Below are 115,343 nucleotides of genomic sequence, written 5' to 3' on the forward strand. Positions count from 1 at the left end.
TTGGAGGCCATGGAGCGCCCGTAGGCGCCGGTCGCCGGCACCGCAAGAACATCGCCGACGGCCAGGTCTGCGGGCAGGTCCACGTCGCGCACGACCACGTCTCCGCTCTCACAGTGCTTGCCGACCACGCGAGCACGCACCAGTCCTGCCTCCGGGTCGGGGCGCCGGTTGGCCACCAGGGCCGTATAGGCGGCGTCGTACAGGGCGGGGCGGATGTTGTCGCTCATGCCGCCGTCCACGCTCACATACAGGCGGGCGGCCCCCTCCCCCAGCTGGACGCGCTTGAGCCCGGTCACCGTGTACAGGGTGACCATGGCCGGCCCGGCGATTGAGCGGCCGGGCTCAACCGACACGTGCGGCACGGCGTCCCCGAGTTCGGTGCACGTCAAGTGGACCGCCTCGGCCAGGGCGCGGGCGACCTCGGCGGGTGAGGGCGCGACCGGGTCGGCGCCGGTGTAGGCGATGCCGTAGCCGCCGCCCAGGTCCACCTCCTCGCACAGCACCCCGGTGGCCGCGGCGATCTGGTGGCGCAGGCGCAGCACGACGCCGACCGCCTCCCGGAATCCGGCCAGGTCGAAGATCTGGGAGCCGATGTGGGAGTGCAGCCCGTGCAGGGTCAGCTCCGGGGCGGCGACGACGGCGCGGGCGGCGTCCAGCGCCGCGCCCGTGGCCACGGAGATGCCGAACTTCTGGTCCTCGTGGGCGGTGGAGATGTACTCGTGCCCGCCGGCGTGGATGCCGGTGGTCAAGCGCAGCATGACCGAGCCGGTCTCCGCGGGGGCATAGTGGCCGGTCTCGCGCAGTTCGCGCACGGCGGCGGCCGCCAACTCGATCTCCTCGGCCGAGTCCAGAACCAGGTGCCCCACCCGGTGGGCGAGGGCGGTACGGATCTCGGTGCGGGTCTTGCCGTTGCCGTGCAGGCCCAGTCGGCCGGCGCGCAAGGTGGCCTCCTCGCCGTCGAGAGCGGCGAGCGCGGCCACGCCCACGGCCAGCTCACCGGCGGAGGCGGTGTCGATGCCCATGCCCTCCGCCAAGACGGTGCGGGCCACGCGGGTCGTCAGGAAGGCCTTGCCGGCGTAGTAGGCCTCGCCGCCGACCATGCCGTAGCCGGACCAGAACTCCTCCGCCATGGCGGCGGCCCAGGTGGCGGCGCGGCCGCGCAGGTCGGCCTCGTCCAGGACGAACACGGGGGTGGGGGCGTCGGCGAGTATCTCCCCCACGCTGCGGCCGCCGATCTCCAGGGCGCCGTCGGCGCCGCGGCGGGCGGTCGACGGCCACAGGTCGGGGCGCGCCTCGGGCTCGGGGGCGGCCAGGGTGCCGAGAGGGGCCTCGCCCGCGGGTACGGCGCCCATCACATGCGCTCCGGGGCGGTCACGCCCAGCAGGCCGAGGCCGTTGGCGATGACCTGCCCGACGGCGTCGTTGACCCACAGACGGGCGACGTGCCCGGCGTCGACCGGATCGTCGCCGCGCGGGGTGACGCGGGTGGCGCCGTACCAGGTGTGGTAGGCGGCGGCGAGCGTCTCCAGGTAGCGGGCCACGCGGTGCTGCTCGCGCAGGGCGGCGGCCTGGGCGACGATGGCCGGATACTGGGCGAGCACACCCAGCAGCTGAGAGTCGTGGGGGGTGTCCAGCTGGGCGGGGTCGAAGCCGGCGTCGCGGCTCACGCCCCGCTCGGCGGCGTTGCGCGCCACGGAGCGGATGCGGGCGTGGGCGTACTGGACGTAGTAGACGGGGTTGTCGTTGGAGGTGGAGGCCAGCAGATTCAAGTCGATATCGATCATGGAGTCCATGGAGGAGCGGGCCAGCGCGTAGCGGGCCGCGTCCACGCCGACGGCGTCGACCAGGTCCTCCAGCGTGACCACGGTGCCGGCGCGCTTGGACATGCGCACCGGCTGCCCGTCGCGCACCAGGTTGACCAGCTGACCGATGATGATCTGCATGTTGACGCCGGGCTCGTCGCCGTAGGCGGCGCACATGGCCATCATGCGGCCGATGTAGCCGTGGTGGTCGGCGCCGAGCAGGTAGATGGCGCAGTCGGCGCCGCGGGCGCGCTTGTCCAGGTAGTAGGCGACGTCGGCGGCGAAGTAGGCGGGATCGCCGTCGGACTTGATCAGGACGCGGTCCTTGTCGTCGCCGAAGTCGGTGGTGCGCAGCCAGGTGGCGCCGTCGGCCTCGAAGATGACACCGCGCTCACGCAGGCGGCCGATGGCGCGCTCGACGGCGCCGGAGGTGTGCAGGGAGTCCTCGTGGAAGAAGACGTCGAAGTCGGTACGGAAGTCGTGCAGTTCGGCCTTCACGGCGGCGAACATCAGGTCGACGCCGCGGGCCCGGAAGACCTCGGTGGCCTCGACGTCGGGCAGGGTGGCGGGGTCGGGACGGCCGGCGCCGGCCTCGTCCGCGGTTACCCGGGCGGCGATCTCACCGATGTAGGAGCCGCCGTAGCCGTCCTCGGGGGTCTCCTGGCCGCGGGCGGCGGCGAGCAGGGAGCGGGCGAAGCGGTCGATCTGGGTGCCGTGGTCGTTGAAGTAGTACTCGCGGGTGACCTCGGCACCGCAGGCGGTCATGATGCGGGCCAGGGAGTCGCCGACGGCGGCCCAACGGGCTCCGCCCAGGTGCACCGGGCCGGTGGGGTTGGCGGAGACGTACTCGAGGTTGATGTGCTGGCCGGCCAGGGAGTCGTTGGTGCCGTAGGCGGTGCCGGCGGTGACGATGGTGCGGGCGAGCTCGCCGGCGCTGGCGGCGTCCAGGCGGATGTTGAGGAAGCCGGGTCCGGCGACCTCGGCGGAGGCCACGCCGTCCAGGGCGCCTACGCGCTCGGCCAGCAACTGGGCCAGGGCGCGCGGGTTGGTGCCGGCCTTCTTGGCCAGCTGCATGGCGACGTTGGTGGCCCAGTCGCCGTGCTCGCGGGAGCGGGGGCGCTCGACCTTGGGGACCGGCACCTCGTCCACGGGCAGGGCGAGGCTGCCGTCAGTGACGGCGGCGATGAGGACGTTGCGGATCGCTTCGGCGAGCTCTTCTGGGGTCACGCGCGCCAGCGTACCGGCACCGCCCCAACGCGCCGAAACCGGCATAAGCAACGCACCGAGATCGGTGGAACTCACGCGCCCAGATCGGTGGACGTTACGTGCCGAGGTCGGTCGATATGGGTCCGTCATACGCCCGGCGCACGAACAGGGCCGCAAAGGAGTAGAGTTTCGGGTATCCGAAACCATGTGAGGAGGCCGACCGTGCCCGATCCCGGCAACGCCACCGACGCCGTCGACGCCATCGTGCGCAGGCACGAGCCGAAGCCGAACCCGCCACGCCATCGGCTGCTGGCGCTGCTCGGCCCGGCCTTCGTCGCTGCGGTCGCCTACGTGGACCCCGGCAACGTGGCTGCCAACATCACCGCCGGCGCCCGCTACGGCTACACGCTCGTGTGGGTACTGGTACTGGCCAACGCCATGGCGGTGCTGATCCAGTACCAGAGCGCCAAGCTCGGCATCGTCACCGGCCGCTCGCTGCCGCAGGTGCTCGGGGACCGCCTCGGCCGTGGCACCCGCCTGGCCTACTGGGCGCAGGCGGAGCTGGTCGCCGCCGCCACCGACCTGGCCGAGGTGATCGGGGGCGCCGTCGCCCTGCACCTGCTGTTCAATATCCCGCTGCTGACCGGCGGCGTGATTATCGGCGCCGTGTCCATGCTGCTGCTGGCACTGCAGGAGCGCCGCAGTCAGCGCACCTTTGAGGGAGCGGTGGTCGCGCTCCTGGTGGTGGTGACGATCGGCTTCATGGGCGGGCTGTTCATCTCACCACCCGACTGGGGCGAGACCTTCGCCGGCCTGATTCCCCGACTGAGGGGATCCGGCAGCCTGCTGGTGGCCGCCTCCATGCTCGGCGCCACCGTCATGCCGCACGCCATCTACCTGCACTCCTCCCTGGTGCGCGACCACCACGAAGAACTCGGGGAGGGCCATGCCGACCGGCTGGCAGCCGATCGCACCGCCACGCCGATTCCCGACAACGACTCGGCCGCCGCTCCCGACATCTCCCCCGCCGCCGACGCCGTCCCCTCCGGGCAGGAGCGCACCGGCCGCCTGATCCGCGCCACCCGGGTGGACGTGATCTGGGCGCTGGCGCTGGCGGGCGCCGTCAATATCGCGCTGCTGCTGCTGGCCGCCGCGGCCCTGTCCGGGGCCAGCGGCACCGACACGATCGAAGGGGCACACGCTGCCATCACCGCCTCACTGGGGCCGGTCGTCGGCGTCGTGTTCGCAATCGGGCTGCTCGCCTCCGGGTTGGCGTCGACGTCGGTGGGCGCCTACGCCGGCAGCGAGATCATGGCCGGACTGCTGCACATCCGCGTACCGCTGCTGGCACGCCGCGCGGTCACCCTCGTGCCCGCGCTGATCATCATCGCCGTCGGGGCGGAGCCGACCTGGGCACTCGTGCTCAGCCAGGTGGTGTTGTCCTTCGGGATCCCGCTCGCGATCGTGCCGCTCATGCGGGCCACGGGTTCGGAGCAGCTCATGGGGCGGTGGCGAGACGGTGTGGTCCTGCGCTGGACGTCCCGCGCGGCCGCAGGACTCATCATCGTGCTCAACCTCGCGCTGGTCGTACTGACATTGACCGGCAACGGCTGAGGTAGAGGTCCCGATATCAGGTCATGAACCCGCTCAGCGTGGAAACAGCGACGACAATCGAGACCACCAGGAGCAGTGCCCCGAATACCGATGTCAGTACCCACGGTTTTGCACCTGTCGAAAGGGGACCGCCTAGCAGACCGCCGACCATGCTGGATGCCGCGAAGGCCAGTGTCAGGCCCCAGTCGATCTGGATTCCGGTACCGACGCGTGCTAACAAGCCACTTAGAGAGGTGATCACCATGATCAGCAGGGAGGTGCCGGCAGCGCGGCGCATATCCAGTTCCAGAACGAGCACTAGCATCGGCACGACGACGAAGCCTCCCCCGACGCCGAGGAAGCCGGTGAGGAAGCCGGCGCATAGGGCCGCCGCAATTACCGTCGCCGGTCCGCGTCCAGCCCCTGGTGCGTTAGCCGGAGCGGGCGACTCGCGCCGCGCTCGCCATCCTTTCCGCAACATGACAGTGCCGGCGGCGGCCAGCAGTGCCGAGAACAGTGCCATCAATACCCCGGCGGGCACGAGCACCGAGGCTCTCGAGCCCAGCACCGATCCGATCACACTGACCACGGCGAACAGCGCTCCCCGCCGCCACTGCACCCCACCGCTCCTGGCATGGTGGGGCAGACTCACCGCCGCCGTTGTCCCTACGACCACCAGGGAGGATGCTGCCGCGGTGTGCGCGTCCTGTCCGAGCAGGTAGACGAACACCGGAACCGACAGGATTCCTCCGCCCGCGCCGAGGGCTCCGACCACGAGTCCGACCCCGATTCCGACCGCCAATGCGAGCACGATCATGGCTCGGCTCCGAGCACCCGAGCGGCCGGAATCCCCTGCCTGACGGCGTCGGCCATGCGTAGGACCCCGGGCGCCGCATGGGTGAAGAACGCGTAGTAGCCGGCGCACAGGTGGTTCTGGCCCGACTCACCGTCCGCGGTGGTATCGAAACGGTCCTTGGGACAGCCGCCGTTGCATGCCCACCGCACCGGGCACTGCCTGCACTGACGCGGCAGCAGGGTGCGCTTGTCGGCTCCGAATCGTCTTTGCTCGGGCGAGTTGAGCATCTGCGTGAACTCTGAGGACAGGACGCTGCCCAGGCGGTAGCCCGGTTCGACGAAGTGGTCACAACTGTAGACATCGCCATTGTGTTCGATCGCCAGGGCGGTTCCGCATTCAGGTGCGTGCGCGCACAACGAGTAGCGACCCAGGGCTGCGCCCACCATGACCTCAATGTGCTGGATGAACACCCGACCGACATCGTGAGCCAGCCATTCGTCATAGATGGCACAGAGGAATTCCCCCCAGGCGCGGGGCGGAACGGAACGCGAAGTCGTGCCTGCGCCCTCCTGTCGGTACAGGACACGCCTTCCTTCCGGATCGCGCCATCCCGCCTCGGCCACATCCTCCTCGCCGGCTGAAACCCGCTCGACGATGGGGATGAACTGGATGAAGTTTGCGCCCAGCCCGTCGCGCAGGTGACGGTATACGCGCAGCGGTTGCGCGGCGTTGGCCGCGTTGACGGTGCACAGGATGTTGGTCTCGACGCCGTGCTCCTGGAGCAGCCGTAGGCCTCGCACGACCTGCCGATAGGTACCCCTTCCCGCCTTGTTCACCCGATAGGCGTCGTGCAGGTCCTCTGGACCGTCTATGGAGACACCGACCAGGAAACGATTCTCCGCCAGGAAACGCGCCCACCGGGCATCTATCAGTGTTGCATTCGTCTGGATCGAATGGCGCACGGACTGCCGCGGACGTTTGAGCTCGGTGGCGATCTCGACGGCGCGGCGGAAGAAGTCGAGGCCCCGCATGGTGGGTTCACCGCCCTGCCAGGCAATCTCGACCTCGCCGTCGGGCTGGGCGGCCAGATAACGCTGTAGGAAGCGGCGCAGAACCGGCTCGCTCATGCGTTGCCCACTGGGGTCCCACAGAGCTTCCTTGGACAGGAAGAAGCAGTATGAGCAGTCGAGGTTGCAGGCGGCTCCCGTGGGCTTGGCCACCAGGTGGAACGGTCTGCGGCGCAGGCTGGGGGAAGGATTCATGGGCATCGGCGGGCGGCCACATGTTTAGAACCGCCCGCCGCTCCTCTCATGCGGTCGGTGTCAGGACGTGGCCTCGAGATTGGCCACGTACTTCTCGATGAGGGCCATCACCTCGTGATCGTACGGGGCCCACTCGGGGTGCGGGGTGCCGGGCCCGGCGTAGGGCTCGTCCCGGTAGTAGGTCTGCATCTGCGCCAGCTTCGCCTCAAGCTCAGCCTTGATGCCGCCATAGGCGGGGTCGTCGGCGACGTTATTGAGCTCGGCGGGATCGACAGTGAGGTCGTACAGCTCCCACTCGGGGTCGTAGAGCTTGTCCGAGGATCCCGGCACTCCCAATCCGGCGCCGTAGTAGTAGATGAGCTTGTATTCCGCGGTGCGGATCCCGTAGTGGCCCGGTGCGTGGTGGATGGGATCGTCGTGCTCCCAATAGCGGTAGTAGACGGCGTCGGGCCAGTCCTCGACCTGCTGTCCGCGCAGGAGCGGCAGGAAACTGCGTCCCTGGCTCGTGGGCAGGACTTCGGCCGCATCCAGGCCGCAGACGTCCAGGAAGGTGGCGGCGAAGTCGACGTTGGTGATGATCGCCTCGCAGGTCGATCCCGCCTCGATGACGGAGGGCCAGCGAATGAGCATGGGCATCTGCAAGGACTCGTCGAACATTAGGCGCTTGTCGAACCAGCCGTGGTCGCCGAGGAAGAAGCCCTGGTCGGAGGTGTAGACAACCATGGTGTTGTCTCCCAGCCCGTTGGCATCTAGGTAGTCGAGCAGCCGGCCGACATTGTCGTCAATGGACTGCACGACCTGGAGATAGTCGCGCATGTAACGCTGGTACTTCCAGCGCATGCGCTCGGTACGACGTTCGGGACCGCGCAACTCTTCGGGAACCGGTTCTTTGAGGTCCTCTGCCGCCAGGTCGTCGGCGATGGTCATGTGGACGCCGCGGACCGCTTTAGAGCGGGTGGCGTGATCGTCGAAGAAGGTCTCGGGCTCCGGGATATCGAGGTCGGCATACAGGTCCTTGTGCTTGGTGTCCGGTATCCAGGGCCGATGGGGTGCCTTGTGGTGAACCATCATGACAAAGGGGCGGTCCTTGTCCCGCTGCTCGAGGAACTGCAGGGAAAGGTCGGTGACGATATCGGTGGCGTACCCGGGTACACGATGCCGGCCGGTCGCATCGATCATCTCGGGGTCGATGTACTCGCCCTGGCCGGGAAAAACCTTCCAGGCGTCGAAGCTGCGCGGGGCGGCCTGGGGGCTCTCCCCCAGGTGCCATTTGCCGAACATGGCGGTCTGGTATCCGGCCTCGTGCAGGGCGTCGATGAAGGTGGGCACCCGGTAGTCCATCTCCGTCCAGATGGACGAGCAGCCGTTGATATGGCTGTAGGTGCCGGTCAGGATGGTGGCGCGGGAGGGAGCGCATACCGAGTTGGTGCAGTAGACCCGATCCAGACGCATGCCCTCCTTGGCGATACGATCCATGTGAGGCGTGCGGTTGACGCGGCTGCCGTACGCGGAGATCGCGTGAGCGGCATGGTCATCAGACATGATGAAGATGATGTTGGTTCGTTCCGGCATGAGGATTCCTTTCATTGAAGCACGGCGTTGCGCGATTACGGACAAGGTCAGGAGGGGACGCCACAGCAGGAGTGGGCACGGACGCGGCTAGGCCAGGTGCTCGCCCCCTTCCAGGTGTGGGATAAGGCGAACCCGACGGTGAAGCGGGTCGGTGTGCATTTCCTCGATGATGGCCTCGGCACATTCACGACCCGCTTCAGCCAACGGCAGGCGGGAGTAAACCAGTTCTGGCCAAAGCGACGGCGAGAGCTGCCCCTGGGCGAGCCCGGCAACCGTGGTCCCAGGGCTGCGCTCGCGCACCGCCCAAACGGCTGCCTCCACATCGGCACCCCAGCTGCACAGCACTGCCGTGTGCTCCGGGTGGGTCGCCGACTCGGAGAGTCTCTGCGTGAGAGTCTTGGCGACGCTGGCCTGGTAACGGCGCACCGCTTCGGTGTCATGGGCATCCAAGTAGGCAAGAGTCACCGCGTCGACGCCGTTGTAGCAGATCTGGAGACTGAGCGCCGGATTCTCCGCTACAGCCCTGAGCAGTTCCGCTCCGCGTTCGCGTTCCGCCCGGGCATCCGCCGTCGGCCGCAAATGGATGAGGCGTCGGATGCCGCGGGCAGTCAGATACTCGATCACCTGCCTTACCCCGGCTGCGTAGTCGAAGTCGACGGTGGAGTACGGCTGTTCGGTTTGCCCCATTCCACAATCGAGCGCAACGAATGGCAACGAGTAGTGCGCCACGGCGTCGCGGACGAACCCGGAGGCGGAGGCCTCATCGTGTCCGACGAACACCAAGCCGTCGATGCGGCCGGATCGGTAGTCCTCGAGTGCTCCCGCCTCAACATTCTCCCCGCTGGGATCCAACAGCGTTAGGCCGACGGCGTGATCACGCAGGATCGGACGCATGCCCTCGATGACCGCGGCGTAGCGCGGCAATGTGAGCGGTTTGTCGAGCAGCACGCCAACCGTCCCCGATGTCTTGGACTGCAGGTTCCTCGCCCAGGAGTTGGGGACATAGCCGAGCTCCTTGGCGATTTTGCGGATCCTGGCACGAGTCTGCGGGGACAGCGCCAGTGTGGTGGAATCGTTCAGCGCGTAGGAGACTGTTGAAACGGAGACCTGCGCCCGTTGAGCAATGTCCTTTAGCGTGATGCGTCGGCGTGTCATCGTTGTGCTCCTGGTCGTTGCCGGAATGACGGCGGGGCTCAAGGATGCTTCTCCCCCACGGCGGGCCGCCCCGCCGCATCGGTCCGTGCCTGAAGAATCGCAGCATTCTCCTCAACGCGCCGCTTGCTGAGCGGATACACGAGCAGAATGAACAGACCGACGAGCACGTAGAGGATGCCGGGGACGAGGGTGGCGAACATGTAGATGCCGTTTACGGTGGATTCGCTCTGTTGCGTCGTATCGGCGTTGAATCCGACCCAGCCGAGCGCATAGCCGCCCAGGCCGCCGGCGATGGCCTGACTGAGTTTGCGGGCCCAGGTGTTGAGGGCGTAGACGGTGCCGTCATCGCGTTCACCGCTGCGCACCTCCTCATAGTCGATGACGTCGGTGACCATGGCCCAGACGAGCATGGTGTACAGCGCCGTGCCGAAGCCTGCGATCATCATCAGGGCGATGTACACCCACGGGTTATGGATGTGCATGAAGTACACGAGGACGTAGATGCCCCCGGCGACCAGCGCACCGGCCCCGATGATCTCCTTCTTGCCGATACGGCTGGCGAGCCCGGCGGCGAGCGGCGCCAGGGCGATGATGGGAATGTAGTTGACCAGGCCGCCGGGCCCGGAGAGTCTGCCGTCGTTGAAGTGGTAGAGCCAGATGTACGGCAGCATGGTGCTTGAGAGCATGGCCGCGAGGAAGAGGACAATGTTAGAGCCGATCAGGGACAGTAGCGCCCGATTGGAGAACAGGGAGATGATCAAACCCCCGAAACCGCGTCCTTCGGCTCCGTCCGTGCGCCCCTGCGGCTCGGGTTTGTGCACCCGCTCGGTTACCAGGCGATTGCAGACCAGGTAGCAGCAGACTGCTAGCACACCCACGCCGATGGCACCCCAGAAGAAGTTCTTCTGGACTACTTGGCTTACGCCTTCGATGGTGGTGTACAGGAACAGCGGCGGGATGAGGGTGACGATGATGCCGGCCAGGGTGGCGCCAAAGGAGCGGAACACGGATAGCTGCGCGCGTTCGTCGGGATCGGAGGTGATGACGGAGGCCATTGAGCCGTATGGGATGTTCACCGATGTATAGCAGACCGATCCCCACAGCAGATAGGTGACCGCAGCGTAGGTCATCTTGCCGCCGTAGGACCAGCCGGCGATGCCGAAGAAGTACATCAGTGAGCTCGCGACGGCGACGGGAACCGCCATGCGCCGGATCCAAGGGCGGAAGCGGCCTGTGGCGGAGGGACGCATCCGATCCAACAGGTGTCCCCAGCCGACGTCGGTGAAGGCGTCCAGCACCCGCGCGGCGAGGAACAGGGTGCCTACGTGCGCCGGATTCAGGCCAGCGACGTTGGTGTAGAAGACCATGAGGTAGGTGGTGGCGAAGAGAAAGGTGAAGTCGTTCCCCCAGTCGCCGAAGAGATAACCGATCTTGTCCCGGAGGCCGAAGGGCGGGACCGGGGCCTGAGCCGTTTGAGTGAGGTTCTGGGCCATGAGATTCCTGTTCTGCGGTGTTGCGTCGGTGCAAACCTGCCCGGCCGAGGCGCCGGTGCTCTCGGCGGGGGTACCCTCAAGGTACGAACATTCAACGGTCTGAACGAGAGGTTCAAACGTTTGAAGTAGGTGTTGGCCCGTTCGGCCTGCCGCCAACGCCGGAGCCCGCGCTGCCGGGGCCGACTGTTCGGGACGGTAGCGTTCCGGTGGCGACCGACCGAGCCACAGTCTTGCGGCATTGTCGGAGCTCCGCCGTGGATCATGCCCAGCTCCGGGATAGTCGGACGCCACAGCCTCTCGGTTTCCGTCTCGTGCCCGAACGCTGGTACAGTCACGCCCCGGGCCCCGGTAGCTCAGTGGATAGAGCGTCTGCCTCCGGAGCAGAAGGTCGCAGGTTCGAATCCTGTCCGGGGCACCGGCCCCGAGCCCCCGTCCGACCCCGAGTCGGCGGGGGCTTCGTCGATCCTGCGGGGCAGCAGGTCGTCAGCAGGGAAGTAATGGCGTGGGCGCGGGCTATTGGCGTGAACGTGGCGCTCTAGACCGGCGCGTCGTGGGCCGCCCGCCGCGGACCTGCCCCGTTTGGACCGCTTCTTTCTATTTGGACTGCCAACTGGTGGTCTGCGCGTCGACGATTCGTACGGAACGGCGACGGTTCGTCAGATGTGCTGACGGTTCGTATGTTAGAGGCAACGATTCGCCTTGAACGACGACGGTTCGTGCGTCTACCCCACGAACCGTCGTAAGAAAGTACGATTCGCCGACCAGAAGGTACGAACCGTCATCCCTGCCGATACGGACAGGTCGGAATATCAAAATCAGCGACAAGCGTGGTCGACACCCACAAGAGCCCATGCGGTAATGCAGTGCTTGCGCATTTCCGCCGCCTCGTCCACGAGCACCGAAATGTGTCAGAGGCCGCCGCTATGCTGGGCATGCCTTCTTCGGCACCTCCTCTCGGAACAAGCCATGTCCTTGGCCGAGAAGGTTAGGAGCCAGGAAGGAGGGAGTTATCGGCGTGAACTTGGTGTTTTAGATCGGGGTTTCGGCTGGTATGGTGCGGGGAAGTCGGGGTGATTATGGCCTGGGAGGTTAACCCGGGGCGGTGGTTGACTTTCGGGGGTAGATGTGCGGGCCGTGAGAACACGGTCCCTACGAGCAAGGCTCTGCCCGATCTGTCAGACCCCTATGAAGAAGCCCGGCCGCACCGCCGCAGGCACCCAACGGTGGAAGTGCACCACCCCGGTTGGACCGCCCACGCCCCGTTGGACCGCCCACGCCCCGTTGGACCGCTGTAACCGGCGGCTACGGCGGTCCAACCGGGGAACAGCGGTCCAACCGGGGAACAGCGGTCCAACAGACAGGCGCAACAGCCACACACCGCCACCCAACCGCGCACCGCCACCCAAGCACTTACACAACAGGACCTAGTGAGCCCGGGGGCGCCCGAACCACACACACGTTCGCGCCGACAACCCCGAAGAAGGCCTCTGGAAACGCAAAGGCTGGGCCGGACGAACCAGCTAGAACACCCCGACACGCCGGTCTAAAGCAACACGTTCGCGCCTATAACCCGCAAGGGCAAGGGAATGGCCCGGCAGGCGAGCGAAGTCTTCGAGGCTCTCGCTCATCTGATCCGGGCCATTGGTGTCCTTGTGGATGCCCTCGGCAGGTGGCTCAACTGATCCGCCTGCATCGGAGAGCCATCCGGATGCCGCCGGGTGACTCCCCTAAATTGTGCCCGCCGGCGCGCCTGGCCGGCAAGCCAAATAGGCACAAGACAGGTCGGGTTGTTACCAGTAGGGGCCGGGCTTCGGGGTTCCCCGCACGCTACTGCACTGCGATCAGCGGGCGCCGGCAGCGAGGTCGCGGTCGGTGTCGAAGATGACGCGGTCCTCCACCACGGTCAGCGCCCCGGAGCGGTTGTCGCCGAAGCGGCGACCAATACTCCGCCCCGTCCAAGGCTCCCAGCCGGGCTCACCGGTCTCGATGAAACGCACCCAGGCCGAGTGCATGGCGTCCGCGAGCGCCTGCGGCGGGGCCGCGCCGAGCGTGTGCTCGCAGTAGGGTTCGCTCAGGCAGTCGAAGGCGAAGGGAATCTCCATGCAGTGGGTCGCGAGCCCGGTCGGCCCGCAGCGGTAGCTGAACTCGTAGGCGTAGCTCCCGGCTGGACCGTCGACGGCACTCGTCGCCTTGCCCATGTCCTCACCGGCGTTGGTAGTGCCCGCGGCGGTGACACTCGTACCCGCGCCGGTGGCGCCCATGCCCGCCGCCTCGGCGTACTCGGCGCGGGCCAGGAACCAGCCCGCGAGCGGAATGTGGAAGGTGGCGTCGGAGATGAGGTTGCCGATCACCAGGTGTGGGGCGTCGGCGTGCTCGGGGTGGGCGGCGAGCAGTCGGTCGGCCATGGCCTCGCTCATGCCGCCGCCTATCAGCACCTCGCGCGGATCCCGGTCCGCCATGGCCTCGACATAGGCCAGGCCGGCGAAGGCGAAATCGTGTGTGGTTGAGCCCGCGAGGACCGGAACTTGCGCCCCGTCGCCTCGGCGCAGGACCTGCCGGATCGGGGCGGTGACAATCTCGCCGTCGACGGTCGGGCTGAACGGGATGCCGGTGTCGGGCTCGCCAATACCGGCCAGCACCCCGGCGACGGCCGCGACCGGGTCTGGACCGGCAGCGGTGGCCCCGCCGTCGTCGATATGCTCGCCGGTGCCGCTCACAGCGTTTTGCGCGGCGAAGACGGCGTCGTAGCTGCACGAGCGGTATCCGGCGAGGGTCGGCTCCACGCCAAGTGCGGCGGCCATGCGGGCGGCATTGTCGGCGTTGCGGGCGGCGGGCAGGTCCGGAACGGCACCGGATTCGGAGATGATGCCGTGGAACAGGCCCCGGGCGCGGGGCGCCGCCAGCAGCACCAGACAGTTGCCGCCGCCGGCGCTCTGTCCGCCGATCGTCACTCGGCCCGGGTCCCCGCCGAAGCGGGTGATGTTGTCGCGCACCCACTCCAGGGCCATGACCTGGTCCAGGACCGCCCGGTTGTAGGGGGCGTCGGAGTCGGGAATGTATCCGTAGCCGTCGAATCCGAGCCGGTAGGCGACCGACACGGTGACCACGCCGTCGCGGTTGAAGGCGGCGCCGTCATACCAGGGCGAGTTGTGGGAGCCGGAGGTCCAGCCGCCGCCGTGAATCCACACCAGCACCGGCAGCTGTGCATCCTCGTCGCCGGGCGCAGGCGTGAAGACATTGACGGTGAGGAAATCGTCTCCCGGCACGCTCGGCTCGGGGATGGCCGGGTCGGTGAAGATGGAGCCGCGCTGCGGCGTAGCGGCCGGGACGACTGCGGCACGTTCCTCGTCCCAGGGCTCCCGCCGTATCGGTGCCATGAAGCGCCGCTCCCCCACCGGCGCCTCGGCGTAAGGAATGCCGTAGAAGGCGGCCGAGCGCCGATAGCGGGCGTCCGGTCCGACGCGATCCGGGGCGGAGACGATGTCTCGCCATACACCGCGCACCGGCCCTGCGGTGGTGTTCACCCGCGGGCCGGCCTCACCGGTGGGGACGGCGATCGGGGTGGAGGCGACGTGTTGGACGGGCTGAGTGCGGGCGTCGGTCATGAGGCAATTGTCACCACGGCCGCACCCGCCTCATCAACCGAGCACGTCCAGCGCCAGGGTGGGGCGGTCGGTGATGACCGCGTCGACTCCGCTGTTCGCCAGCGCGCGCATCTGCTCGGGATCGTCCACCGTCCACACGTGCACCTCCATCCCGAAGGCGTGCGCCTGGGAGATGAAGCGAGGGGTGACCACGGGTATGCGGTGGAAGCTGATCGGCACCTGCACGGCGTCTACCTGCTCATTGCTTCCGGTCCGCCGACCGCGCCGTACCGGCAAGGCCGCCTGACTGCGCACCATGAGCCGGGCGACGTCGCCAACCCCCAGGGAGGTGGTGGCCCGCGGCTCCTGACGCCGCAGCACGGCCAGTCGCCGTGCCGAGAAGGAGGCGAAACGCACCCGTCCCAGCGCGTCGGCGGCGCGCACCGCCCGCAGGGCGGGTTGGAGCACGGCGGAATCCTTCAAATCGATGTTGAAACTGATCCCCGGGTGAGCGGTTAGCGCCTGGTCCAGCCGCACGAACGGGCGCCCATCGCCGGCGTCCACGGCGGCCAGTTCCTCCCAGGTCAGCTCGGCGATGCGCCGTGGGTCACCGGCGGTGCGCGCCAGGTCTGCGTCGTGGGAGAGGACGACGACGCCGTCGGCGGTGGCCCGCAGGTCGGTCTCCATCCAGGTCAGGCCGAGCGCGGCCACGTGCTCGACGGCGCTCCACGTGTTCTCGGCTACCTCACCGCCCCCGCCCCGGTGGGCGACGACGGCGCAACGGCGGGTTGGGCTCATAGGTCGGATTCTCACAGGCGGCTGTGACTCGCGCACGCTCAGGAGCAGTCGGTGGTCAACTCGACGGCGCCGTGCTCCTCGAGCCACTCCTCCGGCTCCACCGACGACGAGTCCTCGGTGGTATTGGCGTTACGCACCTCGAAGTGCAGGTGCGGGCCGGTGGAGTAGCCGGTGGAGCCGACACCGGCGATGAGCTGACCTGCCTCCACCTGGTCGCCCTCGGAGACGTAGATGCCGTCCTCGTACATGTGCAGGTACCGGGTGTACCAGATCTCGCCGTCGATCTCATGCTCGATGGTGATGGTGCCGGTGCCGCCCGACATGCCGGCATCGACGACGGTGCCGGCGGCGACCGCGTAGATGGGGGTTCCGGCGGCGGCCGCCCAGTCCTGGCCGGCGTGGAGTTTCATGTACCCCAGGGTGGGGTGCAGGCGGTAGCCGTACGGTGAGGAGACCGTGTAGGTGCCCGCGATCATGGGGAAGAAGACCTCTGGGGTGGAGTTGAAGGCGGCGGTGTCTCCGGAGGCGCCCGTGGTCTGGGCGGCGCAGGTGGCGGAGGCGTTCTCATAGGCCTCACGGATGCGCGCCAGGGTGGCGGCGTCGGGCACGTTGGACAGTTCCGGGTCGGAGGCGGTGTCGACGTCCGCATCCGAGCCGAGCACGGCGGCCGCAACCGAAGCCGAGGGATCGGTGCTGCTGGCGCCTGCGCTTGCGGGCACCGCGCCGCTGAGGTCCAGTGCCGCCACGGCCTGTGGGGCGGTCAGCAGGTTCGAGCGCAGCGGGGCGACGACAGTGACCAGGGTGAGGACCACCAGCACGCCGGCGCGCGCGACCGCGCCGAGGGGACTGCGGTGGCGCGGGGCGGCGAGACGGTGAGAGGAGGGACGCTGGGAGGCGAGCCCTGCCGACGCGGATGTTTCTGGCGGCGGCGGGGCGGGCGAGGTCGCCACGCGAGTCGTGTGCTCGACGACCGCCTGCCGGCGTTCGGCAGCGCGCTCCGCTTCACGACGCTGGCGCCGTGTCATGGGCTGTTCAGCCACCCCGTGCCTCCGAAGGTAGTGCTCGCGGCCGCCCGGCGGGCCGCCCGCAGCACTTTAGCTAAACGTGATGCTCCCGTGCCAGGACGGTGGTCACACCTCAGGCGCGCTCACGCCTGTCCGCGTTCCCGCCGCTGGAATTCGTCGCGCTGCATGGCGTCATGCACCTCACCTACGAGCTCTTCCAGAATGTCTTCCAGGAAGACCACGCCGAGGGTAGTACCGGCCTCGTCCTGTACCCGGCCCAGGTGCGCGCCGGAGCGCTGCATGGCGGCCAACGCGTCCTCAACCTCGTCACCGGCGTGTACCGGCACCAGGGCACGCACGCGCCACTGCGGCACCGGCTCGGTGCGGCTGTCCTCGGATGCGTACAGCACATCCTTCAGGTGCAGGTAGCCGACCACGCCCGCGTCCGCCGCATCGGGGTCGATCTGAGTGCCCCGGAGCACGAGGAAGCGGGAGTAGCCGGTGGTGGCCACCGTGTGCTCGACGTCGTCCGGGGTGAATCCGGCAGGCAGGGTGACCAGGGCGTCCACCGGCACCATCACGCTGCCTGCGGTCTCCTCGGAGAACTCCAGGGCGCCGGACAGCAGGCCCGTGTCGTCGTCGAGAACCCCCTCGGCGGTGGAACGCTCCACGATGGAGGCGACCTCGGCGGCGTTGAAGGCGGCCGAGACCTCGTCGCGCGTCTGTATGCCGAACAGGTGCAGCACGCCGTTGGCGAAGCCGTTCAAGGCGGTGATGATGGGGCCCAGCAGCCGGGACAGACGCACCAGGGCCGGCACCACCCAGCGGGCGGCCGTCTCGGGCGCGGAGATGGACAGGTTCTTGGGCACCATCTCCCCGGCCACCACGTGGGCGTAGACGACCAGTACCAGGGCCAGCACCACGGCGATCGCATGCGCCCCGGCGGTCCCCACCCCGAGGCGCGCGAGCAGCGGCGTCAGCAGGTGGGCGATGGCCGGCTCGGCCACCACACCCAGCCCGGTAGAGCAGACGGTCACGCCCAGCTGGGCGGTGGCGAGCATGCGGGAGACATGCTCTAGCGCCCACACGGCGGTGGCGGCGCGCCGGTCACCGGCCTCGGCGAGCGGTTCGAGGCGAGCGCGGCGCGACGAAGTGACGGCGAACTCGGCGGCGACGAAGAAGGCGTTGCCGGCCAGCAGCACCACGGTCAGGATCAGGGCGAGGGAGGTACTCATCACTGCGGTTCCTCTCCCCCGGCCTCTGCTGCCGCTCCCCCGGCGGACGCCCCGTCGGCGGTGTCCGGAGTAGTGAGCGGGTGGATACGCAGGCGGGTGATGCGGCGCCCCGCCATGGCCTCCACGGTCAGCACCGCCTGCGGCGTGGCCACGGCGTCGCCGACCTCGGGGATGCGCCCCAGTTCCGTCATGACCAGGCCCGCCAGGGTCTCGTAGGGGCCGTCGTCGGGCACCTGTATGCCGGCGCGGTCGACCAGCTCGTCGGGGCGCAGCCAGCCCGGTACCAGCCAGTCGCCGGCGGCGTCGGCATGTGCACCGGAGCGGCGCCGGTCGTGCTCGTCGGCCACGTCTCCGACGATCTCCTCCACGGCGTCCTCCAGCGTCACCACGCCGGCGGTGCCCCCGTACTCGTCCACCACCAGCGCCATCTGGCTGCCGGTGTCGCGCAGTTCCACCAGTAGGGCAGCCAGTGGCATGGTCTCCGGCACCCGGTGGGCGGGAGTCATCAGGGACGATGAGGTCACCGGTACCTCCGCGCGTTTGGCGTAGGGGACGGCGATTGCGCGGCGCAGGTGGACGATGCCGAGCACGTCGTCGGCGTCGTCACCAATGACGGGGAAGCGGGAGTGGCCGGTGGCTCGGGCCAGGTCCACCACGTCGGCGGCCGTGTCCTGCTCGGTCAGGGTGTGCAGGCGGCCGCGGTCCGTCATGACGTCGACGGCGGTCAACCGTCCCACCCCGATGGAGCGGGTCAGCAGCGCGGCGGTAGAGACGTCCAGAACCCCCTCCTCGGCACTGTGCCGCACCAGGGCGGCCAGTTCGGAGGCGGAGCGGGTGCCGCTTATCTCCTCGGCCGGCTCGATCCCCATCCGGTGCAGCACCCGGTTGGCGGTGCCGTTGAGCACGGCGATCACGGGTTTGAGGACCGCGCTGAACCCCATCAGGAAAGGGGTGACGGCGCGGGCGGCCCGCATGGGGTCGGACAGGGTGGCGTTCTTGGGGATGAGTTCACCGACCACCATGGAGAAGGCGTTGACGAGGATCAGGGCGGCGGCCGCCGCCACACCGGTGGCGACCGCCTGCGCCAGCCAGGTGGACAGCAGGCCGGTCAGCAGCGTGGACAGTGCGGCCTGCATGGTGTAGCCGAGCAGGATGGTGGTCAGGGTGATGCCCACCTGGGCCCCGGAAAGCAGCGTGGACAGGCGGCTCAACGCTCGGCCGACCCGGGCGGCCCCGCGGTCGCCGGCGGCAGCGCGCGTCTCCACGGTGGAGGGGTCCAGAGCCACCAGAGAGAACTCTCCGGCTACAAACAGTGCGGTGCCGGCCGTCAGCAGCACGCCGACGGCGATCATCAGCCACTCCCTCACGGGCGGCCTCCCGCGGGTCGACGGGCCGAGTCGGGGTGGGGGTGGTCGGATTCCGTGCCGGAGCGGTGGCGCCTGCGCGCCCGGCGAGCGTTTCGTCGCATAGTGCTGGCACGCTATCACCTTCGCCCGCCACCGCGGTGCCCGCGCGGCGCAATGCACACCGCTTATTAATCGACGGCGAGACGCCCCGTGAAATACTGGGCGTGTGCCCGGAGTCAGCATTCGCAAGCGCGTCCGCCTCAGCGCGCCTGAGCGGCGTCGCCAGATCGTAGACGCTGCCACCGCCCTCATCGCTGAGCGTGGGTACTGGGGCCTCTCTGTTCAGGACGTTGCGGATGCTTGCGGCATCACCGTCAATGGTGTCCTCCATCACGTGGGCTCCAAGGATGGGCTCCTCATCGCCGTTCTCGAGGCGCGCGATGCCGCCGACGTAGCAGCCTTCGCCCGTTTCCTCGGATTGGAGGGGGGCAGCGGGGACGACGGCGAGTCGGTGGCACGGGCCGCCCACGCGGCCGGTATCAGCTTTGATCGGGTATGCGAGGCACTGGTTCGCCGTAATAGTGAGCAGCCCGAAATCGTGCGGCTGTACTCCATCCTCGAGGGGGAGTCACTGTCTCCCTCACATCCGGCGCACGCCTACTTCGCCGAGCGCCAGCGGCATGTTCTGGGGGTTTTTGCCTCCTACGCGCCACCGCAAGAGGACCCCGCCGTCTTCGCTGCCCGGGTGCTCGCGCTTATGGACGGCCTGCAGATCCAGTGGCTGCGGGACCCGGACTCGGACCTCGTGTCCATGTGGGCGAAGGTCTCCGCGGGCCTGCTGACCCGCTGACCACGCTGCTCATAACCCGACGCGCGAGACCCGACTATTTAGGCCTACCAGCCACACCCCCTTGTACACCCGCCCCCACTCACGTACGCTTACTTCATACCTCATAGGTATGAAGTAAGCGATGGTGCTCACGAAGGAGACAATGATGTCGACCCGCTTCGAACAGGCTGCCCGCGCCGTGCGCGACGGCAGCACCGCCGAGCAGGAGGCCCAGGCCCTCTATGACCAGATGACCGATGAGGAGCGCCTGTGGCTCCTCGACGGCGACACCCCGTTCTGGGAGGGCCAGACGAACATGCTCACCGAGGGCTACAACGTCCGCCCTATCGTCCACGGACACGTCGAGCGCCTCGGCATACCCGGGTTGCGCTTCTCCGACGGCCCCCGCGGCGTCGTCATGGGGCACTCCACCGCCTTCCCGGTGTCCGTTGCACGCGGTGCCACGTGGGACCCTGCGCTCGAGGAGCGCGTGGGCGAGGCCATTGGCGAGGAGGTCGCGGCGCAGGGTGGGAACTTCTTCGCCGGCGTATGCATCAACCTCCTGCGCCACCCCGCCTGGGGGCGCGCACAGGAGACCTACGGGGAGGACCCCGTACTCCTAGGGGAGATGGGGGCGGCCCTCACCCGCGGCGTACGGCGGCACGTCATGGCCTGCGCGAAGCACTTCGCCCTCAACTCCATGGAGAACGTGCGCCTCAAAGTCAATGTTCGGGCCGACGACGCCGCACTCCACGAGGTATACCTCCCCCATTTCCGCCGCGTCGTCGAGGAGGGTGTCGACGGCATCATGTCCGCCTACAACAAGGTCAACGGTTCGTGGTGCGGGCATTCCAAGATGCTCTTGACCGACACTCTCCGCACGCGCTGGGGCTTCAAGGGGGTGACCGTATCCGACTTCGTCTTCGGCATCCGCGACGCCGCCGATAGCCTCGAGGCGGGCCTGGACGTCGAGGAGCCCTTCCGCCAGATCCGCGGCGAGCACCTCCAGGAGGCCCTTGACGACGGCCGCACGAGCTGGGGGGCCGTACACCGCTCCTGTCTTTCCATCCTGTCCACCCAGCTGCGCTTCGCCGCGGAGCACCTGGACGAGGACACACCCAGCCCCAAGGTCGTCGCCGGGCCGGAGCACACGGCGCTTGCGCGCGAGGTGGCTACTCGGGCCGTGGTCCTCCTGCGCAACGAGAAGGTCGACGGCACCCCCGTCCTGCCACTCGACGCCTCCGGTCTGCGCCGCCTCGCCGTCATCGGCCGCCTGGCGGACGTGGCGAACACCGGCGACCACGGATCTTCCGACGTCCGCGCCCCGTACGTAGTCACTCCGTTGCAGGGGCTGCGCGAGGCCCTCCCCAACGTCGAGATCATCCACGTCCCCGACGACGACCCGCAGGCCGCCGCCGCGGCCGCAGCCGGATGCGACGCAGCCGTCGTCGTCGCCGGTTACACCGCGGCCGACGAGGGCGAGTTCGCCGACCCCAACAGCTTCGGGTCCGACCTGGACGACCTGTTCCCCTCGCCCCCCGGGGACGACGACGGACCGCACCAGGCCTCCATGGCCGGCGCCGAGGCCATTGGCGCCGGAGGCGACCGCGAGCGCCTGACCCTGCGGCCGGTGGACGAGGCGATCATCCGTGCCGTTGGTGCCGCCAACCCGCGCACCGTCGTGGCCGTGATCACCGCCGGCGCCGTGCTCACCGAATCCTGGAAGAAGACCGTCCCCGGGATACTGGTCTCCTGGTACGCCGGCATGGAGGGCGGACGCGCCCTGGCGGACATCCTCCTGGGCGCGGCAAACCCCTCGGGACGTTTGCCTTACGCGGTGCCCACGAGCGAGGAGCACCTGCCCTTCTTCGACCGCGACGCCACCGAGATCACCTACGACCGGTGGCACGGTCAACGCCTGCTCGATCGGCTCGGTGTCGACGCCGCCTATCCCCTCGGGTTCGGCCTGTCATACACCGGTTTCGAGCTCGCCGATGCCTCTGTCAGCCGCACGGGGGCGGAGACGGCGCGGGTCGACGTCGAGGTCCGTAACACCGGCGGCCGCGACGGCCGCCACGTGGTCCAGGTCTACGGCGTGCGCCCCGGAATCGGCGACCGACATCTGCTCGGCTTCGCCGGGGTGGACGTGCCCGCAAGGGAGTCTCGTCGTGTCACGGTCATGGCTAGCTTGCGTCCCCTGCGCACCTGGAGCGCCGACGCCGACGATCTCCTGCCCGCAGTCGGAACGGTGTCCCTGACGGTCGCTGCGCACGCCGCGGACCCCTCCGCCCTGTCCCTTGAGCTTGCCCTGTGAGCCGACCGCCGCAGTCAAGGAGAAGCCCCATGTCCACCGCCCCTGCCGCGCAGCCCGCGGCCGCAACGGCCTCCAAGCCGTCCCCTTCCACACTCATCCGCATCGGCGTCGCCCTGATAGCGGGCAACCTGTGCTGGATCGCTCCCTTCGTCGCAGGCGTTTCGGTGCTAGTACCCGCCAAGCTGGAGATCATCGCGCCCGCCGAGAAGGTCGAGGCCGTAGCCTCGCTGTCGGTCATCGGGTCCGTGGTCGCGCTCGCCGCCAACATCCTCTTCGGAGCACTGTCGGACAGGACACGTTCGCGCCTGGGCCGACGCCTGCCGTGGCTGCTCATCGGCTCCGTTGGTACCTCCGTATGCTTCGTGATCCTGCCGCATATGGACAGCGCCCGCGGCATCATCCTCGTATGGTGCGTCTTCCAGGGCTTCCTCAACGCAATCGTCGCTCCGCTGGTGGCCATCATCCCGGATCGCGTCCCCGAGCGCATGCGCGGCACCTTCTCCGCGATCTACGGCGTCGGGACGACGGTGGGCTCGGGGATCGCATCCATCATCGCCTCGCGGTTCATAACCAATCCCGACTCCGGGTTCCTGCTCTTCGCCGTTGTGCTGCTCCTGGCCGGCCCTCTCGTCGGCCTCATAGCACCTGACAAGTCGAACCGGGACGCCCCACGGGCCGCCTTCGACCGTGAGACACTACTGAAGAACTTCTCCTTCCCCACGCACAACTGCCGGGACTTCTACCTGGCGGTGATCGGTAAGTTGCTGTTCGTCCTCGCGATGTTCTGTGTTACGGGTTATCAGCTGTACATCTTCACCGACCACTTCCTGGTGTCGGCCGACGCTGCTGGGTCCCTGATCGCCCTCATGGCGACCATCCAGATGGTCGGATCGCTGGTCGTCACCCTTGTCTCCGGGCCGCTGTCCGACCGTATCGGGCGCCGGAAGCCCCTGGTCGTTCTGGCGTCGCTGATCATGGCGGTCGCACTCGCCTGTCTCGTGGTGTGGAAGGACCCAATTGCAATGCTGCTCTTCGCAGTCCTGGGATCCGGTATCGCCTTCGGCATCTACACGGCGGTGGATCAGGCCCTGAACTACGAAGTCCTCCCCGACCCGGAGTCCGCCGCGAAGGACCTGGGAATCATCAACATGGCCAACACCGGTGGACAGATCATTGGACCGGTAGTCATGTCCTTCGCGATCACGTCACTCGGCGGCTATACGCCGGGCTTCGTGGTAGCGGCGAGTGCGGCCTTGGCCTCCGCCGTGCTGATCGGGCTCATTCGCTCAGCGCGTTAGCGGCCGACGCGGCATCACGCCCCGCACGGTGCGCTGCGGGGCATGCGGACGATGGCAGTATGGGTCCCGGCGCCCTCCGGACGGAGGACGCCGGGACCCAACGGCTTGCCGCGCAGCCGTTGAAGCAGCCTAGAAGTGAGGAGCGGAGCGGGTGGCCATGGAGGAGACGAGCCTGTGCTTCATCGGTGATGAGCTGGTGTCCGGCTACGGGGATGCCCGCGCCCTGGGGTGGACCGGCCGGGTTATGGCACGCACGCCTCGCGAGCTGGGCATCATGTGGAACACCTTGGCCGTCCCGGGCGAGACGACGGCGCGACTGGCCGAGCGCTGGCAGGGTGAGGTTGCCCGCCGCACCACGCACGCCGGCGTCAACCGGCTGGTGATCGGCCTGGGCGTCGCGGACGTGATCGCCGGCGTCTCTCACGCCCGCTCCCGCCTGGCCATCGCTAACGTGCTGGATGCGGCCACCAGTGAGCACCGCTCCTGCTTCGTGGTCGGTCCACCGCCGCTGCCGGCGGCGGACCCCGACGGCACCGCGGCGCTGTCGCGGGCGGTCGGCGAGGTGTGCCAGCGGCGGGGCATCCCGTATGTGGAGACCTTCGAGCCGCTGCGAAACCACGACCAGTGGCTCACCGATGTCATTTCCGACGGCGGCGGGCACCCGGCCCAGGCCGGTTACGGGTTGCTGGCCTGGCTGGTGCTGCACCGCGGCTGGTACGAGTGGCTGGGCGTGCCTGCACCCCGGTAAGTGAGAGCCTCACAACCCCGCACAGCGACAACGTCGTGGCGGGACCCTACGGACGAGAGCTTCCGATCCGAGACATTGCACGTTACACTCGTCACATTTCTTCGCGGCTCTCCCCGAGAGTAGAACGGAGAGGGCCACGGCTGAACTCGACGATGAGTGAGGAACGATCGTGCACACCTCCATCCCACGACGCGCCTTTCTCGGCCTGGGCGCCGCTGCGGCTATGACCGTCGGCGGCTGCACGACGACGAACAACCGCGCCGAAACCGCTGGTGCCATTCCGCCCGCCTCGGGTCCGGTGACGCTCACCTACTGGTCGTGGCTGAAGGACCTGCAGATCGTCGCCGACCTGTACAACCAGGTGAACCCGAATGTGAGGGTGGAGGTAACCTGGATCCCCTCCTCCACCTCCGGCGGTTACCAGAAGCTCTACTCCGCGCTCGCAGCCGGTGGCGGCCCGGACATAGGCCAGGTGGAGATGCGAATGATCCCCGAGTTCGTCCTCGCCGGCGACCTCGTGGACATATCTCGCTACGGGGCGCGGGAACACAAGGATCTCTTCGATCCCGCCGCCTGGAGCTACGTGGACCTGGCCGACGGCGTGTACGGCATCCCACAGGACACGGGTCCGGTCGCCCTGTTCTATCGCACGGACGTGTTCGACGCAGTGGGTGCCTCGCCGCCCACCACCTGGCAGGAATGGGCCGACACGGCCCGCCTCATCCAGGAGAATCGGCCCGGGACCTACATGGACGTGTTCAACGTGGCCGACGGCAATATGCTCGCCACACTGTGCCAGCAGGCAGGCGGGAACTGGTTCGTTCCCGAGGGCGAGGAGTGGGTCATCAACCTCACCGATGAGGCCTGTCTCCAGGTCGCCGCCTTCTGGGACACGGCGATCGACGACGGACTGGTCAATACCGCATTCGGTTCCTTCTCCTCCCCCTGGATGTCCGCGATGGGCGCAGGCACCCTGGCCACGCACACCAACGGCTCCTGGGCGGATGCCCTGATCGAGGCCGTGCCTTCAGGCGCGGGAAAGTTCAAGGTCGCTCCCATGCCCCGTTGGGACACCGGTTACGGATCGAGCTACTCCGGGGGGTCGACGGCCGCAGTCATGGCCAACTCCCGACATCCGCAGGAGGCCACGGACTTCATCATCTGGATGCACTCCGACCCGCAGGCTCTGGACTCCCTGATCACCAACTGCGGCACCGGTTGGTCGCCTGCGGCGGACTACATAGGCAAGGTGCGCGAAGGCCCCAGCGAGTTCTTCTCAGGCCAGAGCTACAACACCGAGGTGATCGCCCCCATGGCCCGGGAACAGAACCTGGACTGGCTCTGGCCGCCGCTGTGCCAGCAGTCGATCAACATCGTCGCCGACGGAATGCGGCGCAAACTCACCGACGGCACCTCGCTGGTGGACTCCCTGGCGATCAGTCAAACCGAGATCGTCCGGGCCTTCCAGCGTCGTGGTCTGCGAGCCAGGGAGGCGGAACAGTGAAGAAGAACGCGGCGCCCTACCTCTTGGTGGCGCCATTCATGCTCGTGTTCCTACTGACGTTCATCGTGCCGATCGCGGTGGCCGTGGTGCAGTCCTTCACCCGCACCCGCTACACCGGACTGTACGGCGAGGGCGGCACCACCGAGACCTTCGCGGGCTTGGACAATTACGCCACCGCCCTGGCCAATGCCAACTTCACTCAGTCCATTGGGCGGGTGCTGCTGTTCGGTGCCGTGCAGGTCACTGTCATGATCGCGGCAGCCACCGTCCTGGCACTGCTGCTGGAGTCAGCCGCGGCGCGCTGGCCGGGCCTGTTCCGGGCCCTCTACTTCATGCCTTACGGCGTGCCCGGAGTGATCGCCACGATCCTGTGGTCCTTCCTGTACATCCCCGGGCTGTCTCCGATCGTGGACGCCTTGGCAGTGGTGGGCATCCAGTACGACTTCCTCGCCGAGGGCAACGTGCTGTGGTCGATCGCCAACATCGTGACCTGGGCGTACACCGGCTACAACATGCTCATCATCATCGCCCAGCTCAAGGCGATCCCCGCCGAGGTGTACGAGGCCGCGAAGGTCGATGGGGCAGGACCCGTGCGCATCGCCACCTCCATTCAAATTCCGCTCATCCGCCCGGCGCTGCTGCTGACCATCGTCTTCTCCATCATCGGCACCCTTCAGCTGTTCGCCGAGCCGCAGATCCTGGCGACGATCGCCCCGGCCATCAACACCGAGTACACGCCCAACTACTCGGCCTACACCTGGGCCTTCCAGTACAACGACTACGGTGTCGCAGCCGCCGAGGCGGTCATTATTGCGGCGGCCGCCTTCATCCTGTCCTTCATATTCCTGCGGGCCACCACCGGGCGAGGAGGGGACTGACATGGCAGATCGCAGCAGCCGCGAGGCCGGGGCACGCCGATCCACGACCTTCTTCGTCACCAGCGTCCTGGTGCTGGTGTCGCTGTACTTCATCATTCCGGTCCTGTGGGTGGTCATCAACGCCACGAAGACCACCGATGATCTGTTCTCCACCAACGGCTTCTGGTTCGGTGGGAGTTTCGCCCTGGTGGAGAATCTTCGCAACGTCCTGACCTCCAACGGTGGGATCTTCCCGCGCTGGTTCGTCAATTCCCTGCTCTACTCGGGGGCCGGGGCGCTGCTGGCCACATATTTCGCGGCCGCGGCGGGCTATGCCCTGTCCAAGTATGAGTTCCGCGGGAAGAACCTCATGTTCGGGCTGGTCATGGGAGGGGTGCTGGTTCCCGGCACGGCCACTGCGCTGCCGCTGTTCCTCGTGTTCAGCCGGATCGGGATCACCAACACCTACCTGGCCGTCCTAATCCCCGCCGTCGTTTCCCCCTTCGGCCTGTTCCTGTGCCGGATCTACGCCGACGCCGCGGTGTCCACCTCACTGCTCGAGGCAGGCCGGATCGACGGGGCCGGGGAACTGACGATCTTCCACCGGATCGCGCTGCGACAGATGGTGCCCGCCCTGGTCACCGTCTTCCTGTTCCAGTTCGTGGCGATCTGGAACAACTACTTCCTGCCGTTGATCATGCTCGCCGACGAGCGCCTCTACCCCATCACCCTGGGACTGAACACATGGCTGTCCCAAACCAATCGGCTGCCGGAGTTCTATCAGTTGACCATCGGCGGGGCACTGCTCAGTGTCATTCCGCTGGCGATCCTCATGCTCGTGCTCCAGCGGTTCTGGAAGGGTGGACTCACCGAGGGGGCAGTCAAGGAGTAATCAGGAAACGGCCTTCTCCAGCGCGGGCAGCCACGCGATGACCTCCTCAATGCCGGCGCGCAGATCCGTCGCGTAGCCCTGATCATGCCAGTTGCGCAGCACGGCCATGAACGCCCAGAACACCCCGGAGGCAAGAACCCGAGCGGTGGCGAAGTTACATCGCCCGGACCGGGCCACCTCCGCGGCGATGGCATCAACCTCCTGGTTTATCACCAGGGACATGGCCCCCTGAATGGAGGGGACCTCAAAACACAGACGTGTACGCAGCACGACCATCTCCTGGTCGTGGCCGAAGTGATCGGTCCAGATGTCATCCAGAACTCGGCTCACCGCGTCGGCCAGGTCGATCCCCTGAGCCAGGCGATGCCCCAACTGGTCGCGTATCTGTTCGTCGTACTCGTCATGAAGGACGAGTCCCTCCTTGGTGCCGAAGTACCGGTAAACAGTGCTGGGTGAGACCAGCGCGGCCTCGGCGACCTGCTCAATGCTGACCGTATCGAAGCCCCGCACCTCGAACAGACGAAGCGCCTCATCCTGGATGTGACGCATGGTCGCGGCCTTCTTGCGGGCGCGCAGGCCCGGACGAGGGGTCGATGTCGCACCCGCCGAGGGGGAATCGACCATGGGCATCACACCTCCTGTCGCCTGACGCCGTCACCCTGCGGACACCGTCACCCTGCGGGCTTGACAGCCACACACTATCAAGTACAGTCACTGTCATGAGCAAGTCACTGTCAGAATTTGCGGTGGACGCCTCCCGACTCGTCAAACGCTTCGGCAAACTCACCGCCCTGGACGGGCTCGATCTGATCGTCTCTCGCGGCGAGATACACGGATTCCTCGGCCCCAACGGTGCCGGGAAGTCCACCACCATTCGCGCCGCGCTCGGCCAGTTGCGGCTGGATTGCGGCCGTATCACGGTGTTGGGGATGGATGCCTGGGAGCGCGCCGTGGATATCCACGCCCGCCTCGCCTACGTCCCCGGAGACACCATGCTGTGGCCGGGCCTGACCGGTGGACAGTGCATCGACTTGCTCGGCGGGTTCCACGGCAACATGAACCGTCGGCGACGCGACGAACTCGTTGAACGCTTCGACCTGGACCCCACGCGCCGTTTCCGCACCTATTCCAAGGGCAACCGGCAGAAGGTAGCGCTCGTGGCGGCGCTGGCCTGCGACGTTGAGCTGCTCATCCTGGACGAGCCCACCTCGGGACTCGACCCCGTCATGGAGGCCGTGTTTCAGCAAGTCGTCGCCGAGCGCGCCGAGGCGGGCACCACGGTGCTGCTCTCAAGCCATATCTTGGCCGAGGTTGAGGCCCTGTGCGAGACGGTAACCGTGGTACGCGCCGGGCGCGCCGTCTTCACCGGCCGCCTGGCCGAGCTGCGTTCCGGCCGAGCCACCGCCGTCGATGCGGTGACGGCAACCGCGCTGCCGGGGCTGGCGGGGATCGAGGGCGTTGACCGTCTACAGACGGATGCCGTACCCCGGGGGGTGCGCACCACGCTTCTGGCCAATGTTGAGGCCCTGCCCGCGGTCCTGGCGGCCTTGAGCGCGGCGCGTCCGGTGCAACTCGAACTCCGTCCGCCGAGCCTCGAGCAGCTGTTTCTGGACAACTACATCATGAGCAGCGGTGACCAGCGATGAGCCGCCCCCGCCTGCTCGTTACTCGTCCCCTTACCGGTCTGCCGCGGATGATGATCCTGGGGCTGCGCACGTCCTGGCCGTCCCTGACGCTGAGCACGTGGGCCTGCGTGACCCTGGTAGTGGCGGTCGCGGTCGGCGTCAAGGGCCTGTATCCGACCTCGGCCGCACGAGCGGAGTACGCGGCCACCGCCGGCGCGTCGATCCCCAGCACCGCCTTCAACGGACGCGGCTACGGACTGGCCTCCCTGGGTGGCATCACCGGGGTGGAGGTCGGCTTCATGGGGCAGATACTGTTTCCGGTGCTGGGTCTGCTGACGGCCATTCGCCTGACCCGTCGTGAGGAGGAGACCGGGCGCACCGAGCTGCTGACCGCCTCGCGGGTGGGGCGGCTGGCGCCCTTGGCGGCAGCGACCATGCTGCTGGCGTTAACCGCTGCCGCCACCGGATTGCTTATGGCTGTGGGCATGACGGCGGCCGGTCTGCCCGCTCGGGGGTCCGCCTGGTACGCCGCTGGAGCAGGTGCTTGCATGCTGTTCTTCGCCGTCGTCGGTCTTCTGCTTGGCCAGTTGTGTCAGCAGGCCGTTACCGCTCGGCAGCTCGGAATCGGCATTGTGCTGATGGCCTTTCTGGTCCGCTTCATCGTCGACGGCCTGGAGTGGGAGGCGACCTGGGCCAGTCCGCTCGGGTGGCTGCCGGAGGTGCGCGCCTTCGATGATCCGCAGGCCTGGCCCCTGATGGCCTATGGCACCGCCTCACTCGTCCTACTGGTCGCCTGCGCGATTGCGGCCTGGCACCGGGATGTGGGAGCCGGCGTCTTCACTCCACGCCCCGGACCGGCCCACGATCCTGCTCGCCAGGCGGCCTGGCGACTGGCACTGGTGCTGGAACGAACGACAACGACGCCTTTCCTCGCCCTCACCTGCCTGTGGACACTCTTCATTGGACTGTTCAGCGAGGAGATGACCCGGATCATCCAGGCGAACCCCTCAACGTTGGCGGCCATGGGACTGGAACGGGGCACGGACCTGATGGCGGCCATGGCCGCGACCGTCATGGTGGCCGCGGCCGCCGCCGTCTCCGTGCAGGGAGCCGCCCGCCTGGGGGCGGAGGAGTCCATCGGGCGCCTGGGGCTGCTGCTGTCCACCCGCTGCAGTCGGGCACGGCTGTGGGTCGGCTGGTGGGCGACGACACTGGTCTCGTCCGCGGTCGTACTCATCGCATCCGCGCTGCTGCTGGGGCTGAGCACCTGGGCGACGTCCGGGCAGAAGGAGGCATTCGACACGGCGCTCGAGATCGGCGGGTACTATCTGGTCCCCGTTCTCCTTGTGGGCTCCGTCTCCGCGCTGCTCGCGGCCCTCGGCCCGCGCTGGCCGATGCTGAACTGGACGATCATCCTGTGGACGGCAGTGATCGGCTTCCTCGCAGAGGCTCTGGATCTGCCGGAATGGGCACGGGATCTGTCACCGGCACACGCGGTCGGTGTACTCCCCGTCGACGATGCGGACCCGCGAGTAATCGTCGGTCAGGGCGTTGCAGCGGTCATAACGTTGATTGCGTCTCTGCTCGCATTCCGACGCCGGAGTCTGCGGGCGGGGTGAGGCCACAGCCGCGCCGCCTCGGCAAGACGCTCGTAGATGCGGCCGACGCGGTGGGCACGCTCACAACAGCAATACGACAACAGCCGGTCACCACTGTGGTGACCGGCCGGTCGTAGGTAGTCGAGTGCGGCGCCGAGACGCCGCCCCACCCGTCTTAGGCGTTGGGACGCTTGCCGTGGTTGGCGCTGTTCTTGGCGCGTGCACGACGCTTCCGACCGCGCTTGCTCATTCCTGCCTCCTCATGTGTGGTGGTTCTTCTCCGCCCCGAGGGGCACGGAACGCCGGGTATTTTCGCACATCGCGGCCGGTCGCTGCCAGCCGGCCGCCCCGCGGCGGCGGTGAATGCGAACACAGATCACCGCGGCGACCGCTCCGCCGGGCGCTTCAGCCGCGTTCGATGCGCTCGGTGCGCACCACCGTGGCCGTGACCCGCGTGGTGGAGACGACCGACGTCGTCGTGGAGCTGATGCGCGCCGCGGACAGGTAACCCAGGACGCGGGCGCGCAGCGCGGGCGGAGCCTGCTCGGCGCAGCGGGAGCGGACCAACTCGCGTAGGTGCCGCTCGGCGTCGGCCTGGCGGGAGCAGTGCTCGCAGGAAGCGACATGCTCGGCCAGGCGGGCCTGAAGATCCTGGTCGACCTCATGGTCGAGGAAGCGCTCCAGGTGGGTACGGGCCTCCGCGCACGAACAGGGCTCGGTCGGGTTCTTCTCACCCATTAGTTCTTCTCCTCCGCGCTGACATAGCCCAGCTGGCGGGCGTGGTCCGCAAGTAGCTCACGTAGTTGCCGGCGCCCGCGGTGCAGGCGCGACATGACCGTGCCGATGGGGGTGCCCATGATCTCGGCGATCTCCTTGTAGGAGAAGCCCTCGACGTCGGCCAGGTAAACGGCCAGCCGCCGCTCCTCGCTGAGCTCCCCCAGGGCCGCCTTGATCTCCTCGTCCGGCAGCTCGTCCAACGCCAGGTTCTCGGCGCTGGGCAGCCCGACGGAGTCATGTGAGGCGGCCCGGTGCAGCTGCCAGTCCTCGACCGTGTCGGCGTCGGACTGCAGCGGCTCACGCTGCTTCTTGCGGTAGGTGTTGATGAAGGTGTTGGTCAGGATGCGGTAGAGCCAGGCCTTCAAGTTGGTGCCGGGCCGGTATTGGTGAAAGGCGCCGAAGGCGCGGGCGTACGTGTCCTGCACCAGGTCCTCGGCGTCAGCCGGGTTGCGGGTCATACGCAAAGCGGCGCCATAGAGCTGGTCCAGATAAGGCAGGGCGTCGGCCTCGAAGCGGGCCGCGCGGGCCTCGGCAGACTCGTCGGCCGGGGCACGGTCGAGGTCGTCGGGCTCCGCCTCGGCAGGGGACTGTGCCACGCCAAGCCGGTCCGTGGGGCGGTGATCGTCTGTGTCCGTCATCGACCACGAGCCTAGCCCGCCCGTACCAGTAGTGCGCCGCTGGGCGCCCCGCGGTAACGAGGTCATGGCAGGCACCAGGCCGGGGGCTACGCCGATTCCCGGCGCGGCCGTGGGAGATGCCCCCGGGGCGGGGCGGGTGTAAGAAGCAATCATCGCCGTCCTAAACGACTCCGCGGGCCCGCGCATTCCCGGCTGTTGTCGCCGGCTACTGGCACCGGGCGCCGCGGTGCGCGAAGATGGGGGGTATGGACCTTCTGCGCATCGTTGCCCGCCCGGCGCTTGCCGCCCCCTTCATTGTCGATGGCATTGACGCCCTCGCCCGACCCAAGCGGCACGCGGAGAAGTTTGAAAAGGTGCAGCCGGTGCTGGAGAAGGCCGGGCTGCCGCCGGTGCTGCACTCGGACGCCGAGTTGCTTACCCGCATCAGCGGCGTCGTGAGCGTAGTGGCCGGGTTGGGCCTGGCCACGGGACGGGCGCCGCGCACCTGCGCAGCCGTATTGGCGACGCTCAACATTCCGCTGACGCTGGTGAACAACCCGGTGTGGGCCGTCAAGGGCCAGGACGCGCGCAAGCAGGCCATGTCGGGGCTAATGCGCTCCGCCGCCATCGGGGCGGGCTTGGCCCTGTCCGCGGCGGACCGTGAGGGGCGCCCGTCGCTGGCGTGGCGGCGCGAGAACCGACGTCAGGTTCAGGCAGCAATTGCGGCCGCGGAGGCACAGGTACGCGCCCAGTACGAGCCGACGCAGTCGGCCTGAGCCATCCGCCGGAATCGTCCGCGCAGCTTTATCGCGCAAACCGGACCGCGCTCGTCGGTTTGGACCTCCCCAGTGGCGCACTACGGCGGTCCGGGCAGAAAGAGGCGGTCCAAATGGGGGGGGTGGCGGTCCCGGCCCGCCACTTGCGGCTTCGCCTGGCCACTGCGCTTGTGGCGGTCGGGGCGCAACTTCGACCGGCCACAGCACAAATCGACGCGGCGCCGCGCTACCCTCGGGGGCGGGAGCCCCGCCGGCCGACGCCGGGGACACGGGCCAAACCCCCAGCCGACCTTGAGGAACACGAAGGAACACGACCGGTGACAGACCAGAACGCCAACAGCGCCCCCGCCGCGACGCCCGACATCATCTACACGCTGACCGACGAGGCGCCGATGCTGGCGACCCGCTCCCTGCTGCCCATCATCAAGGGGTTCACCCGCGCCGCCGACGTGAGCGTGGGCACCGCGGACATCTCCCTGGCGGGCCGCATTCTGGCCGCCTTCGGGCTGGCGGACGACGACCTGGCCCGGCTTGGCGCTCTCACCCAGGACCCGGCCGCCACCATCATCAAACTTCCCAATGTCTCGGCCTCCCTGCCGCAGCTCAAGGCCGCCATCGCCGAGCTGCGCGAGAAGGGCTACGAGCTGCCCGACTATCCCGACGAGCCGGCCACCGACGCCGAGCGGCAGGTGCGCGAGGCGTACGACGCCGTCAAGGGCTCCGCCGTCAACCCAGTGCTGCGCGAGGGCAACTCCGACCGCCGCGCCCCGCAGGCCGTCAAGGCCTACGCGCGCACACACCCGCACTCCATGGGCGCGTGGAGTCCGGACTCCAAGACGCGCGTGGCCACGATGGATGCCGACGACTTCCGTCACAACGAGCGCTCCGTGGTGGTTCCCGAGGCCGGCACCGTGCAGATCCGGCTGGTTCCCGCCGACGGCGGCGAGCCGGTGGTACTGCGCGAGGAGCTGCCGGTGACGGCCGGGGAGGTGGTGGACGCCACCTTCATGTCGGCGCGGGCGCTGGACGAGTTCCTGGCGCGGGCCAACACCGCCGCCAAGGCCGACGACGTGCTGCTGTCGGTGCACCTGAAGGCCACCATGATGAAGGTCTCCGACCCGCTCATCTTCGGGCACGTGGTGCGCGCCTTCTTCCCCCGGACCTTCAACACCTACGGTGAGGTGCTGGCGGCCGCCGGACTGCGCGCCGAGGACGGGCTGGCCTCGATCCTGGCGGGTCTGGATGACCTGCCCGAGGGTGAGAGGATCCGGGCGAGCCTGCGCGAGGAGATGGCGGCCGGGCCACGGCTGAACATGGTGGACTCCACCCGCGGCATCACCAACCTGCACGTGCCCTCCGACGTGATCATCGACGCCTCCATGCCCGCCATGATCCGCGCGGGCGGCAAGCTGTGGGATGCCGACGGCTCCATGGACGACACCCTCGCCGTCATCCCCGACTCCTCCTACGCCGGCGTGTACGAGGCCGTCATCGAGGACTGCAAGGCCAATGGCGCCCTGGACCCGCGCACGATGGGCTCGGTGCCGAACGTCGGGCTGATGGCCCGCAAGGCCGAGGAGTACGGCAGCCACGACAAGACCTTCCTGATCCCCGCCGACGGCACCGTCGAGGTAGTCGTCACCGCGGGCACGGGCCAGCCGGCCGGCACCGTGCTGCTGTCCAGCGCCGTCGAGGCCGGGGACATTTGGCGCGCCTGCCAGGCTCAGGACGCGGCCATACGCGACTGGGTGCACCTGGCCGTGGTGCGGGCGCGCGCCACCGGGGCGCCGGCCGTGTTCTGGCTGGATCCTGAACGCGCCCATGACCGCACCATCGCCTCCCTGGTGGAGCGCTACCTGGCCGATGAGGACACCACCGGCCTGGACATCCGGATCCTGGACCCGGTGGCGGCCACCCGCCTGTCGCTGGAGCGGGCGCGCCGCGGCGAGGACACGATCTCGGTGACCGGGAACGTACTGCGCGACTACAACACCGACCTGTTCCCCATCCTGGAGGTCGGTACGAGCGCCAAGATGCTGTCGGTGGTGCCGCTGATGAACGGCGGCGGCCTGTACGAGACGGGCGCCGGGGGTTCCGCCCCCAAGCACGTGCGCCAGCTGCTTGAAGAGGACTACCTGCGCTGGGACTCCTTGGGTGAGTTCCTGGCGCTGGCGGAGGCGCTGCGGCACGTTGCGCAGGTGAGCGGGAACGCGCGGGCGACGGTGCTGGCCGACGCCCTGGACGCGGCCACCACCACGCTGCTGCAGGAGGAGCGCTCCCCCGCCCGCCGCCTGGGCGGCATCGACAACCGCGGCTCCCACGCCTGGCTGGCCCTGTACTGGGCACGCGAGCTGGCGGAACAGACTGCCGACGCCGACCTGGCCGCGCGCTTCGCGCCCGTGGCCGAACAGCTGGGTGCGGTCAATGAGCAGGTGCAGGCCGAGCTGGTGGCGGTGCAGGGGCACCCGGTCGAGTTGGGCGGCTACTACCTGCCCGATCCGGCCCTGGCCGACGCCGTCATGCGTCCGAGCGCGGCCCTGAACGCCATCGTCGACGCGCTGTGAGTGCGGTGGATGCTGCCCCCTGGCCGGCGCCTGCCGCCTCCGGGCCGCTCGATGCCGTCATAGACCTGCCGGGGTCGAAGTCGCTTACGGCCCGGGCCCTGGTGGCGGCGGCGGTGGCGGGGGGCCCGACGACGCTGCGCGGTGCCCTGCGCTCCCGCGACACCGAACTCATGCGCGCCGCCCTAACAGCGCTCGGGGCCCGCTTCGAGGAACTTCCTGACGATTCCGGTGCCTGCGCCGACGCCGTCCTGCGGGTCACGCCCGCGCCGCGCCCGTTCCCGGTCCGCGCCGGCGCCGACGGGGTGGCCCGTATCGACTGCGGTCTGGCCGGAACGGTGATGCGCTTCGTGCCGCCATTGGCGGCCCTGGCCGACGCACCCGTGGTCTTCGACGGCGACGCCGCCGCCCGCCGTCGCCCACTGGCGCCACTGCTGGACGCCCTGACCGCGCTCGGCGCCGAGGTGGGCTACCTTGGTGATCCCGGCTTCCTGCCCGTGCGCGTCGGCCCCGGCGGCGGAGGGCCGCTGCGCCCCGCCGACCCGGCCCGCCCCGAGGCCCCGCACCGGGTGAGCGTGGACGCCTCCGGCTCCTCCCAGTTCCTGTCCGCGCTGCTGCTGGCCGGGTGCCTGCTGCCCGGCGGCCTGGCCGTCACCCCCACCGGGCCGGTGCCGTCCCTGCCCCATGTGGCCATGACCGTGGAGTTCCTGCGCGAACGCGGCATCGCCGTGGACGAGCCGGACGCCGGCGCCCCCGTGGGTGCACGCACCTGGACGGTTCACCCGGGCGCGCCGCGGGGCGGCACGCTGGTCATTGAGCCGGACCTGTCCAACGCGGGCCCATTCCTGGCGGCGGCGCTGGTGGCCGGCGGGCGTGTCGGCGTACGTCACTGGCCGGCGCACACCACGCAGGCGGGCGACGCCTGGCGGTGGCTGCTGCCCGATCTGGGCGGCACCGTCGAGCAGGCCCGTGAGGCGGACGGCTCGCTGACACTGACTGCGGTCGGCACCGGCGAACTGCACGGAATCGACGCCGACCTGTCCGCCGTCGGGGAGCTGACCCCCACGGTTGCGGCGCTGGCGGCCCTGGCCTCCGCGCAGGGGCACGCCTCGCGCCTGCGCGGCATCGGCCACCTGCGCGGGCACGAGACCGACCGCCTGGCCGCACTGACCACCGAGATCAACCGCATCGGCGGGACGGCTCGGCAGACCGCCGACGGTTTGGAGATCGACGCGCTGCCCACCGGGGTGCACCTGCATCCGGCCCGGCTGCGCGCCTACGCAGACCACCGCATGGCGACCTTCGCGGCCGTCGTCGGCCTGGGCGTCCCCGGAATCGAAGTGGACGACATCGCCTGCACCGCCAAGACCCTCCCCGACTTCCCCGCCCTGTGGGCGAAGCTGCTGTCCGACCGGGAGGGGCGCTGATGGCACGCCGCGACATCGGCACCGACGATCCGCGGGTGCGGGTGCGCCCCGGTAAGCGCTCGCGCCCCCGCACCAAGCAGCGCCCCGCCCACGCCGACGCCGTGCCCGGCATGGTCACCCGCATCGATCGCGGCCACTACCGCATCCGTCTGGAGGACCCCGCTCTCACCACCGACGGCAGCGGCGACATCACCGCGATGAAGGCCCGCGAGCTGGGACGCGGGAAGGTCGTGGTCGGGGACCGGGTCGCCGTCGTCGGGGACACCTCCGGTCGCAAGGACACCCTCGCCCGCATGGTGCGCGTCGACGAGCGTCGCACCCTGCTGCGCCGCAGCGCCGAGGACGGGGACGCGGCCGGCACGGAGAGGCCCGTGGTGGCCAACGCCGACCTGCTGGTGATCGTCACCGCCCTGGCGGACCCGGAGCCGCGCCCGCGCATGATCGACCGGTATCTGGTGGCCGCCTACGACGCCGGCATGGAACCGCTACTGGTCCTGACCAAGGCGGACCTGGCCGACGCCGCCCCGCTGCTGGCTCTTTACGAGCCGCTGGGCGTGCGCTCGGTGTCAACGCGACTGGATCCGTCCAGCCGGGCCGAGGCGTCCCGTGCCGGCGGCGACGGCGTGGAGGCGGTGCGCGCGCTGATCGGCGGGCGCACCTCGGTGTTCGTCGGACACTCCGGGGTCGGCAAGTCCACGCTCATCAACGCGCTCGTGCCCGGGGCGGACCGGGTCACCGGCGAGGTGAATGTGGTCACCGGACGCGGGCGCCACACCTCCACCAATCTGCAGGCACTCGAGTTGCCGGGTGGCGGCTGGGTGATCGACACGCCCGGGGTGCGCTCCTTCGGGGTGGCGCACGTATCCAGCGCGGACGTGCTGCGCGGCTTCCCGGACCTGACCGAGGTCGCCGAGGACTGCCCGCGCGGCTGCACGCACGAGGCCGGGGTTATCGAGTGTGCCCTGGATGAGTGGGTCGCCGACGCCGCGCCGGAGCCGGCGGAGCGTGAGCGGCGTCGGGCCCGGGTGGACTCCTTCCGACGTCTACTCGCCCCCGCGCTGGAGGCCGAGGACCCCACGACCCCGACGGCGCATCGCCGGTGAGCCGGAGCGAACTGGAGCTGCACAGCCGAGTCGGCGCTGTGCGAGCGAGACCGGAGTTCCGGAAATGGCGGGTCGGGCGTGGATGACGGTCCAGTTCGGCCAGGGACATCTCCGCCAGTTGCACCTGATGTCCACGGAACCGACCGGACGGGTCGGGAGTGTGGTGGGCGGGGGTGTCTGCTACGCCGGTCAGACGTTAACAACGCTACTTAACGGTCTGCTGTATACCCCAGGAGCCTTCAGCAGACCGTTAACAGGCGTTGTTAACCCCGAAGTGGCGTTGCTGACGGTGAAGTGGCGTAGCAGACGGCCCCCACACCCGCAAACACAACGAGCCCCTCTAGTCTCTGGGTGTTACTCGTGCCGGTCTCAGGGAGAGGAAAGCAGCCATGGCCCGCATGCCAGTAAGCACCAGCAGCCCGGTGATCCGCCCCGGCGGGACAGCGGACCTGGATGCAGTGGCCAAACTACTCACCGAGGTGTTCACCGCAGATCCACTCATGCACACCATCGCCGCGCGGGCCCCGAAGCCGGTGGCAGCTCTGGATCACCTGCACCGCTGCGAGTTGACCGCTCACTATCTCTCCCCCGACGCCTCTCAACGGGCCGGTACGCACGTCGACCTGGCGGTGGCTGACGCCGGCACCCCGAACGAGCGGCTGCTCGGCGTCGCCCTGTGGGATGCGCCCGCCCAGGACCGACATGCCACGGGACCGTTCGGCTCCGAGCCACTCGACGGGGTCGACCTGGACCTGCTGGGCGGCGCCTGGGAGCTGGTGCTGCTAGATGCGGCCCAGTGTGAGTCGGCCCAGCCGCCGCAGCCGTACTGGTACCTGTACATGCTCGCCGTCGCTCCCGGCGCCCGCGGCTCCGGCGTGGGCACGGCGCTGCTGCGCCACGGCCTGGAGCGCGTCGACGCCGACGGCGTGGCCGCACACCTGGAGTCGACCACGCCGGCATCGCGACGGTTGTACGAACGCCTGGGATTCTCGTTGGCGGCGACGCTCGACGCCCCGCCGCTGCCGGTTTACTGGGCCTTGACCCGCCCTGCGCATCCGCGGCGGTAACGGCCGCAGTCGCGGCGAAAACGTGCCCGGTTCGGCGCCTTGTTTCCTCCCTGCCCTGCTGCGGCGGACGTTAGTCTGAACACATGTCCGCTTCCCCGACTGCCGGGGCTCTCCTTCCCCGCTCCGCCTGGACCGACCTGTCGGCACGCGCCGAGTTGTCGCCGGCGCGCCGCCGCGTACTGGCAGCGGTGGAGGAGTCAGGCCGGTCGGTCACGGCGGCGCAGCTGGCCCGGAGTCTCGAGCTGCACCACAACACGGTGCGCGAGCACCTGGACGCCCTGGTGGAGGCGGGCCTGGTGGCGGTGTCCGCTGTCCCCACAGGGCGGCGAGGTCGCCCCGCCCTGCGCTACGCACCGGCCGGCCCCGATCCGGCGCAGGTGGTCGGCTCCTACCTGTCCCTGCTGGATGCGATTGTCGAGCAACTCGGAGACGGTGAGCAGGCCCGCCGGCGGGCAGAGGCGATCGGCCGACGCTGGGCTCAGTTACTCCCCGATGAGCCCGCGGCCCCGACGGCGCAGGCCGCCGCCTCCGCGGCATCGACTGCCACGTCGACGACGCGGCTGACCGCCATGCTGCCGCACCTGTCGCATATGGGCTTCGCCCCCGAGTTCGACGGCGAGCAGATCACCCTCAAGGCGTGCCCGCTGATGACCGCCTCCCGGCCGCCACACCGGCTGGTGTGCCGCATGCACGAGGGCTTCCTCAACGAGCGCTTCGCCCGCCCGCACACGGGCGGCCCCGCCTCCGCCGACCGCGCGGACGGCGGCGCCGCGGATGCCGTCGAGGCAGGCACGGGGGCGCCGACATTCTCGGTCATCCCACTGTGTGCCGACGGCTGTCACGTGATGGCACGGGCAGCCACGACGACGCCGACCGGCGAACCGCCCGTACCCCAGGCCGCCGCATCGGCCGAACACCGGCCTGTCGAAACCGTGGCCAGCCGATAGTCCAGAGTTCAGCCGGTGACCCGCAGGTAGCCCATCGCGCCCTTCTCCATGTCGGCGAAGGCGTGCGTGACGAACGTGTAGGTGCCCGGGGCCGGCGGCACGCATTCCACGAAGCCGCCCTGGGCGGGCTGCAGCCCGAGCGCCTGGCTGCCGCCGGACCAGCCGGCGCCGACGTCGTCGGGCCCGCCCAGCGTCCAGGCGCCCTCGTGAAAGACCTGGTCGAACTGCAGCCCAACGATGTGGAAGGACGTCGGCAGGGAGGGCCCGGCGTCGAGCACCCAGAAGCGCAGCCGCTCCCCCGGCTTCGCCGTCAGCGGCCGGTCGCGGTACTGAAAGGCGATGCCGTTGAAAGCCAGCAGGTCGGGGTTCTTGGCGGCCACCTTGTCCGCGTCGGTCTCTCCGCCCTCGGATCCGAGGTAGAGCTCGGACTGGATCATGACGAACTCCCGGTCCGCCACGGCGAGCCCGGGCGGGTCGATGATGACGGCACCATGCATGCCGGAGGCCAGGTGCACGCTCATCGGGGCGGTGGAGCAGTGGTACAGCCAGATGCCGGAGCGCTGGGCGGTGAATTCGTACACGAGCGAGTCGCCGGGGTCGATGGAGCGCATGGGCGCGTCCGGGGAGATGACGCCGGCGTGGAAGTCGATCGAGTGGCTCATGGAGCCCTCATTGACCAGGGTGATGCGGAAGGTGTCGCCGACCCGACCGCGCAGCACCGGGCCGGGCGCCTGCCCGTTGTACGTCATCCGCCGCTGGGTGACGCCGCCGCCCACGTACATGGCCTGTTCGGTGACGGTGAAGGTGTGCTCGTGGACGGTGGTGGCGGTGTCGGCGGGCGCCAGCGCGGCGTCGAAGGGCTCCACATCGTCGGGAAGGGCGGCGGCGTAATCGGGTACGGCGTCGTCCGCCCCGGCCGCAGTCGCCGTAGTCGAAGCGGCGGCCTGCCCGGCAGCGGTGACGTGGAAGACCATGCCCTGGGCGCGGTGCCCGGCGATGGAGCACCAGCCCTCCAGCGGGCCGGAGACGACACCGGCATAGAGGCTGCCGGTCTCGCCGGCGGGGACACGGCCGGTGGAGGCGGTGGTCCCGTCGTCTAGCTGGAGCACGAGGTCGTGGACCTGGTCACCGGTGTTGTCCAGGGTGAGCACCAGCCGGTTGCCGGCGGGAACGTCCACGGTGTCGGGCACGAAGCGCATCCCCTCGACCGCGACGGTCACGGTGGTGGTCCGCCCCGTGACGGCCACGGGACCGGCCTCCGTTGACGGGGGGCGGGTGGCCCGCCAGGCGGCGATGCCGGCGCCGGTGGCCACGGCCGCCCCGGTGGTGAGCAGGCCCAGGAGCACGCCGCGGCGATCCAGGCGCGCCTGAGGGGCGGCGTCGGCTCGACGTTGGCCACGGCCGACGGCGGGAGCGGTGCCGGCGGTCACGGCCGCGCGCCCCTGCGGGGTGCCGACGCCACTGCGGGCCGCCGGATCCGCCTGGGGACGGTCCGCATCGTCTTCGGCGCGATCATTCACGGGCGTCCTCCCTCGTGCTTCTCGCCGCGCAACACCCGCCGCAACGCCAGGGCGATGCCCACCGGCACGTAGCCGGCCACGGCGGCGCCAACGACCGCCGCGGCCAGCCGCACCGCCTCGGGCAGAATCTGGGCGACGGCGATCAGCAGGCAACCGTTGGCCGTCACCACCCGCCAGGCGGCGGCCCGGTCCAGGATGGCGTTGGCGGCGCGGGCGGCGGCCGGGCCACCACCCAGCATGACCGGGGTGAGGTAACTCAGCGCGGCGGCCACAATCTGCAGCGCAAATCCGGCACCCAGGGCCACCCGGACGGTGTGGATGACCTCGCGGGCGGCGGCGACGTCGTCGGCCAGGACGATACCGGTGCCGATGTAGCCCACGCAGGCCAGCAGCCAGCCCACCGACGCCGCCGCACTCATGGTGGCGAAGGAGGTGGGCGGCACGCGCCGGGCCGTCACCGCGGCGGGCAGGACCACGGCGGCGGCACCGATCAGGTACACGACCACGCCGATTCCCGCCGCCATACGCCACAGGCCCGCGCAGGCGGTTATGGCGACGCCCGCCACGAGGAGTGGCAGTCCCCGGGTCGCCCAGCGGGCGGCGGTCGGCTCCATGCGGGTGCGCAGCATGGTCGGCCACAGCACGGTGAGCGTGCCCAGCACGGTGATGCCGACGAAGCCGAGCAGCATGGTGGTGGTGTGGGCGAGGTAGTAGGTGTCGGCGAGGGCGGCGGTACCGCGCCGGTCGGCCCAGGAGGTGAGGTAGCCCAGGACCGCGCCGATTCCCAACAGGCTCAGTGCGGCCAGGTAATGAAAGACCAGGGGCGCCATCCTGGGTGCCAGGGCGCGGCGGTATTGGACGCCGATCGCAGCCACACCCAACAGCGCGCAAGCGAGCACCGCCGTCACCCCGGCCAGGGTGACGGCGGGACGCCCGGCGGTGATGCCGACCAGCACCGCGATGGCACCGAGGCTGTGGGCATGCAGGCGCACGTCCAGCAGCCCGGCGCCGCCGAGCGCGGGGCGGTGCAGCAGGGTATCGGCGAAGTGGGCCGACCAGATGGTGATCGCCGAACCGATGCCGCCGAGCAACAGGGCGTGCAGCGGCAGCCAGGTGCCCCAGGCCGCCAGCGGCCCGCCGATGACGCCGACCGCGAGCGCAGCCGCGACCACCAACCAGGCCAGCACCACCGCATTGCGGCGGACCTGAGTGCGGCGACGGCGATGAGGCCTGGGTGTGCGGGCTCGCCCGTCTGTGCCCGTCCGCCCGGTCTCGGGGCGGCCGCCGTCGGGCGTACCACCCAGCTTCTTTTTCACGTCCGCTACCGTAATAAATCGGCTGGGCCGCGACAATCCAAGGACAGCTTCGCCGCATGAACGTGCGCATGAAGAGTCTCCGTATCGACCGACGGCCCTCACGATGCGAACGCGCATGCCGCCGCGGTTCTCCTCACCTGCCACCGATGTCGGTCGCCCCGCGCAGCCCCAACAGCCACATGAGGTACAGCCCGCCGCAGGCGGCCGACAGCAAACCGACCGGGATCTGGAAGGGTGCCAGCAGCCGCTGCGCCAGCAGGTCGGCGACCACCAGCAGCGCGGCGCCCATGGCGGCGGAGACGGACAGCGTCAGCCCCGCCGTCCGGGCCAGTCGCTGCGCCAACTGGGGTGCTGCCAGTGCCAGGAATCCGATGGGGCCGGCCACGGCCACGCACACGGCTGCGAGCACCACCCCGTAGCCGACCATCGCGGCCCGCAGCCGCCCCACGCCCAGCCCGAGGGAGGTGGCGGCGTCGTCGCCCAGCTCCAGGACCGCGGCGGGCCGACCCATCCAGGCGGAAAGTGGAATGAGAAGGGCGGCCCCCACGATCAGCGGCCGCACCTGCGCCCAGGTGATGGCGTTCAGGGACCCGTACTGCCAGGCACGGGCCACCTCGGCCTGTTGGATGGTGGCGCGCGAGAGCAGGTAGTCGTTGAGTGCGGAGAGGGTCTGGGACAGGGCGACGCCCGCCAGCACCAGGTTCTCGCCGGCCCCGCCGCGCCGCATGGCCACCATCACCACTACCGCGGCGGTGGCGAAGCCGCCGACGGTGGTGCCCAGGGCGGTGGTGGCGGTGGAGGAGGTAGCGGACACGAGAATGACCAGCAGGCCGCCCGTGGTGGCGCCGGTGGTGAAGCCGACGATGTCGGGGCTGCCCAGTGGGTTGTGGGACAGGCTCTGGAAGATGGCGCCCGACAGCGCCAGCATGGCCCCGATCAGGGCGGCGGCGACCACGCGGGGCAGCCGCTGCCCCAACACGATGAACCGGTCTAGCTCGCTGCCGCCGCCGGCAAGTACGCGCAGGGCGTCTGCGGCGGACAGCTCATATGCGCCGGTCAGTAGCGTGTATGCGCCGACCGCGGCGGCTACTGCCACCAGCGCCGTCGTCACCGCCAGGGCGCGACGGCGCACCATCAGGCTGCGGCCCGGGCCCGGGCGCAGCAGGAGACGCCCGGCGGGCGGGCCCACGGCATGCGCGGCCCGTGTGTCGGCATCGGGCCCCGCGACGGTGCGCAAGCCCGCGGAACGCGCCGCCTGGCCGCGTGACGCCCCCGCACCGTTGCCCCGCGCCCTCATCCGGCCGTCTCCCCACGTCGCAGCACCATGACCAGCAGCACCGGCCCGCCGATGAAGGCGGTGACCACGCCCGCCTCAAGTTCGTCGGGGCGGATGACCAGTCGGCCGACGATGTCCGCGGCCAGCAGCAGTATCGGCCCGGCCACCAGGGAGGCCGCCAGCAGCCGCCGCTGATCGGCCCCCAGGACCAGTCGCAACACATGGGGCACCACCAGCCCGATGAAGGAGATGGGGCCCACCGCCGCCGTCGAGGCCCCGCACAGCAGTGTGATGGCGGCCAGGGCGAGCATCCGGGCCCGTCCCAGCCGGGCGCCGAGCGCGGCGGCCTGTTCCTCGCCCAGGGTCAGCACATTGAGGGTGTGTCCGGAGGCGAGAGCGAGGGCAAGCCCGACCGCGAGGAATGGGGCCACCCAGGCCAGCAGCGTCGCGTCGCGGCCCTCGAGGGCGCCCACCACCCAGAAGCGGTAGGAGTCGAAGGCGCTGGTGTCGTACATCGTGATGGTGCCGGTGATGGCGTTCAGGCTCGCACCCAGGGCGATGCCGGCCAGCACCAGCCGAGCCGGGCCGGCCTCCCCACTGCGACGGGCCATGAGCTGAACCAGGGCGGCGGCCAGTGCCGCACCGGCGAAGGCGAACCAGAGATAGCCGGACACGGTGGTGATGCCGCCGAGCCAGACGGACAACACCACCGCCAGGGAGGCGCCGGCGTTGACGCCGAGGATGCCGGGCTCGGCCAGCGGGTTGCGGGTCAGGGCCTGCATCACCACTCCGGCCTCGGCCAGGGCGGCTCCGGTGACGACGGCGAGGGCGGTGCGGGGCAGGCGCAGCCGCCACACGATGAGGGAGGCGACCGTGTTGTCGTGGGCGCGCAGCCCTTCCCAGGCCTCGGCGAGGCCGAGCGGCCGGGAGCCGACGGCGAGACTGAGCAGACACAGTGCGACGAGTACGCCGATGCCGCCGCACAGCGCCCCCGCGTCCAGGGCGAGGGGACGGAGGCCACTTGCACGGAACATAGTTCTTTAGGATAGCCTCACCGTATGAGTTCTCTGTTCTCGCGCCGCACCGCCCTGGGCGTGCTCGGCGCCGCCGTCACCGTCCCCGTCCTCGCCGCCTGCTCCGGCTCCACGACCTCCACCGCGACCGGCTCGGCGTCGGCAGACGCCTCCACCGCAGCCGGGGAGGCGGCCAGTACCACCGCGGCGGACGCCACCGTGCCCACCGCGATTCCCGACGGCATGGGCTCCGGCCAGGGCGACGACGTGTTCCCCCGCACCGTCACCCACTTCCTGGGGGACACCACCGTCGAGGCCGCCCCCGAGCGGGTCGTGATCATCTCCACCGGCCAGCTGGACGCCGCCCTGACACTCGGCATCGTCCCGGTCGGCGCCACCTCCGGCGACGGGGCCGGCACCGTCCCCGACTACCTGCCTACCGCCTTCCCCGACGACGCCGACGCCCTGGCGGCGATCACCGACGTGGGCTCGCGCACCGAGCCGAGCGTGGAGGCGATCGCCAATCTCTCTCCCGACCTGATCCTGATGAATATCGCGGGCAAGGACGCCGAGTCCCTGTACGGCTCGCTGAGCGAGATCGCCCCGACCGTCGCCACGCAGGGCACCGGCCAGTACTGGAAGCAGGACTTCCTGCTGCTGGCGGACGCCCTGGGCAAGCCGGAGACGGCCCAGGCGTGGCTGGACTCCTTCCACGCCGATGCCGCCTCCGCCGGTGAGGGCATCGCCGATGACGTGACCGTGTCCCTGCTGCGCAAGAACGGCGACCGCACCCGCATCTTCGGGGCCGTCTCCTTCGCCGGCTCGGTGCTGGCCGACATGGGCGTGGCCCGCCCGGACACCCAGACCTTCACCGACGACACCTCCATCGACATCTCCGAGGAGCAGCTCGACCAGGCCGACGCCGACTGGATCCTGTTCGGCGTGCAGGGCGGGGACGAGACGGAGCTGACCGGCATGTCGCTGTGGCCGACGTTGTCGGCGGTGCAGGCCGACCAGGCCGTGCAGGTGGAGGACGACCCCTTCTACCTCAACGCCGGCCCGACGGCGGCACGCTTCGTCCTGGACACCGTCACCCAGACGGTGAAGTGAGCACCGCTCACGAGCAGTAGCGCGAACGCCGTGCAGACTATGGCCGAGACCGCCCCGGGCCGGAGCGTGCTCCAGGCCCGGGGCGTGTGCCTGTCCTACCACCCCGAGCATCCGGTCATCGACGAACTGACCGTGCGCGTCGAGCCGGGCGCGGTGACCATGATTGTAGGGCCGAACGCCTGCGGGAAGTCCACGCTGCTGCGCGCGCTCAGCCGGGTGCTCGCCCCCACCGCCGGGCAGGTGCTGCTCGATGGGAAGGACGCCGCTGACATCCGCCCGAAGTCCTTCGCCCGGAAGGTCGGGATGCTCGCCCAGTCCTCGGTCGCCCCCACCGGCATCACCGTGCACGAGCTGGTGGCCCGCGGCCGCTATCCCTACCAGTCGCTGCTGCACCAGTGGTCCGAGCAGGACGACGAGGCGGTGACGGCGGCGATGGAGCGCACGCATGTGGCCGACCTGGCCCGCAGGCGGGTCGCCTCCCTGTCGGGAGGGCAGCGGCAGCGGGTGTGGATAGCCATGGCGCTGGCCCAGCGCACCGACGTGCTGCTGCTGGACGAGCCCACCACCTACCTGGATCTGGCCCACCAGGTGGACGTGCTGGAGCTGTGCCGGGAGCTGAACGCCGAGCTGGGCACCACGATCGTGGCGGTCCTGCACGATTTGAACCAGGCGTGCCGCTACGCGGATCGGATCATCGCCATGCGCTCGGGGCGCATTATGGCCAATGGCACCCCGCGGGAGGTGGTCACCCCGCAGCTGGTGCAGGAGGTGTTCGGCCTGGAAGTGCACGTGACCCCGGACCCGCTCACGGGCACCCCACTGGTTCTGCCGCTGCCGCGCAGGAGGCAATAGTCGGCAGGCGCGGCGGCGTGTCGCCAGGCCCTGGCAATACCTGGCGACGGACGCCGGGACGGTTTTAACCTTGTCGGCGAGGAACAACCGATGCGGGTTGTCCGCCCGCATCATCCCGAATCGAGGAGTATTCGTGACCGCCACAACCCTGCCCGACACCATGCGCGCCGTCATCATGCGCGGACCCGGCGACGTCGTCGTCGAGGACGTGGAGGTGCCCCGCGTGGTCAAGCCCACCGACGTCGTCATCAAGCTGGCCGCCGCCTGCATCTGCGGCTCCGACCTGTGGCCCTACCGGGGCCTGGAGCCGGTGGAGAACCGCCCCATGGGGCACGAGTACGTCGGCACCATCGTGGAGGCCGGCGACGAGGTGAAGACCCTCAAGGTCGGCGACTTCGTGATCGGCTCCTTCATGCTCTCGGACGGCACCTGTGAGATCTGCCAGGCCGGCTACCCGTCCCGCTGCGCCAACGCCGGCTCCTACACCGGCTCCCAGGCGCAGTACATGCGCGTGGAGTTGGCCGACGGCTCACTGGTGGCCGTACCCGGCGGGGAGCCCGACGACCCCGACCGCCTGGCCGACTACCTGGCCGCCTCCGACGTGCTGGGCACCGGCTGGTTCGGTGCGGTGGCCGCCGAGGCCGGACCGGGCAAGACCATCGCCGTCGTCGGCGACGGCGCCGTGGGCCTGTCCGCGGTGCTGGCCGCCAAGGCGCTCGGCGCCGAGAAGGTCATCGCCTTCTCCCGCCACGAGGACCGGGCCGCCCTGGCGCGCGAGTTCGGCGCCGACGTCGTCATCGCCGAGCGCGGCGAGGAGGGCGCGGCCAAGGTCAAGGAGCTGACCGGCGGCTACGGCGCCCACGGCGTGGTCGAGGCGGTCGGCAACCAGGTCTCCATGGACCAGGCCATCGCCTCCTGCCGGCCCGGCGGTTACGTCGGCTTCGTCGGCGTGGGCCACGATCAGCAGATCGACGGCACCGGCCTGTTCTTCGCCGAGGTGCACCTGCACGGCGGCCCCGCCCCGGTGCGCCGCTTCCTGCCCGACCTGATCAGGCGCATCCAGGCCGACGAGATCCACCCCGGCAAGGTCTTCACCACCCGCATTCCGCTCGACGACGCCGCCGAGGGCTACAAGGCCATGGACGAGCGCCGCGAGATCAAGGTCCTGCTCGAGGTCTGAGCCGATGGCATCCGCGGCTCAACCGCCGGACGCGGCGCCGTCGTCGGGCATGCAGCCCGGCGGCGGCGCCGTCCTCGGCCCGCAGGATCTTGTGGCCCACACGGCCGCGGGACTGCCGATCACGTCTGACTCGCCGCTGAAGGGCGTTTCCGGCCGGACGATGCAGGAGGCCCTGCGGGTGACGGCCGAGCTCAACGGGGCCTACCACTCCCCCGCCGAGATTCAGGAGCTCTTCGCGCGCCTGACCGGCACGCCGGTGAACCGGACGCTGGGCCTGGTGCCCCCGTTCCACACGGACTTCGGCCGCAACATACGTATCGGCCGCAATGTCTTCATCAACGCCGGCTGCTGCTTCCAGGACCAGGGCGGCATCAGCATCGGCAACCGGGTGCTGATCGGCCATCGCGTGGTGCTGGCGACCCTCAACCATGCCGAGCCCGTGGCCGAGCGCGGCACGCTGCTGCCCGCCCCCATCAGCATCGGCGACGACGTGTGGATCGGGGCGGGCGCCGTCGTCTGCCCGGGGGTGAGTATCGGGACCGGTGCGATCGTGGCCGCCGGGGCGGTGGTCACCCGGGATGTGCCCGCGGGCGTTGTGGTGGGCGGCGTGCCCGCCCGGGTACTGCGCGAGGTGAAAACGGAGTCGGATACGCAATGACGGTTTGTTGGAGTACTTCGTAGACTGGGTGTATGACGATCGCAGAAGTTTCCGACGTTGATCTGAAGCGTCTTGGCGAATTGTGTCAGCGCTTCGGCATCGCGACCCTGGATGTTTTCGGGTCGGTTGCGCGTGGAGAGGCCAGTTCTTCCAGCGACGTCGACCTGCTCTACCAGCTTCAGCCCGGCCGGAGCCTCGGATGGGAGATCGAAGACCTGTCCGACGAACTCGCCACCCTGTTCGGACGGCCGGTGGATCTGGTTTCCCGCCGCTCCCTACACCCACTCATCCGAGAGCAGGTTCTTGCCGACGCGGAGACACTCTATGCCGCGGCCTGACGATCTCTTCCTTCACGAGATGCGGGACGCCGTGTCACGGATACACCAGGTCATCGGACACTTCAGCACCGAGGAGATCACCGCTGATCCGCTGCGGACCGACGCGCTGATGTGGAACTACACGGTACTAGGCGAAGCGGCAAACAAGGTCTCCCGGGGTTTTCGCGAGGCCCATCCAGAGATTGTCTGGCATCGCCCCATCGGTCTGCGCAACCGGATCATCCACGGATACTGGTCGATCGACATTGACGTGCTCGTCACGACCGCGCAGCGCGACCTGCCCGACTTGGCCCAGCGCCTGGACAAGCTCCTCAGCGCCGAGCATCGTTAGCCAGCCAGTCCTTGTCGTACGCGTGCCAGTAACCTAGCGAGCTTAAGCCGGCTCTTCGTGTTTGGGAGTGTGGCGGGCTGAACCCACCGACACCAAGCGCTCAAACACCTTCTTGCTCGAGCGTGCTGAGCGCGCCGCCGCGGCGTGAGCGCCGGGGCCGGAGTCGGAGCGATCCTCGCTGAGGCATGAGGCATTGAGACGCGACGACACCCGTGGAGACTGCTGGTCTTCAACGTGTTGACACTGTTGGAGGAGCATGACTATCCTTAATGCAACCGATCTCAGCAATCGATCTCGAAGAGGAGCGATCGCGGTGTCGGTCGAGCTGTACGACCTTTCCTGCCCGGCCGCCGGTAACCCTCGCAGGTCCATGCGCTGAGCCCGAAGCACCAACCGAAGGCATGGTGATGACATATGGACAAGGCCCGAACCCTTGTTCTGGGAGCCTCCCACTGGCATGTACCCCTGTATGCCGAAAGAATCGCTGTCCGGCATAACGTCATCGGATTGTCCGATCCGGACACCCGGCTGGTCCAAGACCTGACGAATCTGTGGGGAGCGCCCGTCTACACCGACTGGCGCCGGATGATCGATGAGTCGATAGACATCGATCTCGCCTATGTCTTCGTTCCACACTCGCAGATGAAACAGGCCTGCTTGGCTCTCATCGAGCGCGGGGTCGCGATCGTCGTCGAAAAACCCGCAGGCGTCTCTCCGGACGAACTACGCGACATCAAGCACGCCGCCAAGGCCGCCGACGTCCCGATCGCAATTCCCTTGGTCCAGCGGGGAGGTCCCGTCGACCTGTGGCTGTCAAAGGCCGGTCGCTCGGTGTACGAGTCGGTGCAGTTCATCGCCGGTCCTCCTTCGCGCTATGAGGAAGCCAGCCCCTGGATGCTTGACGCCGCCCAGTCCGGTGGCGGCTGCACGGTCAACCTCGCTCCCCACTTCGTAGACCTCTTCCTCCAATCCGCGCAGGCCGAGGAGGCCTCGGTCGTCGCCGCGATGTCATCGGCACTGCACGGCACCGGCGTCGAGGACTACTCCGCGATGACGATCCGCACCCGCGACGGGCGCATCGCGACGATCGAAACGGGATACGCCTTCCCGTCCTCTCCGCTCAAGCGGCACTGTTCCTACGTCCGCATCGGCACGCACGGAACGGCGAGCATCTGGTCCGATGGACGCGCCTCCTTCACCTCGGCAGGCGGGGCAACCGAGACCTCGGAGTTCGACGTCGACTCTGATCCGCTGTACCCCGTGTTCGTCGATAATGTCGCCGAGCGGTTGGATCGTGGATTCGAGGGCCTCCCGACGATTGATGATCTCGAGAAGACCATGTCTCTGATCTGGCTGGCTTATGACTACAGCCGACGAGGAGACAGCAATGACAAGCAGCACCCCGAGCATTGACGATGTCGCAGCAGCAGCCGGTGTTCACCGATCGACCGTGTCACGCACATTCTCGCGTCCGGAAGCCGTCAAGCAGTCCACCCGCGAGCATGTGCTCCGCGTGGCCGAGGAACTGGGGTACAAGATGAGTCCCCTGGCCCAGGCCCTCCGGACGAAGACCAGCACCTTGGTGCCCCTCCTCGTCCCCGACATCACCAACCCGTACTTCGCGGAGCTGGCCAAAGCCATGACGGCTGCCGCTGATGAACGCGGATACCAATTGGTCCTGTGCGTCACCGGCAACGACCCCACGGCAGAGACGCGCTATCTCGAGGCGATGCGATCGATGTACGCCCCCTTCGCGATCATCGCACCCTACTCCCACGAGTACCCCGACGGCGCTCGTATCGCCGGATTCGGACGCCACGGCGTCATAATCGACCGGGGCGAAGGCACGGACGGGGTCTCCACCGTCAGCCTCGACAACGCTCGGGGAATCGCCCTGGCGTTGGAACACCTTTGCGAACTCGGGCATACGGCGATCGCATACGTCTCGGGACTTGCCGGCACTCGCACCGCAGCCGATCGGCGTCAGGCATATCTCACCCTCTCCAAGGAACGCGGCTTGGTGCCCTGCGAGCTGTCCGCGACCCCGGGCGCCGACCTCGGCGAGTCCGTAGCCGACCAGATCCTGGTGATGCAGGAGCGTCCCACCGCCCTTATCGCGGGCAACGACCTCGTCGCATTTCGGCTCATCAGCGCGCTCGGCACGCGTGGGATTCGCGTTCCCGAGGACATCTCCGTCACCGGCTTCGACGGACTACCGCTGGGTGCCTCGTTCAACCCGCCGCTCACATCAGTGCGCCAGCCCATCACGGAGATGGGCGCCACCGCCCTGGCCGTCGCCCAGAGAGTGGCGGAAGGCGCGCCGGTCGAGCATGTAGTACTCGAACCAGATCTGCTCATCCGCTCATCGACAAGGAGGATTTCATGACCGATCGGCTCATGCCCGGTCTGCAGTACGTGGATCACGCCGCCTTCACCGTGCCCAACCTCAATGAAGCCGTGGACTTCTTCGTCGAAGTGCTCGGCGCCGAGGAACTCTACCGCTCGCAGCGCGGCCCGGATGGGGACTACATGTCCGTGAACTTCGACGTCCCCGACGATGCTTCGCTGACCCTTGCCATGCTCCGCCTGCCCCCGAACCTCAATGTCGAACTCTTCGAGTGGCAGGCCGATGGCCAGCGTACCGAGCATCCCCGGCACTGCGACCGGGGCGGCCACCACCTGTGCTTCGTCGTCGATGACGTCGATGCAGCAGTGGCTCATCTGAAGACCATCGAGGGGGTGCGCATCCTCGGCGAGCGCAAGGAGGTTGGAGCCGATAGTCCCCTGGTCGCCGGAAACCGTTGGATTTACTTGGTCACTCCGTGGGGGCTCCTCATGGAACTCGTGGACCGTTCCCGCGTCGCCAATCCCCCGCACTTCGTCGGCCCTGCCGACTGGACCTCCCCGAAGGAGCAATGAACCGTGATTATCGCCGGCCATACCATGGGCACTCCAGACCACGACCTGGCAGGGGCACTGCGCCTCTTCCGTGGCGCCGGCCTGGAGGCCGCCGAAGTGATCTATCAGGACGACTATCCCAGCGGCATACCCACGGCGGATCCGCGCGCCGCAGCCGAGGCCGCCCGCATCGCCGACGGCGAGGGTGTGCCGATTATCGGGCTCACCCCCTACACCACCTCCATCAATAGCCTCGATGACGCCGAATGGAACTCGGGGATCGATGAGTTCCGGGCTTGCATCGACGCCGCGCATATCCTTTCGGCCACGGCAATCCGTGTTTACGCGGGCTCCTGGCATCCCGGGGACACCGAGCACGAGGCGCACTGGGCCAGGCTGCGCGAGGCGCTGGCGGTTCTTGGGCCCGAGGCGCGTGCCGCCGACACCGTGCTCTGCGTGGAGAACCACTTCGGCACGATGACCCAAACCGCCGCCGACACCGCCAAGCTCGTACGTGAGGTCAACGATGCCGGTGCCCGCGTCCTGTACGACCAGGCGAATCTAACCTTCACCCACGACGAGACCTGGCAGGAGGCCTTCACGGTGCAGGGCGATCTCATCGGCCACGTCCACGTAAAAGATCTCGTCTTCAAGGACCCCGATGCCCCCTTCCGCGCCGCAGGAACCGCCCGCGTCGAGGCGGATGAACGGGCCGTGTGCTCGCGCGTGGTCGGTACAGGAGTACTCCCCTGGCCCGAGATCCTCCGCGCGCTGATCGCCACCGGCTATGACGGAGCCCTTTCGCTCGAATACGAGTACCGCTGGCACCCCCAAGACCTGCCCGAACCCGCCGTCGGCTTCGCGCAGTCCGCAATCAATCTCAACAAGATTCTCAAGGAGGCAAACGCATGAGCAACGCCCTTCGCGTAGGCGTCGTCGGCCACGGCAATATCGCCACCATCGCCCAGCTGCCGACGCTCGTCACCCGCGACGACGTCGAGATGGCTGCACTCGTCAGCATTCTCCCCGACCCCGAACCGGTGAAGCGCCGCTGGGGCTTCCAGAACGCCTACCCGACACTTGAGGCAGCGCTCGACGCCCAGGAACTCGACGCGGTCTTCATCCTGACCCCCCGCTCCGAACACCTCGCCATGACCAAGACCGCGCTGGAAGCGGGCGTCGACGTCTTCTGCGAGAAGCCTCTGGCCACAACCGCCGCCGGCGCGCAGATGCTCGCCGAGACCGCCGAGAAGAACGGCCGTATCCTCCAGGTCGGCTTCAACCGCCGCTTCGCCCCGGTATATGCCGCTGCGCACGATTCCTTCGGTGAGACCGGTGCAAGCTTCTGCGTCGCTCAGAAGAACCGCGCGGGATCCGAATACCGTGCCACTTTCGAGAACGCCATTCACATGGTTGACCTCGTCCGCTGGTTCTGCGGCGGTGAGCCCGTCGAGGTCACCGCCTATGCGGCCGGAGAGGACAAGTGGCAGGAGGATGGGATCTCGGCGCTGATCCATTTCGACAACGGGCATACCGGCGTCGTCGTCGGAGCGCGCAACGCGGGTGGCTGGAATGAGAGGCTGGACGCCTACGGGCAGATGACGTCCGCATCTGTGGTCGCCCCCGACTCGGTGACGATCACCCGTCCGGAGGGCACCTCGCTGCGTGAGATGACGCCTGAGAACTTCGGCTGGGCCACGGCCACCGAGACCATGGGATTCGCCGGCGCCGTCCACCACTTCCTCGACCGCGTCCGGGACCGTGGTGTCCCGCTGGTCTCGGGGGCAGAGGCGGTGAAAACCCAGCAGCTGCTCGAACGCATCCTCGAAGTCAGCGGACTGCCGACCGACGAGCAGCCCGGTCGTGTCTGGTCCAGCCACGCCAAGAAGTGACCGGCCAAGAATTGGCCGGGCGGCCCCGTAGCCAACGATGGCTGCGGGGCCGCCTTCGCGAGTAGTGCCGCTCGCGCTGTCCGCGGGTGTCACCGAGCGCCTGCGTGCTGCGGGCACGGTCGAATCAGGAGAAGAGGTGATGCGCTGAGGCGCGCAGTTCCTCGGCGGTCGCGCCGGGGTAGCCGAAGAATTCGAGGTAGGCCGGGATCAACTCGAGCAGCATCGTCGATCCGCCCTGGACTGTGCAGCCGCGCGCGGATGCAGCCCGGAGGAAGGGGGTGTCGTCGGTGCTCAGCACTACGTCGCCGACGAAGGACCCGGGCGCGATTCGATCGACATCGACCGACATCGGGTCGGTGGGCTTCATGCCGAGGGGAGTCGCGTTGATGACGACGTCGTATCCCTCGGGATCGTTCGATCCGATCCGCAGCTCCACATTCGGGTAGTAACTGTGGATGCGCTCGCCAAGGGCCTCGGAGGCCGCGTTGTTCGGATCCGACAGGGCGATCGCGCTGATACCGGCTCCGGCCAACGAGGCCGCAATCGCCGAGCCGACGCCGCCGCTGCCGACGACGAGTGCGCGTTTGCCTTCAGGATTTATACCCTTGCCGCGCATGCCGCGGACGAAGCCCGCGCCGTCGAACTGGTCGGCGATGGTGGTGCCATCGTCGCGCAGGAGGACGGCGTTCGTTGCGCCAGCGATGGCGGCGGTGGCGGTCACCTCGTCGACGAGTTCCATCGTGGAGATCTTGTGGGGCATGGTGACCAGAGCTCCGCGCAGATTCGTCAGCCGCATGACTGCGCGGAAGAACGCGGGGTAGTCATCCGGTTTGATGCCCATTGGCACAACGCAAACGTCATGGCCGTGAGCGTCGAACCAGGGGTTGCAGATCAGGGACGATTTGAAGGTGCGTGTGGGGTAGCCCAGGTGGGCGATGATCGTGGTGTTTCCGCTGAGTGTCATGGTCTCTTCCTTGAGGTTGAACGGGCGGATCAGATGAGGAGGTTGGAGTCGTCGGTGAGTTCGTCGTCCTCGTCGGTGTCCTTGTGGATTTGTCGCAGTTCGACGCCTCTCCAGGCGCAGGTGACGTTGCCGTGCTGTGCCCAGTAGGAGTCCCAATCGGCGAGTTTCGCGGCATCGCGGGCCAGTCCGCGCGCGCGCAGGCGGGCTTTAAGCAGTTCGGGCGCAACGTGGATCTGGATGACTTTGATGCGGGCCTCGGCTGGCCAGCCGAAGCGCCGACGGGCCGAGGCGACGAACTCTGGGTCGGCGAGGAACGGACTGAAGGGGGCATCGAGGACGACCGAGTTGCCCAGGCGCAGGTTCTGGCCGGCGACGTCGAGCAGGGAGTCGTACTCGAGGGGCAGCAGCGTCGTGGTGTAGTAGTCATTCGACTCCCGATCTCCGGCCTCGTAGCCGGCAGCGACCAGTCCCGCTTCCACAAAGCGGCTGCTCATCGCGTCCTTGTCCAGATAGGCGGCGTGCAGGTGGTGGGCGATTCGCCGGGCCCGCAATGACTTACCCGAGCCCGCCGTGCCGATGATGATGTAGACAGTGGGCGTGCTCACCGATCGACCGCCTCGACAGCTGCCATGAAGGTACGGGCCGCGTCGGTGACTCGGGTGAAGTCGCCGTCGTGCTGCCAGGCCTTGGTGACTGCGGAGCCCACGCCGACGGCGAGTACCCCCAGGTCGAACCAGTCCTTAACGTTGTCGGCCGTGACGCCGCCGGCCGGCAGAACGGCGACCTGGCCGAGCGGGGCGAGGAGGGCCTTGGCGAAGGGGATCCCGTTGTTCTCCGTGGGGAAGATCTTGACGACGTCCGCTCCGGCCTCGACCGCGTTGACAACCTCCGTCGGAGTGAAGGCCCCACTGATGGTCGGGATCTGGTAGCGGTTGGCGACTCGGATCATCTCAGGGTTGAGCTGCGGGCTCACGAGGAACGAGGCTCCGTGGGAGATCGCGTCGTACGCGGCGTAACCATCAAGGACCGTTCCGGCTCCGACGACGACTCCATCCGCGCCGTACTGCTCAGACAGGCGGTTGATCAGTCCGATGGCCCCCGGCACGGTCAGGGGGATTTCAAGCGCGTGGAACCCGCCCTTGATGGCGGCGTGGCAGACCCGCTCCGCACTGTCGAGTTCCGGCAGGCGCACGATGAGCACTGCGCCCGAGTCGTGGATCGTGTTGAGGGTAGCGAGCTTCTTGAACATCTTTGTCCTCCGTGGTGGTGATGTGGTTGACAAGATCATGGCACGATGCGTACGCTCATTGCAACCGATCTCAGCAATCGGTCTCATAGCGGCAAGGCGCAATCGCCTTGCGTTCGGGTCGTGCACCGCTGCCCTCTCCGAATGCCGCTGCCCCACATCCACCAGGAGCTCTCAATGTCGACGAACCCACCTGCGGTCGCTGAGCCGACGCCTACCGCTCAGGCATCGGCTCGGCCCCACACCATCAACCTCATTGCCGGAACGGTCGGCCACTTCGTCGAGTGGTACGACTGGTACGTCTACGGGTTGATGGCGGCCATCTTCGCGCCGCACATCTTCCCCAGCGATTCCCGACTCGCCTCCCTCTTGGCCGCCTTCCTGACCTACGCGATCGGCTTCATCATCCGACCGATGTCCGGATTCATCATCTCGCCCCTCGCGGACCGCTTCGGTCGCCGGATCGTCCTGACGCTGTCGGTGTCGGGCATGGCCCTCGGTGCGCTGATCATCGGCCTGACGCCCGGCTATGAGACCATCGGCGTCGCCGCCCCGATCCTGTTCGTCATCGCCCGTGTCATGCAGGGCATTTCCGCCGGTGGCGAGGCCCAGTCGGCGATCTCCTTCATGGTCGAGCATGCTCCGGCCAACCGCCGCGGCCTGTACGGCTCCTTCTCGAACACGGCTTCCGGCCTGGCGACTCTCGCCGCCACCGGCGCGGCCGCCCTGTCGACTGCGGCCTTTTCTCCCGAGGCTCTTGACGCATGGGGCTGGCGCGTTCCCTTCATCTTCGGTGGCATCCTCGGCATCTTCGGGCTTCTTCTGCGTACTCACTCCGACGAGAGCCCTGAATACGAGGCGCAGTCGAAGACCAACAAGAAGTCTTCGAAGGGGCGCGTCGGCTATCTCCTGCGCCACTACCCCAAGCAGCTGCTCCAGACCGCCGCCCTATCGGCTCCCGCCGTCGCCTACTACACCTGGGCGACCTTCCTGCCCACCTACGCGGAACTCACCTCCGGCCGCGATAAGACTTCGACTCTTGCCGGCTCGGTGATTGGCCTGTGCATTCTCGTCATGGTCGTGCCCTTCTGCGGTTGGCTCTCCGATCGCATCGGGCGGCGCCTAATCTTCCCGATCATCGGCACCATCGGCATGGTTCTCCTCTTCTACCCCCTGATGATGGCTCTCAAATATCCCGGATTCGGCGTCTACGTCGCCGTTGCCGCCAGCGGATGGGTCGTCCTGGGTATTTGGCAGGCTGTCTACCCGACGATCCAGGCGGAGCTCTTCCCGGCCTCGCTGCGTGTCTCCGGCATCGGAGTGGCGCACCAGTTCGTCATCGCGACCCTGGGCGGCACCGCGCCGCTCATCGCCACCGCGTTCATCAACGCCGGCCACCCGAATTGGATCCCGATCTACATGAGCGTCATCGTGTTGATCTGCCTGCTGATCTACTTCACGATCCCCGAGACCGGCTCGAAGACGCCGCGCGCCACCGTTGCGATGGATGACCGCGAGGTGGTCGAGGGCGAGAAGAGGGCCTGAACGCTTGCGCTAATCCGTTTGATTCATGATCCCGAACCACCGAGGGGAGCCGAGCCACCACCAGCCCGGCTCCCCTCACCCGTGTCGGTGCAGCAGCAGGCTCATTCAAGGACCCGCTCGACTTGGCCGAGCGTCCGGATGCAGTTCTCCGCACCGACGATTATTAGTCAGCAAGTTCGCGTCACACCGGACCGGTACGCTGGCTGGCATGAATCTTCTGGAGCGTGCCGCGAACCGGCGCCAGGCGGCACTGGGGAGCCTTCTGTGCTGCCGATTCGGGCGTACGCACGTCGTTGGTCAAGAGCGACTTCGTGCAGTGGGCGCTGCACACGGATGAGCACTTCGACCTGGTGATTCAGAATCCGCCATACCACAAGATCCGCTCTCGCTCGACGCTGGATTCCGATCTTCGCAGCGCAGGCATAGCCGTTCCCAATATCTACGCTGGTTTCATGGCGCTTGGCGCACTCCTGCTGGACGCCGGCGGACAGCAGGTCTCCATCACACCGCGCTCGTGGATGAACGGCACCTACTTCAGCCACTTCCGTCGCACTCTGCTGGCATCGTTTGGGATCGACGCCATCCACACCTTCCAGTCACGTTCCGAGGTATTCGGCGACCTGGGAGTACTTCAGGAGACGATCATTGTGTCTGCCATAAACGGTCCACAGCCGGACACGATTCGTCTCTCCTCATCCGTGGATCACCATGACACGCCCGTGACGCGACATGTATCGGCAGCTCAGGTAGTCACGAATGACTTCGTGTTCGTTCCCGCATCCTCACAGGATGCCGAGGCGGTCAAGTGGATGAACTGCGCCAGATACACGCTTGCCGACCTCGGCATGACGGTTTCAACCGGACGCGTGGTGGACTTCCGATCCCGTGAATACTTGGCATACGAGCCGTCCGACGGTGCCGTACCGATGGTGTACCCGGCCAATATCACCCGGCAGCGAGTAGTGCATCCCCGCGATAGCGTGAGGAAACCGCAGTGGTTCCGTGCGACCGAACCGGTGCGCACGAAGTTCCTGGTCCCGGCAGGCACATATGTTCTGGTCAAACGCTTCTCCGCGAAGGAGGAGAAGCGGCGCCTGGTCGCCGCCGTGTGGTCCGACGACGGCAGGCAGCCAGCGTTCGACAACAAGTTGAACTACATCCACTGCGCTGGGCACGGGCTGGACCCCGAGGTTGCTGTCGGCTTAGCGGTCTGGCTGAACTCGAAACCGGTTGACGATTACTTCCGAGTCTTCTCCGGCCATACCCAGGTCAACGCCGGTGATCTGCGGCAGATGCGGTTCCCCAGCCTGGACCAGCTGCGCCGACTCGGCGAGAGCACGCATGATCCTGAAGAGGCCATCCGCAGGGTAATGGGCATGACACGCATGGAGGCCGCATGAGCACCATCCAGGAGGCAGGCAATACTCCGCAACGACGACGCCCCTTCGCGGGCGACCAACTCGTCGAAGAACAACTACCGGCTGAATCCGGAGGCCTTGCTGACGATCCAGCTCTACGGAACCCCCGACTTCGGCCCCGCTATTGAGGAGTACGTCGTTGAGGCGGGCAGTCTCGCCGCCAAGTACCAAGCTGCCCGCGATCTAGCCCGTATCCCCGTGACCACGCCCGAGGGGGATACTTTCACGTTGAAGGCAGGCGGACAGAACGTCCTCATCAAGGCGATGGTCATGGAGGAGCTCAACCCACGGGCCCGTGGACCACATTCGCTACAGCGAGCTGTCCAGCCTGTTTTCACGATCAACCGCCGACCTCGTATATGTGTCCTGCTTCCCTGATCGCTCGGTCATACGCAGATTCCTCCCCGACCTGGCCTGGGAGACGGAGGTCTGGCTGGCGTCAGAGCCCACACACATGATCCACCTGAACGGGGAGAAGTTCTTGGGGCCGTACCACCATTGATGTGGGCGATCTCATCAGCTGTCCCCCTGTCACCCAGTGGCTGTAGCTCGAACAGGGACGCTGAAGGTCACCGTCCACCGTGCCTTGCCCCGGTTTACGACAAACTCACCGCCGAGGGTCTCCACGCGACGCCGCGCGTCTGCCAGTCCCAGGCCGGAGGACAATGCGCCGTCCGAATTCTGCGTCGCATCGACCGCGTTGGTGACCATGCAGTCGAAAACACCGTCATCGATATCTATCGCTACTCTGGCCAATCCATCGGCGGCTGTGTGCTTGGCGGCGTTGTCAACGAGTTCGCCGACGACTCGTAGCACCTGCTGGTGCGTGCCTGGGGTGAAGAGCTCTTCGGCTAGCAGTTGCACGCCGTCGACCTCCAGCGAGGCCCCGCGATCGGCGAGCGCACGACGCGCATCCGCTAAGGTCTGATCAATCGGCCGCGGCGGCCTCAAGGTCATACGAAATAGGTCAGCGTCGCCGTCGTCTGTGGTCACGCTCTGTAGGCCGCGTCGCAACTGCGCTACCGCAGCGCGCACCGGCTCGATGATTGAGTCGAGTTCCCGGCTCAGTTGCTCGTCACCGGCGTGGGCGATCTTTAGCTGCTCGCCCGCCATCACCGCGTAGGTGAGGTCGCGCGCAACCGTGTCATGCAGTTCCGAGGCCACGAGCCTGCGCTGTCGAAGCCGGGCCTCACGCCTGCGCCGGGCGTCACGGCGAGCCTGATCACGCTGCTGACGGAGCATCTCCCCCAGCACCAGGCTGGGAACGCCCATGGTGACCGGCCACACGAACGCAGCCCACAAGGGCTCGTAGACAGCGGGCAGTAACAACACCGGCAGCGTGATGATGCAGGCAAGCGAGTAAACCGTCCACCGGGGAAGGCCACGTGCGAGCAGCATAGCGACCACACCCCACGCGGCCGTGGAGGCCAAGAGCCCCGTATCCTGCGGGACAGATTCTGCAACCCAGGTAACCACTATGCTCATTGCGGTACCGACCACCGGAGCGACCGAGGTCAGAGGCAGGGCAAGGGCGGCCAGCGCAGTTAGGCTGATCGCCACCGGTTCTCTCGGGAGTGACGTGAAGAAGAACGCGAAGGTGAAAAAGAAACCCGCCATGCCCACGTGTAGCAGGTGAGTGCGCAGCGTGGGATGCCATGCGCCGGGCTCGTCATGGCCGGCAACAGGAGAGGATCGAGGGAGGAAGTGCAGCATGGTGAGGAACGTTCAGCGAGGACGATTTCCGACCTAAGCTTAGCGGCGTGCCAACCTCTGATATCCATTCCGGTGAGAAGGCCGACGTCGAACCGATTCGGGTAGTCGTGGTCGACGACGAAGTCTACGTACTGCGTGCCCTGCAGGCCTACCTCAGCAAGTCCCCGCGGATACAGGTCCTCGGTGCCTTCGCCTCCGCAGCCGACGCGCTTCTCTTTCTACGGGGAACCCATGCCGACGTCGTCCTCACCGATGTGGCCATGCCCGGATTGGACGGCCTGGAGCTGTTGTCGCGATTGAAACAGGAGTCTCCGAGCACGGCCGTCGTGGTGCTCACCGGTCTGGACGACGACACGGTCATGATGGATGCACTCGGCCGACACGCGAACGGATTCCTCCTCAAGAGCGCCGAACCGGATGACGTGGTCCGCGCCGTCTTCGCCGCTTACGACGGCGGGACTCCTCTGTCGCCGGATGCGGCATCCAAATTGGTCGCCAAACACCTGCGCCCGGTGATGCCGGACCGAGCGCCCGGCATCACCGCGGCCGAGCAGGAAGTGCTCACCCTGTTGTGCGATGGCATGTCCAACGCGGAAATCGCGGACACGCTGGCTGTCGCGGAGAGCACCGTGAAGCGACACGTGTCCAGCCTGATGCATAAGTACGGGGTGAGCTCCCGGCTCCGCCTCGTCATCGCCGCCAATAAGGCCGGCAGCCTGCCCCCGTGACATACTCGGGGCTCACTCCTGAGCAATCGCGGTCACGGGGGCTACCGATGCGGCACGGCTGCTGGGGCGCAGGGCAGCAAGCACGCCTACGGCTGCAGCCGCCAGCAGGATCGCCACCAGTGCGAGCCAAGGCACCCTCAGCACGAGCCCTGACCCGGTGCCGGCTCCCATGGCCGCGGCAACGCCCGCCAGGCCCATGACCGTCCCTAGGACGACTCCGATCAAGCCGCCCAGCAGCGAGGTCAGTACCGACTCGGTGATGAAAAGTCCCCCTACCTGACGTCGTTGCACGCCAGTTGCGCGCAGTACACCGATCTCTCGGACCCGTTCCAGCACGCTCACATCAGTGGTGTTGGCCATGCCAGACAGGGCGATCAGGAGTGTGAAGACCAGCACTACGGCGATAACCGCGATGATCCAATTGAGGTAATTGGTAAACGTGGCGCGGCCTGCTGCCGCGGTCGTGATGTAGTAGCCCTCTCCCTGTAGGAGTTGATGCACCTGCGAACCTGCCGCAGCGTTACTGCCGTCTCCGACGGTGCGCACCCACAGGGATGTCATTGTGGGATTGTCCCCGACCAGTTTCTTTGCGACCGCTGGCGTAATGACCGGCCCGAAGCCGCCCTCCTCCACGTGCACGTTCAACTCGGCACTGCCCGCAGGTCCTGTGAGCATTACGGGCGTCCCTTCGGAAAGGTCGTAGATTCCTCCAACGATCAGTGTGTTGTCATCAAGCCCCTCCAACCCCGTATGAGAACGAATGACCGGAGTGACTTCAGCTACATCCACTGCGGATACGGTGATCTCGTTGTCCGCCGTCGTTCCCGGAGAAATTCCCACATCGAAGGTCGGCACCAGGACCGTCCGGTCAACGCCATCCACGTTCTCTACCCGGGCGGCCAGTGCAGACGTATCAGCATCGGCGGGAATACCGCCGACCCGGATGTCTATGGGACTGCCGCTACTGATATATCCATCCATTGATGCCCGTACGCTGGCAATGCCGGTGACCAGAGTGGAGGCCACTGCCACGGAGACCAGCAGCGAGGCGGTGGTAGCGGCGGCGCGCCCCGGATTGCGGGCCAGATTGCGGGTGGCGAGCTGCAGCACCGGCCGACGCGCACCGCCAGCGAGTCGCTCCGTGGCACGGCAGGCGCCGATAACCAGCAGCGGCAGTCCTACTAGCACACCCAGTACCAGAATCACTGCACCCGCCGCCGTGTACTCGATGACCCGCATCTGAATGCTCAATCCGGTAATGACCAAACCGATCACGACTACCACCAGCCCCGCGATCGCACTGATCACGCGCCAACGGCTGAGCGAGCGATCATCGGCCACCTGCCCGGTCAGGGCCACCAGCGGCGAGACCCGGGTGGCGCGACGGGCCGGACGCAGCACCGCCACCAGCGTTACCACGGTGCCGATGAGTACCCCCAGTAGGAGCGAACGCCAAGAAACCGTGAAGTACTGCCGCTCCAAACCATCAATCAATCCTGCGCGTGACACCAACGCGGCCAATCCCACGCCGAGCCCGGCGCCCAGAACCGAGCCCACCAACCCGGTGATAAGCCCGGTACGGAGCACCGATCCGAGCACCTGACGGCGGGTCGCGCCGATGCATCGCAGCAGACCGGTCTGGCGCGCCTGCCGGGCAACCATCGTACTGAACGTCGTGGCGATCACGATCCCCGCAACCACGGCGCATACCGGCCCCAGCAGCTGGAACAGTGTCATCGTGAGCGAATCCACCGCACTCTGCTCGGAAGTCCGCATGACTGCGATATCAGAAGCGGTGTAAACACTCGCGCCCGGCTGAGAAATCTGGGCAGCCTGCTCGACCGAATTCATGAGCGCCTCGGTGCTCGTGCCTGCCGCACCGGTCACGTAAAGGACCACAGGCGTATCCGGGACTCCGAGCAGCGTACGTTCTTCCGCGGTCGCGAAGACATACTCGCTAGCGGCACCGTGTCGGGTTATCTCAGCACCAGGCTCAATTATGCCCACAACCGTTGCAGTCGAGCTTGTTTCGGTGTCTGTGGCCGCTTTTTTGAAGGAGACGGTACTTCCAACTTCAAGGTCCTGGACCTGCGCGGCGGCCGGGGAGAGGGCGACCTCTCCCTCCTTGTCTGGCAGGCGGCCCGCCGTCAAGCGTATGCCGCCGCCTATCTCGGGCACCTCCAGCACGAAGACATGTGACACGTACGCGGAACCGGCCGGGTGATCAATCCACGTCGAACCTTCGATGTAGGGACGCACGCTGGCCACGCCGTCGGCGGCAGCGACGTCCTGGACTGCCTGTTGGGGCAGGGTCCCGTCCGTGGCGTCATCGTGACTGTCGGCGATGACGACCACATCGGCGTCGCCGACAGAGGCGCGAGCTGCCGCCGTCATCTGCGCGGTTGAGGAATCGGAGATGATGAGGCTTACAACGATGAGCGCCGCGCTCATGGCGACCGCCACCAGGGCGGCCACGGTACGGCGCAAGTCGAGCATGGCGGGCATCAGCGCACCCCCTGCATGGCGGCCGCCGGGGCGGCGTGCTGGCCGGCGGGGCGGGCGACCGCGTCGTCGCCGACGATCCGCCCGTCCCGCAGCCGGACGATCCGGTTGGTGGCCCCGGCCGCGTTCTGATCATGGGTGACCATGACCACCGTCTGTCCCAGGGCCTCGCACATGCGTGCCAGCGTCTCCAGCAGGGAGGCGGCCGAGGCACTGTCCAGGGCGCCGGTGGGCTCGTCGGCGAAGATGACTTCCGGCCGCCCCACCAGAGCGCGGGCCACCGCCACGCGCTGCTGCTGGCCGCCGGACAGCTCGCTGGGCCGGTGCTCCAGCCGGTCGCCGATCCCCAGGGAGTCGATGACGGCGTTGTACCAGTCCCGCTCGGGCTTGCGGTGAGCGAGCCGCAGCGGCAGCAGGATGTTTTCCTCCGCGGTCAGTTGCGGCAGCAGGTTGAAGGCCTGGAAGACGAAGCCGAGCTGGTCGCGGCGCACCGCCGTCAGCTGCCGGTCGTTCATTCGAGCCAGGTCCTTCCCGGCGATGAACACGCTGCCGGAGTTCGGGGTGTCCAGGCCGGCCAGGCAGTGCAGCAGGGTGGACTTGCCCGAACCGGACGGCCCCATGACGGCGACGAACTGGCCCCGGCTGACGGCCAGGGAGACCTGGTCCAGAGCGGTGACCTGCGCGCCGCCGGTGCCGTAGATCTTGGTGAGCATCCTGGCCTCAACCACCCGCGGCGCGGCGGGGTCGGCACCGGACAGGCCCAGGTATGTGGATTCGGTGGGGACGGACATCGGGGGGTTCCTCCGTAACGGATTGCTTTGGCTGACGTGATCAACGCTAGAATCCCAAGAATCCGTTGGAAATCCGCTGAAAGTCGGAACTTTTGACTGCCCGCGGACGAAAGTTCCAGCCCCGTCTACTACCTCCGCACCACCCCCGTCTCACCCTCCAGGACGAGACCACGGTCACACCGACTCGGGGTAATCCCTGACTTCGGCATACTCTGTACGAGCCGCGGCCCGCAGTAGGGACTAAAACGAGTGGGCCACCCAGAATGATGCTCCGGAACCGGCATAAGCGAGTCTTCCACGTCGAGTCGGCGCTGACCGAAACAACGTGACTGCGCCACCCGCTCGGTGCGGGTGGCGCAGTCAAATGCATTGGCGAGGCCGGGCCGAGCGCTACTCCTGCGCCAGCGCGCTCACGGGGGCGACGGCGGCGGCGCGGCCGGCGGGACGCAGCGCCGCGAGCACGCCGATGGCCGCGGCGGCCAGCAGAATCCCGACCAGTCCCGCCCAGGGCACCTGCAACACCAGACTGTCTACGGCGTCGAGCCCGAACACGGCAACCACGGCCGCCATGCCGCACACCGTTCCCACAGCCGCCCCGAGCAGCCCGCCCAGCAGGGAGGTGAGCACCGCCTCGGTGATGAACAGTCGCCGCACCTGGCCGCGCTGCACCCCGGTGGCGCGCAGCACCCCGATCTCCCGGAAGCGCTCCAGCACGCTCACGTCGGTGGTGTTGGCCAGCCCGGACAGGGTGATCAGCAGGGTGAAGGCCAGCACCGCCACAATGATGGTGACAATGCGGTTGACCTCGTTGTTGAAGCTCACGCGCTCGGTGGCGGAGGTGCTGACCACCAGGTCGGGGCGCTGAAGCACGTCGCGCACCGAGTCGACCACGCTCGTGTCGGTGCCGTCCCCGGTGGTGCGCACCCACAGGGACAACGCCGTCGGTTCCTGTCCCGCCAGCTCCTCGGCGACCGCCGGGGTCACTACCGGCCCGAGGCCGGCCTCGGCCACGTGCACGGTCAACTCCGCGCTCCCATGGGAGCCGGTGAGGGTGACGGCCGTGCCCTCGGCCAGACCGTAGTCGTTGGCCAGGACAAGGGTGTGGTCGTCCAGCCCCTCCAGGCCCTTGTCGGAACGCACCACCGGGGCGGCCGCGGCCGGGTCCACCGCGGACACGGTGATCTCGTCGGCCTCGTAGGCGCTCGGGGTGATGCCCACGTCCAGTAGCGGGACCACCGCCGCCTGTTCCACGCCGTCGGCACTCTTGGCCCGGGCGGCCAGCGCCGCAGCCTCGTCGGCGGCGACGATCCCGTCCACCCGGATGTCGACCGGCGCGCTGGCGCCGAGCAGGGCGCTCATGGAGGCGTTGACGCTGGCAATGCCGGACAGGAGTGTGGCTCCGACCGTGACCGTGACCAGCAGGGAGGCGGTGGTAGCGGCGGCGCGCCCCGGGTTGCGGGCCAGATTGCGGGCGGCCAACTGCAGCACGGGCCGACGGGCACCGCCACCGAGCCACTCCACCAGTCGGGCACCGCCGACGACGAGCAGCGGCAGCCCCGCCAGCACGCCCAGCACCAGGAGCACCGCGCCCACGGCCGTGTAGACAACCACCTGCGCCCACATACTCAGCCAGGTGATGCCCAGACCGATCAGGGCCACCACCACCCCGGCCGCGGCGGTCCGCATCCGACGACGGCTGAGCGAGCGCTCGTCGGCCACCTGCCCGGTCAGGGCCACCAGCGGGGATACGCGGGTCGCCTGCCGGGCCGGGCGCACCACCGCCACCAGCGTCACCGCGGTGCTGAGCACCACCGCCAGCACTATCGTCTGCCGGTTGACGGTGAGATAGCGCGCTTCCAGGCCGTCCACCAGCCCGGAGCGGGTCAACAGGGCGGCCAGCTCCACGCCCAGGATAGTGCCCACCACCGAGCCCGCCAGGCCGGTGGCCAGGGCGCTGCGCAGCACCGAACCGAACACCTGGGCACGGCCCGCGCCGATACAGCGCAGCAGCCCGGTCTGCCGGGCCTGCCGCGCCACCAGGGTGGAGAAGGTCGTGGCAATCACGATCCCGGCCACCACCGCGCACACCGGGCCGAGCAGCTGCAACAGCATCTGCGTGGTGGAGTTCATGTCACCCATGTTTGACGCGCGCATCATCACGATGTCTGAGGCGGAGTAGACGCTCGCGTCCAGGCCGACCGCGTCGAGGGCCTGTGAGACGGAGTCCATGAGGTCCTGCGTGCTCGTACCCGAGGTGGCACTCGCGTAAAGGGCCGCCGGGGCCGTCGACAGCCCCAGGGCGGCGCGTTCGTCGGCGGTGGCGAAGATGTACTGCTCAGCGGTGCTCCAACGGGTGATCTCCGGGCCGGGGGCGATCACACCCACCACGGCCGCGGTGGTGGGGGCGGCAACCGGGTCTTCCTTGAGCGCCATGGCACTGCCAACCGCGACGTCCTGCTCAGCGACCGAGGGCGAGACCGCAATTTCTCCCTCCTTCTGCGGCAGGCGCCCCTCGACCAGGCGGGTGCCGCCGGACGGTGACGGCACGTCCAGCACGTAGGTGAACTCGGTGCCGCCGCCGCTGCCCATGCGGTCGATCCAGATGGTTCCCTCCGTGTAGCTGCGCACGCCGGCCACGCCGGAGGCCGCCGACACGGTGCCGGCGGCCTCCTCGGACAGTTCCCCGCCCCACTCGGGCAGGATGACGACGTCGGCGTCCCCCACGCTGGCGCGGGCGGCGGCGGTCATCTGGGTGGCAGCGGTGTCGGAGATGATGAAGCTGAAGACGATCAGGGCCGCACTCATGGCCACCGCCACCAGGGCGGCCAGGGTGCGGCGCAGGTCGAGCATGGCGGGCATGGGTGGGGCTCCTTCGCTTGGGTTCCGACCGCATCCGGACGGCTGAGACTCACGCTACGAACCACCCGCAAGACCCGAAACCTCACTTCGACGGATCTTTTCGGGGTCCTGCGGTACCAAAGCCTCACCGCCGCCTACGACCTTCGGCCCGCGCATGCTCCTCCTGCGGTAGGAGTCCGCGCCCCGTCCGCCACGGTAATCGGGTGTCCTTCGGCCCCGTCGGAGCCGGAAGCGCGCGACATCCGTCTACCCTCGTGCCATGAGCAGCAATGCCGGTTCCTCCCCCACGTCCCCCGCAGCGGAGCGCCGTTGGCGCGACGACCTGCACCTGGCGCACACCATCGCCGACCAGGTGGACCCGCTCACTCAGGCACACTTCGACGCCCAGGACTTCGAGGTGGAGACCAAACCCGACCTGACCCCCGTGACCGCGGCCGACCGTGAGACCGAGCGCCTGATCCGTGACTACCTGGCCCGCGCCCGCACCCGCGACTCCGTGCTCGGAGAGGAGTTCGGCACCACTGGCCACTCCCCCCGCCAGTGGGTGATCGACCCGATCGACGGGACCAAGAACTTCGTGCGGGGCGTGCCCGTGTGGGCCACGCTCATCAGCCTGGTTGAGGACGGCGAGGTCGTCGTCGGCCTGGCCTCCGCGCCCGCGCTCGGGCGGCGCTGGTGGGCGGTGCGGGGCGGCGGCGCCTGGACCGGCCGTTCCCTGGCCTCGGCCCGCCGCCTGCACGTATCCAGCGTGGCGAGCCTGGAGGACGCCTCCCTGTCCTACTCCTCGCTGTCCGGCTGGGCCGAGCGGCGGCGGCTGCGCGGCATGCTGTCGCTGATGCAGGCCTGCTGGCGCACCCGCGCCTACGGGGACTTCTGGTCCTACATGCTCCTGGCCGAGGGCGCGGTGGATCTGGCCGCCGAGCCGGAACTGGAACTGTACGACATGGGCGCCCTGGTGCCGATCGTGGAGGAGGCGGGCGGACGCTTCACCTCCCTGTCCGGCGAGCCGGGCCCCTGGGGCGGCAGCGCCGTCGCCACCAACACCCTGCTGCATGAGGCGGTCCTGGAGCGCCTGTCGGCCGAGACCGACTGACCCGGGCGACGACGCCGGGCGGGCCGCGGTCCGACGCGTACCGGGGCGCCGTCGTCGGGCGGCGGAGCGTGGGGCCTGGCCCGGTCGTGCTGAGGCCGGTTCCACACGCGCGGATGCGCACGGGACGGGCCATGCCCGGTAGCCTCTCAGGAAACACCGCACCCGATCGCTGGGAGCCTCATGAACTGGCTGCACGCCGTCATCCTCGGCATCGTCGAGGGCATCACCGAGTTCCTGCCCGTGTCCTCCACCGGGCACCTGAACATCGTTGAGAAGCTACTGCACTACGACATCGACTCCGTGGGCATGACCGCCTTCACCGCCGTCATCCAGGTGGGCGCCATCCTGGCCGCCGTCGTCTACTTCTGGAGCGACATCGTGCGCATTGTGACCGCCTGGTTCAAGGGCTTGGCCGACGCCGAGGCGCGCACCGACCCCGACTACACGCTCGGCTGGGGCATCATCCTCGGCTCAATCCCGGTGGCCGTGGTGGGCCTGTTGTTCAAGGACTTCATCGAGGTGACCGCCCGCTCCCTGTGGGTTATCGCGGGGGCACTGATCCTGTGGTCGGGTGTCATGTGGCTGGCCGACCGGCGCAGCGACGGGCCGACCGGAGCCGCCCACACCTCTTCGGGCAAGGGCATGCGCGAGGTGTCCCTCAAGGACGCCCTGATCATCGGCGGCTTTCAGGCGCTGGCGCCCGTGTTCCCGGGTATCTCCCGCTCGGGCGCCACCATCTCCGCAGGACTGTTTCTGCGCTTCGACCGGGTCACCGCCACGCGGCTGTCCTTCTTCATGGGCATCCCGGCGCTGCTGGCCGCCGGCGCCCTGGAGGCGGTCACCGCCGCCGGGGACATCTCCGCGACGGTCGGCTGGGGGGCAACGGCGATCGCCACGATCGTGTCCGGCCTGGTGGCCTACGCGACGATCGCCTGGCTGCTCCGCTTCGTCTCCTCCAACAAGTTCACCGGCTTTCTCATCTACCGCGTGCTGCTGGGTCTGCTGATCATCGTGCTGGTGGCCAGCGGCACCATCGCCGCCTGACGTCGGGTGGCGGTAGAAGTCACACCGGCGAGGCAGGCGCCGTTAATACCCCCTGGGGTATTGTCGCGCGCAGGTGGTCGCCCGGAATGGGCGCCGAATGCTGCACCACGGCACGACGACGCGAAAGGCACGACGTTGACCCCAACTGTTTCCTCCCCGGCCGCTGCTTCGCGCCCCGACGACGGCGCGGCCGCGCTCTCCTCCTCCGGCTCCGGACGGCCCCGCCGGCTGGTGATCGTCGGCGGCGTCGCCGGGGGCATGAGCTGTGCCGCCCGCGCGCGCCGCCTGAGCGAGGAGGCCGAGATCATCGTCCTAGACCGCGGGCGGCACGTCTCCTTCGCCAACTGCGGCCTGCCCTACTACGTGGGCGGCGAGATCGAGGACCAGGAAGACCTGCTGGTGCAGACCCCCGAGCGGCTGCGCGCCTGGCTGAACCTGGATGTGCGCACCGGACACGACGTGGTCGGCATCGACCCCGAGGCGCAGGAGGTGATCGTGCGCACCGCCGACGGCGTCCAGCGCCTCGGCTACGACGCCCTGGTGCTCTCCCCCGGCGCGCAGGCCACGCGCCCACCCGTCGACGGGCTCGACTCGCCGCGCGTGGCCACCCTGCGCAGCGTTGAGGACGCCGCCCGTCTGCGGGAGTGGGCGGACGCGGGCGCCCGGTCCGCCGTCGTCCTGGGCGCGGGCTTCATCGGCGTTGAGGCCGCCGAGGTGCTGGCCAAGCGCGGCATTGCCACCACCATCGTCGAGTACGCGGAGCACGTGCTGCCGCCGCTGGAGCGGGAGCACGCCTACCCGATCACCCAGGAGCTGCGCGGGCTCGGCGTCGACGTCCGCACGGGAACCGCCGCCGAGTCCATCACCCACGGCGCCGACGCCGACGAGGTCCGCCTGGCCGACGGCACGCGCGTGCGGGCAGACCTGATCGTCCTGGCCACGGGGGTGCGCCCGGACACCGACGCCTTCGCCTCCTCCGGGCTGGAACTGGAGCGCGGGGCGATCGTCGTCGACGAGCACGGCCGCACGAACCTGCCGCACGTGTACGCCGTCGGCGACGCCACCGTGTCCACCGATCCGGTGACCGGGGCGCGGCGTCCCGTCCCCCTGGCAGGCCCGGCGAACCGAGCGGGGCGGCTGGTGGCCGACTTCATCATGGATCCCGACCACGCCCGCCCGATCCCCGCACCCCTGGGCACGGCCATCGTGCGCGCCGGGGGTATGACGGCGGCGATGACCGGCGCGAACCGCGCCGCGTTGGACGCCGCCGGGATCGAGTACACGACCATCCACCTGCACCCCAACCAGCATGCCGGCTATTTCCCGGGGGCATCCCAGTTGCACCTGTCGGTCAGCTTCGCACCGGACGGGCGGATTCTCGGCGCCCAGTGCGTGGGCCGCGACGGCGTCGACAAGCGCATCGACGTGCTGGCCACGGCCATCCGCGCCGGGCTGGGCGTTGCGGACCTGATCGACCTGGACCTGGCCTACGCCCCACCCTTCGGACAGGCGAAGGACCCGGTGAACCTGGCCGGAATGCTGGGGGCGAACGTCCTGAACGGAACCGTGGAGGTGTGGGATGTGCGCGACCTGGAGCGGGTCCGCCAGACCCACCTGCTGCTGGACGTGCGCACGAGGGCCGAGGTCGCCCGCGGCATGGTGCCGGGCGTCCTCAACATTCCGCACACCGAGCTGCGCGCCCGCATCGAGGAGGTGCGGCAGGCCGCCGCGGGACGCCCCATCGGCGTGATCTGCCAGGTGGGGGTGCGGGCGAATATCGCCCACCGGATCCTGGCGGGTAATGGGCTGAAGTCCTCGGTTCTCACCGGCGGCATGATCACTCTGCGCGCCTGGCTGGGGGACGCCGCCGACTCCTACCTGGTGGGGGCGTGATCGCCGTGGCCAAGGCTCAAGATGCGGCAACTCGAGGTGCCGCCGCGACGACGGCAGGCGCTGAGGCGACGGCGGCCCCGGGATTCGAGTGCGATCCGGAGACGAAGCGGCGCATCGTCAACCGGCTCAAGCGGGCACGTGGCCAGCTGGACGCCGTCATCGACGCCGCCGAACGCGAGGCCTCCTGCAAGGAGATCGTCACGCAGCTGTCGGCGGTGACGCACGCGCTGAACCGGGCCGGTTTCGTCATCGTCGCCACCGCCATGCAGGCCTGCGCCGACGGCGAGCGGACGACGTCGGCCGGCCGGGACGGCAGGGACGGCGTCGGCGAGACCGACGGGACCGGTGCCTCGTCGAATGGGGCTTCCCGGCCGGGGGCGCTGACCATGGACGAGCTGGAGAAGATCTTCCTGTCCCTGGTCTGAGCGCCACCCGGGCGCGATCTCCCCCTTTCTTTCATCACCCGATCACCACAACCAGAGGAGAACATCATGTGTCGCAAGGTGACGTGCAAGCGGTGCGGCAAGCCCACCTGGGCCGGCTGCGGGCAGCACATTGAGCAGGCGCTGGCGGGCGTGCCCAAGTCGCAGCGCTGCCAGGGCCACGACGACAAGCCCGCCGCGCCCGCCACGCCGTCGAGCTTCCTGCGGGGGCTCTTCGGGCGTGGTTAGACCTCTGGCGAGGCGGATCATTCCGATTACCGACAGACCTTTCGTCTATCCATCAATGACGGGCACGTCCGTCAGGCGCCAGGGCAGCGGATTCACGTCCGCGTCGGCCGGACGGTCCACAATGACGGTGTCCTCACCGGTATCGGGCCAGGCGATGCACACGCGCATAACCTGCCCCTCTTTCAATGAGCCGACGACGTTGAGTTCCGCCAAGGGGCGGTGGGATTCCCGGTCCGGGGGCAGGTAGTCGACGGGAAACACGTAGCTGCCACCGGAGAGCAGCGTGACACCGCTGGCCGCGGCGTAGCTGCTCACCCCGCCGGACTCCCCGCGGGCGTTATTCAGTCCCCAACCGGAGCTGTCTGTCAGCACCTGGCGCGGCGACACCTCAGCGCCGCCTTCACCACCGGTCAGCACCAACTCCCCGAACAGCAGACCACCGCGTCTGGTGACCTGCTCCAGGGTGATGGTGAGACTGCTGCTCCCGCCGTCGGGATCGGGGATGGTCACGCCGTCGGGGCCGGGCGCGCTGGGGCCCTCCGGCTCGGGCACCAAGGACGTGGCCGCCGGTGCGTTCAAAGTGCTCGTTGTGCCGCCGGTGGGCGTGATGACGATCTCCACGCGCCGGTTGGCGGCGCGAGCGGCGTCGTCCGTGCCCTGCACTCGTGGCTCTTTCTCCCCCTTGCCCGCAACAGTCACCTCCCAGGCGGACAGATCGGTCAGCTCCCCCAGGCGGTCGGAGACGGCCTGAGCGCGCCGCTCGGACAGGCCCTGGTTGTAGTCGTCGTCGTTGACGTCATCGGTGTGCCCGGTGATCGTCAGGTTCCCGCCGTCGGGGTAGCCGGCGATCGTGTCGGCCGTGTCGCTCAGCAGCGCGTCCGCCTCGCCGGTCAGATCGGAGGAGTCGACCTCAAAGGTGACATCCCCGGAGATGGTCACGGTGACGTCCTTGTCGGTACTCAGTCCGCTGCCAGAGCCGTCAACGGCCTCCGTGTAGCGCTCCAGCGGGATGGGTGCGGCGAACACAGAATTCGGCTCGGCCTCCGCCAGGATCGTCTGGGCGTCCAAGTCGGGCACCGCATCCAGGTTCACGACCGGCACCTGGAAGAAACCGGTCGTGGACAGCAGCACGGTTACCGTGGAGATGTCGGCGTCGATGCCGCCGAAGGCGATTCGAAGGTCCAACGATCCCCCCGGTTTCACTGAGTCGCTTGAGAAGTCAGTGTGCGTAGGGATCCACACGCGACTGTTCTCGGAATCGATGATTCGCAGCGGCTGGGTGCCGTGGTCCTCGTCAAGGTAGTTGCCGACCCAGGTGAAGCCCGGGGAGCAGTAGGTGTCCTGGTTGGGATCGTCCTCGGGACGTTCTACGTGTATGAGCAGGATCGACGACGACTCATCAACGCGCACCAGCGGGCCGACCTCCACATCGAGGGTGTTGCCCTCGAGCACGTCGGTCACTCGTTGCAGCGAGGTGGTGGCCGGTGCGGCCGGAGCCGCAGTCGTACCGCCCGTGGACGTGGCGTCGCCGGAGCCAGCGGGGGAGGAACTCGGCGAGCCGGAGCAGGCCGTCAATGCACTCAGTCCTCCAACGATCACAGGGAGAGTGAGCGCGCCACGGCGTGAGAGCAGCCGTGAGGACATGGAAAAAGCCATGAGCTACCTTCCGAAGACACCAGGAACGAGTCAAATGTATCGGCAGCATAACAGAATCAGGTGCGAGCACGATCGGAAATCTCAACCACCGGCATGCCGATGATCTTCTCCGCGAGTTGTCCAAGTTCGGCATGAACGCGTCCGCAGCAGTGAACCATGATTATCAAATCATTGAAATGACGCGGTTCTCCGGAACACCACCCGGCCCGTCAAGCGCGTTTACGCCGATCTCGGAGCATCATTCTCCCTCGTCCCCCACCCGCAGCTCTCCGACAACGCCGGGCTCGCAGAAGAAGGCCGGAGCGAGTCGCGCGTAGGCATCCTTTGTGGGGAGCCGCAAAAGCTCCTCGTGCATCGCAAGCAGGTCGATCTTCCCGAACAAGTAGGCTTCTCCGCCGTCAAACCGCACTGTTCGAGTCAGGCTGCAGTCTGCGTACGCCGGGCACTCCAGTAGGTGCGGCACCCCGCCCACGCGTGACTCTTCCAGCGTCAGGCCCGCCACGGCCAGCCTGCTTTCTCTGGGTGCATCCGCGACCTCTGCGGCCCGCTCGGCCTGCCGGGCGGTAGGGAAGTTCAGAGTGAAGCGTCCGGTGGCGGTCGCATTGACACAGGTCTGATGCTGCTCGGAACATCCGAACCCGATGATCGGCCCGCGGAAGGCGGCCATTGACACCCAGCTCTTCGGCGCCAGATTCACCTCGCCGTCGGCATCGCGAGTCGTCACATACACGATCTGTCCGGGCACAGGGGACGGACGCCACTGCCACTTGTCCGCGGGCAGTGGATGAAAAGGCGAAGCCGCGGTCCGCTCCATGCCTTGCCCCACAGCCTCCAGTATAAGGTCGAGGCATGAACCGGAGCCCTACGGCGACCGCGACCCGCTGGTCAGGAGGCTGGGAGCTCGAGCTCGACGACCACCGCACCCAGGTTGCCCACCTCTACCGGGCACGCCAGCAGGTCATCGATTACCTCGATACCGTTGACGCGGCCACCGACCACTCCAGTTGGGAGATCGACATCGTCCTCGAAGTCGACTCCCTCGGGCAGGTTCACCACGTCGGCTGACCGTCACGCGCTCGCCCGCCGACCGCTGGGCAGCAGTCCCCTGAACGCCGCCCGCTAAGCACCTCGAATTCGTGTCGGAGCTCTGTGAGAGGCTGCGGGCATGCGGATCCTCCACACCTCCGACTGGCACCTCGGGCGCACCTTCCACGGCCGGGTGCTCGACGACGCCCAGGCCACCTTCGCCGACCATCTGATCGAACTGGTGGACTCCGAGCAGGTGGACGCCGTCGTCATCTCCGGTGACGTGTACGACCGCGCCATCCCGCCCACCGCCGCCGTCCGACTGCTCGATGACACCCTGTGCCGCCTGGCCGACCGCACCCGCGTGGTGCTTACCCCCGGCAACCACGACTCCGCCCAGCGGCTCGGCTTCGCCGCCGCCCTGCTGCGCGAGGGGCTGGACCTGCGCGTGCGCGTGGCCGACGTCGACCGGCCCGTCATCATCCCCGACGCCGCCGGCCGCCCCGGCCTGTACGTCTACGCCCTGCCCTACCTGGACCCCGACGCCGCCCGCATATCCCTGCCCCGGCTGCTCGCCGAGCGCCTCGGGGAGGGAGAGGGCTCGGGCGTGCAGGGCGATGATGCGGCTCCGGCCGACCTCGCCGTGCCCTCACCCGCCGACGGCGAGTCCCCCGCGAGCGCCAGCGACGTCGACTCCCCCACCCGCGCCGGCTCGCCCTCCCAGGCCGGCTCCGGCCTTCTGCCGCGCAGCCACGAGGCGGTGGTCTCCGGGGCTTTGCGGCTGGTGGCCCGCGATCTCGCCTCCCGCCGAGCCGACGACGCGGCCAGGGTGCCGGCGCTGGCCATGGCGCATGCCTTCGTCGTCGGCGCTCAGGCCAGCCCCGACTCCGAACGGGATATCCGCGTGGGCGGAGTGGACTCCGTCCCGGCCGGCGTGTTCACCACGCTCGGAGGCTCACCGCTGGCGGGCACCTCCGGCGGACTCGACTACGTGGCCCTCGGTCACCTGCACCGCCCCCAGGAACTGCACGACTCCGCCCGGGATCGCGGGGCCGACGGCGCGCAGGCCGTCGCTGAGGCGGCCGGCACGGGCACCTCCCACCCGCGCCTGGTCTACTCCGGCAGCCCGCTGCCCTTCTCCTTCCCGGAGGCCGACGCCGCCAAGTCCTCCGTGCTGCTGGAACTGGACGCCTCCGGCGTCACTCGCCTGGAGCGCATCCCCACGCCCACTCCGTACCGGCCCACCACGCTACGCGGCACGCTCGAGGAGCTGCTCGCCCCCGCCAACGCCGCACACGCCACCGACTGGATACGGGTGGAACTCACCGGGCCCATGCCGTCGGGCACCATGGCGCAGCTCAAGGATCGCTTTCCCAACCTGTTGGCCTTCTCCCACACCCGCCCCGAACGCGAGCAGCGCGAAACCATCACGATCAGCCGCGCCTCCGACCCGGTGGAGGTGGCCGACCGCTTCCTGGCCGAGATGCTCGGGGATGCTCCGAGCCCCGCCCAGCACGCCATCATGTCCGAGGTCTACGACGCCGCCCGCCGCCAGACCAGCAGTAAGAAGGAGCGCTGATGCGACTGCACCGACTGACCGTCACCGGCGTAGGCCCGTTCCGTGGCACGGAGACCATCGACTTCGACCGCTTCGCCGCGTCCGGCCGCTTCCTGCTGACCGGGCCGACCGGCTCGGGCAAGACCACCATCATCGACGCGATCGTGTTCGCCCTGTACGGGCAGGTGGCCGACTCCGACGGCTCCTCCAAGCAGCGCATCCGCTCCACCCTTGTAGACCCCGCCGTCCGCAGCACGGTGGACCTGGTCTTCTCCAACTCCGCCGGCGTCTATCGCGTCCTGCGCACGCCGGAGTACATGCGGCCCAAGCAGCGCGGCAGCGGCACCACCAAGCAGAACGCCACGGTGAAGCTGTGGCGGATGTCGGCTCCCGCTGGGGCAACCGTGGATGAGCCGATCACCCGCGTCGACGAGGCGGGTAAGGAGATCCGGCGGATCGTGGGCCTGGACCGGGAGCAGTTCACCCAGACGGTGATCCTGCCCCAGGGGAAGTTCGCCCGGTTCCTACGAGCAACCTCCGATCAGCGCCACGAACTGCTGCGCGACGTGTTCGGCACCGGCATCTTCGACGCCATGCAGGAGGAGCTACGCGCCCGCAGACGCGACGTAGAGCGGCAGATGGAGGCGGCCCGGCAGGCCCTGCGCACCCGCGCCGACGTCCTGGCCCCGTTACTGTCCGCGCCCGTTACCCCGCCACCGGTCACCGATGCGCCGATGGATGACGCGTCTGCCGCTCCCGGCGTCGGGGCATCAACCGGCGCCCCCGCCGACGAGCCCGCGTGGCCCGACGACGTCACCGAGCCGGGGCCGTACTCCTCGCCCGCCGCCCGCCTGGAGGCCCTCGTCACCGCCGCCGCACCGGATGCCGCCGCCATCATCGCCTTCGGCGAGGAGGCCGTGGCGGCCGCCCAGGCCGCGGCCACTCCCGCCGAACAGGCCCTGCAGGTGGCCGACGCCGCCCGGAGGGAGGCGTCGGCCACCCTCGACGCCGCGCGAGCGCTGCAGGAGCGCCTGAACCGCCGTGCCCGGCTGCTGAGCGAGCAGCAGCAGCTCGACGCCACCGCCGCGCAGGACGCCGACGCCGCCGCCCGCCTGGATGCCGCCCGCCGCGCCGGACCGGTCGCCCGCGCACTGGCCCGGGCACGGGACGCCGCACGTACAGCCGAGGCCGCCCGCAGCCGGGCCGCACAGACCCTCGCCGACGCCGCCCCCGCGGAGGCCGCCGACGCCGATTCCGATAGCGCACGCGCCGTAACCGCCGCCGAGGCGGTCCCGGCCGGCGCGGCCCTGGACGGGCTCGCTGCACTGCTCTCGACCGAGGCGGTCGGCACCGGCACCGCGGCCGAGCCGACGGCCGATTCCGACGCGCACCAGACCGTTCCCACCCCCGAGGTCGAGCCCTCCCTGGCGGCCGTGACCGCGGCCGCGGCGGCGCTCACCGAGCGCGGTCAGAGCCTGCGCACGCGCGCCGGAGCGCTCAGCGCCGTCGTCGAGGTGGAGGCGGGCCTGCCCGCCCGGGCGCAGGCGGCGCAGGCGGAACAGGAGCGGCTGACCGCCACCGCGGCCGAGGTGGAGCGCGCCGCCGCACAGTTGGCCCAGCGCCCCGGGCTGCAGGCCGAGCTGGTCGAGCGCCTGACCGCCGCCCGGGAGGCACAGGCCGGGCTGGCGCAGGCGCGCGTGACGCGGGACGCCTGCCGGGAGCGTTTACAGGCCGCCCAGCGGGCCGAGGCCCTGGAGCCTCGCATCGCCGCGGCCCGCGACGCCGTGCAGCAGGCCGCCGCCGAGGCGCTGGCCGCGGCGGGCCTGGTTGCGCAGCGGCGCAGCGCCTGGATCAACACCACCGCCGGCTCGCTGGCCACCGAGCTCGTCGACGGGCAACCCTGTCCCCTGTGCGGATCCACCGAGCACCCCTCCCCCGCCACGCCCGGGGAGTCCGCGGTCTCTCGCACCCAGGTTGAGGACGCGGAGGCGGCGCAGCAGCAGGCGGATGCCGCCCTGGCCGCCCGCACCCGGGAACACGACGCCCTGGTCACCGAGCAGGCCGCCGCGCGGGCGCAGGCCGGCGAGGACTCCGTGGCCGACCTCACCCAGTCCCTGGAGACCGCCGCAGCCCAACTCGAGGCCGCAGAGCGGACCGCCGCGCCGCTGGCCCAGCTGGAGGCCGAGCTGGCGGAGTTCACCGAAGTGACCGACCAGCTGCGCGAAGGCCTCGATCAGCGGCGCAGCCGCCTGGCGGAGGACCGTGCCCGCCTGGAGGCGGGGGCCGCCGCCCTCACCCAGGATCGGGAACGGTGCCGCAACGCCCGCGGAGAGCACGAGTCCGTGGCCGCACGTATGCGTTCCCTGGCCGGCGCCGCCGACGCCGCCGCCGAGCTGGCCGGCCTGCTCACCACGGCCGGAGACACCGCCCGCACCGTCGTTCAGGAACGCGGCGAGCTGGCCGACGTCGTGGCGCAGGCCGGGTTCGTGTCCGCCGAGCAGGCCGCGACGGCCAGCCTGCCCGGCCCCGATCTGGCGGCCCTGGAGGCACAGGTCAACGAGGCGACGGCGCGGCGCGAACGGGTCCGGCAGGCACTGACCGAGGACGAGGCGATCGCCTCCCTCACGGGGGAGGAGATCGCCGACGTCGACGGCGCCCAGGAGCGACTGGCCGCCGCCGATGCCGCCTACGAGGCGGCGCTGCAGGCGCGGGAGCAGGCGCGTGCGTTCCTCGCCCGGGTTCGGGACGCGGCCGCCGGACTCGCCGACGCCGCCGATACGCTCACCACCGCCATGGAGGACTCCGCCGCCCTGCTGGAGGTAGCCGCCCTGGCCACCGGCTCCAACGACGCCGCGACCCCGCTATCCACCTGGGTGCTGCTGGAGCGATTCAACGACGTACTCGCCTTCGCCAACGACAGGCTGGACCAGATGTCTGCGGGCCGCTACGCACTCGTCCGGGTCGCCGACGAGGCCGGCTCTGCGCGCCGCAAGGACCGGGGCCTGGGACTTGGTGTGGTGGACCGGTTCTCCGACTCGGGTGTGCGCGATCCCAAGACGCTGTCCGGCGGGGAGACGTTCTACGTGTCCCTGTCGCTGGCCCTCGCCCTGGCGGACGTGGTCACGGCCGAGTCCGGCGGGGTGTCGATGGATACCTTGTTCATCGACGAGGGCTTCGGCTCACTGGATCCCGAGACGCTGCAGGCCGTACTCGCCGAACTCGGGCGGCTTCAGGCCGGTGGACGCACGGTCGGGATCGTGTCCCACGTGGAGGAACTGCGTCGGCAGGTGGCCGACCGCATTGAGGTCACCCGCTCGCCGACCGGTTCCACGCTGCGCACGATCGCCTCCTAGCCGGACGCCGGGCGACGCCCGCGGGTTGACGCCCCGGGCCATGGGTGCGATGCAGCGGCCTCGGGGGCGGCACTGTGGCCTCAGCGGAGACGTCGCCGGCCGGCGCCCAGTTCCTCGGCGAGTGCGTTCCGTTCGGACACGTCGTACCACAGCAGATCCGCGTCGGCGGCGCGCTCGAAGGCGGCCTCGTCACCGGTGCGGGCGGCGCGCACATCGGGCTCGGCGTCCGCCTCATCCACGAGGAGTGCCGCAACGGCGTCCCACTCCACTGGCGCGGTCAACTCAACCGTTCCCGGCAGCACGTCGTCGCCCGCCGGCACTTCCCGCACCTGCTCCTCCTCGACGTCGGCGGCGATCACCACCCGCCGGTCGGCCAGGGCCTCGGCGCCGGGCACAGCCAGCAGCATTACGGAGGAGTCCGCGGCGCACAGGCTGGCGGAGACCTCCAGCCCCTCCTGGTCCTCCTCGGGGAACACGGCGGCGAGCGCGGGCGTGGCGGCGTGGGCGGTGCGGGGGCTGATCGAGTCCGCGGACAGGTCGGCGGCGGTGGCTGGCAGGTAGACGCGCATGGGGCAAGTGTGCCCCGAAACCGGGCCCGGCACGCACTTGCCACTGCGCGCACGCCACCCGGGCCTCCCTCACACGCACCCCAACGCCGCACGCGTTCACCGCCCCAACCGGCACGCGCGCGGGCTACGACTAACGTCCCCTTGGCGCGGCGGGGCCTATGTGGTGGGCTGTCGGTATGAACTGGGACAGCTTGCTGACCGATCTGGAAAGCCGCTTCGACGCCGAGCGGCGCACCAACATCGCCGCCGAGGCCGCCGACCTCGCGGAGGCGGAGATCGCCGCCCTGCACCTGGCCGACCGGCTGCGCGGCGCCGTCGGCCGCACCGTGCACCTGCGCACGCGCGGCGGGGCCGCCGTCGACGGCGTGGTGCGGCGCGCGGAGGACGCCTTCGTGCTGGTGGATGAAGGCGAGGGGATCCAGTCGCTCGTGCCACTCGAGGCGGTCGCACTGGCCTCGCCCCTGCCCGGTCCCGCACCGGCACCCAATGGGCACCACCGCCCCAGCCTCCAGGGCGCGCTGCGGGAGCTCGCCCGCGCGGGCACACGGGTGCGCGTGATCTGCGCTTCGCAGGAGGTCACGGGCCGACTCGCCCGGGTGGGGGCCGACTACATCGACGTCGCCCGCGACCCGGTGTCCGGGCACGCCCCCGGGGCGATCACCATTGCGCTGGCGGTGATCGATGTGATCCGCAGCCGGTAAGCAGTGGCGGCAGCAGAAACGGCACCGATCCGACCGCAGGCGTCACGACCCGGGCCGTTGTCTTGGCCCGGGCTCGGCGCTCGGTGGCCTAGGCGTTCACGGATCGGGGTGTCTTGGCGCTCCCGGAGGCCACCATCTGACGAGTCGCGGCCAGTTGCCGCTCCACGTACTCGTCGAAGGCACTCTCCGGAACCCGCCACAGGTGCCGTGCCCCCACCTGGATTGCGGGCAGCTCCCCGGACTGGATCAGGGCACGCACCCCCTGGGCGGACAGCTGGAGGTGCTCGGCTACTTCGGCGATGGTCAGAAACTTATCCGGCATGGCACTATGCTCTCATCATCTTGCCGTATGCGCCATAGTTGAACATACTTGTGGATAGCCAATGATGCTCTCAGAGCATCCAAAGGTCACGCTCATGATCGAGGAGGATCCCGTGAGCTCAGCGCAGCGAAGCGCACCCCACGCCCCCAATACCAGCCCCGGCCGCCCAGCGCCCGGTCGCCTGCGCCGCCCCACTTGGAAGGATCCGCGGCTCGCCGGCGGACTGGTGCTGATCGGTGCGGCCGTGGCCATGGGCACCTGGGCCGTCAACGCCGCCGCGGACACCGAACAGATCTACGTACTCGCCCAGGACGTCGCCCCCGGCACCGACCTGAACGCCGACGGGGTGCTCACGCTGGTCGACTCCCACCCCGGCACCGCCGCCTACGTCACCGCGGGGGACCTGCCCGCGGACGCCGTCGCCACCCGCTCGCTCCAGGCCGGAGAGCTGCTGCCGTCCGGAGCGGTCGGAGCCGCCGGAGACGTCGACCTGCGTTCCGTGGTACTCGACGTCGCCTCCGGCCTGCCCACGGGCACCGGCGCCGGCGACGTCGTTGACCTGTGGGCCCTTCCCACCGCCCCGGTCGCCGGGCAGGAGGCCGGTGCCGCCGAGGTCGTGGCCCGGGGGCTGACGATCTCCTCCGTCGGGGAGGCCGGCGCCTCCATCATCGGCGGCACCAGCGTGCAGGTGGAGGTACTCGTCCCCCAGGACGCGGTCGCCGACGTGCTCACCGCCGTCGGTGCCAACGGACCCCTCGTACTCGTGCCCACCGGCCAGGGGCAGTGATGGCGGCCGCGAGCCAAGACGGGATGACACCCCCGGGGCCGCGCGGCGTCCTGTTGGCGCTGGGCGACGACGCCGACATCCTGCGCGCCATCGACACGCCGGGCTCGGGCATGCGGGTGGTGCGCCGCTGTGCGGACACGGCCGAGCTGCTCGGCGCCGCCATGGCTGGGCTGGGAACACTCGCCGTCGTCGGCACGGACTTTGACGAACTCGACCGCAGTGTGCTGGACCGATTGAACCGGGCCGGAGTAACCGGCCTGCTGCTGGCACCGAACGGCGACCGCAAGCACTGGGAGAGCGCCGGCTGGCCGGTGGAGTCCACCGCCGCCCCTGCCGCCGCGGTGTGCGCCCGCCTGCAACTGATCGCCCGCGGCCACACCTCCTCGCCGGGCCCGCGTCCGGACGCCCCCACGACCGCGACCCCGGCCGCGGCGGCAGCGTCTACCACGACAGCCTCGGCCCCGCCTGCGGGGGCGGTGGCCGCGGCCGACCTGTGGGAGGAATTCGACGCGGCACCCACGCCCGCACTGCCGCCGAGCTTCTCGCCGCAGCCGGAGGCCGTGAGTCCGGCCGGTGCGCCCGCGACTGCTCACGCCAGGGCCACTGTCGCCGGGGACACCGAGCTCGGCGGGCTGGTGGTGGTGTGGGGCCCGCACGGCGCGCCGGGGCGCACCACCGTGGCCGCGGCCCTGGCCAGCGGACTCGCCGGCGACACCATCCTGATTGACGCCGACATCGAGGCGCCCAGTCTGACCCAGCTGCTCGGGCTGCCCGAGGACTCCTCCGCGCTGGCGACGGCGGCGCGGCTGGCCTCGCGCGGCCGCCTGGACGCAGAGACCCTGGACCGCATACTCATACCGGTCAGCGAGGGCCGTCGGCTGTTGACCGGACTGGGGCGACCCGGCCGCTGGCGAGAGCTGCCGCCCGCGGCGATGCCGGAGGTGTGGGCGCACTGCCGGCGGGCGGCCGCCTGGACGGTGGTGGATGTCGCCGGAGGCCAGATCGACGACGCCGTGGACGACTTCACCCTGGAGCCGGGGCGCGGCGCCGTGACGGCGGATCTGCTGCGCAGCGCGGACGTCGTGGTGATCGTGGGCGCCGGCGACCCGATCGGGGTACGCCGACTGCTGCAGCTCATGGATGACTTGGACGGCGACCTGCGGCCGAACGGGCGCGTCGAGGTGGTAGTCAACCGCGTGCGCGCCTCCGCCGCGGGGCCGTCTCCGCAGCGAGCGGTGCGGGAGGCGCTGGCGCGCTTCGGCGATCTGGAGGACGTCGTCGTGCTGCCCGACGATGCGCAGACGGCTGACCGCTGCCTGATGGAGGGACGCAGCGTGCTCGAGGCCGCACCGGGCTCACCATTGGGACGGGCACTGGCCGAACTGGTTGATCGCGTAGACCCGCGCTCGGGCGCCTCGGCCCGGGCGGGGCATACCGGCCGTGGCGTTCGGCTACGCCGTCTGACTTCCCGGCTGCGCACCCAGCGACGGCCGAAAGCCACGAGCGAGCGCGTTGCCGCGGCGCCAAGCGCCGGGCCGACGGGCGCGGTGAGCAGTCCCGCCGTGGGCGCCCCCACGCCCGCACCGCCGCCACCGCCGGAGGAGGGTCCCGTTGCCGCCCCGGGTACCGTTGCCGCCCGCTCCGCGATCGCGGCCGTGGATCCCCAGGCCCCCTTGGCGCGGCCCGCGCCAGACGGCTCCGCGCGCCGCCGCTCGGGCCGCCACCGCGCCTGATCGAGACTTCTTCGCCCAGCCGGTCCAAATCGGACGCACACACCCGGATTCAACGCACACCCGAGACCCGCTTGACACACCTGCACCCATCGACGATGATCTAACATCATCAAACATGATCAACGGCGATGGGATGACACATGAGCGCATCAACGTGGATACTCACTCCCGAACCGGTGGCCCGCCGACGCGCCGCACTCGGCAGCGTCCGTCTGGCCTGCCTCGGTTTGGCCTGCGCCGCGGCCATGCCGGTGCTGCTCGGCACAGCAGCTCAAAGTGTCCGCAGCCTGCTGGCGCTGCCGCCCGCCTGGTGGGGCGCCAGCCAGCTGTCCGCAGTGATCACCGCGCTGGCCTGCGGCGCCGGCGCGGTGGGCGCACTGTGGCATCTGGTGTCCGTCGTCGTCGCCCTCGTCGTATTGCGCCGCTCCACCCGTGCGGGCACCCTCGCCGGCTTCCGGAACCACGACGCCGGGGCGGCGGTCCGGCTACTGCGCCGCTGGGGTGCTCCCCTGGTGCGGCGGATCGCCGGTGGTGTTCTCGTCGTCGGCATCACCACGAGCCCGGCGCTGGCCGCCACCGACTCCGCACCGGACACCGATGACCTGGGCTGGCAGCCCACCGTGAATGCCCCGGCGCAGCCCGGCACGCCGGAGGCCATCGAACCGGAAGCCCTCGCATCTCCGGCCGCCACTGCGCCGACCGTGCCCACGCCCACCGCAGAGGCCACGGAGCACGTCCCCCTGCTGCCCGATGCCGACAACCCGGGCGCGCAGTTGACCGACCCGCTTACCACCAGGAGTCACTCGGCCGGAGCCGTCGCGGGAGGCTCCCCCACCACAACCGGCGAGCCCACGGTCGCCGCCTCGCACCGCGTCGCCGTCGGCGAGTCCCTGTGGTCAATCACCGCCAGTCTGCTCGGTCCCGAGGCCGCCACCGCCGACATCGCCGCCGCCTGGCCCCATCTGTATCGGGCCAACGTCGAAACGATCGGCACCGACCCCGGGCTCATTCACCCCGGAACGCTCCTGACCGTTCCCGCTCTCACCGACCCATCCGACTCGTGAGCGCCCCGCAGCGCCTCCGCGTTCACCGACACCGCCCCGCCCCAGGAGAACCACCATGTCAGTCCTAGCCGCACCCGCGACCGCGCCCCGCACCGGGCCGGTAACAGCATCGGAATCAAGCCGCGTGCCGAAGCGGCAGCCCGCACACCCGAGACGACGCTCCGAGACGACGCCGCAGCCACGCCCGCTCCAGGTGCGGCGCCTGCCCGCCACCGCGTCCGGCAGCACGGTGACGCGCGAGACCGGCCCGGACGGCGCCGAGCAGCCTCGCGGCTGGGATCGGATGTCCTTCCGCCCCGCCCTGAAAGAGCGCAACCGGCGCGCCGCCGGACCGGAGATCGTGCCCACTACGGCGGCGCTCGCATCCGGCACCGCCACCGGCCCGAGCACCCCGGGCGCCGACGCCCTCATGCCGGACCCGGCGCGCTTCGCGGCCGTCGTCGTGACCGCCGCCGCGGAGGTGCTGTCCGGTCACCGCAGCGCCGATCACCTCGCCCGCTGGACCACGCCGGAGTTGTTCGCAGCCCTTGCCCGCCGGGCGGGCCTGGCCCGCAGACTGCTGGGGCGGGCGCCCACGCGCATGCGCCCCCGCTCCGTGCACGCCCAGCGCCCCGAACATGGCACCTGTGAGGTGACGATCCTGCTCGACGACGGTTCCCGCGTACGCGCGGCGGCGGCCCGGCTGGAGGCCTTCCGGGGCCGCTGGCTACTGGCCGCTCTGGAGATCGCCTGAAATCGCCCGAGCTACTTGCGCCGCTTCTTGGCGGCCGCCCGCCGCTGCTTGCGGTTGCCCGCCGGCGCCGTGGCCGCTTGGCTCGCGCCGGCAGCGGCGCCTGCACTGGTCACGCCCGCATCAGCGGTGCGTACGGGCTTCGCAGCCACTCGCCCCTGGGCGGATCGGGCGGGGGCGGCCGTGGCGGTGCCGTCCTCGTTGGGTGCGGTGTAGGTAATGCGCTGGTTCATGGGCTCCTGGCCGGTGGTGCCTAGCACGGAGCCGGCCTGGACCCGCTTGCCGGTGCTCCCCCGCCTGCGGGTGCCGGCCTTGGTGCCGCCGGCGGCGGACTCCTGTTCCGCCTCCTGCGCCTCCTGCTCGGCGGCGGCACGGGCGGCCGCGGCGTCGAAGCGGGCGGCGTTGGCGAAGACCTGCTCGACCGTCTCCTCGCGGATGCCCTCCATCATGGCCTTGAACATGTGCGCGCCCTCGTTGGCGTACTCCACCAGCGGGTCGCGCTGGGCCATGGCGCGCAGGCCGATGCCCTCCTTGAGGTAGTCCATCTCATACAGGTGCTCGCGCCAACGCTTGTCGACGACGGCGAGCAGCACCCGCCGTTCCAGGGTGCGCATGGGCTCCTCGCCCAGCTGGGCGCGGGCGATGGAGTTGTCATCCAGACGCTTTTCGGCGTCCTCGTAGGCGACGGCGGCGTCATCGGTGAGTTCGGCGGTCAGCCGCTCGGCGGACAGCAGGTCGCGGCCGCCGACCTCCTCGATCAGGTCCTCCTGGGTGACGCTGACCGGGTAGACGTGGGCGAGGTCGTCCCACAGGGCGTCCAGATCCCACTCGTCGGGGCGGCCCTCCTGCGTGCGGGAGGCCACGATGGTGCCGATGGTCTGGGCGCGGTAGTTCTCCAGTTGCGGCTCCAGGTCCTCACCGTCCAGGACGCGACGACGCTCGGAGTAGACCTTCTCGCGCTGCTCGGTCATGACGTCGTCGTACTTCAGGACGTTCTTGCGGATCTCGTAGTTGCGCGCCTCGACCTGCCGCTGGGCGGAGGCGATGGCGCGGGTGACCATCTTCGACTCGATGGGCACGTCGTCGGGGTAGGCGCCGGAGTTCATGATGCGCTGGGCGGCGCCGGAGGCGAACATGCGCATCAGGTCGTCCTCCATCGACAGGTAGAAGCGGGACTCGCCCGGGTCTCCCTGGCGTCCGGAGCGGCCGCGCAGCTGGTTGTCGATGCGGCGGGACTCGTGCCGTTCGGTGCCCAGCACGTACAGGCCACCGAGTTCGACCACCTCATCGTGCTCCGCGGCGCAGGACTCCTGCGCCGCGGCGAGCGCCTTGGGCCAGGCCCGCTCGTACTCCTCGGCGTTCTCCTCGGGATCCAGGCCCGCCTCCTTCAGGGCGGACACGGCGATGTACTCCGCGTTGCCACCGAGCATGATGTCGGTGCCGCGGCCGGCCATGTTGGTGGCCACCGTGACCGCGCCCTTGCGCCCGGCCAGGGCGACGACGGCGGCCTCGCGGGCGTGCTGCTTGGCGTTGAGAACCTGGTGGGGGATGCCGCGCTCATCCAGCAGTTGGGAGAGCTGCTCGGACTTCTCCACGCTGGTGGTGCCCACCAGAATCGGCTGGCCGAGCTCGTGGCGTTCGGCGATGTCGTCGACGACGGCCGCCAGCTTCGCGGCCACGTTGGTGTAGACCAGGTCGGGCTGGTCCACGCGGATCATCGGCTTGTTGGTGGGGATGGGCACCACACCGATGCCGTAGGTGCCGGCGAACTCGGCGGCCTCGGTCTCGGCGGTGCCGGTCATGCCGGCGCGCGAGCCCTCCGGGTACAGGCGGAAGTAGTTCTGCAGGGTGATGGTGGCCAGGGTCTGGTTCTCGGCCTTGATGTCCACCCGCTCCTTGGCCTCGATGGCCTGATGCATGCCCTCGTTGTAGCGGCGTCCGGGGAGGACGCGGCCGGTGTGCTCGTCGACGATGAGGACCTCGCCGTCGCGCACGATGTAGTCCTTGTCCAGGTGGAACAGTTCCTTGGCCTTGATGGCGTTGTTCAGGAAGCCGATCAGGGGGGTGTTCTCGGACTCGTAAAGGTTTTCGATGCCCAGGTAGTCCTCCACCCGCTCAATGCCGGGGGCGAGGACGCCGATGGTGCGTTTCTTCTCGTCGACCTCGTAGTCGCGGCCGGCGCGCAGCCGCCCGGCGATCTTGGCGAACTCCTTGTACCACTTGTTGACGTCCCCGGTGGCGGGGCCGGAGATGATCAGCGGGGTGCGGGCCTCGTCAATCAGGATGGAGTCGACCTCGTCGACGATCACGAAGGCGTGCCCGCGCTGGACCAGGTCCTCGGGACGCTGGGCCATGTTGTCGCGCAGGTAGTCGAAGCCGAACTCGTTGTTGGTGCCGTAGGTGATGTCGCAGGCATACTGCTTGCGCCGCTCGGCGGGACGCTGGGTGGCCAGCACGCAGCCGGTGCTCAGCCCCAGGAAGCGGTGGATGCGCCCCATCAGGTCGGACTGGTACTCCGCCAGGTAGTCGTTGACGGTAACCACGTGGACGCCCTTGCCGGTCAGGGCCCGCAGGTAGGAGGGCATGGTGGCCACCAGGGTCTTGCCCTCACCGGTCTTCATCTCGGCGATGTTGCCCTGGTGCAGGGCGGCACCGCCCATGATCTGCACGTGGTAGGGACGCTGGCCCAGCACGCGGTCGGCCGCCTCCACCACGGTGGCGAAGGCCTCGGGCAGCAGCTCGTCAAGGGTCTCCCCGTCGGCGTAGCGCTGCTTGAAGTCCGCGGTCTGCTCGCGCAGCTCGGCGTCGGTGAAGTCCTTGTAGTCCTCCGCGAGCGACTCAACCTGGGTGGCGAGGGCATCGAGCTTCTTGAGGGTGCGCCCCTCACCGATGCGAAGGATCCGGTCGACGATCGACACGCTGCTTTCTCCCCTGGTAGGTGGTGGACTCCCGCCGCGACTGCTTGCCCGGCCCGACGGGCCTCATGCCCGGTTAACCGAGCACAGACGCGGCCATGGTATGCCATCGGGCCGCCGGCGCCCCGGCGCATGGCCCACTATCGCTGACCGCATAGACCGTCGGGCAGCCCCCGAACCGCCCTCCGTGTTCCGCCGTCGGCGTCCACAGGCCGGCTTCGCGACCGCCCGCCCCGCCGCGCTGTGGATAACCCGTTCATCGACCTGGGCGACAGGGCCGGGCGGGCGCACACTGGCGGACATGGCTCGTTTGTCTTCCCGGTTCCCCGGGGTGCTCGCCGACGCGCTGCGTGTGGGCCTGCCGGTCAGCTGCGCCGGCTGCGGACGCTGGGACACGCCCCTGTGCGCGGACTGCGCGGCGCTGCTGGCGGCGCCGCCGCACCGGGTGGAGCACGTCGACGCCGCCGGAGGGGTGACGGTGTGGGCACTGTCCGCCTATACCGGGCCGGTGCGCCCCCTGGTGCTGGGCTGGAAGAACGGGGCGCGCGAGGATCTGGGCCCGGTCATGGCCGCGGCGGGCGAGCGGGCGGGCAGCTGGCTGGCCGCCCACCTGCTCCCCGACGCGGTGACGGCGGCCGCGGCCAGCGGGTGCCTGCTGGTGATTCCGGCGCCCTCGGGCCTGGGGCGCCGGCTGCGCGGGCGCCTGGTGGCGGCGGACTTCGCCGACGCCGTGGCCCGGGGGCTGGCCGTCGGCTGGCCGGAGGCGGTCCGGACCGAGGCGTCCGGGCCGAGTGGCCCCGGCCCGGTGACGGTGGCGAGCGCGGATGTGCTGCGGCGCCGGACACGGGCGGGCGGCGCGCACCAGGCGGGGCGCTCGGCCGCCCAGCGGCGCGCCAACCGGGCGGTGCCGCCGCGGCTGGTGGCGCCGGTGCGCGGCATGGCGGTGGTGCTGGTCGACGACGTGGTGACTACGGGGGCGACCCTGGGCGCCTGTGCTCGGGCGCTTACGGGGGCGGGAGCGGTCCTCGGCGGCGCTCTGGTGGTGGCCGCCGCGCCCCCACCGGCCCGTAGCCGACCCGTAGTCGTCCCCGGTGACGGGGTGAACCTGCGGCCCACGGAAATGGTGTAAGTTATGTGTCGTAACGCACATGGCAGCGCGGAGGCCAAGGATGGCTCCGCCCCGGCGGTCCGCCGGCAGCAAAGGAGGAGGTGGCTGACCACTCCGAAGCTCGCCGCGAGGTGCGGCGGGTGCTTTCCCTAGCCCGATCCCCTCACAAGGATCACCTGGACTCAGAAAGAGGTTCCACCATGGACATCACCGTCGTCGGCCGCAACGCGGAGATCAGTTCCCGGCTGCGGGACTACGTCGAGGAGAAGGCCGCCAAGGTCGCGCAGTTCGACCCGCGCGTCCAACGTGTCGAGGTCGAGATCACCCACGAGCGCAACCCGCGTCAGGCGGACACCGCCGAGCGCGCGGAGATCACCGTCATCTCCAAGGGCCCGGTGATCCGGGCCGAGGCCAGCTCCTCCGACCGCTTCGCCGCCTTCGACATCGCCATGGGGAAGCTCACCGAGCGCCTGCGCCGGGCACGGGACCGCAAGAAGAACCACCGCCGCCACATCGTTGAGGTGCCCGAGCCGACACCGCAGGCCGCCGCCGAGGAGCCCGAAGTCCCGGAGACGAACGACCTGCCCATTGAAGACTCCCCCTCCGCGCCCACCGAGCCGGGCGTGGCCGTGGAATCCCAGCTGGGCGACTCCCCGGTGGTGGTGCGTCAGAAGCTCCACGAGGCGGTACCGATGACGGTGGACGAGGCGCTGTACCAGATGGAGCTGGTCGGCCACCCGTTCTACCTGTTCATTGAGAAGTCCACCATGCAGCCCTGCGCCGTCTACCACCGGCGCGGCTGGACCTACGGGGTCATCCGCCTGAACGCGCGCGTCACCACCGACGACTGACCCGCCTGGCCCGTCGCCCCTCCGCTCCGCCCCGCGTACGCAGCAGCCGTACGCGGGGCGGAGGCGTTGCGGTTGGGGGGAATCGTCTAGGGTGGGAGCGTGCCTCGGCCTTCCCATCTGCCCCCGGCGCGCATCCCCGCCTCCCCGCACCGGCGCGACCGGCACGGGCGCGGAATGCGCGGGCCGCTGCTGCCGCCCAACCTGCCCGCCTGGCGTACCCGAGCCGAGCGTTTCGACGCCATGGTCATCGCCGCCGCCGACGATCTGGCCCGGCGTCACCCGGAGATCACCCAGATGCAGTTCGCGGTTGAGGAGGTTCCCCCCTCTGACCCGGCACCGTGGGAGCACGGCGTCGTCCTCGGGCGCGGCTTCGCAGCCGAGCCGCGCGCCGGCCTGCCCGCACGCATCGTCCTGTATCGGCGTCCGATCACCTCTCGGGCCGGCGACGACGCCGAACTGGTCGAGCTCGTACGGCGTGTGGTGGTGGAGCAGGTGGCCCTCATGCTCGGCCGCCGTCCGGAGGAGATCGACCCGGATCTGTGAACCGGCCCGCGCCGCGGCTCCCACGGAAGGCGGCCGCCCGGCGGTAGCCTGCGGGCGTGAGAAGAGTCCGACACTGCCGCAGACCCGGGTGTGAGAACCCGGCGGTCGCCACCTTGACCAGCGTGTACGCCGACTCCACGATCGTGCTCGGCCCGCTGGCCACCGAGGCCCAGCCCGAGGCCTACGACCTGTGTGAGAAGCACGTCGAGTCCTTCACGGCGCCGCGCGGCTGGCAGGTAATCCGACTCGCCACCGACTTCCAGCCGGCCCCGCCGTCGGAGGACGACCTGACCGCCCTGGCCGACGCCGTCCGCGAGGCCTCGCGGACGCCGCAGCCCCGACCCCGGCCCGCCGAGCACGCCGGCCGTCCCGCCGGGATTCTGCCCGCCTCCCTGACCGAGCCGCTGCCCGACCACCTGACCGGTCTGGGCGACGGCGAGATCGCCCGCCGCGGTCATCTGCGCGTGCTGCGCGGCAAGAAGACGGACGACTGACCCGCTCCACACCCGTGCACGGCGCCCGGGGTCAATGCCGCGGTGTCGCCGTGGGTGCCGTCACCTCGTGCGGTGGCGTCTGCAGGGCGGCGCGCGCCTGGTCCTCCAGGCGCCGGTCCCGAATCTCCAACATGAACTCGCGGTCGCGCCGGGCCGCCAGGATCGCCGCCAGGAACCGCTCCGGGTGGGTGTTCGGCGGAGGCGGCGGCGCCACATAGGGCTCGGCCTGCGCCGCCAACTGCAGGGCCAGGCGCGCCCGGGCCTGCGGCTGCATGGAAGAGGCCCGCTGCAGGAAGGTGCGCGCCGCCAGGGCCAGGTGCCCGGGTAGGGCGCGCAGGTCGGCATCCGCGGCCCACTCGGCCAGCTCCGGCGGCATCAGTATTGGCGGGGCGTCGGCGGCGCCGTTGCGGACACGCACCGCGTAGGTGCCCGCCAACAGGTCGCCCAGGCGCTTACCCCTCCGCGTCACCACGCAGGCGGACACGGCGGGAATGCCCGCCGTCCCCCAGATCTCCACGACCCCCACCAGTGCCCGTACCAGGCTGTGGCGCAGCCGGACCGCGCCGCCGTCGTCGCGCACAATCCGGGAGCCGGTCACCATGCGGCCCGCTGAACGCCCCCGGGTGAGCACCTCCACCGTCAGCGGCACCACCACCAGCCACCCCAGCAGCGTCAGGGACAGCAGTGCCGCCACCAACGCCTCCGAGGCCTGGGGGAAGATCCGCCCGCCCACCGTGGACGCCGTGACCAGGGTGATCAGCAGGCCCGCGCCATACAGCGCATAGTCGATGATCCCGGACAGGATCCGGGAGCCGGGTGAGGCCGGCAGCACCTCCAGGGCGATGGCCTCCCCGGTCACCATCAGCTCCGGCGTCATCATCCGCTCGGATGAGGCGACGTCCCCACTCACCATGACACACTCCCCTCGTGGACATTGACGCCTATGTTGCCGCACACCGCGATCAGTGGGACCGCCTGGACCAGCTCACCTCGCGCCGCCGCCTGACCGGCGCCGAGGCGGACGAGTTGGTGACCCTGTACCGGGCCACGGCCGGCCACTTCTCGCGCATCCGCACCGGCGCACCCGACCCGGCGCTGCTGGCGCAGCTGTCCACCCGCATCGCGGCGGCGCGGGGCCGCATTACCGGCACGCGTGAAGCCCGGGCCAGCGATCTGCGCCGCTTCTGGGGTACTAGCGTTCCGGCGGCCCTGTACCGGCTGCGCTGGTGGACGCTGGCGGTGACGGTATTGGAGGTGGCGATCGCCGTGGTCGTGGGCGTGTGGACGCTGCGCACCCCGGAGGCCATGAGCGCTCTGGGGCCCCAGAGCAATTTGGACACCTACGCCCACGAGTCCTTCGAGGACTACTACTCCAACTACGCCGCCAGCGAGTTCGCCGGCCAGGTGTGGACGAATAACGCCCGCGTCGCCGCACTGTGCGTGGCCGGCGGCATCACCGGGCTGCTGCCCGCCTACATACTGCTGGCCAATGCCGTCAACCTGGGGCAGGCGGGAGCCGTCATGGCCGATCACGACCTGCTCGCACAGTTCTTCGCCCTGATCACCCCACACGGGCTGCTGGAGCTGACCTGCGTGTTCGTGGCCGGGGCCGCCGGCCTGAAACTGTTCTGGACCATGCTCGACCCCGGCGGCAGGTCGCGGGGTGCGGCACTGGCCGCCGAGGGCCGCGCCCTGATCACCGTGGCGGTCGGCTTGACGGCGGCGCTGGCGGTGGCCGGGTTCATCGAGGCCTTCGTGACCCCGGCCTCGCTGCCCTGGATCCTGAAGGGGCTGATCGGGCTGTTGGCGCTGGCGGTGTTCTGGGCGTACACGCTGCTGCTGGGACGCCGCGCCGTGCTCGCCGGACACACCGGCGACCTCGACGCCGACGAGGCAGGCGCCGTCCAGTTGGAGGTCGGCTGAGCCGGCAGTGGTCCGAACCCACATACGCATCACAGCCTCCCCGCGGCCTTGAGGGCCAGGTAGGTGTCCGCCAGGGCGGGGGCCAGCCCGGCCGGTGGGGCCTCAACCACCTCCACGCCGGCGCGGCGCAGTCGCCCGCGCAGCGCATTCAGCTCTACCAGGTCGCGCTCGGCCGCGGCCGCCGTGTAGACGGTCCCGGCGTCGTCGCGCCGGGAGCGCAGGCGCTCCAGGCCCGGGTCGGTGGCCGAGGCCACCGCCACCGTGTGCTTGCGGGCCATATTCGCCAATGCCCGCAGCATGGCCGCATTCGTACCCGACCCGTCCAGTCCGGTGAGCACCACCACGAAGGCGTGCTGCGACAGGGACGCCTCCACCATCCCGGCCACCAGCGTCCAATCCGTCTCCACCAGTGCGGCGTCCAGCGGCGCGAAGGCGTCCGCCAGGGCCCCCAGCAGGGCGGGGCCGGACACGCCGCGCACCTGCGCCCGGGTCTCCACGTCGACGGCGACGGCATCCACCCGGTCGCCCGCCCGCGAGGCCAGGGCCGCCATCAGCAACATCGCCTCGATCTGGGCGTCCAGCCGCGGGGCGTCGTCGAGCCGCGCCGCCGCCATCCGCCCGGTGTCAACCACGATCAGCACCCGCCGGTCCCGCTCGGGACGCCAGGTGCGTATCACCACCTCCCCGCGGCGGGCCGTGGAGCGCCAGTCGATGGAGCGCACGTCGTCTCCGATCACGTACTCGCGCAGGGAGTCGAACTCGGTGCCGGCCCCGTGCACCATGACGGCACTGCGTCCGTCCATCTCCCGCAGGCGTGCGAGCCGGCTGGGCAGGTGGCGGCGGGAGGCGAAGCGCGGCAGCACGCGCAGCCGGGCCGGGGCCGACAGCGAGGCCTGTCTGCCCGCCAATCCCAGTGGACCGCGCACCCGCACCGTGACCAGGTCGGCGTTGCGGTCGCCGCGACGTGTGGGCGTCAAGGAGGTGCGCAGGCGCCGCCGTCGCCCGGCAGGAATCGTCAGCGCCTGCCGTTGCCCGGAGGCGCCCGCCGACGGCGGCCAGGCGTCGCGCACCTGCAGCCGCATGGTCCGGCCGGTGGTGTTGGTCAGGGTCAGGGTGTCCGCGGTGGTCTCCCCCAGGCGCACGGACCGGGCCACCGCCCGGGCGGCGCGCAGGCCCCGGGGTGAGGGGGCCGCCGTCACGTCGGCGGCCACCAGCAGTGTCGTAAGGGCCGTCCACGCCAGTACGGTGCCCGGGCGGGGCACCAGCAGCACCGGCACGGCGCCGGCGGCCAGCAGCCAGACTGTGCGCATGGTCAGGTACATGGGGCCTCCTCTCGGCGGTGGGTTGTCGGGTATGTGGGGCCAGCCCCGCTTGGCGGCGGGTGCGGCCGACGCGGGGAGCGCCGGGGGCTGCCGGCCCGGCCGGCTAGCGGGGCACCGGCACCGAGCGCAGCGCACCATTGATGACCGACTCGGTGGACACCCCCTCCAACTCCGCCTCGGCCCGCAGCTGGATGCGGTGGCGCAGGGTCGGCAGGGCGAGCGCCTTGACGTCGTCGGGCGTGACGAAGCCGCGGCCCGACAACCAGGCCCAGGCCTTCGCGGTGGCCAGTAGCGCCGTCGCCCCGCGCGGGGACACGCCCAGCGATACCGAAGGGGAGGTGCGGGTGGACCGCACCAGGTCCACGATGTAGGCCAGCACCTCCGGGGAGGCGTCCACCGTGCGCACCTGCTCGCGGGCGACCGCCAGGTCGGCGGGGGTGGCGACGGCGCGGACGCCGGCCGCCGGCAGGTCACGGGGGTTGAAGCCGGTGGAGTGGCGGGTGAGCACCTCGATCTCCTCGCCGCGTTCGGGCAGCGGCAGGATGAGCTTGAGCAGGAAGCGGTCCAGCTGTGCCTCCGGCAGTGGGTAGGTGCCCTCGTACTCGACCGGGTTCTGGGTGGCCACCACCATGAACGGCTCCGGCAGGGCGCGCGGGGCGCCGTCCACGGACACCTGGTGCTCCTCCATGGCCTCCAGCAGGGCGGCCTGCGTCTTGGGCGGGGTGCGGTTGATCTCGTCGGCCAGCAGCAGGTTGGTGAACACCGGGCCCTGCCGGAAGGAGAACTCGGCGGTGCGAGCGTCGTAGATCAGCGAGCCGGTCACGTCCCCGGGCATCAGGTCGGGGGTGAACTGCAGTCGCTTGGTGTCCACGTCCAGGGCGGCAGCCAGCGTGCGCACCAGCAGCGTCTTGGCGACCCCGGGCACGCCCTCCAGGAGCACGTGCCCGCCGGCGAGCATGGCGATCACCAGGCCGGTGACGGCCGGGTCCTGGCCCACCACCGCCTTAGCGACCTCCGTGCGCACGGCCACCAGCCGGGCGCGCGGGTCGCTGCCGTGGCCGGGGGCGCCGTCGGCCGACACTGCGGCAGAGGGCACTTCGTGCTGATCGTCCGGGCGGGACGGGGCGTCCTGCGGGTTGGGGGCAGTGGTCATCGTAAGTGGACCTCGCTCTCGAGTTGTTCCAAACGCACGGCCAGATCTGCCAGGGCCTGGTCGTCCGCGGGGGTCGGCCCGTACAGGGCCTGGTCTATTTCGGCGACGGGTCGGCCACAGGCGCCTGCGGCCGCATGCAGCAGTTCGCTGCGGGAGGCGGCCGGGGACAGTCCCAGGGACCGGCCGAGCCGCAGGGCCGTGCCCGCCCGCAGCGCCTGGGCGGCGCGCTCACGGTCCCCGGCGCGGCGGTACAGGCGCCCACGGCCGATGGCCGTCTCCGTGGCCTGCACCAGCACCGGCAGGTCCTCGGGCACGAGCCGGCCGAAGCGGCGCCCGCGCACGACCGCTAACGCCACCACGACCACGCTGCCGAGGAACAGCATCACCGGCAGCCACGGCGGCAGCGACGGACTGTCCCACACTCTGACTGCGACGCCCGCCTGCGAGGCGTCGAACCAGACCAGCTTCGGGTTGTGCCCCAGGGCGCGGATGGCCAGGGCGGCGTTGCCGGCGGTAGTGAGCTTGGAATTAGTGACGATGCGCGGGTCGGCGATCACCCGCAACGTGCCGCCCCCGTCCAGCGGGGCGGTGGCGTACGCGTATGCGTCCTCGTCTGCCGCATCCACCGGGAAGCAGCCGACCGCGCCGACGACGTCGTTCAGCGCGACGGAGCCGGCCGAGCCCGCCAGGGACCGGGCGGCGACGGCATCCGGGTCCGTGCACTCCGGCTGCAGGGAGTCGTCCGCGCTGGTGCCGGTGGGGAGCATGTCGCTCAGCTCACCGAAGTCCTGATACAGGGACCCCAGAACCACCACGTCCTGCCCCACCCAGGCCAGCTGCTCGCGGTCGAAGTAACTCATTTCGCCCACGTTCAGCACCACGACGGTGGCGCCGTCCGCGGCGGCGGACACGGCGGCGTCCCCAGTGTTCACGCTGGTGACGTCCACGCCCTCATCGCGCAGCAGTTGGGCCAGCGCCTGGGCGCCGTCGTCATGGGGGTTGTCAATGGCGTAGGGGACCTTGGAGGTCTGGGGAGTGGCCCACCAGGTGGCCAGGGCGACGAGCAGTACCAGCGCGCCGGCGGCCAGGAAGGGACGCCAGCGGCGCAGCCGTTCACCGGGGCGCGCTCCGACGACCTGGTCGCCGAGGTCGGCGACCTTCGGGGCGTCACCGGGGGGAGTCGTAGTGGTCCGGGGCGTGCTCATGCGTGCACCTGCCCCGCTGGAGCCTCCAGCGCCAGGGGAGCACGGGTCACCCGCTCGGCGAACTCCCGCATCCAGGTGTCCTGGGTGGGGGTGGGCTCGACGCGCCCGTAGCGCACGGCGTCGAACAAGCCGGCCGCCTGATTCATCTGAGCGGCGAGTTCCCCCAGGGGCCGGGCGGCCAGCCTCGCCGCCTCATGCGCGGTCATGCCAGGGTAGTCCTCGATGGCACCGCGCTCATCCAGGGAGCGCACCACCGCTCGGAAGCGTTCGACGACGGCGGTCGCCCAGTCGCCCCGCACGGCGGCAGCGTCGGCGGCACGGGTCAGGGCCGCGGCATCGCGGTCGTCCTCGAATAGTGGCGCGTCGGGCCGAGTGGCGCGTCGGGCCCAGGTGACCCGGGTGATCAGTGCCACCAGGGCCACCAGCAGGGCCGCCACCAGCACGAAGACCAGCAGAGTGGACAGCCAGGCAGGCGCCCCGGGGACGGCGTCGCGCGGGTCCAGGTGCTGGCTCAGCCACTGCCATATCCGCTGCCACACGCTCGCCGCGTGGTGGTAGGCGGGCTTGGCCAGTTCCTCCTCGGCGGCGCGACGGGCCTGGTCGGCGTCGGGCGTGGCAGGGACGTCCCCGGGCACACCCCTGCGTCCCCCCGCGTGCACGATGCGGGCGGCGTCAAGGAGCGGCACCGGGAGCACTGTGGTCATCATTCTCAGCCGGTCCGGCTCACACGTTGGCGGAACGGCGCAGCTCCACGTCCAGGCCCTCGCGGCGCATGCGCAGGTCGATGTAGATCAGGGCGACGACGGCCGCGGAGAACGGCATGATCACCGCGCTGACCAGGAAGGTCGCAAACGTAACCAGCACATCCAACGCAACAATGACCGTGCCGCCGGCCAGCACGCCGCCAACACCGGTGACCATCCCCAGCGGGAAGCCGATGAGAGCGGAGACCGCGCTGACCAGCATCGCCGACAGCAGCAGCGTTCCCAGCACCCGCCAGAAGCTGCCGCGGGTCAACTGCCAGGAGCGGCGGATGCCCTCCCACACGCTCACGTTCTCCAGGATGAGGGCGGCCCCGGCCACCGACAGTCGCACCCCCAGGAAGGCCGCGGCGATGACGCCGCCAACCATCAGCAGGAAGCCCAGCAGCACCAGCAGCACCAGGCTGTTTCCGGACCCATCGCTGTTGAACGTCGTGTAGAACATGCCGGCGAAGAGCAGGCCGACGCCCGTTACGGCCAGGACGGCGGTCAGGGTGGTAATCAGGTTGACCAGGATGGACTGGCCGATCAGGGCCCAGATGCGCGGCCGGGTGCGCTCCCACACGTCCGTGGGGGTGGCGATGCGGCCCAGCACCGAACGGGAGACGGTGACGGTCAGCAGGCCGGTCAGGACGGCGGTGGCCAGCAGCGTGATTATCTCCTCCAGCATCGTTCCGGTCAGGGTGCCCCCGAGCAGGGACAACGTGGCGTTGAAGGCTTCTGCCTGCGAGACCGTGGGGTCGTAGTCGTTGTAGTAGTCCGCGGAGGCGAGAGAGATGAGTGAGCGCCTGAAGATGAAGGCCATCAGTGCGGAGAACAGGCCGGCCGCCCCCATGACCAGCAGGGACGGCAGGAACATGGCCCGTGGGTTGGCGCGCAGGGACTCGAAGGCGCCACCAATGATCTCGGTGATGCTCAGCGGACGCAGCGGAATGATGCCGGGCTTGGGGGCGGCGAAGAATCCACCCGGGCCCGCGGCGTAGTAGTCGCCGGCCGGTTGGTTGTACTGGCTGTACTGACCGTACTGGGGGGCCGGCCCGTAGCCCTGTCCCGCTGGGGTCTGCTGATTTTGGCCGTATGCGGGCGGTTGCTGCTCGCTATAACCGCCCGACTCCGCTTGCTGGTCGTAGCCGGGCCGCTCGGGCTGCGGGGCGTAGGCGCCGTAGCGCGGGCCGGGTGCCGCACTCGGGGAGGCTCCGGCGTCGTGGGAAGCGCCGTCAGTGGGGCCGTCGCCGGAAGGAGACTGCCATCCGGTGTTGTCACTGGTCATGGGCATACTGTTTCACGTCGCCGGCGCTCGCGTTCTCCACCCTGAGGAGGAGAAAAGCCTTCCCGAGAACCTTAGTCGCCACTAAGTTGCATATGATGAAGGTCACTGAGAGGCGTGTGGCGTCCATATACGGCGCTTGCGCGTGTCAAGATAGGCGCCATGCGCACTCGCATTCTGGTCGTTGACGATGATACTGCCCTGGCCGAGATGATCGGCATCATGCTCGAGGCGGAGGACTACACTCCGTCCTTCTGCGCCGACGGCGCTAAGGCGCTCGACGCCTTCCATGAGACCGATCCGGATTTGGTCCTGCTGGACCTAATGCTGCCGGGCCTGGATGGCGTGGAGATCTGCAAGCTCATCCGCGCCGAGTCCGACGTGCCGATCATCATGCTCACCGCCCGCACCGACACCCAGGACGTCGTTGCCGGCCTCGAGGCCGGCGCGGACGACTACGTCACCAAGCCCTTCAAGTCCAAGGAACTGCTCGCGCGCGTACGCACCCGCCTGCGTCGCAACGTGGACGCCAACGGTGCCGAGCACGTCCGCGTCGGAGACCTGGACATTGACGTCTCCGGCCACCAGATCCACCGTGGCGAGACCCCCATCAACCTCACGCCCCTGGAGTTCGACCTGCTGGTCACCCTCGCCCGCACCCCCTGGAAGGTGTTCACCCGCGAGGAGCTGCTGGAGCAGGTTTGGGGCTACCAGCACGCCGCAGACACCCGCCTGGTCAACGTCCACGTCCAGCGCCTGCGCGCCAAGATTGAGAAGGACCCCGAGCACCCCAGCATCGTGGTCACCGTGCGCGGCGTGGGCTACCGCGCCGGCGACGGCAAGTGACGCCGCCGGGAGGGCCGGCGCCCACAGCCGGCCTCCCGTGCCCGACGCGCCACCTGAGGCACTGACGTGGATAGCCAGGGCCCGGGCCGGCACGTGGGGCGCCGTGGCTTGACGTCCCCACTGCGGGCGGTACGCCGCTCGTTGGGCACCTCCATGGTGCTGTTCGCCACGAGCGCCGGGATCGTGCTGATCGCGGTGCTACTCGTGGCCGTGACCATGACCATCCGCAATGACGTCTTCTCCGAGCGGCGTGCGGCCATCCTCACCGACGCGCACCAGCGCACCGTCGCCGCCCAGGCCGCCTTCGACGTCGCCACCGTGGACACGGCCGACGACTTGGCCACCACCGCGCAGGCACAGCTCGCCGCCATCAATGACTCCTTCGCCGGGGCCGGCGGCGTGGGCGTCTCCCTGCGCCGTGCCGAGGACGAGACCGCCACCACCGTCATCAACGATCTGACCACCAACGCCGACCTGGTCGCACTCGTCACCGACGACCTGGTCGCCCAGGTGGACGCCGGGCAGGCCGGGACCGAGTACTCCCAGTCCGTCGGCATCCCGGACTCGGCCGGCGGCACCGACCCGGGCCTGGTCGTCGGCGCCCGGGTCAACCTGCCGCTGGCCGGCGGCTACGACCTGTTCCTCGTGTACACACTGGCCCCAGAACAACACGTGATCGACCTGGCCACCCGGGCGATCGTCATCGCCGGCGCGGGCTTCCTGCTCATCCTCATCATCGGCCTGTGGGCCCTGGCCTCGCGCGTGCTGATCCCCATTCGCCGCGCCTCCCTGGCCGCCGAGCGGCTGGCGGCGGGCCACCTCAACGAGCGGTTACCGGTGGTCGGGGAGAACGAGATCGCCACCCTGTCCCGGTCCTTCAACAACATGGCCGATTCGCTTGAGGCGCAGATCCAGGCGTGGGAGAACCTGTCGAAGGTGGAGCGACTGTTCGTCTCCGACGTCTCCCACGAGCTGCGCACCCCCCTGGCCTCCATCCGGCTCGCCGCCGAACAGATCTGGCAGGCCCGCAACGAGATCCACGATCCCTTTGCCGCCCGCAGCCTGGAAATCCTCATGCGTGAGATCGACCGCTTCGAGCAGATGCTCTCCGATCTGCTGGAGATCTCCCGCATCGACTCCGGCCGAGTGCAGTTGCGTGCCGCGGAGGCGGACATCACCGCCACCCTGCGCGGTGTGCTGGACCTGGTGGCGGTCCACGTGGAGGCCTCCGGCTCCCCGATCCGCCTGCACGCGCCCGCCGAGCCGGTGGTTGCCGAGGTGGACGTAGCCCGGGTGGAACGCATTTTGCGCAACCTCATCGTCAACGCCCTCGAGCACGCCGAGGGCTCCCCGATCGACATCACCGTCGCCGCCAATGACGACGCCGTCGCCGTGCGTGTGCGCGACCACGGGGTGGGTATGAGCCCGGACGTGGTCAAGAAGGTCTTCGACCGCTTCTACCGCGCCGATCCCTCCCGCAAACGCACCCTGGGTGGCACCGGGCTGGGCCTATCCATCTCCCTGGAGGACGCCGTCCTACACGGCGGCACCCTCACCGCCTGGGGCTGGCCCGCCGACGGCGCCTCCTTCCTGCTGACACTCCCGCGTCGGCTCGGTCCGGACGCGACCCCCGGCACCTTCACCAAGCCCGGCCCGCTGGGGGTGGTTCCCGACGATGCCCCGCCCGTCTCCCGCGCCGGCACCCACGCCGTACAGACGGATGAGGCCGCGCCGGTCTCCCCGGCCCTGACCCCGTCACCGGCCTCCCGCCGCTCCGACGTCGACCGCAACGACGACGCCGGGATTGCCGGCCCCAACGGCGGCGACCCCGAGGCTCCCGGCCGAGGTGCCGGCGTTGGCGCGGATGAGTCACCCACCGCGAAGACTCCCGAAGATGCCCTGGCGCGCGGACAGCGCGAGGAAGAACACCCGTGAGCGTGCCCGCCCCCGGCCGGGGTACCGGCGCAAGCGGACTGCCACGTCGGCAGGCCCTCGCAGCCCTGCTGCTGGGTGGCGCGGGAACCCTCGCCGCCTGCACGGGCCTGCCCACCTCCGGGGAGGTTTCCGGTTCCAACGTCGTCCATGGTCCCGACGAACAACTCGTCCAGAGCGCGGCCGGCCCGGCCGACGGCGCCGCCCCCGAGGAAATCGTCATCGGCTTCCTGCGTGCCTGCGCGGCCGGATTCTTCGACGACTTCGCCACGGCCCGCGCCTTCCTGACCGACGATGCCGCCGCCTCCTGGCAACCCACCGAGACGGTGGGCGTTTACGACGGCTCGACCGCGCCGGTGGTCGTCCTCGCCGACGATGCGGTGGACGTGACGGTGGATCTGATCGGCGACGTCGACCCTGCCGGCGTGTTCACCGCCGCCGCCGAGGCCAACCACCGCTGCCGCTACGGGCTGGTAGCCGACGACGCCGGCCAGTGGCGCATAGCGGAACTACCGGCCGGAATGCTCCTGTCCGATGGTGACCTGACCACCGAATTCGCCTCCGCCTCACTGTATTTCCTCACCCCCGACCACGAGCGCCTGGTCCCGGAGCTGCGGTGGTTGCCGCGGCACGAGCTGCCCCGGCGACTGATCGAGGCGCTTCTGGGCGGGCCCTCCACCTGGCTGGCCGCGGGCGTGGCCACGGCCGTCCCCGAGGCCGCCGCGGTGGGTGACGACGGCGTCGTGGTGGAGGCCGGCACCGCCGCCGTGGACCTGACCGGCCTGGGCACGCTGGACCAGGCACAGGCCGGGCTACTGGTCGCCCAGATCCGAGCCACCCTGGTCGGCGCGACGTCCGACGGTGGCATCCTGGTGCAGGACGTGGCCGTACGAGCCGACGGGAATGAGCTCGGACCGGCGGCGTCCCTGCCCGCTGTGGACACCGACCCCGGGGCGGTGGTCGGCATGTGCACGGGCGCAGTCGTGCAGGGCACCGCCTCCACCCGCACCACGCTGGTGGCGGCCCAGACCCTGGGCGCCGACACCGCCACCCACCCCACGCTCGGGGCCGATGGCACCGTCTACGTCCTGAGCCGCTCCAGCCTGCTGCGTGTGCCTGCCGGCGCAAGCGCGGCCGACGTGATCCTGTCGGTGGGAGACGCCGACACCGAAGCCGACTCCCACGAGCTGCTCGCCCCCATCGCCGACCGCCACGGCTGGGTGTGGACCGCCACCGCCGGAACCCTGCTGGCGGTGGATGGCCGCGGCCGACGCGCCGCGCTCGTCGCCCCCTGGTTGGAGGACCGGGAGGTGTTGGCCTTCGACCTGGCCGCCGAGTCCGCCCGCATCGTGGTGCGCCACCGCGCCGACGGCTCCGCGGACCGGGTGAGCGTGGCCGCCATTGTCCGCGACGGGGACGCCCCCACCGGGCTGGGCGATCCGCTTGAGCTGCCGGCCGCCGTCGTAGCCCGTACCGACGCCGTCGTCTGGTACGACCCGGTCAGCGTAGCCGTCCTGGCGGCAGCCACCGACGGGCAGGACGCGGAGGCATCGGGCGTGACCCGGATTCCCGTGGGCGGCGCGCTGACCACCCCGATCACCTCGCCGGCGGCTACCGCCCTGACCGCCGACCGCGTTACCGGCACCCTGCAGCTGACCGACGCGGACGGCCAGGTCTGGCAGCGCAGCGGCTCCGCCTGGCGGGTGGGCGCCACCGATGTCGCCGACCTCGCCTACCCGCTGGCCTGAGCCCGACTCCTCGGGCGGAGTGCCGGCCCCGGCCCCGCGCCCGGCGTCATGCACACGCGTTTGCGTCGCGTACACGTGTTTTAGAGCTTTGCGGGCGCTGCGCCCATGCAAACCTCCAAAATGCGTGTCTTTGTGGGGAACTCGTGTACGAGACGGTTCCGGGCGCGCCCACGACGCCGTCACGATGACCTCGCAGGCCGGTACAGAATGCGGGACAGAGCCGGGAAAGGGTCAGTACAGCCGGAGGTTGCGGGAGGACTGGGCGGCGGCGTCGGGCACGGTGGGGAGCACGGAGATGAGCGTGCCCGGCACGTCGCCGGAGACCTCGGTGGTGACGACGGCGGCCGCGGAGACCTGCTGCCCGCCGGCCCCGGTGATCACCAGCGCCGACACCTCGTCGGGAACCCTGGGGGTGAGCGTGGTGGTGGCGGGGACCGTGACCTCGTCGGTCCACTCCCCATCCGCTGAGGTCAGGGTGACGGTAGCGTCGGCTGCCCCGGAGTTGGTAAGCACCACAGTGGCGTCCAGGCCGCCCTCGCGGGGCACGGCCAGGGTGGAGCCCGCGGCGTCGGCGGCGGCCTGCACCCAGGCCGTGTCGTGGGCGAGGGCGCCGGAGCGGTCGGGGTACTCCCCCGCGCTGCGCACAAGCTTGACGGCCGCGCCCACTGTCGCGTCCGAGGTCACGTGCACGGCGTAGGCACCGGGGTCCACGCCCGCCAGGGAGATGTCGAAGACGGCGCCCGGGTCGACGGTCACGGCGGTGGCGCCCGGCAGGTCCTCCTCGCCGTCGGCGCCGATCAGAGAGATCGACACGGTGGCGGGGGCCTCGGCGGGGTTGACCACGCGCACGGCCGGGGAGTCGGAGGAGTCGGCGCCGTCGGTCTCCGTCTCCCCCTGCGCGGCGGCCTCCACGAGCACGACTCCGGGGATGGTCAGGTCGGTGGCGGGAGCGGCGCCGGCGGTGAGCGTGTCGACGCCGGCGGGGGTCTCACCGTCGAGGGACTCGGTGACCAGGGCCGGAATGAGCACGCCCCCGTCCGCCTCCACGCTCAGCGCTAGGCGGTCGTCCGCGGCCCCGGCGGCCTCGAGCAGCACGCCGACGGTCTCACCGGCGCCGACGGCCACCTGCCCGGAGGATGGCAGGGTGAGCTCACCGGTGGAGCCGTACAGGTGGATGGTGGCGGTAACCGTGGTCAGTCCGGGGTTGGTCAGCCGCAACTCGGAGGAGGAGCCGACGGCGGCCGAGCCGCCGACGATCCAGGCGACGGAGGCGGGGGCGGCACAGGGGGCGGCGCTCAGGCCGCGCAGGTCGCCGCCGGCGGTCAGGGTGGTGACCGTGGCGACGGCGCCGGTGGCTTGGCCGCCGGGGGCCCGCACCGTCAGGATGCCGCCGTCGGCGGTATCGAAGGTGGTGGTGGCGTCCTCGAGCGACTCCGAGCCGTAGGTGAGGGTGGAGTCGGCGTCGAGTGCGGTGATGGTGGTGGATGCCGTGGGCTCGTCGAGGTCAATGCCGCCGATGGTGTTGTTCGGGGCTGCGGGACAGGCGTAGATGACGTCGGCGGCAGGGGCGGGCACCGCGGTGGCGGTTACGTTCTGGCTGGTCGCGCGCGGACTGCCGGTCCCCCACCAGGTCAGGGCGAGGACCGCGGCCAGCAGCAGGAGCGCGGAGGCGACGCGCCCGGCGATGGCGAAGAGTTTGCGACGGGGAAGGCTCATACGGTGCGCCTCCTGCGGCGCAGGGGCAGGGCGAACAGGGCGGTGATGACCCAGATGACGGGGATGCCGCGAGCAGCGATCGCGCCGAGGGCGGTGCCGTGAGTGACCACGAGTTCGCCGCCGTCGGCGGGGACGATGAAGGCGGTGCGCCAGCTGCCGGCGGCGTCGGGCACGGTGGTGGCCGCAAGTGGCTCGCCGTTCAGGGTGGCCCGCCAGGCACCGTCGTTGCGCTCGGCGAGCATGAGCACGCGCCTGCCGGTGCCCGCCTGAAGGGCGGTGCGGACGGCCGTGGCTCCGGTGGCGTTGGCGGGGATGGTGGTGGCGGTGCCGTCGGCGGCCTGCAGTACGGCCCGGGCCGATTCGGGGGCGGCGGCGGGGGCGACGCGCCAGGAGGTGCCGGAGTCGGTGCGGGCGAGTTGTTCCAGGCCGGGGGTGGCCTCCAGGCCGGCGCGGGTGGAGGCGGTCAGTTCGTCGCCGACGGCGTCGGTCAGCAGCACGACGGCGATGCCGTGGGCGGCCAGGGCGTCGGCCACGTCCTCGTCCTGGCCGGCGGCGGCGCGCACCACCAGGTCGGCGAGTTCGGCGTCGGCCGGGTCGGTCAGGGTGGTGGTGAGCGGGTCGTCTGCCGCGGTCGCGGCCGGCGCGGGGCTTGCGGCCGCGGTGGTTCCGGACGCCATGCGCGTGGCGAGCTGGGTTGTCAGGACGTCGGGAGTCACGTCGGTCAGCTGGGTGCCGTCCCCGCGCCAGATGCGCACGCGCAGTCCGGAGTCGCCTCCCGACAGGATCAGTATGCGTCCGGCGGTGTCGGAGGACTGGATCTCAGCGGCGATCAGGGGGATGCGGCTGCCGGCGGGCCGCAGGGCCATCACATCGGCGTCGGTGCCGGTGGCGGTGGAGGCGTGGGCCGCCAGGGCCCAGGCCCCGCCCACGCTCAATGGGGCGGCGACGGCGATGACACCGGCGCCCACCAGCCCGACGCGCGCCCAGCGCCTCCAGCCGGGAGCGTGGGCGGGCAGGGCCGCATATGCGGCGTCGCCGGCGGCCAGGGCGGCGGTGAGCAGGCCGGCAAGGGCGAAGGAGACGCCGGTGCCGGCCCAGGCGGCTACGGTGACGGAGCCGGTGCCGTCGGTTTGGGTGCCGACGGCGACGATGACGCGCGTCCCGGCGGCGGCCAGGGCCAGCCCGCCCAGCGCCATGAGGAAACCGGCGCGGGCACAGTTGCCGCGGCGCCCACCGGTCAGCAAGCCGAAGACCGCCGCGACTGGGACGATGGCGAGTAGGGCCTTGGCGGTCAGCGCAAGGTTCGGGTCGGCGATCAGGGACTCGACGTCTTGCGGCATGCCCAGGAGGGTTTCGATGGTGCTGGGAGGGGCGACGGCAGCTGGCAGGCCGGTGTCGGTGAGCAGATAGTGCACGCCGTCGTCCACGTCACCGGCCTGGGCCAGGCGCGCGGCGCGCCACCAGGCGGGGGTGGCGGTGGCCGCGACCGGTACGAGCGTCAGTAGCAGGCGCGGCGCGCTGCGGCGCATGCATGCCGTCAGCACAATCAGGCCGACGAGGATAAGCGCGGCGGTGGCGGGGGCGGCGGCCACGATCAGGCTGAGCAGCAGTCCCGCCGCCGCGGCGGCCGTGGGTGAGCCGGGGCCGTAGCGCTCCGGCAAGGGCAGCGGCGGGCCGGCGGCCTCGGGCACCTCGACGGGCTCAGCGGCGGCAGCGTCTGTTGCCGGCGGCTCGACGTCCGCGGACGCCTCCGATGCGGCGAGGCCGTCCGCCTCGGAAGCGTCGCCCGGTGCGTCCGCCTCGGAAGCGTCGCCCGGTGCGTCCGCCTCGGAAGCGTCGCCCGGTGCGTCCGCCTCGGAAGCGTCGGCGACCTCCGCCAGTTGGTCCTGCGCCTCCTGAGGGGCCGCGGGGTCGTCGTCGGCCAGCTCGGCCAGGTCCTCAATGCGGGCGGCGGCGAAGTGGTCGAGCTCGGCCTTCTCCGCCTGGGTGGCGTGGTGCGCGCCCACCATCCCGGACAGGACCACGTCGCGCCGATCCGCCCCCACGGCGCGTGCGAGCGCCGTCAACGCCCACGGCAGCGTCAGGTGCACGATGACGGCGGTGAGCCGTCCCTGTCCGACGGCCAGCAGCAGCCCCGGGGCCAGCGCCCAAACGAGCGCCGCCCAGGCGCGCAGCGGGTTGCGGCGGGTCACGGTGCCGGCGGCGTACCAGGCGCCGAGCGCCGCCAGGGGGACGGCCAGCACCAGCAGGATATGCACCAGGGCGTCACCGTCGAGGCCGACCCAGGAGCCGACCGCCACCGGCAGGGCCAGGGTGGCCAGCAGTGGACTCAAGGCGGCGGGATAGCCGTCTCCGGAGCCGCCCCAGGTGGACCAGGCGGCGTCCCACAGGTCGCGCCCGCTGACCCCCAGGCCGGGCAGGGCGCCACCGGTCACGGTGCGGGCGACCAGGACCTGCGACAACCCGACAGCAGCGAAGGCTCCCGCCACGATCAGTACGCCGGCCAGGACGAGGCGCCGCCGCCGGGTCAGGGCGGCCAACTCACGCAGTTCCAACTCGCTGCGGGCGGCCTCACGGGCGGCGCGCTCGCGCTCCTGGCGCCGCCGGTCGCGGCGGGCGGCACGGATGTCGGCGGCGCTGACGTACAGCTCGGACAGTACGGTGCGACGCACGTCCTGGTGCGCGGCGAGCCGCCTGCGGCCGCGCCGGATCGCGGCGCCGCTGCGAGCGACGGCGAGGGCGGCGGCCAACTCGTCACGGGCCAGCGCGGGTGCCTTGGTCAGCAGCCGCCAGGCGGCACGGGCCAGCCCGAGCAGGACGATCCAGGCCAGCAGCAACGGCAAGGGACGGGCCGAGAAGGTCGCCCATGCGGTCAGCTGCGCGCTGCGCCGGGCGCGGAAGGAGCGGTCCGGATCGGGTTCGGGGACGGCGACGGTCGGAGGCGTATCGCTCTGGTCGGCGTGACCAGGGACGCGGTGCGGGCCGTGGGGCTGTTGGGCGGGGCGCAGGCCGAGGTAGCTGGCGCGGCGGTGGCGCAGGACGGCGTCGGGCACCACGACGACGCGGTGGCCGGCCAGGCGCACGGCGCGGGACAGCTCCAGGCCGTCGTCGAAGAGCGGGAACGCCGGTGAGATGCCCCCGAGCTGGTCCCAGACGGCGCGGTCGATCAGCGCCCCGGCGGTGCCGACGGCAAGCATGTCCGTGCGGTCGTCGTGTTGGCCCTGGTCTACCTCCCCCTCGACGACGTCGTTGGCGCGGCGGGCGGATGCGGTGGTGCGCAGGCCCACCTCGAGCAGTTCGTGGGGCCGTTCCCAGTCGACCTGCTTGGGCCCGGCCAGGGCGATGGAGCGGGCCGTGCGTACGGCGGCGAGCAGCGCCGCCAGGCAGTCGGGATCGGGGGCGGAGTCGTCGTGCAACAGCCACAGCCAGGAGCCCTCGGTGGGCTGGGCTGCCGGTGCGTCGACCTCGGTGGCACGGTAGATCTCGGTATCGGAGATCGGCGACATGGCGCCGGTGGGGCCGGTCAGCTGCCCGGAGGCGGTGGTAACGGCGCCGGTGGTCGCGTCCGGCCGGTCCGTCTGGCGCGACCCCGTGAAGTGGTCGCGGTGACGGCGGCGCTTGCGGTTGCCCTTGGCGATCAGCTCGGCGTACTTGGTCAGGCCGCGTCCGACGGCGTCGCCGAAACCGGTGGCCTCGGGTACGTGTACCACGCGTACAGCGGTGACCGCGTCGGTACCGGATTCGACCACGGCCTCCTCGATGGGTGTACCGTCACCGAGTCCGTTGGCGCGAGAGGCGACGTCGACGATCAGCAGTACGTCGGGAGCGACGGTTTGGCCGGCCAGGGCATGCAGGGTTTCAGGCAAGTAGGGGGTGACCCCGGCTGAGACGAGGACCGCGAGGACCCCGCCGGGTGCAGGTTGCTGGGCGGCGCTTCCCGCCTGGCTCATACCGCGCGCCGTTTGAGCTTGCGGCGCTCGCGCTCGGACAATCCTCCCCAAATCCCGAAGCGCTCATCGTTGGCCAGGGCGTACTCCAGGCATTCCTCACGGACTTCGCAAGAGGCACACACGCGCTTGGCTTCGCGCGTGGAACCTCCCTTCTCAGGGAAGAAGGCCTCGGGGTCGGTCTGAGCGCACAGCGCGCGCTCCTGCCAGGCCAGGGGGCCTTCGTCTGGATCGTCGTCGCCGAGCAGAAGGAGGAGCGCCTCGTCGTCGGCGTCGTCGGACCGCTCAAGCGGCCCGTCGCCGAGGATGTTCCACACGATGGCTTCCCTTCAGGATGCGGACGATGTTCACGTAGAATTACACGGGTGTGAGCCGCCGTGAGTCAAGCCGCGGCAGAGAAGTTCACTTAATTGCGACGGCACGCAGACCGGCGCAGACACGCCGTTATAAGACTGAACTTTTACGTATCGTGACGTGGCTCACAGCCGATTCTCCGGGAGCGTCAAGACGCCCCACGGCGACAGCCTCACGGCAATCAGCGGCGAGAACGCCGCGCCACGGCAGCGACCCCGGTCCTCTGCTTAGATCTGTGCCGTGACCCGCAACACCACCCACCCGCATGACCCTCTTGCCGACCTGCTCCCCACGGCGGCGGACGCCGACCGCGCCTGGCTCGTGTGGTACGCGCCGGGCGAGCGAGTGGAACTGACCGGGCGGGTGCTGAACATGTGGCAATGCAAGATCGCTCATCTGCTCGCCGAGGAGGCCCCGGCCGTGGGCGCCGAGGCGTACCCGCTTGTGCAACTGAGCCTGGGGGCGCACTGGCGCACGGTGACCTGGTGCTGCGGCACCTGGCTCGCAGGTGGGACGGTGACCTTCGACGCCCCCGCCGACGTGTCGGTGGCTTTCACCCCGGAGGAGCTGGATGCGGATGCGCAGCTGCAGGTGCTGGTGCCGCGCGCCGCCCTGGCCATGCGCTGGCCGGGCGAACTGCCGCCGCTGGTGCTCGATGGCGTAGCCGATGTCATGGGCTACGCGGACTCCTTCACCGCACCGGCCGTCGATGGCGCCCGCACCGCTTTCCGGGCTGATGCGACGCAAGCCTCGGGCACGCCCGCAGGGATCTCGCGCGCCGCCCTGGTCGCGGGGCTGGCCGAGTCGTCAAACCCGACCGACGCCCCCGGCGCCGCGGAGCACGCCTCCGCAGCCTGGACGCGGCCGCGAGCCGCACTGGTGCGCTCCGACACCGCCCTGGATGCGATGCGCGGCGTGCTCGCCGCCTGGCGCAACGGGCTGACCGCGGTGCTCGTCTCCCCCGACGCGGACGCCGAGCTCACCCAGACGGCCGCCCGCCAGGAGGGCACCTAGGTCCTGTTGTGTAAGTGCTTGGGTGGCGGTGCGCGGTTGGGTGTCTGTGTACGTGGCCGTTGAGCCTGTCGGTTGGACCCCTGTTCCCCCGTTGGACCGCCGTAGCCGCCGGTTACAGCGGTCCAACGGGGCGTGGGCGGTCCAACCGGGGCGTGGGCGGTCCAACCGGGGCGTGGGCGGTCCATCGGGGCGTGGGCGGTCCAACCGGGGCGTGGGCGGTCCATCGGGGCGTGGGCGGTCCAACCGGGGCGGTACAAGACCCACTCGCCCCCTTCGACGAGCGCACACAGCCCACTCAAACTGGAGCCCCGTAGCCACCAGACACGACGAACTCGCCATCCGCTACCAGACCACCACCCACATCACCAGCACCGCCCCACCGGCACAAACGACTCACACAACACGACCTAACCGCCCAGCCGCCGAGGCAGGTCGAAGCTGCACCGAGACCGGTCATTGCGGCACGGCGCTTCCAGCCGATTACCCCAGAGCGCCCGGCGCCACGCCAGAACCGACACCGACTAAGGCACGTCGGCCTGGACGACGGTCCCCTCCCCCTCGACCGCCAGGGTGCGTTCGTCGGCGCCGACGAACAGCGCCTGTCCGCGCACCAGCGGCGCCTGCCCGGCAGGCGTGGTGACCGTCGTACTCCCCTCGGTCGCCAGCACAATCCGCGGCCCTCGGCCGGGCACTTGCACGCGCCCGTCGGAGGGGACCACGGTGGTCACAAGCAGCTCGAAGTCGTCCACGGGCACGTAATAGGCGCGGGTCGCCCGGGACAGGTACTCGGGGGCGGGACGCACCGGGGGCGCCGCCACATAGTCCACACAGGCCAGCATCTCCGGCACGTCCACGTGCTTGGTGGTCAGCCCGGCGCGCAGCACATTGTCGGAGGAGGCCATCACCTCGATGCCCATGCCTGAGATGTAGGCGTGGACGCTGCCCGCGGGCACGAACAGGGCCTCGCCCGGCCGCAGGGTGACGGGGTTGAGCAGCAGCGCTGCGGCCACGCCCGGATCGCCGGGGAAGGACCGCCACATGCTGATCACATTGGAGTCAACCCGCCGCGACGGCGAGTCTCCGGCGGTGAGCCGGGCATCTATCTCCTCCACCAGTTCGGCGATCTCCGCCGGCGCGGGCCGGGTGGAGGCGGAGACGAGGTCGGTGAACACCTGCCGGATCCCGAAGCGGGTCGGATTCAGCCGCAGGGTGCGACGCATGCGCCGAGCCAACGGGGAGCGCAGCTCGGCCAGTACCTCGGCGGCCCGCCGCGGCGCCCGAAAGCCGGTGACCGCCTCGAAGTGGGTCAGCGCCAACACCATCTCCGGCTTGTGGTTGGCGTCCTTGTAGTTACGCATTGGACTGTCCAGGGGAACACCGGCCTCGTTCTCCAGCTCGTAGCCCTCGACCGCCTGTTCCAGCGACGGGTGCACCTGCAGGGAGAGTACGCGGGCGGGAGCGATGAACTTGAGGAGGAAGGGCAGCTTGGGGCCGAAGCGCCGCACCACATCCTCCCCGAGCAGGCGCTGCGGGTCGGAGTCGATGAGTGCGGCCAGGGTGCGGTCACCCACGCGGGTGGGCCCGGCGGGGTGAGCGCCGTACCACTGCTCGGCCCAGGGTTGGCCGTCCTCGTGGATGCCGAGAAACTCGGGTATGGCCTCGGGCGAGCCCCAGTCGTAGCGCTGCCGCGCACCGTCAAGACGTTCCATGAAGGCCAACGGTAACGGAAGCTGCGGCCGCCTCCGGTCATGACGCCGGCGACGCCCCGCCCCGGGACTCGCGACGGCTCAGGGCTACACGCTTCCAGCGGCGCTCACGGCTACTCGCTCCCAGCCGCCCCCTCGGCGACCCGCCCCGGGCGGTACCAGGTAAGCCCGGCACTCGTCTTCTTCCGGGACCCGTCAGACAGTACCGCAAAAACCCGGCCGCCCCAATTGCGACGAAATGGGGTGTGCATGGTCCAGACTGTGCCCATGCGAGGCATCATCCTGGCCGGCGGCTCCGGCACCCGACTGAACCCCATCACCCTGGGCACCTCCAAGCAGCTGGTGCCGGTGTACGACAAGCCGATGATCTACTACCCGCTGAGCACGCTGATGCTCGCCGGCATCCAGGACGTGCTGGTCATCACCACCCCGCACGATGCGCCCAGCTTCCACCGGCTGCTGGGCGACGGCTCCCAGCTGGGCGTGAACCTGTCCTACACGGTGCAGGAGGTTCCCAACGGTCTGGCGCAGGCCTTCGTGCTGGGGGCGGACTTCATCGGCGACCAGCCGGCCGCCCTGGTGCTGGGTGACAACATCTTCTACGGCCCTGGCATGGGCACGCGCCTGCGCCGCCACACCAACCCCGACGGCGGCGTCGTGTACGCCTACCAGGTCGCCGACCCGACGGCCTACGGTGTGGTGGAGTTCGACGCCGACTTCAAGGCCGTGTCCATCGAGGAGAAGCCCACCCGCCCCAAGTCGGACTACGCCGTTCCCGGGCTGTACTTCTACGACAATGATGTGGTTGAGATCGCCAAGAACCTCGCTCCCTCCGCGCGCGGCGAGTACGAGATCACCGACATCAACCGCACCTACCTGGACGCCGGGCGACTGACCGTGGAGGTGCTCCCCCGCGGCACCGCCTGGCTGGACACCGGCACCTTCGACTCGCTGGCCGACGCCACCAGCTTCGTGCGCACGGTCCAGCACCGGCAGGGGCTGAACATCGGCTGCCCGGAGGAGGTCGCCTGGCGCATGGGCTTCATCGACGACGACGGCCTGCGCGAGCGCGCCGAACCGCTGGTCAAGTCCGGCTACGGTCAGTACCTGCTCGGCCTGCTCGAGCGCGAGCGGCGCTGACGGGCCCAGCGGCAAGCCGCCCGCACCCGGACAGTGAGGCCGCGAATGCTCCACCGCAAGAGGCCGAACCGCGCAGGCGAGTCGTTTCCGAGACATCTCAGCCAATTGCTAACGTAGTCGTACAAAAAACCCGCTCAGCAGGAGTTGCCATGCCCACCCAATTCCCCAGCACGCTGGTCATCATGCCGGCATGGAATGAAGAGGACGTGATTGGTGGGACCATTAGCGAACTACGCCGGATCGTCCCGGACTACGACCTGCTCGTCGTCAACGACGGCTCTACCGATCGCACCTCGCAGATCGCCCAAGAGGCCGGAGCTCACGTCCTCGATCTGCCCTATAACCTCGGCGTCGGCGGGGCGATGCGGACCGGATACAAGTTCGCCCGCCGTTTCGGTTACACCAGAGCCATCCAAGTCGACGCGGATGGCCAGCACGATCCTCGTGACATCAATCGGGTACTCGCTGGGCTCGAGCACTCGAACATCTCCATCGGAGCACGTTTCACCAAGACCGGAACATACCGGGTACGCGGGCCAAGGCGCTGGGCGATGGTGATGCTCGCCACCATTATCGGACGGATTGCGCATACCAGGCTAACCGATGTCACCAGCGGCTTCCGTGCGGCGGATGCGATCGCGATCGACCAGTACTGCCTCCACTATCCGGCCGAGTACTTGGGGGACACAATTGACTCGCTGGTCATCGCTGTGCGCTCGGGACTGACCGTGAATCAAGTCGGTGTGGACATGAGGCCTAGACAAGCAGGCGCGCCTTCCAACAATCCCTGGAAGGCTGCCGTATACCTCATCAGAAGCATGTTCGCACTGTTCATCGCGCTGACCCGCCGACCCATTATCCGAGCGGGGCGTGAGTCGACAACAGCCGCCCAGAAGGGGGAGTGACTATGTCCCAGCTCTTCTACCTCCTCATCGCCGCCCTCGTTGTCGCTTTTGTCTTCACGCTGCTGCGCGGCGGCAAACTGCGAGAAAAATACGCCGCGCTGTGGATTCTCGTGGGAATAGCCATCGTTCTACTGGCGGTGGTCCCCGGACTGCTATCGTCCTTGGCCCACCTCCTCGGATTCGAAGTTCCTTCAAACCTGCTATTCGTACTGGCGATCTTTCTATTGCTGGGGGTTACGCTCCATCACTCACTGGAGATTAGCCGTCTCGAGGACGAGACACGGATTCTGACGGAAAACATCGCAATCCTCAATCTAATTGTAACCCAGGCGGGTCTGGATTCCCATTTCCCCCGACA

The 115,343-nt window shown here is 69.7% G+C and carries 99 protein-coding genes, 1 tRNA gene and 1 pseudogene (2 of these 101 cut by a window edge); 59 read left to right on the forward strand and 42 right to left on the reverse strand.

What is annotated here, in order from left to right; genetic code table 11:
* A protein-coding gene (gene lysA, locus ACGLYG10_RS00435; protein ID WP_073327033.1) for a diaminopimelate decarboxylase crosses the window boundary here: on the reverse strand, nt 1-1,352 show its 5' portion. Its footprint begins 109 nt before the window's first position; the window shows 1,352 of its 1,461 coding nt (coding positions 1-1,352); it begins with the start codon at nt 1,350-1,352; its stop codon lies beyond the left edge, outside the window.
* Nucleotides 1,352-3,028: an arginine--tRNA ligase gene (gene argS / locus ACGLYG10_RS00440; protein WP_170866416.1), complete on the reverse strand. Its 1,677-nt coding sequence runs from the start codon at nt 3,026-3,028 to the stop codon at nt 1,352-1,354. The genes lysA and argS overlap by 1 nt, the downstream gene beginning before the upstream one ends.
* A gap of 243 nt (nt 3,029-3,271) precedes the next feature.
* Between argS and ACGLYG10_RS00445 the strand changes: the two genes are divergently transcribed.
* Entirely contained in the window at nt 3,272-4,621 is a 1,350-nt protein-coding gene (locus tag ACGLYG10_RS00445) for an Nramp family divalent metal transporter (protein ID WP_073327752.1), read from the forward strand.
* 16 nt (nt 4,622-4,637) lie between these two features.
* Here the strand turns inward: ACGLYG10_RS00445 and ACGLYG10_RS00450 are convergent, their stop codons facing one another.
* The 5 genes from ACGLYG10_RS00450 to ACGLYG10_RS00470 form a co-directional block, all read right to left on the reverse strand.
* Complete coding sequence (locus tag ACGLYG10_RS00450; RefSeq protein WP_073327035.1) at nt 4,638-5,417, reverse strand: sulfite exporter TauE/SafE family protein; 780 nt, start codon at nt 5,415-5,417, stop codon at nt 4,638-4,640.
* Nucleotides 5,414-6,658: an anaerobic sulfatase maturase gene (locus tag ACGLYG10_RS00455; protein WP_073327754.1), complete on the reverse strand. Its 1,245-nt coding sequence runs from the start codon at nt 6,656-6,658 to the stop codon at nt 5,414-5,416. Before ACGLYG10_RS00455 ends, ACGLYG10_RS00450 begins: the two co-directional genes overlap by 4 nt.
* 60 nt (nt 6,659-6,718) lie before the next feature.
* Nucleotides 6,719-8,230: a sulfatase family protein gene (locus ACGLYG10_RS00460; protein ID WP_083565238.1), complete on the reverse strand. Its 1,512-nt coding sequence runs from the start codon at nt 8,228-8,230 to the stop codon at nt 6,719-6,721.
* Between the two features lie 87 nt (nt 8,231-8,317).
* Nucleotides 8,318-9,427 carry a LacI family DNA-binding transcriptional regulator gene (locus ACGLYG10_RS00465; protein ID WP_139240673.1) on the reverse strand — a complete coding sequence of 370 codons (1,110 nt, stop codon included), beginning with the start codon at nt 9,425-9,427 and terminating at the stop codon, nt 8,318-8,320.
* Complete coding sequence (locus ACGLYG10_RS00470) at nt 9,424-10,878, reverse strand: MFS transporter (protein WP_073327040.1); 1,455 nt, start codon at nt 10,876-10,878, stop codon at nt 9,424-9,426. Before ACGLYG10_RS00470 ends, ACGLYG10_RS00465 begins: the two co-directional genes overlap by 4 nt.
* 342 nt (nt 10,879-11,220) lie before the next feature.
* Between ACGLYG10_RS00470 and ACGLYG10_RS00475 the strand changes: the two genes are divergently transcribed.
* Nucleotides 11,221-11,293, forward strand: a tRNA-Arg gene (locus tag ACGLYG10_RS00475).
* A gap of 719 nt (nt 11,294-12,012) precedes the next feature.
* Nucleotides 12,013-12,111 (forward strand): annotated as a pseudogene (locus tag ACGLYG10_RS16920) (transposase-like zinc-binding domain-containing protein); the annotation flags it as partial.
* A gap of 608 nt (nt 12,112-12,719) precedes the next feature.
* On the opposite strand, the gene ACGLYG10_RS00485 reads toward ACGLYG10_RS16920, so the two are convergent.
* From ACGLYG10_RS00485 to ACGLYG10_RS00505, 5 genes are all read right to left on the reverse strand, one after another.
* Nucleotides 12,720-14,483 carry a carboxylesterase/lipase family protein gene (locus ACGLYG10_RS00485; RefSeq protein WP_073327043.1) on the reverse strand — a complete coding sequence of 588 codons (1,764 nt, stop codon included), beginning with the start codon at nt 14,481-14,483 and terminating at the stop codon, nt 12,720-12,722.
* 33 nt (nt 14,484-14,516) lie between these two features.
* The gene (locus ACGLYG10_RS00490; protein ID WP_073327045.1) at nt 14,517-15,260 is read right to left on the reverse strand and encodes a glycerophosphodiester phosphodiesterase family protein; all 744 of its coding nucleotides are present in this window, start codon (nt 15,258-15,260) and stop codon (nt 14,517-14,519) included.
* Nucleotides 15,261-15,298: 38 nt separating this feature from the next.
* Nucleotides 15,299-16,285 (reverse strand): M23 family metallopeptidase, encoded by a 987-nt coding sequence (locus ACGLYG10_RS00495; RefSeq protein ID WP_083565240.1) that lies wholly within the window; start codon nt 16,283-16,285, stop codon nt 15,299-15,301.
* A 122-nt stretch (nt 16,286-16,407) separates the two neighbouring features.
* Nucleotides 16,408-17,499, reverse strand: a complete 1,092-nt coding sequence (locus ACGLYG10_RS00500; RefSeq protein ID WP_073327046.1) for a hemolysin family protein — start codon at nt 17,497-17,499, stop codon at nt 16,408-16,410.
* Entirely contained in the window at nt 17,499-18,866 is a 1,368-nt protein-coding gene (locus ACGLYG10_RS00505; protein WP_170866418.1) for a hemolysin family protein, read from the reverse strand. Before ACGLYG10_RS00505 ends, ACGLYG10_RS00500 begins: the two co-directional genes overlap by 1 nt.
* Nucleotides 18,867-19,071: 205 nt before the next feature.
* On the opposite strand from ACGLYG10_RS00505, the gene ACGLYG10_RS00510 reads away from it, so the two are divergent.
* From ACGLYG10_RS00510 to ACGLYG10_RS00540, 7 genes are all read left to right on the forward strand, one after another.
* Complete coding sequence (locus ACGLYG10_RS00510) at nt 19,072-19,695, forward strand: TetR/AcrR family transcriptional regulator (RefSeq protein ID WP_083565242.1); 624 nt, start codon at nt 19,072-19,074, stop codon at nt 19,693-19,695.
* A gap of 142 nt (nt 19,696-19,837) precedes the next feature.
* Complete coding sequence (locus ACGLYG10_RS00515) at nt 19,838-21,988, forward strand: glycoside hydrolase family 3 protein (RefSeq protein WP_139240675.1); 2,151 nt, start codon at nt 19,838-19,840, stop codon at nt 21,986-21,988.
* 29 nt (nt 21,989-22,017) lie between these two features.
* Entirely contained in the window at nt 22,018-23,286 is a 1,269-nt protein-coding gene (locus ACGLYG10_RS00520) for an MFS transporter (RefSeq protein WP_083565245.1), read from the forward strand.
* A gap of 157 nt (nt 23,287-23,443) precedes the next feature.
* Complete coding sequence (locus tag ACGLYG10_RS00525; protein ID WP_073327762.1) at nt 23,444-24,034, forward strand: GDSL-type esterase/lipase family protein; 591 nt, start codon at nt 23,444-23,446, stop codon at nt 24,032-24,034.
* 169 nt (nt 24,035-24,203) lie between these two features.
* On the forward strand, nt 24,204-25,538 hold the full coding sequence (locus tag ACGLYG10_RS00530; protein WP_073327049.1) for an ABC transporter substrate-binding protein: 1,335 nt from the start codon (nt 24,204-24,206) through the stop codon (nt 25,536-25,538).
* Nucleotides 25,535-26,416, forward strand: a complete 882-nt coding sequence (locus tag ACGLYG10_RS00535) for a carbohydrate ABC transporter permease (protein WP_073327051.1) — start codon at nt 25,535-25,537, stop codon at nt 26,414-26,416. Before ACGLYG10_RS00530 ends, ACGLYG10_RS00535 begins: the two co-directional genes overlap by 4 nt.
* 1 nt (nt 26,417) lies before the next feature.
* Nucleotides 26,418-27,287, forward strand: coding sequence for a carbohydrate ABC transporter permease (locus ACGLYG10_RS00540; protein WP_073327053.1), 870 nt, complete (start codon nt 26,418-26,420; stop codon nt 27,285-27,287).
* Here the strand turns inward: ACGLYG10_RS00540 and ACGLYG10_RS00545 are convergent, their stop codons facing one another.
* Nucleotides 27,288-27,911 (reverse strand): TetR/AcrR family transcriptional regulator, encoded by a 624-nt coding sequence (locus ACGLYG10_RS00545; protein ID WP_244542514.1) that lies wholly within the window; start codon nt 27,909-27,911, stop codon nt 27,288-27,290. It abuts the gene before it with no gap.
* A gap of 95 nt (nt 27,912-28,006) precedes the next feature.
* Here ACGLYG10_RS00545 and ACGLYG10_RS00550 point away from each other — a divergent pair, with 95 nt between their 5' ends.
* The gene (locus ACGLYG10_RS00550) at nt 28,007-28,933 is read left to right on the forward strand and encodes an ABC transporter ATP-binding protein (RefSeq protein WP_073327056.1); all 927 of its coding nucleotides are present in this window, start codon (nt 28,007-28,009) and stop codon (nt 28,931-28,933) included.
* Nucleotides 28,930-30,531 (forward strand): ABC transporter, encoded by a 1,602-nt coding sequence (locus ACGLYG10_RS00555; protein ID WP_073327057.1) that lies wholly within the window; start codon nt 28,930-28,932, stop codon nt 30,529-30,531. Before ACGLYG10_RS00550 ends, ACGLYG10_RS00555 begins: the two co-directional genes overlap by 4 nt.
* Nucleotides 30,532-30,685: 154 nt before the next feature.
* On the opposite strand, the gene ACGLYG10_RS16925 is transcribed toward ACGLYG10_RS00555, so the two are convergent.
* The 3 genes from ACGLYG10_RS16925 to ACGLYG10_RS00570 all read right to left on the reverse strand — a co-directional run bounded on the left by ACGLYG10_RS16925 (nt 30,686) and on the right by ACGLYG10_RS00570 (nt 31,925).
* Nucleotides 30,686-30,760, reverse strand: coding sequence for a 50S ribosomal protein bL37 (locus ACGLYG10_RS16925; protein ID WP_395994430.1), 75 nt, complete (start codon nt 30,758-30,760; stop codon nt 30,686-30,688).
* Between the two features lie 155 nt (nt 30,761-30,915).
* Nucleotides 30,916-31,248 carry a mycothiol system anti-sigma-R factor gene (gene rsrA / locus ACGLYG10_RS00565; RefSeq protein ID WP_073327060.1) on the reverse strand — a complete coding sequence of 111 codons (333 nt, stop codon included), beginning with the start codon at nt 31,246-31,248 and terminating at the stop codon, nt 30,916-30,918.
* Nucleotides 31,248-31,925, reverse strand: a complete 678-nt coding sequence (locus ACGLYG10_RS00570; RefSeq protein WP_073327062.1) for a sigma-70 family RNA polymerase sigma factor — start codon at nt 31,923-31,925, stop codon at nt 31,248-31,250. Before ACGLYG10_RS00570 ends, rsrA begins: the two co-directional genes overlap by 1 nt.
* A gap of 245 nt (nt 31,926-32,170) precedes the next feature.
* Between ACGLYG10_RS00570 and ACGLYG10_RS00575 the strand changes: the two genes are divergently transcribed.
* The 6 genes from ACGLYG10_RS00575 (at nt 32,171) to ACGLYG10_RS00600 (ending at nt 39,785) form a co-directional block, all read left to right on the forward strand.
* Nucleotides 32,171-32,680 (forward strand): DoxX family protein, encoded by a 510-nt coding sequence (locus ACGLYG10_RS00575; protein WP_073327063.1) that lies wholly within the window; start codon nt 32,171-32,173, stop codon nt 32,678-32,680.
* A gap of 392 nt (nt 32,681-33,072) precedes the next feature.
* Complete coding sequence (locus ACGLYG10_RS00580; protein ID WP_244542544.1) at nt 33,073-35,244, forward strand: NADP-dependent isocitrate dehydrogenase; 2,172 nt, start codon at nt 33,073-33,075, stop codon at nt 35,242-35,244.
* Between the two features lie 5 nt (nt 35,245-35,249).
* On the forward strand, nt 35,250-36,668 hold the full coding sequence (aroA, locus tag ACGLYG10_RS00585) for a 3-phosphoshikimate 1-carboxyvinyltransferase (protein WP_073327763.1): 1,419 nt from the start codon (nt 35,250-35,252) through the stop codon (nt 36,666-36,668).
* A complete protein-coding gene (rsgA, locus tag ACGLYG10_RS00590) occupies nt 36,668-37,771 on the forward strand; it encodes a ribosome small subunit-dependent GTPase A (RefSeq protein WP_073327066.1) in 1,104 nt (367 codons plus the stop codon). Before aroA ends, rsgA begins: the two co-directional genes overlap by 1 nt.
* Before the next feature lie 389 nt (nt 37,772-38,160).
* Nucleotides 38,161-38,838, forward strand: a complete 678-nt coding sequence (locus ACGLYG10_RS00595) for a GNAT family N-acetyltransferase (RefSeq protein WP_244542515.1) — start codon at nt 38,161-38,163, stop codon at nt 38,836-38,838.
* 83 nt (nt 38,839-38,921) lie between these two features.
* Nucleotides 38,922-39,785, forward strand: a complete 864-nt coding sequence (locus ACGLYG10_RS00600) for a helix-turn-helix transcriptional regulator (protein WP_073327068.1) — start codon at nt 38,922-38,924, stop codon at nt 39,783-39,785.
* An 8-nt stretch (nt 39,786-39,793) separates the two neighbouring features.
* Here ACGLYG10_RS00600 and ACGLYG10_RS15680 read toward each other — a convergent pair whose 3' ends face one another.
* The 4 genes from ACGLYG10_RS15680 to ACGLYG10_RS00620 all read right to left on the reverse strand — a co-directional run bounded on the left by ACGLYG10_RS15680 (nt 39,794) and on the right by ACGLYG10_RS00620 (nt 44,931).
* Entirely contained in the window at nt 39,794-41,305 is a 1,512-nt protein-coding gene (locus tag ACGLYG10_RS15680; RefSeq protein ID WP_244542516.1) for a multicopper oxidase domain-containing protein, read from the reverse strand.
* Nucleotides 41,302-42,621 (reverse strand): hypothetical protein, encoded by a 1,320-nt coding sequence (locus ACGLYG10_RS15685; protein ID WP_139240677.1) that lies wholly within the window; start codon nt 42,619-42,621, stop codon nt 41,302-41,304. Before ACGLYG10_RS15685 ends, ACGLYG10_RS15680 begins: the two co-directional genes overlap by 4 nt.
* Nucleotides 42,622-42,754: 133 nt before the next feature.
* Nucleotides 42,755-43,918 (reverse strand): FecCD family ABC transporter permease, encoded by a 1,164-nt coding sequence (locus ACGLYG10_RS00615; RefSeq protein ID WP_083565249.1) that lies wholly within the window; start codon nt 43,916-43,918, stop codon nt 42,755-42,757.
* Nucleotides 43,915-44,931, reverse strand: coding sequence for a FecCD family ABC transporter permease (locus ACGLYG10_RS00620; protein WP_083565251.1), 1,017 nt, complete (start codon nt 44,929-44,931; stop codon nt 43,915-43,917). Before ACGLYG10_RS00620 ends, ACGLYG10_RS00615 begins: the two co-directional genes overlap by 4 nt.
* 24 nt (nt 44,932-44,955) lie before the next feature.
* Between ACGLYG10_RS00620 and ACGLYG10_RS00625 the strand changes: the two genes are divergently transcribed.
* The 11 genes from ACGLYG10_RS00625 (at nt 44,956) to ACGLYG10_RS00675 (ending at nt 54,169) form a co-directional block, all read left to right on the forward strand.
* Nucleotides 44,956-46,020 carry an ABC transporter substrate-binding protein gene (locus ACGLYG10_RS00625; protein WP_073327072.1) on the forward strand — a complete coding sequence of 355 codons (1,065 nt, stop codon included), beginning with the start codon at nt 44,956-44,958 and terminating at the stop codon, nt 46,018-46,020.
* Between the two features lie 39 nt (nt 46,021-46,059).
* A complete protein-coding gene (locus ACGLYG10_RS00630) occupies nt 46,060-46,872 on the forward strand; it encodes an ABC transporter ATP-binding protein (RefSeq protein ID WP_073327074.1) in 813 nt (270 codons plus the stop codon).
* Between the two features lie 160 nt (nt 46,873-47,032).
* The gene (locus ACGLYG10_RS00635; protein WP_073327768.1) at nt 47,033-48,052 is read left to right on the forward strand and encodes a zinc-binding dehydrogenase; all 1,020 of its coding nucleotides are present in this window, start codon (nt 47,033-47,035) and stop codon (nt 48,050-48,052) included.
* Nucleotides 48,053-48,056: 4 nt separating this feature from the next.
* Nucleotides 48,057-48,710 carry a DapH/DapD/GlmU-related protein gene (locus tag ACGLYG10_RS00640; protein ID WP_244542517.1) on the forward strand — a complete coding sequence of 218 codons (654 nt, stop codon included), beginning with the start codon at nt 48,057-48,059 and terminating at the stop codon, nt 48,708-48,710.
* A 32-nt stretch (nt 48,711-48,742) separates the two neighbouring features.
* Nucleotides 48,743-49,048: a nucleotidyltransferase family protein gene (locus ACGLYG10_RS00645; protein WP_073327077.1), complete on the forward strand. Its 306-nt coding sequence runs from the start codon at nt 48,743-48,745 to the stop codon at nt 49,046-49,048.
* Nucleotides 49,035-49,379, forward strand: coding sequence for a HepT-like ribonuclease domain-containing protein (locus ACGLYG10_RS00650; RefSeq protein WP_073327078.1), 345 nt, complete (start codon nt 49,035-49,037; stop codon nt 49,377-49,379). Before ACGLYG10_RS00645 ends, ACGLYG10_RS00650 begins: the two co-directional genes overlap by 14 nt.
* 414 nt (nt 49,380-49,793) lie before the next feature.
* A complete protein-coding gene (locus ACGLYG10_RS00655) occupies nt 49,794-50,792 on the forward strand; it encodes a Gfo/Idh/MocA family protein (protein ID WP_073327080.1) in 999 nt (332 codons plus the stop codon).
* Between the two features lie 37 nt (nt 50,793-50,829).
* Nucleotides 50,830-51,765: a LacI family DNA-binding transcriptional regulator gene (locus tag ACGLYG10_RS00660; RefSeq protein WP_244542518.1), complete on the forward strand. Its 936-nt coding sequence runs from the start codon at nt 50,830-50,832 to the stop codon at nt 51,763-51,765.
* Nucleotides 51,762-52,298: a VOC family protein gene (locus tag ACGLYG10_RS00665; protein ID WP_073327083.1), complete on the forward strand. Its 537-nt coding sequence runs from the start codon at nt 51,762-51,764 to the stop codon at nt 52,296-52,298. The genes ACGLYG10_RS00660 and ACGLYG10_RS00665 overlap by 4 nt, the downstream gene beginning before the upstream one ends.
* Before the next feature lie 3 nt (nt 52,299-52,301).
* Entirely contained in the window at nt 52,302-53,189 is an 888-nt protein-coding gene (locus tag ACGLYG10_RS00670) for a sugar phosphate isomerase/epimerase family protein (RefSeq protein WP_073327085.1), read from the forward strand.
* Nucleotides 53,186-54,169 carry a Gfo/Idh/MocA family protein gene (locus tag ACGLYG10_RS00675; RefSeq protein WP_073327087.1) on the forward strand — a complete coding sequence of 328 codons (984 nt, stop codon included), beginning with the start codon at nt 53,186-53,188 and terminating at the stop codon, nt 54,167-54,169. Before ACGLYG10_RS00670 ends, ACGLYG10_RS00675 begins: the two co-directional genes overlap by 4 nt.
* 124 nt (nt 54,170-54,293) lie before the next feature.
* Here ACGLYG10_RS00675 and ACGLYG10_RS00680 read toward each other — a convergent pair whose 3' ends face one another.
* Genes ACGLYG10_RS00680 through ACGLYG10_RS00690 form a run of 3 tightly spaced genes read right to left on the reverse strand, consistent with a single transcriptional unit; the run spans nt 54,294 to nt 56,382 of the window.
* On the reverse strand, nt 54,294-55,133 hold the full coding sequence (locus ACGLYG10_RS00680; protein ID WP_073327088.1) for a shikimate dehydrogenase family protein: 840 nt from the start codon (nt 55,131-55,133) through the stop codon (nt 54,294-54,296).
* A gap of 29 nt (nt 55,134-55,162) precedes the next feature.
* Complete coding sequence (locus ACGLYG10_RS00685; protein ID WP_073327090.1) at nt 55,163-55,738, reverse strand: P-loop nucleotide/nucleoside kinase family protein; 576 nt, start codon at nt 55,736-55,738, stop codon at nt 55,163-55,165.
* Nucleotides 55,735-56,382: a bifunctional 4-hydroxy-2-oxoglutarate aldolase/2-dehydro-3-deoxy-phosphogluconate aldolase gene (locus ACGLYG10_RS00690; RefSeq protein WP_073327091.1), complete on the reverse strand. Its 648-nt coding sequence runs from the start codon at nt 56,380-56,382 to the stop codon at nt 55,735-55,737. Before ACGLYG10_RS00690 ends, ACGLYG10_RS00685 begins: the two co-directional genes overlap by 4 nt.
* Nucleotides 56,383-56,556: 174 nt before the next feature.
* Here ACGLYG10_RS00690 and ACGLYG10_RS00695 point away from each other — a divergent pair, with 174 nt between their 5' ends.
* The 4 genes from ACGLYG10_RS00695 (at nt 56,557) to ACGLYG10_RS16290 (ending at nt 59,844) form a co-directional block, all read left to right on the forward strand.
* A complete protein-coding gene (locus tag ACGLYG10_RS00695) occupies nt 56,557-57,924 on the forward strand; it encodes an MFS transporter (protein ID WP_073327093.1) in 1,368 nt (455 codons plus the stop codon).
* A gap of 224 nt (nt 57,925-58,148) precedes the next feature.
* The gene (locus tag ACGLYG10_RS00700; RefSeq protein WP_170866419.1) at nt 58,149-59,324 is read left to right on the forward strand and encodes an Eco57I restriction-modification methylase domain-containing protein; all 1,176 of its coding nucleotides are present in this window, start codon (nt 58,149-58,151) and stop codon (nt 59,322-59,324) included.
* Nucleotides 59,325-59,345: 21 nt separating this feature from the next.
* Nucleotides 59,346-59,720, forward strand: a complete 375-nt coding sequence (locus tag ACGLYG10_RS16930) for a hypothetical protein (protein ID WP_211482962.1) — start codon at nt 59,346-59,348, stop codon at nt 59,718-59,720.
* Nucleotides 59,638-59,844: a BsuBI/PstI family type II restriction endonuclease gene (locus tag ACGLYG10_RS16290; RefSeq protein WP_073327097.1), complete on the forward strand. Its 207-nt coding sequence runs from the start codon at nt 59,638-59,640 to the stop codon at nt 59,842-59,844. The genes ACGLYG10_RS16930 and ACGLYG10_RS16290 overlap by 83 nt, the downstream gene beginning before the upstream one ends.
* A gap of 29 nt (nt 59,845-59,873) precedes the next feature.
* Here ACGLYG10_RS16290 and ACGLYG10_RS00715 read toward each other — a convergent pair whose 3' ends face one another.
* Nucleotides 59,874-61,055 carry a sensor histidine kinase gene (locus ACGLYG10_RS00715; protein ID WP_073327099.1) on the reverse strand — a complete coding sequence of 394 codons (1,182 nt, stop codon included), beginning with the start codon at nt 61,053-61,055 and terminating at the stop codon, nt 59,874-59,876.
* A gap of 47 nt (nt 61,056-61,102) precedes the next feature.
* Here ACGLYG10_RS00715 and ACGLYG10_RS00720 point away from each other — a divergent pair, with 47 nt between their 5' ends.
* Nucleotides 61,103-61,783: a response regulator gene (locus tag ACGLYG10_RS00720; protein WP_244542519.1), complete on the forward strand. Its 681-nt coding sequence runs from the start codon at nt 61,103-61,105 to the stop codon at nt 61,781-61,783.
* 12 nt (nt 61,784-61,795) lie between these two features.
* Here ACGLYG10_RS00720 and ACGLYG10_RS00725 read toward each other — a convergent pair whose 3' ends face one another.
* The 3 genes from ACGLYG10_RS00725 to ACGLYG10_RS00735 form a co-directional block, all read right to left on the reverse strand.
* Nucleotides 61,796-64,288, reverse strand: a complete 2,493-nt coding sequence (locus ACGLYG10_RS00725; RefSeq protein WP_073327101.1) for an FtsX-like permease family protein — start codon at nt 64,286-64,288, stop codon at nt 61,796-61,798.
* The gene (locus ACGLYG10_RS00730) at nt 64,288-65,076 is read right to left on the reverse strand and encodes an ABC transporter ATP-binding protein (protein WP_073327102.1); all 789 of its coding nucleotides are present in this window, start codon (nt 65,074-65,076) and stop codon (nt 64,288-64,290) included. Before ACGLYG10_RS00730 ends, ACGLYG10_RS00725 begins: the two co-directional genes overlap by 1 nt.
* Nucleotides 65,077-65,466: 390 nt before the next feature.
* Nucleotides 65,467-67,935, reverse strand: a complete 2,469-nt coding sequence (locus tag ACGLYG10_RS00735; RefSeq protein WP_073327104.1) for an ABC transporter permease — start codon at nt 67,933-67,935, stop codon at nt 65,467-65,469.
* 259 nt (nt 67,936-68,194) lie between these two features.
* On the opposite strand from ACGLYG10_RS00735, the gene hisN reads away from it, so the two are divergent.
* The 5 genes from hisN to ACGLYG10_RS00760 all read left to right on the forward strand — a co-directional run bounded on the left by hisN (nt 68,195) and on the right by ACGLYG10_RS00760 (nt 72,636).
* On the forward strand, nt 68,195-69,028 hold the full coding sequence (gene hisN, locus ACGLYG10_RS00740) for a histidinol-phosphatase (protein ID WP_073327105.1): 834 nt from the start codon (nt 68,195-68,197) through the stop codon (nt 69,026-69,028).
* A gap of 180 nt (nt 69,029-69,208) precedes the next feature.
* The gene (locus ACGLYG10_RS00745) at nt 69,209-70,072 is read left to right on the forward strand and encodes an undecaprenyl-diphosphate phosphatase (protein WP_073327107.1); all 864 of its coding nucleotides are present in this window, start codon (nt 69,209-69,211) and stop codon (nt 70,070-70,072) included.
* Nucleotides 70,073-70,303: 231 nt separating this feature from the next.
* Nucleotides 70,304-71,965, forward strand: coding sequence for an FAD-dependent oxidoreductase (locus tag ACGLYG10_RS00750; protein WP_432416220.1), 1,662 nt, complete (start codon nt 70,304-70,306; stop codon nt 71,963-71,965).
* Nucleotides 71,962-72,390, forward strand: a complete 429-nt coding sequence (locus ACGLYG10_RS00755; protein WP_244542520.1) for a metal-sensitive transcriptional regulator — start codon at nt 71,962-71,964, stop codon at nt 72,388-72,390. Before ACGLYG10_RS00750 ends, ACGLYG10_RS00755 begins: the two co-directional genes overlap by 4 nt.
* 66 nt (nt 72,391-72,456) lie before the next feature.
* Nucleotides 72,457-72,636, forward strand: a complete 180-nt coding sequence (locus ACGLYG10_RS00760; RefSeq protein WP_073327108.1) for a hypothetical protein — start codon at nt 72,457-72,459, stop codon at nt 72,634-72,636.
* 45 nt (nt 72,637-72,681) lie between these two features.
* Here the strand turns inward: ACGLYG10_RS00760 and ACGLYG10_RS00765 are convergent, their stop codons facing one another.
* Entirely contained in the window at nt 72,682-74,292 is a 1,611-nt protein-coding gene (locus ACGLYG10_RS00765; RefSeq protein ID WP_073327111.1) for an OmpA family protein, read from the reverse strand.
* A 238-nt stretch (nt 74,293-74,530) separates the two neighbouring features.
* Entirely contained in the window at nt 74,531-75,118 is a 588-nt protein-coding gene (locus ACGLYG10_RS00770; protein WP_139240679.1) for a flavin reductase family protein, read from the reverse strand.
* Between the two features lie 23 nt (nt 75,119-75,141).
* On the opposite strand from ACGLYG10_RS00770, the gene ACGLYG10_RS00775 reads away from it, so the two are divergent.
* The 3 genes from ACGLYG10_RS00775 (at nt 75,142) to ACGLYG10_RS00785 (ending at nt 80,229) form a co-directional block, all read left to right on the forward strand.
* Nucleotides 75,142-75,357: a hypothetical protein gene (locus ACGLYG10_RS00775; protein ID WP_073327114.1), complete on the forward strand. Its 216-nt coding sequence runs from the start codon at nt 75,142-75,144 to the stop codon at nt 75,355-75,357.
* Nucleotides 75,358-75,457: 100 nt separating this feature from the next.
* Nucleotides 75,458-76,897 carry an exonuclease SbcCD subunit D gene (locus ACGLYG10_RS00780; RefSeq protein WP_073327115.1) on the forward strand — a complete coding sequence of 480 codons (1,440 nt, stop codon included), beginning with the start codon at nt 75,458-75,460 and terminating at the stop codon, nt 76,895-76,897.
* On the forward strand, nt 76,897-80,229 hold the full coding sequence (locus ACGLYG10_RS00785) for an AAA family ATPase (protein WP_073327117.1): 3,333 nt from the start codon (nt 76,897-76,899) through the stop codon (nt 80,227-80,229). Before ACGLYG10_RS00780 ends, ACGLYG10_RS00785 begins: the two co-directional genes overlap by 1 nt.
* Nucleotides 80,230-80,309: 80 nt before the next feature.
* On the opposite strand, the gene ACGLYG10_RS00790 is transcribed toward ACGLYG10_RS00785, so the two are convergent.
* Entirely contained in the window at nt 80,310-80,798 is a 489-nt protein-coding gene (locus tag ACGLYG10_RS00790) for a DUF6912 family protein (RefSeq protein WP_073327118.1), read from the reverse strand.
* 176 nt (nt 80,799-80,974) lie between these two features.
* Here ACGLYG10_RS00790 and ACGLYG10_RS00795 point away from each other — a divergent pair, with 176 nt between their 5' ends.
* Nucleotides 80,975-81,499, forward strand: coding sequence for a Fis family transcriptional regulator (locus ACGLYG10_RS00795; RefSeq protein WP_073327120.1), 525 nt, complete (start codon nt 80,975-80,977; stop codon nt 81,497-81,499).
* A gap of 88 nt (nt 81,500-81,587) precedes the next feature.
* On the opposite strand, the gene ACGLYG10_RS00800 is transcribed toward ACGLYG10_RS00795, so the two are convergent.
* Nucleotides 81,588-81,821 carry a helix-turn-helix domain-containing protein gene (locus ACGLYG10_RS00800; RefSeq protein WP_073327121.1) on the reverse strand — a complete coding sequence of 78 codons (234 nt, stop codon included), beginning with the start codon at nt 81,819-81,821 and terminating at the stop codon, nt 81,588-81,590.
* Between the two features lie 112 nt (nt 81,822-81,933).
* Here ACGLYG10_RS00800 and ACGLYG10_RS00805 point away from each other — a divergent pair, with 112 nt between their 5' ends.
* From ACGLYG10_RS00805 to ACGLYG10_RS16455, 4 genes are all read left to right on the forward strand, one after another.
* Nucleotides 81,934-82,608, forward strand: a complete 675-nt coding sequence (locus ACGLYG10_RS00805) for a hypothetical protein (RefSeq protein WP_073327774.1) — start codon at nt 81,934-81,936, stop codon at nt 82,606-82,608.
* Nucleotides 82,609-82,631: 23 nt separating this feature from the next.
* A complete protein-coding gene (locus ACGLYG10_RS00810; RefSeq protein WP_073327123.1) occupies nt 82,632-84,341 on the forward strand; it encodes a CpaE/TadZ family protein in 1,710 nt (569 codons plus the stop codon).
* Nucleotides 84,342-84,481: 140 nt separating this feature from the next.
* Nucleotides 84,482-85,405: a dihydrolipoyllysine-residue succinyltransferase component of 2-oxoglutarate dehydrogenase complex gene (locus tag ACGLYG10_RS00815; RefSeq protein ID WP_244542521.1), complete on the forward strand. Its 924-nt coding sequence runs from the start codon at nt 84,482-84,484 to the stop codon at nt 85,403-85,405.
* Between the two features lie 55 nt (nt 85,406-85,460).
* Complete coding sequence (locus tag ACGLYG10_RS16455; RefSeq protein WP_073327124.1) at nt 85,461-86,138, forward strand: Rv3235 family protein; 678 nt, start codon at nt 85,461-85,463, stop codon at nt 86,136-86,138.
* Between the two features lie 11 nt (nt 86,139-86,149).
* On the opposite strand, the gene secA is transcribed toward ACGLYG10_RS16455, so the two are convergent.
* Entirely contained in the window at nt 86,150-89,053 is a 2,904-nt protein-coding gene (gene secA / locus ACGLYG10_RS00825) for a preprotein translocase subunit SecA (protein WP_073327126.1), read from the reverse strand.
* Nucleotides 89,054-89,351: 298 nt separating this feature from the next.
* Between secA and ACGLYG10_RS00830 the strand changes: the two genes are divergently transcribed.
* The 4 genes from ACGLYG10_RS00830 to ACGLYG10_RS00845 all read left to right on the forward strand — a co-directional run bounded on the left by ACGLYG10_RS00830 (nt 89,352) and on the right by ACGLYG10_RS00845 (nt 92,046).
* Complete coding sequence (locus ACGLYG10_RS00830) at nt 89,352-90,179, forward strand: phosphoribosyltransferase family protein (RefSeq protein WP_073327127.1); 828 nt, start codon at nt 89,352-89,354, stop codon at nt 90,177-90,179.
* Nucleotides 90,180-90,358: 179 nt separating this feature from the next.
* Nucleotides 90,359-91,009, forward strand: coding sequence for a ribosome hibernation-promoting factor, HPF/YfiA family (gene hpf, locus ACGLYG10_RS00835; protein WP_073327129.1), 651 nt, complete (start codon nt 90,359-90,361; stop codon nt 91,007-91,009).
* Between the two features lie 99 nt (nt 91,010-91,108).
* Nucleotides 91,109-91,552 (forward strand): metallopeptidase family protein, encoded by a 444-nt coding sequence (locus ACGLYG10_RS00840; protein WP_073327131.1) that lies wholly within the window; start codon nt 91,109-91,111, stop codon nt 91,550-91,552.
* 56 nt (nt 91,553-91,608) lie between these two features.
* A complete protein-coding gene (locus tag ACGLYG10_RS00845) occupies nt 91,609-92,046 on the forward strand; it encodes a DUF3499 domain-containing protein (RefSeq protein WP_073327132.1) in 438 nt (145 codons plus the stop codon).
* 31 nt (nt 92,047-92,077) lie between these two features.
* On the opposite strand, the gene ACGLYG10_RS00850 is transcribed toward ACGLYG10_RS00845, so the two are convergent.
* A complete protein-coding gene (locus ACGLYG10_RS00850) occupies nt 92,078-92,959 on the reverse strand; it encodes an RDD family protein (protein ID WP_073327134.1) in 882 nt (293 codons plus the stop codon).
* 14 nt (nt 92,960-92,973) lie between these two features.
* On the opposite strand from ACGLYG10_RS00850, the gene ACGLYG10_RS00855 reads away from it, so the two are divergent.
* Entirely contained in the window at nt 92,974-93,969 is a 996-nt protein-coding gene (locus tag ACGLYG10_RS00855; RefSeq protein WP_073327135.1) for a stage II sporulation protein M, read from the forward strand.
* 29 nt (nt 93,970-93,998) lie between these two features.
* On the opposite strand, the gene ACGLYG10_RS00860 is transcribed toward ACGLYG10_RS00855, so the two are convergent.
* The 5 genes from ACGLYG10_RS00860 to ACGLYG10_RS00880 form a co-directional block, all read right to left on the reverse strand.
* Entirely contained in the window at nt 93,999-95,291 is a 1,293-nt protein-coding gene (locus ACGLYG10_RS00860; protein ID WP_073327137.1) for a DUF58 domain-containing protein, read from the reverse strand.
* Nucleotides 95,292-95,394: 103 nt separating this feature from the next.
* A complete protein-coding gene (locus ACGLYG10_RS00865; protein ID WP_073327138.1) occupies nt 95,395-96,444 on the reverse strand; it encodes an AAA family ATPase in 1,050 nt (349 codons plus the stop codon).
* Nucleotides 96,441-97,649: a DUF4350 domain-containing protein gene (locus ACGLYG10_RS00870; protein WP_073327140.1), complete on the reverse strand. Its 1,209-nt coding sequence runs from the start codon at nt 97,647-97,649 to the stop codon at nt 96,441-96,443. The genes ACGLYG10_RS00865 and ACGLYG10_RS00870 overlap by 4 nt, the downstream gene beginning before the upstream one ends.
* Nucleotides 97,646-98,353, reverse strand: a complete 708-nt coding sequence (locus ACGLYG10_RS00875) for a DUF4129 domain-containing protein (protein WP_083565255.1) — start codon at nt 98,351-98,353, stop codon at nt 97,646-97,648. The genes ACGLYG10_RS00870 and ACGLYG10_RS00875 overlap by 4 nt, the downstream gene beginning before the upstream one ends.
* A gap of 19 nt (nt 98,354-98,372) precedes the next feature.
* Nucleotides 98,373-99,680: a glycerophosphoryl diester phosphodiesterase membrane domain-containing protein gene (locus ACGLYG10_RS00880; RefSeq protein ID WP_073327141.1), complete on the reverse strand. Its 1,308-nt coding sequence runs from the start codon at nt 99,678-99,680 to the stop codon at nt 98,373-98,375.
* Nucleotides 99,681-99,839: 159 nt separating this feature from the next.
* Between ACGLYG10_RS00880 and mtrA the strand changes: the two genes are divergently transcribed.
* The 3 genes from mtrA (at nt 99,840) to ACGLYG10_RS00895 (ending at nt 104,203) form a co-directional block, all read left to right on the forward strand.
* Complete coding sequence (mtrA, locus tag ACGLYG10_RS00885) at nt 99,840-100,523, forward strand: MtrAB system response regulator MtrA (RefSeq protein ID WP_073327143.1); 684 nt, start codon at nt 99,840-99,842, stop codon at nt 100,521-100,523.
* A 108-nt stretch (nt 100,524-100,631) separates the two neighbouring features.
* Nucleotides 100,632-102,458, forward strand: coding sequence for an MtrAB system histidine kinase MtrB (mtrB, locus tag ACGLYG10_RS00890; RefSeq protein WP_244542522.1), 1,827 nt, complete (start codon nt 100,632-100,634; stop codon nt 102,456-102,458).
* Nucleotides 102,455-104,203, forward strand: coding sequence for an LpqB family beta-propeller domain-containing protein (locus tag ACGLYG10_RS00895; protein ID WP_073327146.1), 1,749 nt, complete (start codon nt 102,455-102,457; stop codon nt 104,201-104,203). Before mtrB ends, ACGLYG10_RS00895 begins: the two co-directional genes overlap by 4 nt.
* 231 nt (nt 104,204-104,434) lie before the next feature.
* On the opposite strand, the gene ACGLYG10_RS00900 is transcribed toward ACGLYG10_RS00895, so the two are convergent.
* Genes ACGLYG10_RS00900 through ACGLYG10_RS00910 form a run of 3 tightly spaced genes read right to left on the reverse strand, consistent with a single transcriptional unit; the run spans nt 104,435 to nt 110,114 of the window.
* Nucleotides 104,435-105,919, reverse strand: a complete 1,485-nt coding sequence (locus ACGLYG10_RS00900; RefSeq protein ID WP_073327148.1) for a DUF5719 family protein — start codon at nt 105,917-105,919, stop codon at nt 104,435-104,437.
* Nucleotides 105,916-109,869: a glycosyltransferase gene (locus ACGLYG10_RS00905; protein WP_073327149.1), complete on the reverse strand. Its 3,954-nt coding sequence runs from the start codon at nt 109,867-109,869 to the stop codon at nt 105,916-105,918. The genes ACGLYG10_RS00900 and ACGLYG10_RS00905 overlap by 4 nt, the downstream gene beginning before the upstream one ends.
* The gene (locus ACGLYG10_RS00910; RefSeq protein WP_275405338.1) at nt 109,866-110,114 is read right to left on the reverse strand and encodes a WhiB family transcriptional regulator; all 249 of its coding nucleotides are present in this window, start codon (nt 110,112-110,114) and stop codon (nt 109,866-109,868) included. Before ACGLYG10_RS00910 ends, ACGLYG10_RS00905 begins: the two co-directional genes overlap by 4 nt.
* A gap of 346 nt (nt 110,115-110,460) precedes the next feature.
* On the opposite strand from ACGLYG10_RS00910, the gene ACGLYG10_RS00915 reads away from it, so the two are divergent.
* Nucleotides 110,461-111,234, forward strand: coding sequence for a TIGR03089 family protein (locus ACGLYG10_RS00915; RefSeq protein WP_073327152.1), 774 nt, complete (start codon nt 110,461-110,463; stop codon nt 111,232-111,234).
* A gap of 521 nt (nt 111,235-111,755) precedes the next feature.
* On the opposite strand, the gene manA is transcribed toward ACGLYG10_RS00915, so the two are convergent.
* Entirely contained in the window at nt 111,756-112,943 is a 1,188-nt protein-coding gene (gene manA / locus ACGLYG10_RS00920; protein ID WP_073327154.1) for a mannose-6-phosphate isomerase, class I, read from the reverse strand.
* A gap of 264 nt (nt 112,944-113,207) precedes the next feature.
* Here manA and rfbA point away from each other — a divergent pair, with 264 nt between their 5' ends.
* The 3 genes from rfbA to ACGLYG10_RS00935 form a co-directional block, all read left to right on the forward strand.
* Nucleotides 113,208-114,080 carry a glucose-1-phosphate thymidylyltransferase RfbA gene (gene rfbA / locus ACGLYG10_RS00925; RefSeq protein WP_073327778.1) on the forward strand — a complete coding sequence of 291 codons (873 nt, stop codon included), beginning with the start codon at nt 113,208-113,210 and terminating at the stop codon, nt 114,078-114,080.
* 149 nt (nt 114,081-114,229) lie between these two features.
* Entirely contained in the window at nt 114,230-114,985 is a 756-nt protein-coding gene (locus tag ACGLYG10_RS00930) for a glycosyltransferase family 2 protein (protein WP_073327155.1), read from the forward strand.
* Between the two features lie 2 nt (nt 114,986-114,987).
* On the forward strand, nt 114,988-115,343 hold the 5' portion of the coding sequence (locus ACGLYG10_RS00935; RefSeq protein WP_073327157.1) for a DUF2304 domain-containing protein. 28 nt of this gene lie beyond the right edge of the window; only the first 356 of its 384 coding nucleotides appear in the window; its start codon is at nt 114,988-114,990; the stop codon falls past the right edge of the window.

Source organism: Actinomyces glycerinitolerans, assembly GCF_900098745.1.
GTDB lineage: Bacteria > Actinomycetota > Actinomycetes > Actinomycetales > Actinomycetaceae > Actinomyces > Actinomyces glycerinitolerans.

Coding starts and splice junctions, on each gene's coding strand:
- ACGLYG10_RS00515 (WP_139240675.1), top strand. CDS start 19,838: ATGATGTCGACCCGCTTCGAACAGGCTGCCCGCGCCGTGCGCGACGGC.
- ACGLYG10_RS00880 (WP_073327141.1), bottom strand. CDS start 99,680: ATGACCAGTGACAACACCGGATGGCAGTCTCCTTCCGGCGACGGCCCC.
- ACGLYG10_RS00455 (WP_073327754.1), bottom strand. CDS start 6,658: ATGAATCCTTCCCCCAGCCTGCGCCGCAGACCGTTCCACCTGGTGGCC.
- manA (WP_073327154.1), bottom strand. CDS start 112,943: ATGGAACGTCTTGACGGTGCGCGGCAGCGCTACGACTGGGGCTCGCCC.
- ACGLYG10_RS00580 (WP_244542544.1), top strand. CDS start 33,073: ATGCTGGCGACCCGCTCCCTGCTGCCCATCATCAAGGGGTTCACCCGC.
- ACGLYG10_RS00765 (WP_073327111.1), bottom strand. CDS start 74,292: ATGGCTTTTTCCATGTCCTCACGGCTGCTCTCACGCCGTGGCGCGCTC.
- ACGLYG10_RS00620 (WP_083565251.1), bottom strand. CDS start 44,931: ATGTTCCGTGCAAGTGGCCTCCGTCCCCTCGCCCTGGACGCGGGGGCG.
- ACGLYG10_RS00635 (WP_073327768.1), top strand. CDS start 47,033: ATGCGCGCCGTCATCATGCGCGGACCCGGCGACGTCGTCGTCGAGGAC.
- ACGLYG10_RS00520 (WP_083565245.1), top strand. CDS start 22,018: ATGTCCACCGCCCCTGCCGCGCAGCCCGCGGCCGCAACGGCCTCCAAG.
- ACGLYG10_RS00795 (WP_073327120.1), top strand. CDS start 80,975: ATGAACTGGGACAGCTTGCTGACCGATCTGGAAAGCCGCTTCGACGCC.
- ACGLYG10_RS00900 (WP_073327148.1), bottom strand. CDS start 105,919: ATGAGCCTTCCCCGTCGCAAACTCTTCGCCATCGCCGGGCGCGTCGCC.
- ACGLYG10_RS00830 (WP_073327127.1), top strand. CDS start 89,352: ATGGCTCGTTTGTCTTCCCGGTTCCCCGGGGTGCTCGCCGACGCGCTG.
- ACGLYG10_RS00600 (WP_073327068.1), top strand. CDS start 38,922: ATGTCCGCTTCCCCGACTGCCGGGGCTCTCCTTCCCCGCTCCGCCTGG.
- ACGLYG10_RS00650 (WP_073327078.1), top strand. CDS start 49,035: ATGCCGCGGCCTGACGATCTCTTCCTTCACGAGATGCGGGACGCCGTG.
- ACGLYG10_RS00625 (WP_073327072.1), top strand. CDS start 44,956: ATGAGTTCTCTGTTCTCGCGCCGCACCGCCCTGGGCGTGCTCGGCGCC.
- ACGLYG10_RS00550 (WP_073327056.1), top strand. CDS start 28,007: ATGAGCAAGTCACTGTCAGAATTTGCGGTGGACGCCTCCCGACTCGTC.
- ACGLYG10_RS00760 (WP_073327108.1), top strand. CDS start 72,457: ATGTGTCGCAAGGTGACGTGCAAGCGGTGCGGCAAGCCCACCTGGGCC.
- ACGLYG10_RS00695 (WP_073327093.1), top strand. CDS start 56,557: ATGTCGACGAACCCACCTGCGGTCGCTGAGCCGACGCCTACCGCTCAG.
- ACGLYG10_RS00675 (WP_073327087.1), top strand. CDS start 53,186: ATGAGCAACGCCCTTCGCGTAGGCGTCGTCGGCCACGGCAATATCGCC.
- ACGLYG10_RS00595 (WP_244542515.1), top strand. CDS start 38,161: ATGGCCCGCATGCCAGTAAGCACCAGCAGCCCGGTGATCCGCCCCGGC.
- ACGLYG10_RS00875 (WP_083565255.1), bottom strand. CDS start 98,353: ATGACCACAGTGCTCCCGGTGCCGCTCCTTGACGCCGCCCGCATCGTG.
- rsgA (WP_073327066.1), top strand. CDS start 36,668: ATGGCACGCCGCGACATCGGCACCGACGATCCGCGGGTGCGGGTGCGC.
- ACGLYG10_RS00545 (WP_244542514.1), bottom strand. CDS start 27,911: ATGGTCGATTCCCCCTCGGCGGGTGCGACATCGACCCCTCGTCCGGGC.
- ACGLYG10_RS00865 (WP_073327138.1), bottom strand. CDS start 96,444: ATGACCACTGCCCCCAACCCGCAGGACGCCCCGTCCCGCCCGGACGAT.
- ACGLYG10_RS00525 (WP_073327762.1), top strand. CDS start 23,444: ATGGAGGAGACGAGCCTGTGCTTCATCGGTGATGAGCTGGTGTCCGGC.
- ACGLYG10_RS00815 (WP_244542521.1), top strand. CDS start 84,482: ATGAGCGCATCAACGTGGATACTCACTCCCGAACCGGTGGCCCGCCGA.
- ACGLYG10_RS00665 (WP_073327083.1), top strand. CDS start 51,762: ATGACCGATCGGCTCATGCCCGGTCTGCAGTACGTGGATCACGCCGCC.
- ACGLYG10_RS00655 (WP_073327080.1), top strand. CDS start 49,794: ATGGACAAGGCCCGAACCCTTGTTCTGGGAGCCTCCCACTGGCATGTA.
- rsrA (WP_073327060.1), bottom strand. CDS start 31,248: ATGGGTGAGAAGAACCCGACCGAGCCCTGTTCGTGCGCGGAGGCCCGT.
- ACGLYG10_RS16455 (WP_073327124.1), top strand. CDS start 85,461: ATGTCAGTCCTAGCCGCACCCGCGACCGCGCCCCGCACCGGGCCGGTA.
- ACGLYG10_RS00495 (WP_083565240.1), bottom strand. CDS start 16,285: ATGACACGGCGCCAGCGTCGTGAAGCGGAGCGCGCTGCCGAACGCCGG.
- ACGLYG10_RS00680 (WP_073327088.1), bottom strand. CDS start 55,133: ATGACACTCAGCGGAAACACCACGATCATCGCCCACCTGGGCTACCCC.
- ACGLYG10_RS00645 (WP_073327077.1), top strand. CDS start 48,743: ATGACGATCGCAGAAGTTTCCGACGTTGATCTGAAGCGTCTTGGCGAA.
- ACGLYG10_RS00630 (WP_073327074.1), top strand. CDS start 46,060: ATGGCCGAGACCGCCCCGGGCCGGAGCGTGCTCCAGGCCCGGGGCGTG.
- ACGLYG10_RS00800 (WP_073327121.1), bottom strand. CDS start 81,821: ATGCCGGATAAGTTTCTGACCATCGCCGAAGTAGCCGAGCACCTCCAG.
- ACGLYG10_RS00930 (WP_073327155.1), top strand. CDS start 114,230: ATGCCCACCCAATTCCCCAGCACGCTGGTCATCATGCCGGCATGGAAT.
- ACGLYG10_RS00790 (WP_073327118.1), bottom strand. CDS start 80,798: ATGCGCGTCTACCTGCCAGCCACCGCCGCCGACCTGTCCGCGGACTCG.
- ACGLYG10_RS00485 (WP_073327043.1), bottom strand. CDS start 14,483: ATGACCGACGCCCGCACTCAGCCCGTCCAACACGTCGCCTCCACCCCG.
- ACGLYG10_RS00785 (WP_073327117.1), top strand. CDS start 76,897: ATGCGACTGCACCGACTGACCGTCACCGGCGTAGGCCCGTTCCGTGGC.
- ACGLYG10_RS00615 (WP_083565249.1), bottom strand. CDS start 43,918: ATGAGGGCGCGGGGCAACGGTGCGGGGGCGTCACGCGGCCAGGCGGCG.
- mtrA (WP_073327143.1), top strand. CDS start 99,840: ATGCGCACTCGCATTCTGGTCGTTGACGATGATACTGCCCTGGCCGAG.
- rfbA (WP_073327778.1), top strand. CDS start 113,208: ATGCGAGGCATCATCCTGGCCGGCGGCTCCGGCACCCGACTGAACCCC.
- ACGLYG10_RS00540 (WP_073327053.1), top strand. CDS start 26,418: ATGGCAGATCGCAGCAGCCGCGAGGCCGGGGCACGCCGATCCACGACC.
- ACGLYG10_RS00860 (WP_073327137.1), bottom strand. CDS start 95,291: ATGTACCTGACCATGCGCACAGTCTGGCTGCTGGCCGCCGGCGCCGTG.
- ACGLYG10_RS00715 (WP_073327099.1), bottom strand. CDS start 61,055: ATGCTGCACTTCCTCCCTCGATCCTCTCCTGTTGCCGGCCATGACGAG.
- ACGLYG10_RS00775 (WP_073327114.1), top strand. CDS start 75,142: ATGAACCGGAGCCCTACGGCGACCGCGACCCGCTGGTCAGGAGGCTGG.
- ACGLYG10_RS00490 (WP_073327045.1), bottom strand. CDS start 15,260: ATGAGCCCAACCCGCCGTTGCGCCGTCGTCGCCCACCGGGGCGGGGGC.
- ACGLYG10_RS00745 (WP_073327107.1), top strand. CDS start 69,209: ATGAACTGGCTGCACGCCGTCATCCTCGGCATCGTCGAGGGCATCACC.
- ACGLYG10_RS00725 (WP_073327101.1), bottom strand. CDS start 64,288: ATGCCCGCCATGCTCGACTTGCGCCGTACCGTGGCCGCCCTGGTGGCG.
- ACGLYG10_RS00690 (WP_073327091.1), bottom strand. CDS start 56,382: ATGTTCAAGAAGCTCGCTACCCTCAACACGATCCACGACTCGGGCGCA.
- hisN (WP_073327105.1), top strand. CDS start 68,195: ATGAGCAGCAATGCCGGTTCCTCCCCCACGTCCCCCGCAGCGGAGCGC.
- ACGLYG10_RS00470 (WP_073327040.1), bottom strand. CDS start 10,878: ATGGCCCAGAACCTCACTCAAACGGCTCAGGCCCCGGTCCCGCCCTTC.
- ACGLYG10_RS00575 (WP_073327063.1), top strand. CDS start 32,171: ATGGACCTTCTGCGCATCGTTGCCCGCCCGGCGCTTGCCGCCCCCTTC.
- ACGLYG10_RS00450 (WP_073327035.1), bottom strand. CDS start 5,417: ATGATCGTGCTCGCATTGGCGGTCGGAATCGGGGTCGGACTCGTGGTC.
- ACGLYG10_RS00570 (WP_073327062.1), bottom strand. CDS start 31,925: ATGACGGACACAGACGATCACCGCCCCACGGACCGGCTTGGCGTGGCA.
- ACGLYG10_RS00555 (WP_073327057.1), top strand. CDS start 28,930: ATGAGCCGCCCCCGCCTGCTCGTTACTCGTCCCCTTACCGGTCTGCCG.
- ACGLYG10_RS00640 (WP_244542517.1), top strand. CDS start 48,057: ATGGCATCCGCGGCTCAACCGCCGGACGCGGCGCCGTCGTCGGGCATG.
- ACGLYG10_RS00810 (WP_073327123.1), top strand. CDS start 82,632: ATGACACCCCCGGGGCCGCGCGGCGTCCTGTTGGCGCTGGGCGACGAC.
- hpf (WP_073327129.1), top strand. CDS start 90,359: ATGGACATCACCGTCGTCGGCCGCAACGCGGAGATCAGTTCCCGGCTG.
- ACGLYG10_RS00735 (WP_073327104.1), bottom strand. CDS start 67,935: ATGCCCGCCATGCTCGACCTGCGCCGCACCCTGGCCGCCCTGGTGGCG.
- ACGLYG10_RS00500 (WP_073327046.1), bottom strand. CDS start 17,499: ATGAGTACCTCCCTCGCCCTGATCCTGACCGTGGTGCTGCTGGCCGGC.
- ACGLYG10_RS00850 (WP_073327134.1), bottom strand. CDS start 92,959: ATGGTGAGTGGGGACGTCGCCTCATCCGAGCGGATGATGACGCCGGAG.
- ACGLYG10_RS00905 (WP_073327149.1), bottom strand. CDS start 109,869: ATGAGCCAGGCGGGAAGCGCCGCCCAGCAACCTGCACCCGGCGGGGTC.
- ACGLYG10_RS00870 (WP_073327140.1), bottom strand. CDS start 97,649: ATGAGCACGCCCCGGACCACTACGACTCCCCCCGGTGACGCCCCGAAG.
- ACGLYG10_RS00730 (WP_073327102.1), bottom strand. CDS start 65,076: ATGTCCGTCCCCACCGAATCCACATACCTGGGCCTGTCCGGTGCCGAC.
- ACGLYG10_RS00460 (WP_083565238.1), bottom strand. CDS start 8,230: ATGCCGGAACGAACCAACATCATCTTCATCATGTCTGATGACCATGCC.
- ACGLYG10_RS00780 (WP_073327115.1), top strand. CDS start 75,458: ATGCGGATCCTCCACACCTCCGACTGGCACCTCGGGCGCACCTTCCAC.